The organism is Exiguobacterium sp. UBA3491 (genome assembly GCF_002377745.1).
Lineage (GTDB): Bacteria > Bacillota > Bacilli > Exiguobacteriales > Exiguobacteriaceae > Exiguobacterium_A.
The window spans coordinates 60,952-176,294 of sequence record NZ_DFQK01000021.1 but is presented as its reverse complement, the minus strand read 5'-3'; the positions used below and the strand labels follow the sequence as shown (position 1 = coordinate 176,294).

Here is a 115,343-nt window from a genome sequence, read left to right as displayed (position 1 = left end):
TCTAACTTTTCTTGTATTGTTTTGCTTAATTCATTAGATTCTTTTTCATTAGATACATAAGGAAAATAAGGATATCTTATCTCTTTTAAAAAATTATTTTTCCCATTATAAATTTGTTTTTGTTGGTCCAGAATATAACCTGAATGACACACTAAATTTAAATTATTTTTAAGCATATAACGTAACATTATTTTTTTAAATTTATTGTTCGTTGACCAATGAAGAGTACCAGAAATAGTTGTTTTTTTGTTTATTATCTTTAATCTATAAAACACAAATAAAGCTAAAATCATATTGTCTACATATAAAAAGTGAAGTACATCATTTTTTTTCAGCTTAAAAACTAACTTTGAAATTTGTTTTAGTTTTAAAAATTCATTATATATTCTATTTTTGGATTTTCTTGTTGGATTAGAATAACAATTAATCAAATCAAATTCTTGTTGAGAAGTTGCAAGACCAAAAACAGCATCATTGTATTTTTTATGATGACCATCGATAATATTATCAAAAAGATAGATTTTCAAAATATTACCCCTTTTTTAATTTTTTAGATAGTAGAAATACTATATAAAATACACTAACAAATAATGATATAAAGAACGAACTAGCAATAGTTAAAATCGATCCTTTGAAAATATAAACTAAAAAGAGAAGTGTCGCTAAAATAGCCAATTGAATGTAACAAATTTTCGTAATAATCTCTGGTACACCTATGGCTCTTGAAATCGTTACATTTATTGCCATATACACTCCAAACGTCATACTAAGCACATGAATTATGTATACAGTTCTATACTTTAAATATTGATCTCCTATAGTTAAGGTAATAATTTGACCGGAAAATATAATCAGAATTATCGCGCTCGGAATAACTAGAATAGAACATATCATATAAATTTTTTTTACATATGAACGTAGCTGTTTATTGCTTTGCCGTTTTTTTTCTGCAATATGTGGGAAAAAGTACATGTTTACAAATTGCGAGAAATCGGATAACCCAAATTGTGCTAGTTTATTTGTAGCTTGATAACCCCCAAAAGCGGAATTGCCCATTAATATAGGTATTACAAACTTGTCTAATTGATTAACTAGATATGTAACTATACTGCTTTTCCAAATCCACTTACCGTAGTTCAATTCGTCAGCAATATAATGAAATTTAAAGCTTAATCTTCTTTTCCCTTTGAAGAAATAAAAAGATGATAAGCATCGTATTAGTTCACTTACCAACATAATTACAGCTAAATAAAAAAGTGATTTAGTATAGTAAACAGTTGCAGTTGATAGCACAATATCAAAAACTGTAGCTATTAAATTCCACAAAAAAATTTTTTTGAAAATTTTATTTCTATATGCAATAAAATTTTCTGGATTTATCATAGATTTAATTATTGGAACCATTGAAATAATCAAGCAACTACTAAATATATCTAATTGATTTGAAAAATCTAAATAAAAATATGACGTTACAATTATTAATATGCATATAACTATTCCTCTTAGAATAGAAATAGTCCAAACTAAATCCAATTGTTGACTTGTCACTCTTTCTTTTTTACTTACAATTGAATAATTAAAACCGAATTCCGTGACTGATTCAGCAAATGCAATTATTAAAAGAATAAGTGCAAACTCCCCCATTGCCTGTGGTCCAAAAAATCTTGCGATCACTAAAAACTTTAAAGCTACTAAAATTCGTAAGATACCTTGATTAGAGATAACCCATATTATATGACCCTGGTCAATTTTTTTTAGGTTAAGCATTGTTAACATCCTTTTTACTTACTGTATAATTCTATATATTTTTTCGCGTTTTCTTGAATAGTGTACGATCTTTTTACTTTTTCTTTTGCAATATTTCTCATTTCTTTTGTATCAAATGATTTTTCAATGTAGATTTTTTCTATTAGAATTTTCCAATCATCCACTTTTTTATTGTCTTCAAGAAAAATTTCGTCATTACTAAATGTTTGTTTATTGGCACTTATATTGCTTGCGATAGTTAATAGATTATTTGAACAAGCTTCAATGAGTGCGATAGGGTGCGCTTCGTCTAAAGACGGAAATAAAAACAAATCTGCACTTTGCATAAATAAAGTCACTTCGCTTGAAGATCCGTACAAGATAACCATGTCTTGTAAACCGTATTCTTTTATCTTTCGCTCATACTCATTCCATAACAAATCTGATTCTTTATATCCAATAATATAAAGTTTAAATTTTAAATTAAAAATACTACTTTGTTTTAATTCTTTCATCAATTCAATTAACATACCTTGATTTTTTTGCGGCGTAATTCTTCCCACATTGATAAATAACAATTCATCTTCATTAATGTTATTTCTCGATCTAAATTCTTGTATAGTCTTAAAGCTTTGGTTCTCAGAAATATGTATACCATTAGGAATAACATGTACTTTATTTTTTTTAGAAATATATTTTTTATAATGTTTCACAGGCACATTAGAAACAGCGATTCTTTCGTCTGTATAAAAATCTAAAAACCTCTCCATCCACTGAAGTTTACGGTTATTCCAATCATTACTTGCACTATGATAAGTAACAATTTTTTGTACTTTTTTACCTATACTAGCTAGTCTCGCATACATGTTTGGGAAATAAGAATGTGAATGTATAATTTGAATTTCGTTATATATCATATATTTTGATAACTCTTTAATTCTGTTGAAATGACTTGTTTCATTAATGATATGATATTTAACATTGTATTTTTCTAGATATTTTATATAATCATGCTCTTCTTTTTTATTTTCATTATTTAACATTGAGACAATATGTAGATTGTAGTTCTCACTCATTGCTGGAGTGAGGCTTTTAACCAATGCTTCTGCTCCTGAAGGATAAAATTTTTGAACCACCATCATTAGATTTTTTTTCATGGCTTCTCCCTTGCATAAAAAATAAAAGTTAAGAGTCAAAATCCTTAACTTTTATTTTTTGATAAGATAATTTTTTAATCAAACATTCTAACCTTTTCTGCTTCTTTTGAAACCTTATCTAAATCATGCTTAACCATAATTTCTACAAGTTTTTCAAACGATGTCTTAGTAGGATTCCATCCTAAAATACTCTTCGCTTTTTCTGGTGTACCTAATAGTTGCTCTACTTCTGCCGGACGGAAGAATTTCGGATCTACAGATACGATTAATTCATTTGTCGCTTTGTTATATCCTTTTTCATCTACACCTGTTCCAGTCCACTCTACATCAATACCTGCATGTTTGAATGCCAGTTCAACAAACTCGCGAACCGTATGCATTTCACCAGTCGCAATAACGAAGTCTTCTGGTTTATCATGTTGCAACATTAACCACATGCATTCAACATAGTCTTTTGCATATCCCCAGTCGCGAAGCGAATCAAGATTACCTAGTTTTAATTCTTTTTGTTTTCCTTGTGCGATACGTGCTGCTGCAAGCGAGATTTTACGAGTAACGAATGTTTCACCCCGACGTTCTGATTCATGGTTGAAGAGAATCCCGTTTACAGCAAACATGTTATACGATTCACGATAGTTTTTCGTGATCCAGAAACCATACATCTTAGCGACACCATATGGTGAACGTGGGTAAAATGGTGTCGTTTCTGATTGAGGTACTTCTTGAACTTTCCCGTAGAGCTCTGAAGTTGATGCTTGATAAATACGTGTTGTTTCAGTAAGACCAAGGATTTTAACAGCTTCTAAAATTCGTAATGTTCCGACTGCATCGACGTCAGCCGTGTATTCTGGTACGTCAAATGATACACGAACGTGCGATTGTGCTGCCAAATTGTAGATTTCATCAGGTTTGATTTCGCTAATCAATCGAATAACGTTTGATGTATCTGTAATATCTCCATAATGAAGGTGAAAGTTTTCATTGTTGTACATTGATTCCGCTTCATTCTCATTCATGACGTCTTCTAATCGCTCTTGGTTATAAGAAGAACTACGACGAATGACACCATGCACTTCATAATCCATTCCAAGTAAAAATTCTGCTAAATACGATCCGTCTTGACCTGTAACACCTGTAATTAATGCTTTTTTCATGTTTTTCGCTCCTCGAATTAAACTTTTTCTAGTTTGTCTGTGTTATTTAAGAACCAATCATACGCTTTACGAATTCCATCTTCTAACTCCACCTTCGCTGTCCAGCCCAGTTGATTGATTTTCGTCGTATCAACTAATTTACGTGGTGTACCATCTGGCTTTGTCGTATCAAATTTCAATTCACCTTCGAAGCCAACCACCCGTTGCACCGTTTCAGCAAGTTCTTTAATTGATACGTCTTCGCCTACTCCAATGTTGATGATTTCATCTTCATTGTAATGATTCATTAAGTATACGCAGGCATCTGCTAAATCATCTGAATAGAGGAACTCACGCTTCGGTGTACCTGTTCCCCATACTTCAACTGACGATTGGTTCGACAATTTCGCTTCATGGAACTTCCGAATCAAAGCTGGCATGACGTGAGAAGATTGAAGATCGAAATTATCATTTTCACCGTACAGGTTTGTCGGCATCGCTGAAATATAATTTGTTCCATACTGTTTATTATAGGATTGACACATTTTGATTCCAGCAATCTTCGCTAATGCGTAAGCATCATTTGTCGGTTCAAGTGGACCAGTTAATAAATACTCTTCTTTTAGCGGTTGCGGTGCTAATTTAGGATAGATACAAGTACTACCAAGGAATAATAATTTTTCAACCTGATTTCGATACGAAGCGTCAATCACATTCGTTTGAATCATCAAATTGTCACGGATGAAGTCGGCAGGAAATTCATTGTTAGCAACAATTCCCCCTACTTTAGCAGCTGCAACGAAGACAAATTCAGGTTTTTCTTCTTTAAAGAAACGATCTACTTGTTCTTTATCGCGTAAATCAAGCTCTTTACTAGTCCGTACGACTAAGTTCATATAACCATCCTTCATTAATTTCCGATGAATAGCAGAACCAACTAAACCACGATGTCCTGCAATGTAAATTTTCGCATCTTTATTCATAAGTATGTCGTCCTTTACGTTTAATAGGCGTCTTTTGAACCAACCATCACGCCGACTGTTTTAATGATGATTTTTAAATCCATCATGAATGTGCGTGACTTAATATATAAAATGTCCAAGTCTACCATCTCTTTAAACCCAATGTTACTTCTACCACTCACTTGCCACAATCCAGTACATCCTGGAGTCACGCTTAATCGCTGTAAATCATATGAAGTATACTCAGCGACTTCTCTAGGCAAAGGTGGTCTTGGACCTACTAAAGACATATCACCTAACAATACATTCCACAGTTGAGGAAGTTCATCTAGACTTGTTTTCCGTATAAAACGACCCACTTTCGTTACGCGTGGATCGTTCGACATTTTAAACATTGCTCCTGCAATCTCATTATGCTGTAACAGATTATTTAATCGTTCTTCCGCATCAGATACCATCGATCGAAATTTATACATCCGAAATCTCTTTCCATTCAACCCTACTCGATCTTGTGCAAAGAAAATCGAGGCTTTACGATCTTCCATTTTTATGATGATTGCAAGAATGATGAGTAACGGTGACAAAACGAGTATTCCTAAAAAAGAGCAAATAATATCAAACGTACGTTTCAATACTAAGTAGTATTTAGATTCGTCAAGTGCGACAGGTGTGACGACAAACGTATCTGGAACTTCACTGTATTGAATATTTTCAACATTTGCGATGCCAGAGTCTGGATTTTCAAGCGTCGTAATAGCAGTTTCTTCTTTAATCAAGGACGAATCATTCACACCTATCCCTCCAAATGATTATTCAGCTACTGAAAGCTTCTCTTGTAATAGTTCGTACATCATTTCCCGAACTTCCTCACCTAAATCTTCACGATTCAATGCAAACTCAAGTGTCGTACGAATAAATCCTAATTTCTCTCCAACATCATAGCGTTTTCCATCGAATTCATAAGCAAAGACTCGCTGCATTTCATTTAAACGTGTAATTGCATCAGTCAATTGAATCTCACCACCAGAACCCACATCTTGCGTTTCTAGATATTTAAAGATTTCTGGCGTTAGTAGATAACGTCCTAAAATCGCTAAATTCGATGGAGCAGTTCCAGGTGCTGGCTTTTCGACGAAAGATTTTACTTTATGTAACTGCGCTGAGACGCTTGTACTTGGATCGACGATGCCATAACGATTCGTATCTTTGTCTGGTACTGGCTGAACACCAATAATCGAACTATTCGTGATTTCATACTGCTCAATCAATTGTCGTGTACAAGGTACTTCTGCCTGAACGATGTCGTCCCCAAGCATAACGACGAACGGCTCGTTGCCAACAAACGCTTTTGCCTGAAGAATCGCATCCCCAAGACCTTTTGGTTTTGATTGACGGATGAAATGAATATTAATTTTTGTCGTTTCTTCGACTAAATACAGCAATTCGGATTTATTTTTTGAAATCAAGTTCGCCTCAAGCTCTGGTACGGAATCAAAATGATCTTCAATGGATCGTTTCCCTTTACCTGTGATAATCAGAATATCTTCAATTCCTGACTCAATTGCTTCTTCAATGATATATTGAATCGTTGGTTTATCCACAATCGGTAACATTTCTTTTGGCATCGCTTTAGTGGCTGGTAAAAATCGAGTTCCAAGACCAGCAGCTGGAATTACTGCCTTTTTCACTTTAATCACGTAATCATCTCCTATATATGAATTCACTTTTCCAAATTATATTTATCATTCCATTCTTTATGTAAAATACAATAACATAGGATACACGTTATTTTCCATAAAGTTTTCCATAATTTCATAATGTAAGCGTTAACATAGAAAAAGAGAGTGCCATTTCACTCTCTTTCCCTTACCTTGACAAAAAATGTTACACCCATTGCCCTTTCCAATTCTTCTCGATAGGACTCGGTGGATTGATTGTCACGAGTTGATTCAAGAGAACCGCTTCATTATTTTCATAAATTTCATCAATCAACCAATCTTCGAACTTTTTCTCAAGCATTCGTTCACATTGCTTCCAGTAGAGTGGCCGTTTTTCTATGTGATGCGCATCACTCGCAATAAGATGGGCTAATCCATTCTCAAGCAAGGCAATCGCAAATCGTTGTACATCTTTCCCGTATTTGCCAATCAAACTGGCGCACGTCACCTGACTAATCGCACCATTTGAAATCAATTCAAATAGTAATGATGGATTTTGAATAATCGCCTTATTTTTTTCTGGATGAGCTACGATTGGAACGTAGCCATCGGAAATCAATTCCGCAAAGACTTGGCGTGCATAAGATGGAATACCACTTGAAGGAAACTCAATCAAGATGTAGCGTGACTCATTAAGTGTCAGCGCTTGTCCCGCTTCTAACACTTCCATCAACTCGCCAATCAAGCGAATCTCATGACCTGGATAAACGATTAATGGAATATCACGTTGCTTTAACAAGACATTAAATTCATTAACCGTTAACTGCACATCGATATCTTCTGTCTCGAATTGTGGATGATAGAGATGTGGTGTCGCAATGATCCGCGACACTCCCTCTGCGACGGCTTGTTCGGCTAACTGTAAGGCGTGCTCGACACTAGCCGGACCGTCATCGACGAGCGGCAAGATATGACAATGGATATCAACCATATAAATGTCCCTCACTCATAGGAATAGTAGTATTGATATGCTGAATCATCCGTTAATTCACGGCGATTCAAGACGACACCGAGAATTTTAGCTTCGGCCAGTTCAAGCTGTTCTTTTGCTTTTAAAACGCGTTGACGATCAGATGTCGTACAACCCACGACAAGAACGACACCATCTGTTAGTTTCGAAGTAATCCGACTATCGGCTACTTGTAATAATGGTGGTGCGTCAAAGATAATGACATCAAACTCTTCGCGTAATTGTGAAACGAGATGCTCCATCGCACGTGACGACAAGAGCTCCGCTGGGTTGGGTGGAATCGGACCAGCTGTCAAAATCGATAAATTATCGACTTTCGTTGGTAAGATTGCCTTCTCTTTTTCCGCTTGGCGAGTTAAAAGACTTGAAAGTCCAAGACCATTTGCAACACGGAACGTATAATGAACCGTCGGACGGCGCATATCCGTATCGATGATCAAGACTTTTTTACCTTGTTGCGCGTAAGCCACAGCTAAGTTCGACGATGTTGTTGATTTTCCTTCACCTTGTGTTGCTGACGTGACAAGAATCGCTTGAATTTCACGATCGACAGCCATGAATTCAATGTTCGTTCGAATCGTTCGGTATTGTTCAGCAACAGGTGACTTTGGTTGTGTGACTGTAATAAGTTTTCGTGCGTCTTTATTCATCTTGCTCTTCTTAGCCATGTTGTTGGACCGCCTCTCGTTTTGTTGCTTTTGACGATGACTTAAATACTTTGCTATCAATATCCGGAATACTACCGAGGACTGGGAGATCAAGAATCTGTTGTACTTGATCCTCTGTCCGGATACGGCGATCGAGTACTTCACGTAAGAAAGCAAGACCAACCCCGAGTAAGAAACCAACCACTGCAGCAATCGCTGTATTTAAGATAATATTTGGACTAACGGGTGATGTTGGAATACCTGAAACCGATAATACTTTGACGTTATCGACATTCATCAACTTCGGAATATCTTCACTAAAGACATTCGCAACAGAGTTCGCGATGTCTGAAGCGAGTGCTGCATCTTTACTTTGAACAGACACGTTAATGACCTGAGAGTTCTGTTCACTTTCGACTGTAATCATATTGTTAAGTGCAGATACACTTGACGGAGCATTTGATACTTCTTTTTGAACCTTTTCTAAGATGGCTGGACTTTTAATGATGACACGATATGTATTAACGAGCGTCACCGATGACTGGACCTGTTGCGCATCAATGATGTTGTTCTCTTGTTTTTTCGGTGTAACGAGGATTTGCGTTCCTGCTTGATAGGTCGGCTTAATTAAAAAACTACTGACAGCAAACGAAATCAAGGCTGCTACAATCGTTAGCGCTAGAATCCGCCAAAACGATTTACGTAAAATTGAAAATAATTCCTGCAAGCTAATCGTTTCATTCATGGTTTAATTATTCTCCTTTATTTGTCTAATTCAACGTTTTCTAACACAACTAAAAGTTAGTATAACAAATTTTTGGGAAATGGTTGATGTTTTTTTTAGGAAATGTCATACGTTTTTTGAAAAACATTGCGTATAATAAAATATGAATTGTTCCAATTTTACATTCATTCCTGCAATCAGACATAGGAGGATTTTTTATGCACCGCTCGCTTCAAGCCTTACAATTTTATACCTCTCACTCTGCTGAGGATATTTCTCGGCTACATGAACGGATTCGTTCAAGTCTCGCTTCGACGGAATCCCTGACCGATACGATGATCCGTATCACGGGGCAACCGCCACTCATTCCGTATGAAGAAGATAAGGTAACTGCGGCGGAATGGGAAGCATTTCTTAGTGGAAAGCATCATCCCGTAATTGCTGATTTTTATGGCACACTTGTTGCCCGTCCGCTACTTGACGAAGATGGGCCGCTTCCAGATGAAGAGGAAGAAGCTCTTCCGACACTTTCACGAAGTCATCGGGAACCCGAATCAAAACGTCGTAAAAAAGAGAAGGATATTCCACATGCTGGTGCTAAAAAACCAGTTCCCTGGGGTTGGATTGCCCTGTTGATTCTTTGTTTCTTACTTGGAGCTGGTGGAACATATGTTTACTCGACATACTTTGCTCACTCGGCAGATACGACACCAAAAGCAACGGTGGAAAAACCAGTTACCGTCGAGAAAACAAAGGAAAAGAAACCAAAAGCAACGAACGAGACGGCGGTTATTGACGATGTCTTATATGTAAAGACCCGCTCAAGTAACATCTATCAAGAAGAATCAATGACGACATTACTCTACGAAGCTGACTTTGGTGACGGATACCGGATTGTTGAGAAGAAAGACGGTATCACAGAAGTGGAACTATCCGATGACTTAACAGGATTTATCAAAACATCTGATACAACCAAACGTTTGAAAGGTGATCCACTTGCTGACGAAACACTCCTAACTTGGGTGAACGATCAACTCGATACAAGCTTCGTCACAGGTACACTCATTGACCTTATCGGTAAAACAAGTGCAGAGTTGAATAGTCTTTATGGATCAGCTGATCGGACATTCGAAGATGAATTACACGATTATGTATTTTATGGTGATCATTTCTTTGTTTTAAATGATGACCGCGTTGTCGCAATCGACTGGACAAATACGGATATCACGAACGCGCAACTCGCTTCGCTTGCCCCGCTCCAACTGGAAACAGAAACAACCGGACTTATCACAAGTAACTCATATCGACTGCAACGCTTTGAAAAAGAAGGTACGGTTAGCCGCATTCGCCTAGCTGAACAATCGTTTTAAACGAAAAGCACCAAATCCTCGTGGATTCGGTGCTTTTTATCATTCCATATCAAGTGAATAGCGTAATGCTGTTTGTGTTTCATTCAGTGAGTCATCTGTCGGATGCCAGTAATAGATTCCGTCGCCTTCTTTTCCACCCGTTCCTTCAAGCTTGAGGTTCTTCTGGTTCCGGAAAGCATCCATGTAATCGAATGCAAGTGTTCGCATCGGTTTAAACGAAACATTCGTTTGTGCATTTTTTCCGACGACTTCCATAACCGAATTAAACTTGTCAATAGATACATCTGAAGATAGCTTAGCTACTACCTGCTCAATGACTTGACGTTGACGCATTTGTCTACCAAAGTCACCACGTGGATCTTCATAACGCATGCGTGTATATTTTAGAGCATCCGTTCCTGTCAAATTTATTTTTCCAGTAGAAAAATGCGTACCAGCACTTGTAAAGTCTAAATCATTGTAAACCGTCACACCACCGACTGCATCAACTAGAGACGTGAATCCTTCCATGTTGATTTCTGCATAGTAGTTAATCGGAATATTGAGGAACTTTTCGACCGTCTTGATGGCCATTTCCGGTCCACCAAATGAATAAGCATGGTTGATTTTATCGTTCGTTCCATGACCGACGATATCAACCTTTGTATCTCGAGGAATACTGATCAACCGACTTTCGTTTCGTGTCGGGTTCAGTGTCATGACCATAATCGAGTCACTACGCCCCCGCTCGCCTGGCCGTTGGTCGACACCGAGTAATAGTACCGAGACCGGCTTTTGATCTTCAACGACCTTGTCTCCCGTGTTCTTAACCGGCGACTGAATTTTTTTGACCGTCTGGTCGACTTGATAATATGTATAGCCGATGAATCCGCCGACACCGACGACGAGGACAAGTGCGATCAATAGCATGATTTTCAGTGGCGTCCAGCGTTTTTTCACCTTACGTTTTTTCTTTACTCGTTCCAACTGCGTCCATTCCCTTCTGTGTTTTGCTTCTCGTTAATATTGGTTGTGTATGACAAGACTTACAGCCTGAGTATAACGAAATTTGAGATCGATTTGTCAAAAACGGGAAAAGATGAAAAAAAGAGCCTACTATAAAGTAGACTCTTTACCTCTGAAAAGACTTATTAGAGTGGTGAATTAGCAGAAATCTTCTCAAAATCGAATACTTCAAAAACTTTTTTCTTCGTATTGTATTTGAGATTAACAACCATCCGTTTTTTAGGATCCGTTGTTTGGAAGACGTAGGCTTTTATCGATGCTGGACCCGCTATGCCGTCTTTGATTTCTTTCTTCGTAGCAATACTTGTGAAATCGAATGTCATCAAAGTCATCCAGTCTCCGAGACCCTTTCCTGTCAGAACAGCATCTAACTGTTTTTCCGTCATGCCTTCTTTTAGTTTCGCGCCTTTTACAAGTTGCATTTTACTTTCACGCGCCTCAAGCTTTGTATCTGCCGTGATATTGATGATCTTCATCGCCAAGCGATAAACCGAATCCTTCTTTTTTTTCACAAACGTCAAATCCGTTGTCACTGGCGGCACTTTTGCTTTTGTATCGAAGAATTGATAGTTAGCAATTTTATGGCCTTCTTCATTTGAAGTTAAAGCCGCTTTTTTCTTCAGCATCGTTGAGCCATTTTTTTTGATGAGTTGTGTTTTATAACTTTTTCCATACAAGACCTTCGCTGCTTGCTCCATCGTCATACCCGCTTTGAGTGCTGTATATTGATTCGTTGCTGTCGTCTCTACTTTTGTTGCTGCAGATGCCGTTCCACTAAAAAGTGTTGATCCTGCGATGACTGCTACTACAGCCAGTTTCGTAAATGTTGTTTTCATCTTCCTATCCCCTTTTTAGAATGTCTCGTGATTTTCAATAACGTAGGTTTTCTTTTTCGTGTCATAGCTCATCTCAACGTAAACGCGTGATTTCGTCGATTTTTGGAAGACATAAAGCTTTCCTTTATGAGTCTCGATCTTATACTCTTTGATTTCCTTTGTACTGAAGACGCTCCGCGCATCTCCCTCACTTAGTCCAGCCCATTCACCAAGACCTGAACCCGACAGCACAGCATCGAGTTGTTTCTCCGTCATGCCCGTCTTGATTTTAGCGCCTGCATTTAACTTCCGTGTACTCTCGCGATACTCGGAATATGTATTCCGTCCCATTTCGACCTGTTTTGAAATAAGACGATATACGGAATCATTCTTTTTCGTCATGAAACCGAGTGACATTAACGTCGGAGGAATTTTTGCCTTCCGATCGTAGATTTCGTAATAGATTTCCTTACGTTTATCTTCAACGTCTTTTAACTCTTCTTTTGTCTTCAATACTTGTGAACCATTTTTCGTCGTTAATTGCTTTTTGTAATCTTTACCGTATAAGACTTTCGCGACTTGCTCCATCGTCATACCCACCTTGAGTGCTGTGTATTGATTCGTTGCTGCTGTTTCGACTTTCGTCGCAGCAGATGCCGTTTCACTAAAGAGTGTTGATCCCGCGATGATTGTCGCCAGCGTTATTTTCATGAATGTTGTATTCATATTCCAAGCTCCTTTTTAATACCGATCGTGACTTTCGACACGATACGTTTTCTTTTTGGCGTCATAGATGAAAAAGACATACTGCCACTGATTCGTTGCTGTCGGAAAAACGTATGATTTCGTATGAATGATCGTCGCTTTTCCTGCTTTAATTTCTTTTTTTCGAAGAACGGATGTCGTATCGGCTAGACCGAGTGTTCCGAATGCTCCGAGTCCTTTCCCCGTCAGTAGTCGATCGACTTGTTGTTCCGTCATCCCGTTCTTGATTTTCGCACCTTTGATTAGTTTACGATCACTCGTCCGGAAGCCCGCTGCCGTGTCACGCTTGAACTCCATTTGTTTCATCGTCAGCCGGTACTTCGTTCCACCCGTCTCCGTCATGAACATCAGAACACCGATTGCTGACGGGAATTCAACTTTTCGATTCACGAGATCGTAGAGAAGGACGTTTCGATCCCATTCCTCCATCTCGATTTCTGTGTTCAATCGTAAGACTTGTGAACCTTTTTTCATCTTCAGTTGTTTTTTGTATGTCTTGCCGTAGAGGGCTTTTGCGACTTGCTCCACTGTCATCCCCGGTTTTAACGCACGATATTGTTTGGTTGCGATTGTCTCAGCCTTCGTTGCTGCATCCGCTGTTACTGGATTAAGGCAAACTGTTGCTAGAACTACTATGGGAAGGAATCGACTTATAATCCAATTATGCATCAGAACCCACCATCTTCAGTCGCACCAGAAACCGTCATGATATCTGTGACGACATAACCTTTACCCATATCATGCATCCTGACGCGCTTCTGCTTATTCTTTTTGTCCGTCTGGAAGATGTAAATCTTCACTTTTGCCTTTCCGAATCCAATGTTTTTCAACTCTCGTTTCGTAAAGACCGAGCTATAATCCGTCACAGCCCACGTCATCCAATCGCCGAGCCCTTTTCCTGTCAAGACAGCATCTACTTGTTCCGTAGTCATTTCGAATCGAATCCGTTTCCCTGTCATGAGTTGTTTCGTACTTTGCCTTACTGTCTTATCTCGTTTCATATCAACGCCTTTGAATACAAGACGATAGAGCTTGTCCTTCGGCTTTTTCATGAACATGATTTGCATGACATGCATCGGCTCTTGTTTCGTTTGATCATAGAAGAAATACTGAAGGCTATCGACAGATTCTTCTGAAATGACTTTCTTTACATCATGCTTGAGAACAGTCGATCCATTTTTCTTCGTTAAGTATTTTTGATACGACTTGCCATACTTCTGCTTCGCAAACTCTGTCACCGTCATCCCGAACTGATAGTTGTTCAGGGAATCGGTGAATTTTTGTTCGTTCTTCGTTGCCGCTGAGACGGTACCACTACCAAGCAATACGATTGCCATCAGACAGACGAAACTCGACTTCATCCACTTTCGCATCCATTCCACTCGCTTTCCATTCCTGTTGCTTTAGTTTTTCGTCAGAATCGTCCGAATGTCACTGACTTTATAGGTTTTCGCTTGTTCGTTATACGTCAACTCGACATGTTTCCACTTGTTCGTCGTCGATTTAAAGACGTATTCCTTGATCCGAGACACTTCAGCAAATCCTCGTTTTTGTTCATCTAGCGTATAAGCAGACGCTGTATCCATATGACCGAGCATCGTCCAGTTGCCAAGACCCTTGCCCGTCAATTTTGCATCGAGCTCTTTTTCCGTCATCCCGTTCTGGAGTACGGCACCTTTGACGAGCGTCCGTGTACTTTCACGATATCCTGTCTTCGTCTTCCGTTCGATGAACAAGGCTTTCGTCACCAATCGGTACTTCGTACTCTTCTGTTTCGTCATGAACTGTAAGACAAGTTCGGTCGGGGGATCTTGTTTTGTCGAATCAGAGATGACATGGATTAATTGCTTATGTCCTTCGTCGCTTCCTTCAAAGTTGATTGGAAGCTTCAAGACAGTCGATCCGTTTCTTTTCTTCAGGTATTGCTGATACGACTTGCCATACAGGACTTGCGCGACTTGTTGCATCGTCATTCCATTTTTCAAGTCTGTGTACTGAGTCGTCGCAAGCGTTTCTGCTCTTGTCGCTGCGGATACCGTTCCTGGAACAAACAGACTAAGCAATAATACTAAACAGAGTGCCCACATGGTGATACGCTTCATACCTGCTTCCTTCTCTCCTTGATGACTCTATGCATCATCATTATTCATTTTTCGTACTTCAATGAAATCCCGATTTCTGTGTCAACCTCATATCGCTTTTTCTTCGTGTTATAGGACAAGGTGACGACTTCAATTTTTTTCGAATGTGGTCGGTGGAATTGATAGATTTTGTAGCGTCCATTCTTCATTGGACTTTTTTTGATGACGGACGAAACATTCCAACTCCAATACATCGACACCTGTCCGAGCTTTTTACCTAACACCAGTTGGTCGAGTTGTTTCTCTGTCATTCCGTGGCGGACTGCCGACGGTTTCACGAGTGTCCGGCTATTTTCATACAAGCCATTTTCCGTATCGGCTTGGTAATACAGAGCCTTTTGTGTCAGGTAATATGTCTTCTGATGCTGTTTCGTACTAAATTCAAGAAGTGTTGTTGTTGGAAGGTTTTTAGAGGGACGATCCAGTACATATCCGAGGGACCGATAACCTTGTTCGTTACCGGTCGTGCCCGGTTTTTTCGTAAAGACGACTCTCCCATCTTTTTTCTTGATGTATTTCCGGTACTCTTTTCCGTACATCGTCTTCGCGACTTCCGTCAGCGTTATGCCGAATTTGAGTGTTTTGTACTCTTGCTTGATCTGCAATGCTTCTTTTGATGCTGCCTGTCCTTCAAGTGTTCCGCTCACACAGAGAACACCAATCAGGAGAACACATAAAATTCGTTTCATCGTTCGACCTACTTTCCTTATTTCACGAGCTGAACGGCACGATCAGCATTCAAGCGACCGTATCCGTACGTCGTGTCACGGCCTTTTTTGCCGAGGTCCTTCGCTGACTTACGAAGAATCGATTCGACGTCCGTCACTTTGATGCTTGGCTTCAAGCTATAGAGGACACTCGCGACGCCTGCGACATGCGGTGTCGCCATCGATGTGCCGCTCCAGAAGATGGATTCGCCGTCTTGTAAGTAGCTCGCGATGTCTTGCCCTGGTGCGACAAGATCCAGTCCTTCTCCGTAGTTCGAGAACGATGCTCGTTTATCGAATCGATTCGTCGCCCCGACTGAGAAAACAAATTTCGAGCGTGCCGGATAGGACAGTTTTGGTGCACCTTCATTGCCAGTTGCTGCTGCGACGAAGATTCCTTTCTTACGCGCTTCCGCCAAAGCATCTTCAATCGCGAGGGAGACACCGCCACCGCCAAGACTTAAGTTGATGACTTTCGCCTTTTGTTTTACGGCAAACAGAATGCCTTTCGCGATATTCGAGTTCGAAGCGTAGTTATTGCGTGAGATGACTTTAATCGGAATGATGCTCGCCCGATCATTGATTCCCGTCATCCCGTAACCATTGTTCGATGCTGCGGCAATGATACCGGCGACGTGTGTACCGTGTCCATGATCGTCATAAGCAAGCTGGCGCTTATGAACGAAATCGTATCCGAGATCCATCCGGACGCGTCCAGCGAAATCCGCATAGGTTGGATTGATGCCCGTATCGACGACCGCCACACGGACAGTCGAACGTGACTTATTCGCAATCCGCTTGACCATCGCTTGATAACCGATGTCCGCTCCCTTGACACCACCGCGTTGTCCGGTATTTTTTAACGCCCACTGGACGGACTGGAAAGGGTCCGTACTGAGCAACTTCATCGATTGATCGAGTTCGACGTACCGGACACCCTTCGTTTGTTCGAGTTGTCGTTTCGCAGCTACGGCTTGAATGAAGCTGTTGTAAGAGAACTTCTCGAGCCGTAACGTGTTATCGATCGTTTCGTGATGACTCGCGCGCGACGTCTGTGATAACGTACTCGCTTTCGTCGCCCCGTTTAGACGGACGACGAGACTCGTCGCTTGTCCGGTTGCCGTTGATTTGGTTGCGTATTCCCGGATCGGTTCGAGCCGTTCGAGTTTATAGGGAATCGTGAATGCTTTGTTCTTCGCTCCCGTCACTTCGATGTATTGTCGCCCACTCCACGTCAGTGGGAAAAAGAGTGTCTTTTTACTATTCGCATACCGCGCATACGGATCTTTTTGTTTATACTCTGTCTGTGACGTATAGACGGTCGCTTTCTTTGAAGCATCGAAGGCGAACTTCAAGTGTGTTCCGCCGGCAAGATAGGTTTTCGTATCGAAATAGAACAACGCTTTCCCACTTGCATCGAACTTCCCTTTGATATAGCCTTTTTTCGATTTCGCTTCGATGGCTGGTACTTTTTTAGCCGTTGTCGCTGCTTCTGTCGTATCCAACGTATATGTACTAAGCGCACTCACGAGGAGAGCGCTGACGATGATCTTTTTCATATGATTTCACTCCTTCATTCATGTATCCTTTTTCATTATAATGGAAAAAATTGATTTTTCTAGTTCTTTTTACCTCCATCAATCAATGAATGGACCGAAAAAAAGAAGACCTGTCAGCACAGGACTTCTTCAATGATTTAAGGAATCAGTTTGACGGCACTATCGGCGTTCAACCGACCAGCACCATAGCTCGTATCATAGCCTTTTTTCCCAAGATCTTTTGCCGATTTCTTGAGGATGCTTTCGACACTGCTTGCCTTCAAAGACGGCTTCAAACTAATCAAGAGACTCGCGACACCAGCGACGTGTGGCGTCGCCATCGAGGTCCCACTTCCATATAACAACTCCCCATCCGCGAGGTAGCTTGGAATCGAGACTCCCGGTGCGACAAGGTCAAGTCCCGTCCCGTAGTTCGAGAACGAGGCTTTCGTATCTTTTCGTCCTGTCGCCCCGACCGATAAGACATATTTCGAACGGGCCGGATAAGCAATCGTTCCACGCCCTTCGTTTCCAGAAGCGGCAACGATCAGGATATTCTTCTTGACTGCTGCTGCTAACGCCGACTCAATCGATTTCGAAGAGGAACTCCCACCGAGACTCATGTTGATGACCCGAGCACCTTGTTTCGTCGCATGCTGAATGCCTTTGACGAGTCCTGACACTGAACCAGCGCCTGAGTCATCGAGGACCTTAATCGGAATCAACGTCGCCATCGGATTGATGCCTGTCATTCCATATGTGTTATTTCCTCCAGCTGCAATGACCCCAGCGACATGCGAGCCATGTCCGTTATCATCCCAGGCGCTCTTATCGCCATTGATGAAATCATAGCCAAGATCCATGCGGACTTTCCCTGCGAAGTCGGCGTAACTCGGATTGATACCAGAATCAAGGACTGCGACTTTGGTCGCAGATAACTTTTTACCTTTAATCCGTTTTTGCATGGCGACGAAACCGATATCCGCCCCTTTGAGACCTTTCTTTTGTCCCGTATTCTGCAAGGACCATTGATATTTCTGATAGGCATCGACTCCGAATGCTTGAATTGGTGCATCGAACTCCGCGAACGCTACAGCTGATGAGCGTTCGAATTTCTGTTGCGCTGCTTTCGCTTCCGCATAGGAAGCATAGACGAGTCGCTCGATTCGAAGCTCGGACGCGACCGACTCTACTTTTAAGGCGCCGAAGGCTTGCGCTCGCATCGCACCAGGGCGCGTCTGCACGAGCAGTGCCGGTTTAACGGATTGAACGGCTGCCGTCATCGATTCCTCGATGGGTTCATAGCGCGAGATATAGGCAGGAACGGAGTAGCGGTCGCCCGGATACCCTTCGAGCACTAAGTACTGTCGTCCACTCCAACTGAGCGGGAAGTAGAGCGTATCGTCCGTGACTTGGTAATAGCGATTGTAGACCCGTCCCGCTTCAGCATCCGCTTTGCTGGCGAACATCGTTCCGTACGTATTGTAGTCGAGTTCAAACTCGAAGTGTGTACCTTTCGCGACAAAATCCTTCGCATCAAAATACCAGACTGCTAATCCTTTTGAATCAAATCGTCCTGTTAAGGCACTCCCCGCTTGTTTCGAGAAGGCTGGTACTTCTTTTGCTTTCGCCAATGTCACAGGACGAATCACTTCTTTTTTCTCGACCGCATTGACCGGTACGGTACTAAAGATCAAACCAAGTGCTAGGCTTCCCGCTATCCATGTGCGCATCATCGTTCCTCCCTCTAGGTCTTTCTTACTAATACCCGGATTAGATGGAATTATGTGGAATATAGTGAAACATTGACGCAAATCATAAAAAACACCACTCTCGTATTGAGAGTGGCGCTTGATGTTACTTGACTGTGACTGTGAATGTTTTGACGACTTTATAGTTTCCAGCTGTCGTGTACGTGACACGAATCGTCGTCTTGCCTGCTTTGATGCCTCTGACGTTACCGCGTGACGAGACTTGTGCGACTTTTTTGTTCGCTGACGTATACTGAACGGATTTGATTTTATCCGTTGCTGAAGTATAGGCAATCCGTGTCGTCTGGTTCTTCTTCAGTGTTGCTTTTGAGGCTTTCAGCGTGACGCTGTTCGCTTTTGTTTCGATCGGTAAAACTGTTTTTAAGACAAAACCGTCTTTCAACTTAACCGTTGCTTCAACCGTCGTTTTCCCTGTTGCTTTACCTGTCAAGCGACCTTTTGAATCGACTGTCGCTTTTTTCGTATCGAGGACACGATAGCGAGTCGAAGCGATTGCTGATTTTGAGTTTGCGATCGTCGTTTTCAAGTTCAACGTTTTCCCTTGATAGACGGTACCGGCTTTAATCATCGCGACTGGTGCTTTTGTTGTTTGCGGAACGAAGACGCCGACGTACCCGTTGACTTCCGCCGTCTTGATTCCTTTGACTGGAACCGTCAAGATACCGTTCTTATCCGTGACGAGTTTCGTGTTCGTGACGCCACTTGCATCGACGAAGACTTGGTTCGCGTGTGTTTTACCCATGTTGACTGGAATCGTCGTATCGAGAGCTGCATTTTTTCCGATGACTGTCGCGACGCCTGTGTTGCGGTCCTTCCCGAAGCGAACGCTTGAGATCAAATCTTTCCCAGCTTCTTTTGACGTGTTTGATGTATGGTAAGCCACGAACTGTTTACCGTACGCGTATTTTTTACGCACTTTTAAGAGATTCGTGATTTCATCATAGTACGGTGTCGTTTTTGACATATACGATGCATCGGTCTGGTAGAGATCACCGTAGTAAACCGTCGGAACTGTATTTTTGTTCGAAAGAAGGAACGCATACTGCGCGACGATGTTTTCCGTTGAGTATTTTTTCGTCGGACTAGCAAGCTCTTTGTTGTAGATTGCGAGTGCTTCTGCCTCTTTTTCTTTCGTGTACAGTTTCTCAAACGACTTCGGCTGATCCGTTTTACTGTACTGAGCACCAGCTTTGATGCCGAACATATCGAGCATGATTTGGTTGACGCGGTTTTTCTCTTGGTCATGGTTGTTGACGAATGACCAGTTTGGTTGAACATCCGTCGCGCCATACCCTTCACGGTCGACGACTGAAAGTTTCGCAAGATCACGAAGTGGACGTTTTTGCGAAGCTTTTAGCGCCGAACGTAATGTGAAGTACAAATCAGAGTCCATGATGAGTTGTTCGTTGTTGTTTTCCTTCATGTACGAACGTTGAGATGCTTTATAGCTTTCGATATAGCTCAAGTAATCTTGTTTTCCGAAATGCGCTTTCGAGATCTCTGCTTCTGCTTTTAGAATCGCTTTATCATAGTGCGACGCCGCATCGATTCGGAATCCGTCGAACTTATACGTTTCAAGCATCCACTTCATCCAGTTTTTCTGTTCCTTGATGACTTCCGGGTTCGAGTTTGCGAGGTCAACACCGACTAGGAATTCACCATTTCTTGCCATCGTGTTATTGATTTTCTGCGTCGGCATGCCCTTTTCGTCGACGAAGAGGAACTGATCTTCTGTGTCGATACCAGAGTTATCGTTTTGGAACGAACGTTCTTCTGAACCATAACCATATTCCGCTTTTGTATTCATGTATTGAGTTGTTAAGTCGGCAATTTTTTTATTATCTCCAGATGCTAACAAAGCTTCTTTTGATGCAAAGCCATTCTTCAGCATGAACGGCAGATAACCTGTGTCTTTTGTATATTGCGTCAACATCGGTTTCCAGTTATCTGGTGATACTTCATACCAGCCATCTGTCGCAAGATACGAATCGACCGTATTGATATGTCCCGTTTTTGCCGCTTCAAGCAACCATTCTGGCAAGTAGTTGTCCGCGTGATCGACACCAAAGAAACGATACGCTTTCCCGTCTTGATCCGTCATGATCCGTCCAAGCCCCTGCCCTTGAAGAGAGGTTCCGTTGAGATACGACTTGTTCCATTCTTTGATGTAGCCGTATTTCGCTTGTCCCATACCGCCACCTTTTGTGTAAGCGAGGTAAGGAGTCGCAAGGGTCTTCGTCGTTTCGCCACCTGTGAATGGATTTGCGAATGGTTTACCTGAACCCGTCGCACGACGAACATAAACTGCTTCCCGTTGACTTAGACCAAGCATTTGGTTCGGTACGAGATCCATTTGGACTTTGATGTGATCGTCATGCAACATATCGACCATCATCTCGAGTTGTGAGGCTTTTCCGTACTTCGTCGGAATCGTACCACCCGGTCCTTGCGGGAATTCACCGAGGTCATATCGATCGGCAATCGCATATCCTTCTAAATAACGAGCCATGTCAAATGAACGATACGCTGGTGGAAGCCAGACATCTGTCACGCCCCATGTGTTCAATAAATCTCCTTTTTTCGCAAGCGTCCGGTACATGTTGCTTTCATACGGTTGGAAAAGACTAAAGCTTTGGAAAATGACACGGTTGTCGAGCTTTTCACCCGCTGTGAATGCTTGTGCGCGTTCTGGTGCATAGGTGAGCCCACTTGTTGCGACGACTGTTGCTAACAATCCAACAGATACTTTTTTCGTTCTTCTCATGGGTTAAATCTCCTTTATTTCTATATGTTTTTTAATATTTCCATCTGAATTTCCAAATAACATCACATAATTTAACATTTTATTACGATGAATATAAGCCTGATTTTTCAAATTAAGTAAATAGATTTTTAAAATGCAATCGATGGCGCTAATTCCTCGAAAAAACCTCCTTCTACCGAAGTAGAAAGAGGTTCACGTTCCTTAGTTCAATCCGAGAAGAACAGCTTTCTCGTAACCACCAGTCAAGACAGAGTTGTCATACGACTGAAGATCTTTGTTGACGACGATGACGTTCGATAACGTTTTCAGCGTACCAGCTGGAACTTTGATCTTCACGATATCAAGCCCGTTCGATACGATGTCATCTGAGTCAGCAAGCGAAATCGTTGTTCCGACCGGAAGTGCTTTTCCGTTCAGGACATAATTCGCTGTACTTGTCGCATCGTACATACCAGAGTACTGAACGCCCTCTGTGAATTTGATGCGAATGACATCTTTCTCGTTTTTCTCATTAGCAGTGACCTTAAGGATTTCAAATGGTGATAAGACTGGTGTTGGTGGTGTTTTCATGAGTTTGAAATCATGTGTCGCTGTCGCAACTGTGTTGCCGACATCATCCGAAAGTGATTTGACGACGACTTTCCACTCTTCACCGTAACCTTCCATGTCAACAAGCTTTTGTAGATTCTCGTTTGCTGCGACGCGGAAGTTTTTGTCTGTTGTATCCGTGTAATTAAGGACCGAACCATCGATTGTAACGATTTTTCCGTCTTTGTTTTTACCAATGAATTCAACAGTTGTCTTTGGAGGTAAGACTACACCATCACTATTAATGAGTGGCGTGTTGTACTCATCGAGATCGCGGATTTTAACAGGCTCACTCATCATAACAACGAAATCATTACTTGGTGCTAAGCGATCAATCGTGTTAATCTCAGCACTCTTCAGATCTGGTGAATTAAGAGGAGAACCATCATAGTTCAAATCAAGCACGAGTGCGTCATTCTTCTCTCCATTCGCTTCAGCCTGAATCGCATCTTTCGCGAGTGTGATGCGGAATTTATCGTTGTAGTAGTTTTCTTTCGTGTTGACGGTATCATAGATTTCCGTCCAGTCCTTCATCAACTCGATGACTGCTTCGCCCGTCTCTTTGTTATACGACGTGACATCGACATATTTGCTGAAGTCTTCATATTTCTTCGTATTCGAGTTGTAACGCTCAAACTTCAATTCATTATCAAGCAATGCTAAGATGTTCGCTTTTTTAAGACCTTTACTGAACATGATACGGAATTGTTCAGGCGACTCAACTACAACACCAGCTGTCGGTTTAACCGTGTCTGCTGCAACTGTGAAGTCAAGGTTTTGAGTCGTACCGATATTCGTTTCATCAGAAAGCGCTGCATAGTCGTAAATGCTTGATACTTGAAGTGAGTGTTTACCCGCTGCGAAGTAACCTTGTTTAAGACCTGGATAGTTATCTTTTAAAGTGATTTTGACTGTATCGCGGCGATCGACACCCATTTTATTATCAAATCCATAATGGAGGACGTCGAAGTACTTCTCGCCGTACTGACCGTCGATTTTGAAATCAGCCGTAGCAACAGATTCAGAGAATTTCACTTCGAGTTGATTCAACCCTACAGCCTTAACAGAAGTGACTTCAGGCTGACGAGCATCTGTTAACTTGAAGCTTGCTTTTGATTTGACTTCTGTATCCGTGTTGCTCGTGATTTTCGCTGTCAGCTTAACGACTGCGTTATCTTGGAGTGGTGTTTCTTTGTCCAAGATCAACTCGAATGCTTTTGGATTCGAAGGAACTGCTTTGACACCGATGACACGTTTTGTTCCATCGAACTGCTCGATTTGAATATTGTCGTTTGCGAGGTAATTCTCTTCGTGAAGACCTTGCATGACTTTATCGAGTCCAAATGATTTAAGAAGAAGTTCACGTGAGACGGCTTTATCGAGGAAAATCGTCACACGATCTGCTTGGTTCGACTCAGCTGCAAGAACATTGATCATCTCAATTGGAGCAGGCGTCACAGCGATCGTGCTGAATTTGACTTTCGTTTCTCCAGCAATCTTACCGATTAGGTTTTTGTAGTCACCAGCTACCGTTTCAATGATTTCTGCTTTGATGATTGCTTCGATATCTGTGTTACTGAATTCAGACGTCAACAGAACCGTCGCTTTACCGTCCTGGATCGTGACACGATCTTTCGCGAGAGCACCGAATGATGTCGACAATTTCAAGACGATATCATCTGCATTTTTATCGACTTCACCAGTCGCTTTGTTTTTAAGAGCGAATGTCACCTCCGTGTTATCTGCTCCGTTCGCAACGATTGTCGAAGCTTTTGGTGATACTTCTAGCATCCAGATATCTTCAACACTTTGTGTCATGAAGCTGAGCGAACCGAGATCCTTCGCGACGCCACCGACCATGATCCCTTTCGCGTCAACTGAGTAATCTTTGCCATACTCGAGTCCTTCCACTTCAAGAACGGCTGACTTCTTGTCTGCGCTAAGTGTCGCGGATTTAACTGTCGCACCTGCGATTTTGAAGTTGTCTGCTGTGACAGAGTCAACGGCACGCGAGAATGAAACTTCGACTCTCTCTTTGCCGATTGCTTTTGCTGAAGCGAGGACTGTGCTTGCAATCGTGAAGTCCATCGCAGTTGATTTGACAGCGCCGACTTTGACGACATAGCTGTGTGTTCCTTCTGGAATACCACCTTGCGATGCCATGAACTTCCCTTTCGAGAGCGTTCCTTTTGCTACGATTGGTGTAGCTGACATGTTTTTGCCTGGGTAGATCAAGAGTTCTGCCTTCGCGCCCACTGCTGGGTACATGACGTCTGCTTTGACTGAAAGCTTCTGATCATCAACGCTTCCCATGACGTTCGAGATGTTTGCTGCCTTAACTTCGTAGTTGATGTAACCTGTTACGACAGAGTTAGCACCTTTGTACGTGTAAGCTAATTTATATTTGCCTGCTTTTGAAGTCGATGGAGTTTTGAGGTTGAACTTGCTAATTGGGCGCTTGACGATGATACCTGATTTGTATTGAACGTTGATTGTGCTTGGCAATTGAACTTTTCCGCCAACAGCAACCGGTTCGAGGACTGGTTCGATGATATCTACGACATAGTTTTGAAGTTCGACTTTAAGAACTGCTTTCTTCGTCGTACCGGCTACCTTACCGTAGAGAACTTGGTATTTGTTGATGTATTTCTTTTCGAATTTGACAGAACCGCTCCACTTGACTGAGCGCATCTCATACTTGCCGTTTGAAAGTTTGACTTTGACTTTCGTCGGAAGCGTCAATTTCTTGACTGCGTATTTCGAACCACCTGCATGTTTCATCAAGATTGGAGAGATGTATTTAACCGAGACCTTCGATGCTGCATCAGCAGCAACCGGAGCTACGACAGACGCCGTGACTGCAAGCGCAGCTGCAGCAGCGTACAATTTGTTCGTTTTCTTCGAATAACCCATGTTTACTATTCCTCCTCTTTTCTAACAAATCAAAAGCGAAAATCCCAATTTTAAATCTACAATATAAGTAAAATATAGAAATATTTTACTTTAGAGCAGTCAAAAAATTCTTTAGTCGTCTTAGGAGGAGTACGTTCTGTTTCACGTGCGATCATTCGTCTATCATCAAGACGATCTATCCGTGATTCATATGTATCCGATTGGGATGAACTAAAGATACTGCCAAAACCGCTTCAAAAAGCTATTTTTATTGTAGATTCGTGCACACCACCGTTTCGTTTTTGAGAATCGGTAAGAATGCTACACGTCAAATATACAAAACTAGAAAAGACGCCACAATAGATTTTTTGTAAAAAATAGGGGAATAGTAGTAAGGTAAAATATATTTATATAGGCTGTGCATGGAAATTAATTTTTGGATTTACCCCTTTAAAGAAAACGCTTACATTACATTAAATTTCTGTCTTGTTTTCGTTTTACTAAAATAAAGTTTGGTTTCATGAAATGAAATGATCCGCTTTTTCGATCGCTCGAAGAAATGATTCACGATGTAGCCGATGCACATCATCGGCCCACATCTCGATTTTTGATCCACGTCGTTTGAGTTCAATCGGTAATCCACGACCAATCCAATCAAGTTGACGTTGCAAGACATGACGCTTTCGTCCGTCCTGTCGCTCGGCTTCCGTAAACTGGCGCAAGTACTGGAGGACATAACCGAACCCAAACTCAATCGGAATCCGCAGCTCCGCTCCCTTATCTCGTATCCGGATGATGCCCGCTCCGTAATGAATTGCCCGGAACAACTCCTCATTGATACGCTGATACCAGGTACCTTGCGTCAGACAGTGCGGCTCTAGCGCTCCTTTTTTACCACTCGGTAAGACTGCGAAATAATCAATGACCATTCGTCTGCTCCTTTTCATCAAAAAAATAGGTGAGTCCGCGTGGGTCTCACCTATCATGACAGGTCAAATGGTTCGATTGTTCGAAAATGATTTAGAAGGGCGTCCAATACTTTCGTATTGAACACCACCCGGATGATCCATAAACGACCAACAGTTACGTCCATCGACGACACGTGGCTGACGCATCTGACGAATGAACTGCTCTGGTGTGATAAGACGGAGTTCTTCCCACTCCGTCATGATGACGGCAACATCTGCGTCCTGTAACGCCTCTTCGACCGTTTGCTTTTGATCGAGTAGCGTCCGTGCAACAGGGTCATATCCGGTTACGATGACGCCGAATTGCTCAAGACGTGTCGCTAGTCGTAATGCCGGCGCATCACGTAAGTCATCCGTTCCTGGTTTAAAGGCGAGACCGAGTAGCGCCACGTGCATTCCTGTCCGCGGTTGGATTTTTTGTAACACATAGTCCAGTTGTGCTTCATTCGTCTTATCAGCTGCTTCGATGACGTGAAGTTGCTGATCATGCTGACGAGCGAGCGTCGTAAGTGCTGCGATGTCTTTCGGGAAACAAGATCCGCCATATCCAGCTCCAGCTCGTAAGAACGAGGAGCCAATCCGTGGATCAAGACCGATGCCTGTTGCGACATCAGAGACATCAGCACCAACTGCATCTGCTAGTCGCGCGATTTCATTGATAAAACTGATTTTCACTGCTAAAAAACTATTCGCTGCATACTTCGTCAACTCTGCCGTCGTCGGATCGACTGCGACGAGAGGAGCGGTCGTCGCAAATAGTGTCGCAAGCTCGTTTGATAAGTCTTCATTATTCGTTCCAATGACGACACGGTGAGGATGTCGCATATCAGCGAGTGCTGTGCCCTCCCGTAAAAATTCAGGCACCATTGCAAAGCGTAACGTTGGATACTGCATCGCCAGTTGCATCGTCGTACCAGGTGGCACTGTCGATTTAATGACGACAGCCGCACTTGGCGCGATTCGTTCAATATGGGCGACAACAGCTTCTACCGCCGATAAGTCGCAACTGCCGTCCGCTTTCTCTGGTGTTCCGACAGCGACAAGATATGTCTTTGCGACTGGATATTCCGTCGTGAACGTCATTCGTTGTTGATTCGCGATTAACGCTTCTTCGATTCCCTCTTCCTTAATCGGTGGGATTCCTCGTGTCAGTTGGGCCATCCGATCAGCGTTCAAGTCGACACATGTCACGTTATGTCCATTTTCAGCTAGTCCAATGGCCGTCACAAGACCGACATATCCTGTTCCAATCACTGTCAGTTGCATTCCATCACGTCCTTCGATAGTTTCTCTGTCTCCACTATACGGGAGAGCAGAAGATTTGTGCATCGAAAAAGCTTTCCGAATACGCTATACTGGATTACGGGAATGGGAGGAATGCTCGTGGCTATCATTATCTTTTGCCTCGTCTGTCTCATTGCGTATCGGATCCGCAAGCTTCCCGAAGCACTACGGACGATTTTACTCATCCTCGGTTTACTCAGTGGATGGTTCGCGCTCTTTGAGATGATCGGCTTCATCGAAGCCAATCCGTACCTGGTCGCAATCCCGATTGGACTGGGACTTGCCTACTGGTACTGGAAACGTAAAAAGAAACACGCAAACGACAAAACCCCTTCCGCCTCGTGAAGTGGGTTTTTCTTGTAGCAAAACGAAAAAAGCGATGTCTCCTATATCGGGGACATCACTTTTGTCTTTACGACTGGACTTTCCGTTCAATCGCTGCGATTTTTTCTTCAATCTCTAGTAACTTCAGTTCATGCTCGAGTTCAAGACGACGTTTTTTCCGTTTCAGGCGATCGAGTTCTTCCGCGAGTGACTCTGTCGACGCTTCCGGTTTCGGTGGAGCTTGTTCCATCGATTGACGAAGTGGATCGAACAGGTTCGACTTTGCGAACTGTGCTGCTTCCGGTCCGAACATGTCTTGGATGAGTGGGAGAATCTTATTCATCGCCGTACCCGGAATTTGTGACTTCTGATCAACGAGACGTTTCAGTGCCAACTCATCGACGAGATACCCTTTTCCGTCCTGTTCGGCATGTAATTCACCTGTTCGAATCCAGCGACGGACCGTTTCTTCTGAGACGCGCAACAATTCACTGATCTGTTTTGTCGTTAACATCGTCATCCCTCTTTCCTTTTAGTAGTACCTCCACTATACACACATGTGTGCGTGTGTGTCAAAGAATACACACATCAAAAAAAAAGACCTCCTTGTAGAAGGTCCCCCTGTAATGATTAAGCTCCACGACGAACGAGTAACCAAAGACCTACGACAGCAAGACCTGCTCCTGTTGCTGCGTATGGGAATGGCTTATCTTCGCCAGCTTGTGGTAATGTCTCCGTTGCTGTTGTCGTCGACTGTTTTGCCGCAGCATCGACTGCTTTGACTGGTGTTTTTGTTGACGTTGGTGTTGGTGTTGGCGTCGGCTTCGCGACCGGTTCTACTTTCGCAATTTCTGCGAGCAAGATCGTACCGAAGCTATCGTCTTCAATCGTCACACCTGCTTCCGGTGATTTCCGCTCAAAGTACTTCAACAACTCATCGACCATTTCTTGTTCTTCTGGCGTCAAGGCTTCTTCATCGCTCGCCATCAATTTCATCGCTTTTGCTTGCTGGGCGAATGACTCATAGTCTTCATACATTTCTTCATCCATATCTTCCATCAAAGCATCCATGTCCAGGTGATGCATCGCTTTGATCGTATAGCCTTCTGCGACTTCCGTCTTGACTGTGTACGTACCTGGATCGAGTTGGATCATCATCAAGTCATCTTTTGAAATCTTCTCTTGATAGACATCTTTGCCTGTGATGGCATCGGTCACCGTATACGTTGCAGGAACCGTTTCTTCATCGTAATCCGGTTTTTGGTTCCCGTTCGCATCCAAGAAGTTGACGACAGCTAACCAATGCTCGAACATACCGTCAAGCTCTTCGTCCCCGTAGAGACCAGCGTCGATCACTTCCGTTTGTCCTGCGACGAGACGGACTTTTTTCGTTCCCATGTCTTCGTCGACATCGGAATCGATCGCCCGGTCGTCACCGACGTTTTGCTCGGAATAGAAGTAGTAACCCATATCATATCCGTCGACTTCCACTTCATACGTTCCTGGCTTCAAATTCTTGAAGCTGTATGCGCCGTTCTTCGTGTAGGCTTCATCAATGACATCTTCGTTCCGATTCATCAAAGAGACGAGGATATCATCGAGACGTGTTTCCTTCTCTTGACGGATCCCGTCCTCGTTCTCATCGTACCAGATCGTTCCTTCGATCGTTGCCGTCGTCGGTGTTTCGACTGGTGTCGGTGTCGCGTCATCACCAGTCTCCGGTTTTTCAGTCGCTGGTTCTTCCGATGTCGGCTCTTCTTTGACTGGATCTTCCTTCACAGGCTCTTCCGGTGTTGGTTCTTCCTTGACTGGTTCGTCAGTCGCTGGGTCTTCTGTGACTGGCTCATCCGTCTTTGGTGTCTCTGTCGTCGGTTCGTCTGTCGTCGGCTCATCTGGTGTAACGACTTTACCGAACTGGACGAGAACCGTTCGCTGGCCATCTGCTGAGACGACTTTGACGACAGGTGCCGTCTCCGCCGTGAACGTCACGACCGGTGTTTCTTCGATGTTGACGTCTTTTCCTGTCACGCCGTCTTCAAAGACAAGTGCTGTCTCCGACGTGATATCGACGATGCCTGCGCCCTTAAACGTTAACGTATACGGACCCGTGCCCGTTCCTGTGACATCCCACTCGACTGTTTCCGCGTAGACCGGTAGCTTCAGACCAAACGCAACGACGAGTGCCATCAAAAGTAAGCTTAATTTTTTCATAAGGGTATGTATGCTCCTATCGTGTTTTAATATTACCTCCCTAAATAGTAAACAAATCCGCCAAAAATAACCAGAAAAAATCTTGAATTTATTCTATTTTTTTATATTAAAAATGGGGCTGACTCATATGTCGTCCTCTACAAAGATAAGGGTGGCAGAATGATGATCCGCCACCCTTATCACGTAAAAAAAAGAATGACGCGTCACACGCTACTCCTACAGGAAAAAGCGCATTATGCGCTTCAGAGACAAATAAGACCCGCTTTCCTGCTTGAANNCCTGAGGAAAGGGCGTGAAAAGACGCGTCATTCTTTTTTGAGTCGGCCTCTTTACACAAGCTGACTACATGCTTGCGCGCATTCTGTACATGCTTTCGCACAAGCTTGGCAATGGTCATGATCATGTTTGCTACATTCAGTCGCACATGCCTCACAGATTTCTTGGCATGCCTTCGCAAGGACCGCGACATTTGCGCTGTTTCGAGCGATCGCTTGTAGTAATAAGTTACAAATATCGGCACAATCGCGGTCGAGTCGAATACAATCTGACATATGTCCGACATGTTCCTCGTTCAAGCAGGCATCAAAACAATGATTACAGGCGAGAATACAATCCGTCAGTCGTTGCTGTACTGCGTGATCCATATTGATTCCTCCTTTGTATAGGTTTTGATTACCCTGATGACTTGAAACAAAACAAAAATAAGACAGCATTTGGAGCAAAATGCTCACCCTGCTGTCTTATTTAACGATCTCAAGCGGAATCTCGATCCCACGCCCTGCTCCTGCATCAATGATGAGGACCGGAAGACGCTGGTCATCGAAGACTTCTTTTTCAATCGTCGTATCGGACGTATAGGTCCGGATTTCCCCCATCTTCTTTGCTTGGAAGGAGACGAACGGAAACGGAATTGATTGATTGGCGACATCGAGGCGGATATCGACCTGTTGGTCATCGAGCCGAATATCATTCGCTGTCCGGATGACGAGACGCATCCGGTCATTTTCCGTCAGCGTGACTTGAGCGGAAATGTTCTCGGTCTGCCCAGCACGCTTGACGGGATCCACGATGACCGTCGGGGAAGCGGTCTTCGCTTGTTCCGCGCGCTGACAACCCGGAATGACAAGTAAGGAAATCGCGAGAGGGATCAGCCAGCGTTTCATGTTGGCTTCACTTCATAGCAAACGTCAGTTCAGCAACACAGGCGACTTCCCCATCGACTGTGGCTGTGGCACGACCTTTACCGATTGGTCCACGGACCTTCGTCAATTCGACTTCGAGGCGGAGCTGATCCCCGGGAACGACTTGACGTTTGAAGCGGCATCCTTCAATCCCTGCGAAGAAGGCGAGCTTCCCTTGGTTTTCTTCCATCTTCAGCACAGCGAAGGCACCGACTTGTGCGAGTGCTTCGACGATCAAGACGCCAGGCATGACATTGTATTCCGGAAAATGACCATTAAAGAATTCTTCGTTCGCCGTCACATTCTTGATTCCAACGGCACGTTTGCCCTCTTCGACTTCTAAAATGCGGTCAACGAGTAAAAATGGATACCGGTGCGGAATGACTTCCTTGATTTGTTCGATCGTATACATATTCGACAGCTCCCATCACTGATTAAAATTAAGATTTCATCCAAAAATCGGTGATGCGGGTCCATGTGTCGAGCTTTAACACATCCATTGCCTCGCCACCACCAAACGTCGCATAACCCACCATTGCACCGACGATCAGTGCTACGACGATGAGAACGAGAACGATCAGTACACGTACGACGATCGGAACTCGGCGTGTCGAGTACGCACGAAGACGTCGCTCGGATTTGTGCTCCGGATTGCCGGTTTCCTGGTTCGAAGGCTGTTGCTTCTTCTTCAGGCGTTCACGCGTTGGCTGATCCGTGCCTGTTTGGTTTTGTACCATCTTGATCACCTTTCATTGATTCAGTCTGAGAACAGTATAGCATATTAGTACCTGGTATTAAATAGTTCCAAATTCGCTACAAAACGTGTTCCGCAACTAGTGTAACACGACCAGACAGGCAATTTCTCTAAAAAATTTTAGTTTGTGTATATAAGGAAGCAGAAAAACAGTTTCCCACGATCTGCGGTTTTTGGCGATTTTTTTAAATCCAAAATGAACGGCTCGGCGTAAGCTTTCCAGAACGACGCAGCAACGGTCCACCGGATGGCATGAAACATCATTTCAACAGTCTATTCAAAAAAATAAAACTTCATGCAATCCAAATCGACCAGTGATGCGTAAGCTATTCAGAACAGGCAAAACTTACCAAATAAACCAAAAAACGAGAGGAATGATTTCAGATGAAACACACGAAAAAATTCGCAGCATCAGCAATGGCAACAGCACTCGTACTACCAGGAACGGCAGTATTCGCTTCCGGTGGCGGAGAAGACATGAAACAAGATGCACCGAAAAACGTCACGGTTAAAACAAAAGCCGCTGACCTTCGTGCCACACTCGATCAATTACTCTCTGAGCACTTCGTCCTTGCTGTCATGGACATGAAGAAACAATATGACGGTTCGAAAGACGCACAGTACTACGAAGCAGCACTCAAACAAAACGCTCTTGACATGACTCCAGCAATCGCTTCTGTCTATGGTGACGAAGGCGCGAAACAATTCGAGAAAATCTTCGTTGCTCATAACAAATATACGACTGACCTCGTCAAAGCCGTAAAAGCGGATGACCAAGACGGTATCAACGCTTCGAAGAAAGAAACAGAAGAGTTCGTACAAGATCTCTCAAGCTTCCTTGATACAGCAACGGAAGGTAAACTCCCGAAAGCAGCAGCTGAAGAAGTTCTCCGTGCGCACGAGGCAGACGTCTATAAAACATTTGAGCAATACGCAGCTGGTGACTACGAAGGATCGTACAACACGTTCCGCGAAGGATACAGCCGCATGTATGATATCTCAAAAGCACTCTCTGTCGCGATCACAACACAGATGCCTGAGAAATTCGACAACACGAAAGCTGACTCAAAAGCAGCCGATCTTCGTTCAACACTCAACAGCCTCGCCGCTGAACACGTCGCACTTGCCAACCTCAGCATGACAGCTGGTGTGGATAAAGCAAAAGACTACGATGCGGCAAACTGGGCTGAAGACATGCACACAGCTGACTTCAAAGCAGCCATCAAATCAATCTACGGTCAAGCCGGTGCTGATCAATTCGAAAAAGTTTGGACGAAAAACCACATCGAAGCACAAGCGAACCTCGTCACAGCAGCTGTCAATGACGATAAGAAATTGATGGGTGACGCGCAAGACATGCTCAAAATGTTCTCGAACGATTTCGGTGCATTCCTTGGTGCGGCTACAGAAGAAAACCTTCCAACAAAAGCAGCACAAGAAGCCGTATCCGGTCACGAGACGTACGTCCAAGACACATTCATGCAGTATGTGGAAGGCGACTACAAAGGTTCTGTCGACACATTCCGTGAGTCTTACGCTTACATGTACGGCGTAGGAGCTAACCTCGGTGATGCCATCGTCAAACAATCACCAGAGAAGTTCATGGATGGTACTCCAGGATCAATGCCGAACACAGGTAACGGTGGTATGAGCGATAGCAACAACACAGCTGCAACAACTGGTGCGATCGCAGTATTCGGTCTTGCACTCGGAGCAGTTGGTCTTGTCCTCGCACGCAAACGTCAAAACGCCTAAGAAATTGGGTATACTCAAAAACAGGATAGCGATCCGCTATCCTGTTTTTTTTACATAGAGGGAACCCCTTCTCTCGGAAAGGAGCTACGCGCACATGAACCGTTGGTTATTACCGGTGAGCATTCTTTTGATGGTCGCATCGGTCGGGACATTGCTGTTCCTCTTGTTCGGTCAATCAAAGCCGGACACGTCGAACATCACGCAAGGTGATGTTAAAACAGAATCCGCGGCCTCTTCCGAGACGAAGGAAGATCCGCTCAAGCCGTCAGAAATCTTTAAGAAGGAGTTCAAGGATCTCTCGACGACAGAGGTCGAGCTCCCAAAACAACTCTTCATTCCGAAACATGACATCAAGACGAAGGTCGAACAAGTCGGACTCGATCAAGATGGCGCGATGGCAACGCCTAAAAATGAACAACAAGCCGGCTGGTATAAGTTCGGTCCGCGTCCGGGTGATGTCGGGAACGCCGTCATTGACGGTCATACCGATACGAAGACCGGTCCCGCCATCTTCTATAAACTGCATGAACTAAAAAAGGGTGATCCGGTCGAAGTGACGGATGCTTCCGGGCGTAAGCTCGTCTTTCGTGTCAAAGAGCTCATCCAGTACGATCACTTAAAAGCACCACTCAAAAAAATCTTCGGTCCAGCCGATACGCGGAACTTGAACTTAATCACGTGTATCGGAACGTACGATCAGAATCAAGGAACGTATGATAACCGCCTCGTCGTTTTCACGGAATTAGACGAAAAGGCATCAGATCCCGTCAAGACACCACCAAAACCAGCGACGAACATCCGTGTCAGTGGTGGATTCATCAACTGGTACGCCTCAACAGATGAGGACGTCGACAAATACAACATCTACCAAGAGAAGGACGGAAAACGCAAAAAACTCGGTACAACGGAATCGATCGAGCGTAAAGCATTCCCACTCCCTAAAGATGCAACAGGTCGTTTCGTCATCACGGCAGTCAGTAAAGCCGGAATCGAATCAGAGGATGCGTTCAGCGCCGTCCAAAAATGATAGTAGAGCAGGAACCAACGGATGATTTGGTTCCTGCTTTACTTTTATCTACTACTCTTCAAGTTCGTTCACTCGTTCAGAAGCATTGAAGAAGACATGCATCGCCTTGTTTTGATCTGGTTCTTTACTCGTATGTCATTTTTATAGGAGGATCGCTTCAAAAAACGTAAAAAAGACCTCTGAGCAGCTGCTCGGAGGTCTAGAATCCTGCTGTTCAATATCGGATGTGCTGTTTACTCCACCGGATCGATTCCGTGAATTGTCGAACGAGGTCTTCTGCCGGTGCCGTCAAATAATAGGCCAGTCCGTGCACTTTCTCAGACATCTGCTGGATGACGAGTCCGTCTTCAATCAGCTCCTGCAGCTGCTCGAGGATTTGCCCGTGCGACTGATCAATCCGTTGCTCGAGTTCCCCGATCGTCAATGCGCCATCACGCAAGAGATAAATGATGCTCGACTTCAAACTGTTCTCGAAGTTGTGTTGAAATTTTTGCAACGCCAGTAGATCGGCTTGTTCTTCGGTATGACGTGAATCCATCTGATTCTTGCCCCCTTCTCTTAGCTACCTCTTCAGTATGACGCACTTTTACATGAATTTCAAAACTCAATCGCGCTCCGTGATGATCGTATCGAACGTCTTTTCTTCCTCCGTGATGACCATCTTCTTCTGCGATCGGAGGTGATAGAGACGACGGATGTTTAGAATGACGACCTTCATGACAGCGTAGAACGGTACACCGAGCAAGACTCCGAAGAAACCAGCGATGTTCCCCGCGACAAGCAAGACGATGATGATTGTCAACGGGTGGACATCGAGTGTCTTCCCTTGTACAAGTGGTGACATGATGTGCGAATCGATCTGTTGCGCGACCGTCATGACGATGATCGCATAAATCGCAAGGATCGGATCCTGGATGAACCCAACGATCAATGCCGGAATGACACCGAGAACCGGACCGAGAAACGGAATGATGTTCGTCAGTGTCGCAAACAAGGCGAGTAACAACGCATAATCGATTCCGATGATGAGATATCCGATATAGGCGATGATCCCGACACCAATACTGACGATGACTTGCCCGCGGATGTAGCTCATGATCGTCACGTGGACGTCCCCGAGGATTTTTTGCGTTTCCTTATGGTACTCATACGGCATCAGCTTAACGAGATTACCTTTAAGCTTATCGCCGTCAAGTAACATATAGATCAACATGATCGGAATGATGATGATCGTCACGACCGCTGTCGTCAGGACGCTGACGAATCCACCGACACCCGTACCGATGTTCTTCAGGAACGTCGATGCGTATTCCGAGATATTCCCTGAGAACTTATTGAACAAGTTATCCGGTCCTGATAGGAAACGTGAAAAAGCTGCACTGTTTTCGAGTTGGTCTCGAACGTCAATCAATTGGCGCTGGAACTGTGTCGCAAGCGTCGGTATCGAATTGACGAACTGTGTGATCTGCTCCGACAACATCGGACCAAAGATGAAGCCGAGTGTCGTTAAAATACCGATTAAACCGACGAGCACGATTAAGACAGCAGGTCGCCGCTTCATCTTTTTCTCGAGCAACTCGACGATTGGCAACAGGACATAGTAGAGAATCCCAGCGATTGCAAGGGGTGGTACGACCATTTGAAGCAGAATTGCGATCGGTCGGAACAAGAACGTAACATGATCGCCAATCCAGACGATGATGAGCAATGTCATGACCCACCATGCGAATCGATACCATTTGTTTTCAAACATTTTTTGCATCTAACCACTTCCCTACTTAAAATGATGAAGTTCAATATCTTCTATGGTTTTTCCTTAAAACATTGCTTCTTAATCCTTATTCTTAAAAAATGTATCATTTAATATCAATTAACAAATATATGATATATTTGTTTTAGTGGTTTTTGCAGATTCAAATTTGCCGAGACCTTTAAAACTACGTAAGATGAATATATTCGGCATTTAAGCAATCTTTTTCATACATGTAAAACAGAATACGGAGGATACCCCAGTGAAATGGATTAATCGTACCATCGGTCGTCAATTGATGTTCGCCTTCTATATGGTGTTCGTCGCTCTTAGCATCACGTCTGCGATCGTCTATTTCTATACGGAACAGAAGATCGATCAAGCCAATGCAACATTTGATGATTTACGTGAACGGCGGACGAATGCGAATGCACTCGCTAACGAATGGACCGTCGCGCAAAGTAACGTCAAATCTTACTTATTGACTGGTTCACAGGAAACACTTGATCAGGTGAAGACGAATCAGCAGGAAATCAATCGTCTGACGACGTGGTTCGAAAAGTATGCAATTTATGAGCAAGGGAAAGAATATGCGACAGCGACTCGTCGCATTTATAACGATTATTTCGGTACATCTCTTCCACTTCTCAACGAATACGTCGAAGGAAAAAAGGACGGGAAGATCAATGAAGACTTTGTGACTCCTGACACGCTCGCTGCTCTTTCCAACGGGAAAGACTTGTTCACCAAAAATGGGACGTTACGCGGGTCGGTCAGCTTATCAGAAGCAGACGTCGACATGACACGGATTGATACGTTGCTTTCAGATTATCTGACGTTGATCGAAAAGAAGGAAATGGACGCGAAAAACGATCTTTTAAGTGAGATGCGTGTCGCGCAGTTCATCTGGCTGTCGAATCTCGTCGTCTTGATTCTCGTCCTCTTATCTCTCGTTCGCCCATTCATCAGCCGCGTCACGAAACAGATCAATACGCTATCCCACGACAGTGCTCTACTTGCATCAGGGGAAGACATCCAAGCGATTCCGTTACCGAAACGTAAGGATGAACTGCATACGCTAACGGCATCGTTCAATCAGATGGCGGCTTCGATCGCGGACAATAAAGTCCACATGCTCGCGAAGAACGAAGAACTCCAAGCGCAACAGGAAGAACTCGTCGCGCAGCAAGAAGAATTGCAAGCGCAGCAGGAAGAACTCGAGGAAGCGCTTGATATCACACTTCGGAGTGAACAACACCTCAAGTATCGTAATGAACTGACTGAGACGCTTGCTTCTCGTGAGACGTTGACGGCTTATCCGGAAATCATCGAGAAACTCGTCTCGATCACGCATTCTGAAATCGGTGCCCTCTTGTTCCTCGATCAACAGGAAGTCCGCTCGACGATCGATTACGGAATGACAGAAGAGATGGTCGGTCGTCTCGCCTCTGACGATCAGTCGCTCCTGCACCGGGCACGTCTCTTGAAGCGTCCTGTGCACTCATCGAAACAGGTCGCGCACGAAAGCCCGCTTCCGTACCCGTACTATATGTATGAAGTCGCGGTTCCGGTCCTTGATCCGTCAAAAGAGCATATGATCGCCTGCATCTATCTCGTTCGTTATCGTGATGCCTTCACGACGGAGCAGATGAGCGACATCTTGTCGTTCTCGCATCAATTGTCGCTCTCCCTCCTACGGATGGGGATCTATGAGGAAATGATCCGCGAGAAGAACAAGACGACGCAACTGTTGAACTCGATTCGCGAAGCTGTCGTCTACATCGAACATGAGACGGATGAGTTGCTCGTCAACGAACCCCTCATGACGTTGTTCCCGGAAATCCCGACAACGTTCGAAGACGAAGAACGTTCTGCCTTCGAGCAAGCGATGCAGGCACTCGCTGACATCATTGACGAACCGGCAGCATTCGAACGTTACATTGAACAGATCGTCGAACTCGATTTACCGAAAGACAGCTTGATCGTCTCGATCCGCAAGCATAGTACTTACATCCAGATCTACGCGGAGAAGATCGAGGTCGATGGCCTGTGGGTCGGTACGATGCTCGTTCTCCGCGACGTGACGAAAGAAACGGAAGCCGAGCGGATGAAGGAAGAGTTCGTCTCGACCGTCTCGCATGAGTTACGGACACCACTCTCTTCCATCTACGGCTTCACGGAGCTGATGCTCAACAAACGGTTCGAGGAGGAACGGCAACGGAAGTACCTCCAGACGATCCACTCCGAGACCGGTCGCCTGACGACACTCGTCAACGACTTCCTCGATGTCCAGCGCATGGAGTCGAGTGAACACCGTTATGAGATGACGACGTTTGATGTCGTTGAACTTGCCCAGGACTTGATTGAGTTTTATGATGTCTCCCATGAGACGCATATAATTGATTTCGAGGCCCGTGGACCAATCATGATCGACGGGGATGCGGAAAAGATGAAACAGTTGCTGAACAACCTGCTCAGCAACGCCGTCAAGTACTCGCCAAACGGTGGTACAGTCTTGATACGGATTACAAATGAACTTGGTTTCGCTCAAATCCGTATCCAAGATGAAGGCATCGGGATTCCGCAAGACGCCCTTCCGAAACTGTTCGATAAGTTCTATCGTGTCGATAACTCCGAGACACGCAAAATTGGTGGAACCGGTCTTGGTCTGTCGATTTGTAAGGAGATCGTCAAGCACCACAACGGAACGATTGATGTCGAATCCGTCGTCGGTGTCGGATCGACCTTTACGATTCGTTTCCCGATCGCCGTTATTTCGACCATCCTCACCTATGAAGATTAATCACACGACCGTTCACATCATGTGGACGGTCTGTTTTGTCGTTAGATTCGGCGAAGCGCGGGGTATAGTCAAAAGCGCATTATTTTAAGGAGGAATCGACATGAAACTCGGATGGATTGGGTTAGGACATATGGGTGTACCGATGGCAAAACGGCTACTCGACGGCGGTCATGATCTGATTGTCTATAACCGGACGTATGAAAAGACTGCTCCGTTGACAGAATTAGGAGCAACAGCTGTCAAAGAAGTACAGGACGTGGTACGTCAGAGCGACATTCTCTTCGTCATGTTAGCGGACGGACCTGCCGTCGCGTCCGTTCTCGAAAGTATCCAAGAGAACCTCACCGGTAAGACGATCGTTAACTTAAGTACAATCTCACCAGAAGAAACGAAGGAGATGGCTCATCTCGTCGAAAAGAATGACGGGACGTATCTGGAATCGCCTGTCTCGGGCTCCGTTCCGGTCGCAGAAAACGGTCAGCTCGTCCTGCTTGCCGGCGGTGACGCGAACGTCGTCGCGACTTGTCAGCCGTATTTTGACCTACTTGGCAAGGAAACGATTCATTTTGGACCACATGGCTCAGGCAGTGCGGCGAAGCTCGCCATCAATTTATTGCTCGCAGTCGTCGGTCAAGGGGTCGCGGAAACATTACTACTTGGAGAAGGTGCCGGGCTCGAGAAAGAGAAGCTGATCCAGATGATCAGTGCTTCCGGGATGAACACTCCCCTCTTCAGCGGTAAACGTGACATGTACCGGAAGAACGACTTCCCGTCTGCTTTCCCGCTCCGTCTGATGGCAAAGGATCTCGGACTGATCATGGCAGAAGCGAGACGACAACAGCTTGAGCTACCCCTTGCGCAAGCAACGGACGCTAGCTACACTGATGCGAAACCCGCTTACGGCGACGCGGACATGGCCGCGATCTATCTCGCGTTACAGGAAAAATAATGAAAAGGGTGATACCTCTCTTGTGAGAAGCATCACCCTTTTGTGATGTTTTATTTCAGTGACGTGACGATCCCCATCATCTGATCACTCGTCATCAACGCTTTCGAGTTAAACTGATACGCTCGCTGGAGCTGCGTCAAGTTCGTCATCTCAAGCGCCATATCGACGTTCGATGTCTCAAGCCGACCGACCGTCAACGGATTACCCGTCGCATTCTGGTATTGTCCGGTTGCTGTGAACAAGCCACCCCCGACTTCCGTCAGCTCTCCGTAGTTCGGGATGTTCGCGACACCCACTCGAGCGAGGACACGACGATCCCCGTTTAAGATGCCGGTGATGTTGCCGTCCTTGTTCAGTTCAATCTCGGTCGCGTTCGCCGGTAAGACGATTGGATCATTCGCCTGGTTGATGACGGAGCGCCCGGCATCGTCCGTCAACAGGACTTGTCCGTTCGCTTGCGGCGACAACTGGAAGTTTCCGTCCCGCGTAAACTTCGTCACGCCATCCGTATCGATGACACCGAAGAAATGGTGCGGGTTTCCGAGTGCCGCATCGAGTTTTCGATCCGTCGTCCGGAATGTTCCGACGCCAAAACGTGTCGCTTCGTTCGCGACATAACCACCGACGCCGAGTCGAAGACCCTCTGGCGTCGTCAAGGGACCTGGTGTGAAGCCTGTCGCTTGGTTATTGATGTTACGGACGAGTAGTTCATTGAACTGAGCATCCCGCCGTTTATAGCCGTTCGTATCCACATTGGCAAGGTTTTGCCCGGTCGTATCAAGCTGTTTTTGCAGTTGTCCCATCGTACTTGCGGATGTATAGATTGATTGCATCGTATCCTCCTATTTAGCGAACGCGCCCGATTTCGGAAACAGCTTTTTCTGCTGTCCGGTCGTACGCTTGAATGACTTTTTGATTGGCTTCGAACTGACGCAGACCAGCATTCATCTCCGCCATCGTCTGTTCGATCTCGACATTTCCGAGTTCGAGTACACCTTGATCGACTCGGACGTTTCCGGCATTCAATGGATTGGCTGACCGGAATAGACCATTTCCGGTCCGTTCGAGCGTCTCCGGTTGATCCGTTACGACGAGACCAAGGTTTCCGATCGCTTGACCATTTCCATCCGTGACGGTTCCGTCCGCGTCGACTTTGAAGTCCTCATTGACGACATCGAGTGGTTGCCCATTCGTATCAAGAACGAGATCATTTTCTGTCGTCCGGAGTAGGCCGTCTTGTCCGACGGCAAACTGTCCGTTCGTCGTGTAAAGCGTCTCTTCCTCTCCTGTCAACGGATCCCGGTGACGAATCGTGAAAAGCGGCGCTCCTTCAAGTGAACTGATTTGCAGATCGGTCGCATTGCCTGTCTCCGTGATCGAACCTTGCGTGAAGTTCGGGGTCGCTGCCTGCATGAAGACACCGGTCGCGAGTTTCCCGACCGTCGCGACTCCCCGCACCCCGGTCCGTTCATTGTTTGCTGTCTGCTGGATCAGCATCTCCGGAAACGTCCGGAGTGACGCTTGATCAGCGCGGAAGCCCGGCGTCCGCGCATTCGCCAAGTTGTTACTGAGCATTTCCTGTTGACGTTGTAATGCCTGCATCGCATTTGACGCCGTATACATTCCTCGTAGCATGCATTCATCTCCTCATTGACTTCATGTTCAATTCTTTCCTTTCAGTATATCGGTCGACCGAAGAGGAATTATGAGCTTTTTTGAACAAAACGGTAATATCCATTAGAGATGCATCGAAAGACCTACCTCAATTCCATAATCCGCTTTTCCATAGCTTGTATATTAAAAATTGACAAATATTGTTATACTTTAGATACTAATTTAAAGATACTTAAGGTGAATCCTATGAAAAAAAGCTTCCGTTCCCCAAACACCGTCTAGGAAATGGAAGCTTCTCATTAGTTATTCGGATTTTTCTTTAAGACAGCCGTTTGTGTTCGCTCTAGCACCGCATTCGTGATGACGATCAAGCCAGTAAAGAGGAACAGCGCTTCAAAACCAAAGTGACCGGCAATCTGTCCACCTGCGAGTGGTCCGAGGAAGTTCCCCATGAACTGCGCGGACTGGTTATATCCAAAGATCCGTCCCGATGCATTCGCTGGCGTATTCTTCCGTAACAAGGTTTGGACAGATGGCAGCAGTGCTGCTGTCGCAAAACCGATCCCCATCCGTAAGACGATCAATTGACTTGTATCCGTGACGAATGCTTGCGGAATCAAGAAAGCTGCAAAGACGAGTAACGCAAAGAATAAGACACGCTCAGCGCCAATCTTATCGGATAGACGACCCAGTCGTTGTGCAGCGATCAGTGCCGCAATCCCTGGTGCCGAGGCAACAATCCCAGATAACAAGGCGAGTCGTTCGGTACCTGGACTGAGTTCCCGGACATACAGCGACAGAATCGGACTAATCGATTGTGCCGCGAACTGAATCAGGAACGTCGTCAAGAAAAGGCTTAAAATGAGTTCCGGATGGCGAAGTGACTGGATGATTTCTTTCCCAGACGCCATCTTTTTGACTTCCAGTGGGACGAATTCTTCTTTGACGAAGAAGTAAGTCACGAGGAAGGTAATGAAGAGCGGAACACTCGTAAAGAGAAAAACGGGTCGAAGCCCAACAACGTCGGCGAGGAATCCTCCAATGAGAGGTCCTAGCAATCCACCGGCAATCCCACCGGTCGACAGGGTGCCGAGCGCCCAGCCACTTTTCTCTTTTGGGGTTTGGGAAGCAACCATTGTAATCCCGGCTGAGATGAATCCGGATACGGCTCCCATGACAAGACGTAGGAATACGAGTTGATACACGTCTTGAACGAAACTGATCAAGAACATGACGATCGACATACCAAGACTTGCTCGGAGTAGCATGAGCTTACGCCCTTTTCGATCGGCAAGACGTCCCCAAATGGGTGAGACGATCGCAGCGACGAGGAAGGTGGCACCAAAGGCGATCCCGGACCACGTCGTAATATCTTGTCGGCTGTCGACACCGAGTTCTTCAATGAATAAAGGCAAAAACGGTAATACAAGACTGAGGGCGGCAGCGGTCAAAAAACTACCGAACCAGACGACTACTAAATTTCTTTTCCACAATGGCATTGTGGCATCACTTCCTTTTATTTTACAATTCGTTTCAATATAACAACTTTCAATATACACTTCACAATGTGAAATGTCTAGGATTTGAACTGTCAAAGTGTAGAACAGGACCTTTGATGCATATAAGTCAATGCGTAACGACCGATAGTAAGATAATCCACACGAAGGAGTGAAATTGAAATGAAACGCTTTTTGATTGGCGTAGTCTGCCTGTCGTTGCTTCAATTCGGACTACCACTCAAGAGTTCAGCTGCCGTTTCCGTCACTCGTCACACGGTCATCTGGTCCATCCCAGAGGCCAAATCCATTTCAACGAAGATCAATCAGCTGGCAAACAGACAGATGAAACGTGTCTATCTGCATGTCGCTGTCGAGGGTGACCGTACTCTCTACCGAACGTTCGTTGAAAAAGCGCATGCTGTCGGAATCGAAGTCTACTTTCTGTTCGGACAGCCACGCTGGATTACAAACGAAGGAACGACAGCTCGACCGAACGTCGAGGATCCGCTAGCCTGGATCTCGACCTATCAGCAGGAGACGATCAGTCATCCGGACGGCATCAGTGTCGATCTCGAACCGTACGCCTTACCGGAATGGGAGACGGACCAGCCAGGAGTCATCGCCTCTTATGAACGGATCTTACTCGCCTTCCGTGAGAAATCATCTGCTGAAGGATTACCGCTACAACTGTTCCTCCCGTTCTGGTTCCATACCATACAGGATGCAAGCGGGCGTTCCCTTAGCGAGTGGGCGATGGACCTCGCTGACGAAGTCACGTTGATGAGTTACCGGACCGTTTATGGTGGTGGTAACGGACTTGGCGCCATCACGATGTCGGATGCACTGTATGCGGCGAGTAACGGATATCGTTTATCGTATGCGATCGAATTCACGGAGCTTCCGGAAACACCAGACATTACGTTCTACGGCAAAACACGGACGCAGCTGAATCAGCTCGTCAATCAGACGATGGCAAGTTCGTTGCCACCAAGTGCCATTGTCTATCATGATTTTGAAGCCTACCAGGCTTTCATGCGTAGTACGCAATAAGTCATCTTTATGCCCCTTTGCTTTTCATCCGCTTTCCTCAGGCGAGACACAAGCCAGTCTTCACTGTTCGTATAACAGTGAACCTGGGTCTTGTTTGTCTCTGACAGCGCAAAAATTTGCGCTTTTTCCTGTAGGAGTCGGATGAAGCACAAGGAGGCACATAATCATTTAGTACCATGACATTATGGACTAAGCATTATGTTTAAAACAAGGGGAGTCCAGTTTCCGATACGTACTTCGGAAACCGGACTCCCTATTGGTTTGATTCATATCGAACGAACTTGTCCATTCTCGACTCCTGCAGGAAAAGAAAGTGCAAGCAGCACTTTCGTCAGGGATAGGTAAGACCCGACAACTCGCATGAAATGCGCGCTGTCGCGGCTTACCTCCCGCCTGTGGAAAGCGAGAAGGACAAGATGGTCGTTATAGGAATGAATTTTTACGAAAAATCATATCCTTTACGCTGACACGCTCTTACTTCCCAAGATTGTCGAGCATGATCCCTGTACCGCGTGCGACACATAACATCGGATCTTCTGCGATCAGAACCGGTAGGCCGAGTTCTTTTGCAAGTAACTGGTCGATTCCGTCAAGAAGTGCGCCCCCACCCGTCAGGATGATGCCACGGTCGATGATGTCCGCTGCAAGCTCTGGTGGTGTCTTCTCGAGCACGCGCTTCGTTGCTTCGACGATCTCCATCGCTGCCTCTGCGAGTGCCTCATGCATCTCTTCTGATGTCACCGTGATGTTATGCGGTAAACCCGTCACGAGATTACGTCCGCGAATATCCATCTGTTCCCGACGTCCGTCTTCTGAGACCGTCGCGACCGTCGTCTTGACGGCTTGCGCTGTTCGCTCCCCGATGATCAACTTATGCGTATCCTTGATCGAGCGGATGATGTCGTGATCAAACCGGTCGCCTGCGACTTTGATCGTTTCACCGCAAACGATATCACCCATTGAAAGGACGGCAACATCCGTCGTTCCACCACCGATATCAATGACCATGTGCCCTGCTGGCATCCAAATGTCCATACCGGCACCAACTGCTGCGACCTTCGGCTCGACTTCAAGGAAGACCGTCTTTGCGCCTGATTTTTCACCAGCTTGGCGAATCGCTTTTGCTTCGACCGTCGTGATGCTTGCTGGTGTACAAATCAACATGCGGACTCCACCGAACATCTTACGGACCTCAATCTTATCGATGAAATGGCGTAGCATCGCTTCTGTCATTTCGAAATCAGCAATGACGCCGTCTTGAAGCGGTCGAATGGCCACGATGTTTCCCGGTGTCCGGCCCACCATCAAGTGTGCTTCTGTCCCTACCGCGTGAATCTTGCCTGTCGCCTTATCGATCGCGACGACCGATGGCTCATCGAGGACAATGCCTCTACCTTTTACATGAATGACGACATTCGCCGTCCCTAAGTCGATTCCGATATCTCTTGAAAACATCTCGTGTGCTCTCCTTTACCCACTGGCTATTCTTCCAAAATATAGAACGTCGTTTGGACGTCTAACCCATTTATGTATACATACCTTTCAATTCTAGCATATGCCCCATCGTGAAACGACTTTCTTTTTCGGCTTTTCTGATTTCATTGTCATCTTTTTGAAAAGACGACAAAAAAAGCATCCTCCCGGAAACGAGAGAATGCTCTTGAATGAGTGCTTAAAGTTTTGTTGCAGCTGTTTCTTCAACGACTGCCGCTTCTTCTGTCACACGTTCTACGTCTGCACCAAGTGCTTGTAACTTCAAGTGGAAGTCGACGTATCCACGGTCGATGTGGTGAAGTGCGCCAACGCGCGTTTCGCCTTCAGCGATCAATCCTGCTGTGACGAGTGCCGCACCTGAGCGAAGGTCTGTTGAAAGCACTTCTGCGCCTTGTAATTGCACGCCGCCATTGATGATCGATGAACGACCTTCGATTTTGATATCCGCGTTCATGCGACGGAATTCTTCGACGTGCATGAAGCGGTTCTCGAAGACTGTTTCCGTGATGACCGATGTGCCGCCTGCCTTGAGAACAAGTGCCATCATTTGTGCCTGAACGTCTGTCGGGAAGCCTGGGTGTGGCATCGTCTTGACGTCGACTGCTTCGAGTTTTTCTGGACCGACGACACGGAGACCTTCTTCTGTATCCGTGATCTTAACGCCCATCTCTTCCATCTTCGAGATGAGTGGACGAAGGTGTTCACGCTCTGCACCGATGACTTCGACGTCACCTTCTGTGATTGCTGCTGCGATCATGAACGTACCTGCTTCGATCCGGTCCGGAATGACGTAGTGTGTCGCACCATGTAATTTCTCGACGCCTTCGATGCGGATCGTTTCTGTACCTGCACCGCGGACTTTTGCGCCCATTGCGTTCAAGAAGTTCGCAAGATCAACGATTTCTGGTTCTTTTGCGACGTTTTCAATGATTGTCGTTCCTTCTGCGAGTGTCGCAGCCATCATGATGTTTTCTGTCGCACCGACTGATGGGAAGTCGAGGTAAATTTTCGCACCTTTGAGACGACCGTCGACATGTGCTTCGACGAATCCGTTTCCGATGATCGTCTTCGCGCCCATCGCTTCGAAGCCTTTTAGGTGAAGATCGATTGGACGTGAACCAATCGCACAGCCACCTGGCATCGCGACACGTGCGCGACCGAGACGTGCAAGTAATGGACCCATGACGAGGATCGAAGCCCGCATCTTACGGACGTATTCGAGTGGCGCTTCATCTTTAAGATTCGGTTCGGCATTGACTGTCACCGTGTTTGCTTCAGCGTCGAACTCGACTTCCGCATTCAAGTTGCGTAAGACGTTATTGATTGTATAGACGTCTGCTAGACGTGGTACGTTTTGAAGAACCGATTGGCCCTCTGATGCAAGCAATGTCGCGACGAGTGTTTTTAAGACCGCGTTCTTTGCACCTTCTACTTTGACTGTTCCAGCTAATTTACGTCCGCCACGGACAACGATTTTTTCCATTCTCCCTACTCCTCTGCTTCGTTTCTGTTCTAGTATGTTCAATTCGTGATTGGTGAGGATCATAGTTGGAATTCAACGAATGTTAGAAAAGAAACTTCCCTATTGTTGATCTCTTACTCCAAAGCCAATACGACGTTTCGATTATAGTGTTAGATGATTGCTAAATGACTGTGTTCCTTCATTGAAAGAGCAGTGTCCTGTTCCATGTTAAAACAAATTACCATTTCAGGGTTTACAATGCAGTTACAAGTTCACCCAATTAAAAACTGAAGACGCTGTGCAAAACCGGCATAATCCAATAAAAAGCGAGCTACGATTGATCCAAGTGCAATGGCTAGAATCGTTCGCAGGGCTACCGCATGCGGTCCTTTAAGATGTTGCAGGATTTTCTCCCATTTGACTGGTAATAAGGACCACCAAGCGAGTAGAATCGCTACGATGTAGACCAGCATACTAACTAACGCACTCACACCAATAGATGTCACTTTCGTTGCACCTCTTTTTCATAGTTTCTCCAACTTTACTATGATTTCATAAAATGAATGATTGCGCAAACAAAAAAGAACACGCTGAATTAATTTTAGCGTATAAAATATATTTATTGAAGATAAATTTAGTCTTCTAAAGAAAAAATGTTGAAGAAATTGTGAAGACGAGGCATATAATGTACTTTTACATTTTTACGGTGTTTTAAACCTGTATCGTCCTCCCTCTTGCGAAAACGTTTGCTTTTAGAAAAATCATTGGCGTATCGTACAAAAAAAGACCCGATTCCGCAAAGGAATTCGGGTCTTTGGTCGAATCAATCGCGACCGTAGTCTTTCAAGCTGAGACGGTTAACTGCTCGTTTCAGTGAAAGTTCAGCGCGTTTGAATTCGAGTTCTGATAGTTTCGTGTCCTGGAGACGACGTTCTGCGCGAACCTTCGCAGCTGCAGCCCGGTCGTAATCGACCTTGTCTGCTTGCTCCGCAGTTTCCGCAAGAACCGTTACAGTATCCTGGCGCACTTCCATAAAGCCACCGCTGATAGCGATCAACGTGCGTCCGCCATCTTCGTGGCGCAACTTCAAGATGCTGATATCGAGTGGTGTCACGAGTGGGACGTGGTGCGGGAGAACCCCGATCTCACCAGAAATCGTCTTCGCAACGACCATACGGATATCGCCATCATACACTTCGCCATCCGGGGTGACGATATTGACATGAAGTGTGTTCATCTCAAGTCCCCCTTATGCTTTGTCACTTAGACAAGCGCCTTCGCTTTTTCAATCGCATCTTCGATCGGACCGACGAGACGGAATGCTTCTTCCGTTAAGTCATCGTGTTTACCTTCGAGGATTTCTTTGAAGCCGCGGATCGTATCCTTAACTGGGACGTACGATCCTTTTTGTCCTGTGAACTGCTCAGCTACGTGGAAGTTCTGCGACAAGAAGAACTGGATACGACGCGCACGGTGTACAGTCAATTTGTCGTCTTCTGACAACTCGTCCATACCGAGGATCGCGATGATATCTTGAAGTTCTTTATAACGCTGAAGTGTTTCCTGAACTTGACGAGCGACACTGTAGTGCTCTTCGCCGACGATTTCCGGTGAAAGGGCACGTGATGTCGAAGCAAGTGGATCCACGGCAGGATAGATCCCCATCTCAGAGAGACGGCGCTCAAGGTTCGTCGTTGCATCTAAGTGAGCAAACGTCGTTGCAGGAGCCGGGTCAGTATAGTCATCGGCTGGTACATAAACCGCTTGGATCGATGTAACCGAACCTTTGTTTGTTGATGTGATTCGCTCTTGGAGCATACCCATCTCTGTTGCGAGTGTCGGTTGGTAACCAACGGCAGATGGCATACGACCGAGAAGGGCCGATACCTCAGAACCCGCTTGTGTGTAACGGAAGATGTTATCAACGAAGAGAAGAACGTCTTGTCCTTGCTCATCACGGAAGTATTCCGCCATCGTCAAACCAGTCAAGGCAACACGAAGACGTGCACCCGGTGGTTCGTTCATCTGACCGAAGACCATCGCTGTTTGTTTGATAACGCCTGAATCCGTCATCTCGTGGAACAAGTCATTTCCTTCACGCGTCCGCTCACCAACACCTGCGAATACCGAGATACCGCTGTGCTCTTGGGCGATGTTGTTGATCAATTCCTGGATAAGGACGGTCTTACCTACACCGGCACCACCGAAGAGACCGATCTTACCACCCTTGATGTAAGGAGCGAGCAAGTCGACGACTTTAATTCCAGTCTCGAGGATTTCAACTTTCGTTGAAAGGTTATCGAAAGTCGGTGCTTTTTTGTGGATTGGAAGACGTTCCACGTCAGCAGCGATTTCTTTTTCATCAATTGGGTTACCGAGTACGTTGAAGACGCGACCAAGTGTCGCTTCTCCGACGGGTACCGAGATTGGAGCATTCGTATCGAGTACTTCCATTCCACGGCGTACTCCATCCGTAGAGTCCATCGCAATGGTACGGACGACGTCGTCACCAAGGTGCAGGGCGACCTCAAGCGTCAAGTCGATAGCCACTTCTTCTACAGTTTGCGGCGTATATTGAATACGGAGCGCGTTGTAGATGTTCGGTAAGTGTCCTTCGAACTTAACGTCGATGACAGGTCCCATGACCGCGACGACGCGGCCTTTTAAACCGAGTTCGTTCATCGTGTTTCCTCCTACCTATCGTTACGCCAGTCGGGATTACTGCTGCGCAGCAGCCCCACTGACGATCTCTGTGATTTCTTGCGTGATCGCAGCTTGTCGAGCTCGGTTGTAGACGAGAGTCAATCGACCGATCAAGTCATCTGCGTTATCTGTCGCACTTTGCATTGCTGTCATACGTGACGCATGTTCTGCTACTTTCGCGTCAAGAAGCGCACCGAAGATCAAGCTCTCCGCATAACGCGGGAGGAGTTCTGCAAGGATTTGTTCCTCGCTTGGCTCGTACTCATAAGTCGTCGAAGACGAAGCTTCGATTTCTCCGAGTGGGAGAAGGGTTTCAACTTTCACTTCCTGGCTGATGACAGATAAGAAGTGGTTGTAGCACAGCTTGAGCTCGTCGATTTCGCCGATCGTGAACGCACTCACTGTGCGCTTCACGATCTCAGCGACGTCGACATACGAAGGAGAATCGTTCAAGCCTGTGATCGCATCCGTGACCGTGATTCCGCGCGAACGGAAGAACTGGACACCGACTTTACCGACCACGAAGAGAACGTAACTGTCCGTAGTATGCTTTTCTTTGATTTCCCGGTAGACTTCACGCAGCACGTTGGCGTTATATGCACCAGCTAAGCCGCGATCCGATGTGATGACGATATATCCTGTCTTTTTGACGGGACGTTTCTCGAGCATCGGATGGCTCGCACCTGTCGTGCCATTCGCAATGGTTCCGAGTACCTCTTGCATTTTCAGCATGTAAGGTTGGAACTTCGCGCTATGTGCTTGAGCGCGGTTCAGTTTCGACGCCGAAACCATGTTCATCGCTTTCGTGATCTGTTTCGTACTTTTCGTCGAGTTGATCCGCGTTTGTATCTCGCGCAACGATGCCATTTCGATTCACCACCTTGTTAGTATCAAGAGCGTTCCGCCGGATTAGACCGTCGCTTGGAACGTTTTCTTAAATTCTGAGATTGCTGCTACGAGCTCTTCGTCTGCTGGAAGGTTACCTGTCTTACGGATCTCATCGCAAAGTTGTTTGCGGTTTTGATCGAGCCAGAGGTTGAGTTCCTTTTCAAAACGACGAATATCCGTTACAGCAACATCATCAAGGTGACCACGAGTCAAGGCATAGATGATGATGACTTGCTTATCGACAGTAAGGGGTTGGTTCAAGTCCTGTTTCAAGACTTCAACTGTCCGCTCACCACGGTTAAGCTTCGATTGAGTCGCTTTATCAAGGTCAGATCCGAACTGAGCGAATGCTTCAAGCTCACGGTAAGATGCGAGGTCAAGACGGAGCGTACCCGCTACCTTCTTCATCGCTTTAACTTGAGCCGAACCACCTACACGCGATACCGAGAGACCCGGGTTGATCGCGGGACGGACACCTGAGAAGAAGAGATCCGATTGAAGGAAGATTTGACCATCCGTGATCGAGATAACGTTCGTCGGGATATAAGCTGAGATATCCGACGCTTGCGTCTCGATGAACGGAAGGGCAGTCAAGCTACCTGCGCCAAGCTCGTCGTTCAACTTCGCCGCACGCTCAAGAAGGCGTGAGTGGAGGTAGAAGACATCCCCTGGGTAAGCTTCGCGGCCTGGTGGGCGTTTCAAGAGAAGTGAAAGCTCACGGTAAGCAGCTGCTTGTTTTGAAAGATCATCATAGATGACAAGAACGTGTTTGCCTTGGTCCATGAAGTGTTCACCCATCGCGACACCTGCGAATGGTGCGAGGTAAAGAAGTGGAGCCGGCTGTGAAGCCGCTGCCGAAACGACGATCGTGTAATCGAGGGCACCGTTTTTACGGAGCGTCTCGACGACGCCACGGACTGTTGATTCTTTTTGTCCGATTGCGACGTAGATACAGATCATGTTTTCTTCTTTTTGGTTGATGATCGTATCGATCGCGATCGACGTCTTACCCGTCTGACGGTCACCGATGATCAACTCACGCTGTCCACGACCGATTGGAACGAGGGCATCGATCGCCTTGATTCCTGTCTGAAGTGGTTCGTGTACCGATTTACGCGCCATGACGCCAGACGCCTTACGCTCGATCGGGTTGTAGTGTTCTGTTTCGATTGGACCAAGACCATCGATTGGCATACCGAGTGGGTTGACGACACGTCCGAGGAGTGCGTCTCCAGTTGGTACTTCCATGATGCGGCCCGTACGGCGAACAGAGTCGCCTTCTTTGATTTCAAGGTAGTCACCGAGGATGATGATACCGACGTTGCCTTCTTCTAAGTTTTGCGCCAAGCCCATTGTGCCGTTAGCGAATTCTACGAGCTCTCCCGACATGACGTTGTCGAGTCCGTGTGCACGAGCGATACCATCACCGATTTGGATGACCGTACCTGTCTCGTTCACTTCCATCGTAGAACCGTACTGCGCGATACGCGCTTTAAGCAGGGCGCTGATTTCTTCAGCTCTAATGCTCATGCGTTTCACCCCTATTTTCTTACGCTTTTAACAGCTCACGCTCAAGGCGCGTTAGTTTAGTTTCGATCGTACCGTCATATGTCGTGTAACCGATTTGAACGCGAAGTCCTCCGATGACACTCGTGTCGACGACGTTCTCGACTTCAAGCGTTTTACCTGATTTTTGGCCAAACGTCTCTTTCACTTTCGTGAGTTCCTCGTCTGACAATTTGTATGCACTCGTGACGATTGCCGTCGCGACATTGCGGTGTTCATTCAACAATGCAATGAAGTGTTCCGGTAACGTGACGATTTCTGCCGCCCGGTCGTTTTCGACCATGACGAGCAACGTGTTCAAGACGATCGAGTTGAAGCCAGTGAAGCTTGTTTGAAGAACTTGCTTGAGCTCTTCAGCAGAAATCGATGGGTTATCTAAAACCGAAGCGAGCTCTGGTGTTGCGTGGAGCACTTCGCCGAGCGTCCGCACATCAGCTTCTGCTTGCTCGAGCACATGGTGCTCAAGCGCAAGATCGAAGAGCGCTTTTGCGTAGCGTCCCGCTACGTGATCACGCATTAGTTCGTGCCCTTAGTATCAGCAAGGAATTGATCGACGAGTGCTTTTTGAGCGGCTTCGTCCGTCGCAAGCTGTGTTTTCATGACGTGGCGTGCTGCAGCGATTGCTTGAAGAGCGACATCGTTCTTCAAAGCAGCTTGTGCTTCAGCGCGTTCACGTTCGATCGCACGGCGAGCTTCTTCCTTACTCATTTCGGATTCAAGACGTGCCTGCTCCATCGCACGTGCTTGCTCTGCTTCTGCCTGACGGCGTGATGCTTCTAAAAGATCGCGTGCTTCCGTACGCGCCTTGTTTAATTCTTCGCGTTGTTGTTCTACGTAGACTTCAGCGTCTTTACGGCTCTTTTCAGCCGAGTTGATCTCGCTAGCCACATGCTCTTCCCGCGCTTTCATCATGTTGACGAGCGGGCCCCATGCGAATTTCTTCAAGAGGATGAGGAGCAAGAGGAAAACGACGATCGTGACGATCATGTTGGCTAATAAGAGATGGTTGCCTTCGCCACCAGCCTCTGCCGCAAGATACGTTAGATTCATTCGATTACACTCCCCTCGTGGTTGGTTCAACTTCAATATCTACATAAGGGAGCCTAAGCTCCCGTGACGGTTCACTCAAACGTTGAACGAATAGCGCCCTATGTAGTCCGTTCTCGTTAATCGTGGATTAAGAGTTGAGAAGAAGGAAACCGACCGCTACACCGATGATTGGAAGTGCCTCGACGAGACCGATACCGATGAACATTGTTTGACGAAGTTCGTTTTTGAGTTCTGGCTGACGTGCTTGACCTAATACTGTACCGTTTACGATAAGACCGTTACCGATACCTGCGCCGAGTGCGCCGAGTCCGATGATGATCGCTGTTGCAATAAGATTCATGATAAATTGCCTCCCTAGAGTATGTTCATTGATTTGTCGTGCTGTTATCGGAAAAGCGGATGCTTTACCTTCGAATTAATGGTCGTGCGCTGCCTTATGTCCGATGTAAACCATCGTCAGGATAAGGAAGATGTACGCTTGGATACCACCGATGAAGAGTGAGAATCCTTGCCAGATCAACATCGGGATACCCGAGATGATCGCGCCGACTGGTCCGAGGAATTGGAAATCGTTCGTACCAGAGACGATACCGATCGAAAGAATGATTCCGATCATGATCTCACCAGCGAAGATGTTTCCGTAAAGACGAAGACCGAGCGTCAACGTGTTTGCAAACTCCTCGATGATGGTAATGATAAACATCGGCGTCATGAATGTTTTCGCATAAGCGCCGAAGCCGCGCATCTTCACACCGTAGTAATGGCTCATGACCACTACGAGAGATGAAAGTGCCAGTGTCACGTAAGGATCTGCAGTTGGTGAGTTGAACCAAATGTAGTGTCCCGTCACGACGTTGAATGGGAGACCCATGATGTTGGATACAAGGATGAACAGGAATAATGTCATTCCGAACGTAAGGAAGCGACCCCCTGTTTTCCAGTCCATCGTGCTGCTGATGATACCGCGAACGAATTCGAGGAACATCTCCATCACGTTTTGAGCACCGGTTGGCTTCATCACAAGACGTCGCGTACCGGCCACGGCAATCAAGAAGACGAGAGCAGCAGCAATCAATACTGTGATCAAGTTCGTCCAGCTACCGTACAGAACGAAGTCACCCCAGAGTGGGATTTCGTAAAGTGGCATTTCGTGGTTCATTTGACTATTCACCTCTTTTCCCGCTTGAGTTCGTGAGTCAAGAACTCACAAAATTGTATGACGTGGCCGGCGAGAAGGCCTATTACCACCGCAGTTAATGACAATTCAGTTTGATATTTCAAACCGATCATCACACAAAGTACCGCGACCGCCATGCGTGAAACGGTCCCACGAGACATCGGCTTACGCCCCGTCTCGATTACACGATACATCCGATCGACGCTGAGTCGTTGAAGCGTCAAGATCAGAAAGCTGCCAGTTCCACCAAGCGCCAGTCCATAGATGACCGGTTCACTCGGGCGTCCGATGAGCAGCAGGACAGCAAGGATCCCGTAAAAGAGTCCAAACCATCGTAAGTACGCACGATACAACGCATCTTGAAGGATGATGTTCATGTCTTCTCCCCTAACAAGTGCCTGATCATGGCGATCATGCAAAGAATGCCGATGAAAATCCCGATGAACACGGCGAACGTCGCACCCATTTTTTCCCACCATTGTTGTTGTTCCCCATAGTTCCCAACCAAAAAGCCAATGACGATCGGTGCAGCCAGTGCCGTCGAAATTTGCGAGGCCATGACCATACTCTTCGCGAGCCCACTTTGGCGCACTAGAGACGACCCCCTTTTTTCCCAATTGTGAGTTCTTTTTCTTTCCCACAATTTGCGGATTTTCATACTAGTCAAGAATACAATGAAGCAGCTTTCATAGTCAAATGAATTCACAATAAAAACAGAGCCGAAAAACCTATACATATCAACGATTGATAAGGTTTTCACAGATGTCTTACATGCAAGTCATTTCACGAAGATGTGAAGAAAATATGTAGTGCTATCAACGGTTAAAGAGATTGTTCATATGGTGAACAAAACCGTTGAACAGTAACGTTATATCGTGCCCGTTAAACCGAAACAAGACCTCTAAAATTGATTTGTGTCGATTTTGTGAAAAAACATTTTTTGTTCACAATTGAAAACGCTTCCTAATCAGGACATAAAAACAGCTCTGACATCTGTTTGTAACAATACATTTCAGCGATTTCCATTTTTTAATCGTGCGCTAAGTCACAGCTTGAATCGTCATCGTTTCCTTTCCAGTTTCAAGGTCATCTGGTTTTACATTTTCTAAACAAATGGGCTGAATTTAGCGGAAATGACAAAAATAATATAGCTCCTTCATGTAGGAAGCTACATATACTAGTATTTTATCTCGCTTTGAATTCTCCACGCTTCCTTCACCCGCTTTCCTCAGGCGAGACACAAGCCAGGATTCACGTTCCTTCCGGTCCGTGAATTCGGGTCTTGTTCGTCTCTGACAGCGCGACTTGTCGCGCTTTTTCCTGTAGGAGTCGGGTGATGACGCGTGCTGTCCTACTTCATTGTGTGAGTAACGGTGCCGGTGCTTCTCCTTGACCGAAGTGATGCAGAATCGCTTGGACGATGCGTTCTGAGGCGTGACCGTCTCCATACGGGTTTGAAGCATGCGCCATCTCCTGATAAAGTGTTTTGTTCGTCAAGAGTTCTGTTGCCATCTGATAGATCGTCTCTTCTTCCGTTCCGGCAAGCTTCAACGTTCCGGCAGTAATCCCTTCCGGACGTTCCGTCGTATCGCGTAAGACAAGAACAGGAACACCGAGTGATGGTGCTTCTTCTTGTACGCCACCCGAGTCAGTTAAGATCAAATGGGCACGGCTCGCGAAGTTATGGAAATCGAAGACGTCGAGTGGAGCGATCAACGAAATCCGATCATGCCCTTCAAAAACCTTCTTCGCCGCTTCTTGAACGACTGGATTGAGGTGGACCGGATAGACGACGTGCGTCTCCGGGAACGCATCGACGAGGCGACGAATCGCCCGGAACATTTGGTGCATCTTCTCGCCTTGGTTCTCACGACGGTGCGCTGTCATCAAGATCAACTTCCGGTCCCCGACCGTCTCGAGCATCGGATGGACGTAATCCGATTGGACGGTCGTTTGCAGAGCATCGATCGCCGTGTTTCCTGTGATGTAGACACCGGCGTGACGATTTTCGGATGCGAGATTCGCTGCCGCTTGCGCTGTCGGAGCGAAATGTAAGTCCGCGAGCGTCGACGTCAACTGACGATTGACCTCTTCCGGGAACGGAGAGTACTTATTATAGGTCCGCAGTCCCGCCTCGACGTGACCGACCGCGATCTGATTGTAATAGGCAGCTAGGCTTCCGACGAACGTCGTCGTCGTATCCCCATGGACGAGGACGAGATCCGGTTTGATGTCCTTCATGATCGCATCAAGTCCTTCAAGACCACGCGTCGTGATGTCGATGAGGGTTTGACGTTGTTTCATGATATTTAAATCATGATCCGGTTCGATCTCAAACAGATCGAGCACTTGATCGAGCATCTCGCGGTGTTGGGCAGTGATCGTAACATGAACATCAAAAGCAGGGTGTTGCTTCAGGGCGTTGACGAGCGGTGCCATCTTGATGGCTTCCGGTCGTGTCCCGAAAATCGGCATGACTGTAATCGGCATGGTGACTTCCTCCTTTTTTCCTTTTTTCATTAAAGCATATTTCAGCAATCTTGCGCAGTTTACGAAATAGCAACGAAAAGACCGCAGATCATCGTCTGCGGTCTTTTCGTATATCTTGCTGTCTTTTTACTTCGTTCCGAAGAGACGGTCTCCTGCNNGCCGAGCCCTGGGACGATGTATCCGTGGTCGTTCAACTTCTCGTCGAGTGCCGCGAGATAGATGTCGACGTCTGGGTGTTCTTCTTGAACGCGTTTAACGCCTTCAGGTGCTGCACAGAGACATGCGAGCTTGATGCTCTTCGCCCCTTGTTTCTTTAAGGAGGAGATGGCGTCTGCCGCCGAACCACCTGTCGCAAGCATCGGGTCAACGACGACGAAATCACGTTCTGCGACGTCTGTTGGGAGCTTGAGGTAGTATTCCGTTGGCTCGAGTGTCTCCGGATCACGGTACAAACCGATGTGACCGACTTTGACGTTCGGCATCATGCGGAGCATGCCGTCGACCATACCGAGACCGGCGCGGAGAATCGGGACGATCCCGAGTTTCTTGCCTTCGATCATCTTCTGCGTCGTCTTCGTGACCGGTGTCTCGATCGCGACATCTGTGAGTGGAAGGTCACGTGTGATTTCATATGCCATCAATGAAGCCACCTCGTCGACAAGTTCCCGGAATTGTTTCGTTCCTGTTTCGACTTTACGCATGATCGTCATCTTGTGCTGAATCAATGGGTGATCAAATACATGTACTTTACTCATTGTTTGCATCTCCTCTCCATTCTCTTTTCGCATTGTACTCTATAAGCGTACTGCTTGGGAACTGTTTTTTCGTCAGTTCCCGAGCGTACTCTTACCCGATAGAATCGCTTTTGCCGCATAAGACCATTCATTTTCCGGTTGTTTCGCGAGTTCTTGTAAGGTCGCTCGATAGTCGCCTTTTTTATATTTTTGTTCATAAACGGCTTGCATCCAGAGGACATCACTTATGTAACCGGACTTCGGAAAATCTTCCCGATAGGCGATGTAATCCGCTTGTGTCGTGTTCTTCAACTTTCCGGCCGCAATCAACTTATAAAAGCGTGCCATGCCTGCTGTCTCTTTGTTCGTCAAGACGGATCCGTTCAAGACACTGTCTGCTCGTTTGTAGTCCTTCGCCTGAACGGCAGCGACCCCTTGCTCGAGCGCTTCTTTCGCAGACACTTTCGGCTCCTGTGTTTCCGTTTTTGTTTCCTTCTTCTCTGGCTTGATCGCTTTCGCCCTCTCTTGCTCCCTTGCCAATTGTTCGTTTTTTTCTTTTAACTGTTCGACTTCTGTTTGTAGCGCTGCGAGTTGTTGCTCGACCTCTGTCTGTTTCGTTGTGACTGGTGTTGCGGGTTCGCTATCCAACTGTGTCCAGACGAGAACGAGAGAGACGACAGCAACGGCTCCACCAATCCACCATGGATTCAGTTTTCCGAGTCGCTTCCAGTCTTTCAATTGCGGATGATTCTGGACCGTGACGGGAAAGGATGCGAATCGCTTTTGAGCAAGACGTTTTCCGCCTGCTTTTCCTGCGATCGCTAGGCGGTAACGATAAACCTCTGCCGGCATCGGTAACGTCTTCCACTGTTCAAAACGAGCATCCGCTTGTTCATAAAATCCGGCCTGTTGCATGATGACGATTGCTTTGAAATCTTCGAGCATCCGTTGATATTCCCGGCGTTCGTGGCTTTTATGTGTAAACCATTCCGTTAGTCGTTCGGTCTGAATGGCTTGTAATTCGCTTTGGATCAAGGTTGTTAAATTCACATTTATTTCCACCCTTATCTTTTTTTACTACGGTTAAGTATATCAAAGATAACGCTTCCGCAAATGGTCCGTTTCCCCTATCTTCGTGATGAATCAGCAAAAAACCCTTTTGTTTCACATGCACTGAGGCACGAAAACAAAAGGGAAACTCGTTCAACTATGAGAATAGGACCGGGATGCTGTCGCTTCCGTAATCCGTCCGTCTTCGATTCGCCAAATCCGGTCACAGACATCTAGCATCCGTTCGTCATGGGTGATGACGATGACGGTCTTGTTCGCACCATGCGCTTGTTGTTGTAACAACTCCATCACCCGGCGTCCGTTCGGATAATCCAGACTTGCCGTCGGTTCATCCGCAAGTACAAGTCGTGGTTCATTAACGAAAGCCCGGGCAATCGCGACACGTTGTCGTTCGCCACCTGATAAGGCGTGCGGCAAATGGTCTTTCCGGTGCTCGAGTCCGAACACGGCGAGAGCCGATGTCACGTCAACGGTTCGCCCCGCTTCTTTTGCAACTAGCTCGAGTTGCTCTCCTGCTGTCAAAAATGGTACGAGATGCGATTCTTGAAAGATGAACCCGACTTCCTCGAGACGCAAACGACGACGTTCTTCGTCCGCTGCTTCACTGACGCACGTATGATCAAAGTAGACGGCACCATTCGTTGGGGTCTGTAACAATCCAAGCAACTGGAGCAGTGTACTTTTCCCACTACCGCTCGGTCCGACGAGAGCAATCAACTCACCCGCTTCTGCTTGTAAGTTAATGTCATGCAGCACCGTCATCTCACCATAACTTNNAACTTTGTTCAATCTGTTCTAATCGAATCATCCGTTCATTCCTCCCATCGCATCTGCCGCCTCGAGTTTCTTGACCATCCGTAGCGGAACAAGCGCACCGAGGATCGCCGTTACGAGTAGAATGCCGCCGTACATCAGACTCGTCGACCATTCAAATCGGAAGGGAAGATCCGGCGGCAGGAAACGACTCGTCAGATAGGTGATGGCGACGCTGACACCAAAGGCAAGACTCGTCAGTATGACGACTTGAACGAGCAGACTCGCTCCCATCGTCCTTGTCCGGATGCCGATGGCCTTTAAGACACCAAGCTGCTTCATCTTCTGCATCGTCAAGATATAGAAGAAGGCTGTCAGAATCAATGCTCCGATGACGACGAGCGCGACCCGCATCATCTGAAAGGAGTTTTGTTCTGCCGCGTAACCCGGTACGTTTTGAACAATCTCTTGTTTTGAAAAGACCGAGTGATCGGTTTGCAACGACTGACCGATGTATGCCGAGACATATGATGCACCGATTTTCGATTGCCACGCTTGCCACGATTCATCGGTCATCCAGAGGACGGGGGCGTGACTATAACGTCCATCTGTCACTGTACCGGCAATTCGGAACGTCTCTTTCGTCCGAAAATCCGTGATCGTATCGCCGACGCGCGTTCCGCGTTGCTTTGCATACGCAGCATCGACAAGTACCTCCCCTTTTTGCAACGATTGCAGCTGTTTGGGACCATATTTCGTAGTCTGTGGTAACGCAAAGACCGTCACGTCGTCCTTCGTTTTATTCTTCTTCTCAAGCACCATGTTCTGGACACCGAGTGCTTCCGCGCCCTTTGGTGTTTCATCCGCCTGTAAGAATGAACGTGTCAGCTGCCCTTCTGCATCTTTACTTAGCGCAAACTGTTCGACCGGCAGATTACGGACGGCTGCCCCATTGTCATAAGCTAGTCCATCTGCAAGGCCGGTGATCATCAAGATCAATAAGACGAGCAACATCGTCACGATCGTCATCCAACTGAATCGCCCTTTCATCCGGACGAGTTCTTTCCATCCTAGTTTCATTATGTGATCCCTCCTGTATGTTCGCTACAGGATTGATGATACAGCCGCAATATGAACGGAACATGAACGCAGGTGTCACGCGCGTAAAAAAGTTAACGTTACGGTTAGACCCGATGAAGCGGACGACAAGCTCGCATCCCCACCGAGTTGACGCATCGTCTCTTTGACGATCGCAAGCCCAAGTCCCGTTCCGCGCGACGTCCGAGACGCATCGCCTTGATAAAAGCGTTCGAAGGCATGTTCCATTTGTTCATCCGTCATACCTGGTCCTTCATCCTTGATCCGGACGATGACCTGATTCGCTTGTTCCTCTGCTTGAATCTGGATTGTCGCTCCGTCTTTCGAGACCGAGACAGCGTTTCGGATGACATTTTGGAAGACATGTTCCAACGCACTGACATCCGCTTGTATTTGTATCACCGTCGGAACATCGAGTGCGACAGCGATTCCTTGCTCATCCAGCTGGAAGGCAAGTGTCGTGAGTGTCGCCTCAAGATTCGTCCGCAGATTAAGTGCTTGTCGTTTGAAGCGTCGTCCTTCATCGAGCTTCGCTAAAATCAACAGTTGACGCGTCAGCTCCGACATTCGCTCCGCCTCTTGACGGATGACCGTTCGTTTCCTGACGTCTTCTCCCGTCACATCGAGTTGTCCCGCGTAACCAGCAATCGTCGTCAGCGGCGACTGGAATTCATGCGAGACGTTCGCAACGAATCGGCGCCGTTCCGTATCAGACGCTTCGACTGCCGTTGCCATTTCGTCAAACCGCCGGGACAGCTCACCAATTTCATCGCGTGCCTTCGTTCCGACGCGGATTCCGTAGTCACCGTCTGCCATCTGTTCCGTCGCTTTTGTCAGGCGCCGGATCGGACGAACGAGATAGCGGATTGAAAAGACAAGCAAAAGGAAACTGATCACGACAAGCAGTCCAAGGAACAGACCGACGAACAGATGCAACTCACGGATCTGACGACTCAAGTCCGGTCGGACGAAGATCGCGTCCGTGCCTTGCACCGTCTTGACCGACGTGCCGTACGTATTGATGACTTCGTTATCGAACAGACCGAGCAAGAAGAGATGGAACGGATATTCACGCATTCCGTAATACGGTTGACCACTCTTCACGTGCTCGACGACCCGATTCGAGAGCGCTTCATCACGAAACGGGTTTCCGTAACGCTCGATCGCGTCGTCCGTGCGCACATACAGTTGAAAGCCGGTCGCTTGTAACATCCGGTAAAACGACTCCGTCTTGCCGTCCCCGTGCGTTTCATAATAATCGATCGCCGTCTCGACCGCTTCCTCGACTTTTTGGCTGTAGCTGTCCTGCCAAAAGGAATAATAGGCAATATTACTAATCAGGAGCGCCAGTAGTGCCGACACGAGTAAGACAACGCAGACGAGTCCGACGATTTTCGTATAGAGGGATCTCATGCGTCGACCTCCAACCGGTATCCGAGTCCGCGGACCGTCTCGATCTTCACCTGATTCGTTTCCTTTAAGCGTCCACGGAGGCGTTTGATGTGGACATCAATCGTCCGGTCATCCCCCATGAAATCGAGTCCCCAGACGTGTTCGATCAATTCCTCGCGGCTGAAGACCCGTCCCGGGAAACTCGCCAACTGATGCAACAATTCGAATTCACGTCGCGGGAGTGTCCATTCGGTCGACTGAATCGTCACGAGCTGACTACGTTTATCGATCGTGACATCCCCGAGATGCAAAACAGGTTGCGCCGCTTTTTGATAGCGCCGAGCCACAGCGTGGAGGCGAAATACTAATTCTTCCGGATCAAACGGTTTTGTGATGTAATCATCGGCACCTGCTGCGAAGCCGTCCCGTTTATCTGTCAGCTCCCCGAGTGCCGTCAGCATCAAGATCGGGATGTCCCCGTGTTGCCGTAATCGCTCGCATAAGACGAGACCGGTCTGTCCGGGGAGCAGGACATCAAGTACGGCTGCTTCGAACGTCATCTCCTCGATCCAAGCGAGCGCTTCGTTTCCGTCTGCTGTCGCTCGGATGGAATGCCCGTCGGCTTGTAACGTTGACACGACAAGGGCTTGGATATGAGGGTCATCTTCTGCGACTAGAATATACATCGTACTCCTCCTTTTTTAGACAAACAAAAAAATCCCCTTCCCCTTCTCATAATGAAAAGGACGAAGGGGATGACAGTCATCCGCGCTCTGGGTAGAGTGGGAAACGACCTGTCAACGCAACGACACGCTCACGTGCTTGTGCGAGAACGTCTGCTTCTTCTGGGTGGTTCAAGACGAGTTCGATCAACTCGGCGATTTCTTTCATCTCAGCTTCCTTGAATCCGCGAGATGTCATCGCTGCCGTTCCGATCCGGATACCGCTCGTGACGAACGGGCTCGCTGGGTCGAACGGAATCGTGTTCTTGTTGACCGTAATGCCAGCTTCGTCAAGCGCATGCTCGGCGAGTTTCCCCGTGATCCCGAGTGGTTGCAAGTCAACGAGGAGCAAGTGATTGTCTGTTCCGCCTGAAACGATCCGGAGTCCACGCTTCGTCAATTCCTCACCGAGTACTTTCGCGTTCGTGACGACTTGACCGATGTAGTCCTTGAACTCTGGTGCAAGGGCTTCACCAAATGCAACAGCTTTCGCGGCGATGACGTGCATGAGTGGACCACCTTGGATCCCTGGGAAGATCGCTTTATCGATCGCTTTCGCATGCTCTTCTTTACAGAGGATCATCCCACCACGTGGACCACGCAACGTCTTATGCGTCGTCGTCGTGACGAAGTGTGCATGCTCGACTGGGTTTGGATGTTGACCTGCTGCGACGAGTCCAGCGATGTGTGCCATGTCGACCATCAAGTAAGCACCGACGCTGTCTGCGATTTCACGGAAACGTTTGAAGTCGATGACGCGCGGATACGCCGATGCGCCCGCTACGATCAATTTTGGTTTATGCTCTTCAGCTAATTGTGCGACGACGTCGTAATCAATCATCTCTGTCTCTTGATCGACACCGTATTCCACGAAGTTGTACTGGACACCGGAGAAATTGACGGGGCTACCGTGCGTCAGATGGCCACCGTGCGATAGGTTCATCCCGAGGACCGTATCGCCCTGTTCGAGAATCGTGAAGTAGACCGCCATGTTCGCTTGTGCACCTGAGTGTGGTTGCACGTTCGCATGCTCCGCTCCGAAGATTTCCTTCGCGCGGTCGCGTGCTAAATTCTCAGCGAGATCGACATACTCACAGCCACCATAATAACGACGACCTGGATAACCTTCTGCGTACTTGTTCGTCAAGACGCTGCCTTGTGCTTCCATGACAGCTTGCGAGACGAAGTTCTCGGATGCGATCAATTCGATGTTATCGCGTTGACGACCTAGTTCCTGGCGCATTGCCGAAAAGAGTGCCTCATCTTGTTGTTTCAGATACGTAAGCGGTGTTTGTTCCATCTGAATTCCCCCATTTCATTTCGATAGACCTATCTTAACACGAATGTTTCGTTCCCGGCATCCCTAAAAACAACATCAAAAAAGCAAGGGGTGCGCAACCCCTTGCATCAATCATTCGTATTTAGCACGTGCTCCACCGATTAATTTTGGTCGTGTCACGGCTGCCGTCACGTGTGCCTCACCAATTTCCTTATGCGGCAAGCGCACTGGAATCGCAACAGCTTTCAAGTGCATGCCGATGAACGTGTCCCCGATATCGATTCCGGCATCAGCCTGAATCGCTTCGACGACGACAGGTGCCGAGAAGCGCTGGTACGCAGCACTCGCCATCGATCCACCCGCTTCTGGAACGGGAACGACCGTCACCGGATCAAGCCCGAGACGTTCGGCCGTTTGCCGCTCAAGTGTCAGCGCTCGGTTGATATGCTCACAGCCTTGGAAGGCAAGATCGACTTGATGCGATCGACGAAAGGCATCGAAGACATCGAACAAGGCGTCCGCTACTTCCGGTGAACCTGCCTTGCCGATTTGTTTGCCAATCACTTCACTCGTCGAACAGCCGATCACGAGCAATTTTCCTTTTAAGGAAAATCGTTCATCCAGAGCGTTCAGTGTCTCTTCTAAATCGTGCTGGATGCGTGTCACGTCCATTACTTCACCTCATAATCCGAGATTTTGCAAACGCGGTTCTCATGACGTCCACCTTCGAATTCCGTCTCAAGCCAAAGCTGTGCGATCTCACGAGCTAGTCCTGGACCGATGACGCGTTCGCCCATCGTCAAGATGTTCGAATCGTTGTGCTGCCGCGTCGCTTTCGCGCTGAACGTATCATGGACGAGCGCTGCTCGGATGCCCTTGACCTTGTTCGCTGCGATACCGATCCCAATGCCTGTGCCACAAATCAAGATGCCACGGTCAAACTCTCCGTTCGCGACTGCCTCCGCGACTGGAATCGCGACATCCGGATAATCGATCGAGTCGGACGAATGCGTACCGAAGTCCGTATAGTCGATGCCGAGCTCTTGTAGGAGATCGTTGATTTCTGCCTTTAACTTAAAACCGCCATGATCCGCGCCGATTGCTACTTTCATCTTTACTATTCCCCCGTTTGTTTAGGTTGTTTTTTCGGAAGCTTCCGTGTGTCCGGAGTTTTTCTTCCGTTTCCGTTCTGCGTCAATTTTAACACAAGACGATTGACGAGGGGTTCGAGTTCATTACGTACTTGGCGATAGACGTTCATCGATCCGCCGTACGGATCGTTGATATCCCGTTCAAGCCCAGTCACATATTCGTACAAGGTGAACGTCCGTTCCTTCAGTTCCGGATAGCGTTCACCGACTTCCTGCTTGTGCTGACGCGTCATCGTCAAGATGATGTCAGACCAGCGTCCGAGTACATCATCAAAGACTTGCGTATAGTGCTCGAGTTCGATGCCGCGTTCGCGTAACACTTGTAGTGCGTTCTCGGACGCATCGAATCCTTGCATCGAACGTAGTCCTGCTGAACGGACGTCAAATTCCTGATCAGCGACTTTCGAGCGTAGTAACGCCATCGCCATCGGGCTACGGCATGTATTTCCTGTACAGATAAATAAAACGCGACGTGTGCTCATCTCCGTATCCTCCTTCTTCAAGGGCGAATGACCCGACCACCTGCTGCTTTATGGAGGCGGTTGCGGACCGCAAGCCCCACCCCTTCTTCTGATAGGTCTCGTACAAAAATCTGATCCACCGTCGTCTGATCAAATCGCCGTAAACAATCGTAAAGACGTTGTGCCGCCGTCTCCATCGAATTACCAAGGGAGCAGCGAACATCTGCGTCGACATCCTCCCCGTCGAACAGGAGAACGCCCGTCTTGTGTCCGGTTTGTCGTGCATCATCGATGAGTTGCTGTAAGAATGAAAGATCCCCTTCGACGACGGACAGTGTCGCTTCCGGCGCATAATGGGTATATTTCATCCCGGGTGCCTTCGGTGTAACATCTTTCATCGATAAGGCAGGATCGAGTGTGACAGGACCGATGATTGCCTCGACTTGTTCGCGTGTCACGCCACCCGGTCGTAAAATCGCCGGTGGCGTCATCGTACAATCGATGACAGTCGATTCGACCCCGATGCCCGTCTCCCCTCCATCGACGATCGCAGCGATGCGTCCCGAGAGGTCATGTGCGACATGCGCAGATGACGTCGGTGAAGGTTTTCCAGAACGGTTGGCACTCGGTGCTGCGAGACCCAGCCCTGTCGCTTCAATCAATTGAAGCGCGAGCGGATGATCTGGCATCCGTAATCCGATCGTATCTAGTCCTGCTGTGACGAGTGTGGATGCGGTGCCGTTCGATTCGAGGATGATCGTCAAGGCTCCTGGCCAAAACGCCTCCATCAAACGTGTTGCAACATCGGGAATGTGCGTGACGAACTGATGTGCCTGTTCTACGGATGCGACATGGACAATCAGCGGATTGTCGGAAGGTCGACCCTTCGCGGCGAAGATTCGCCGAACAGCCGCTTCGTTCGTTGCGTCCCCTGCGAGACCATATACGGTCTCGGTCGGCATCGCCACGACCTCTCCTTCCTGCAATAACCGAACTGCTTCATCCATCGTCTGTAAATCAATCATTTCCGTCTTCACGCTGTACAATCCTTTCGTTCCGCATACACGATGCGGTCTTTACCGTTTATATCTTTTAAAATACCCGTTTCCGCACTTGGATAACGTTCTTTTAACATCATTTGCACTTCTGGTCCTTGATTGTGTCCAATTTCAAACGCAATCAGTCGGAAATCGTCGCGTAGAACCCGTCCGCTCTCCTCGACGAGACGTCGGTAAAAGACGAGACCGTCTTTTCCACCAAACAGAGCGAGATGCGGTTCATGGTCGAATACGACCTCACTGAGCAATTCTTCTTCCTCGATATAAGGCGGGTTCGAGATGAGCACCCGCACGGAATCGTCCGCAAGTGGTGCCAGTAGATCCCCTTCGAGAAACGTCACGTCCCCACCAAGCGTCGCTTGATTCTGCTTCGCGACCGCAATCGCGGCTGGTGAAATATCGACGGTCGTGACCGGTTGCTCGAGTTCGAGCGCGAGTGTGATTCCGATCGCCCCACTACCAGTTCCGATGTCGACGATCTGTCCCGCGGTGAACGACTCACGTTCGAGGCGCTCCGTCACGAAGACGATCAACTCTTCCGTTTCTGGTCGCGGAATCAAGACATCTGGTGTGACGCTGAAGTTCCGTCCATAAAACGGCTGATAGCCGATTAAATGTTGCACGGGCACACCGTGAACATGGGCGAGCAAGTATTCACTGAATCGTAAATCCTGCTCCGGTGTCAATTCATCTGACAGACGGACGAGGAGTCCCGTCCGGTCGACTTCTAAGACGTGCATGAGTAACCATTCGGCACTCGAACCCTCGCGTCCTGCTTGTTCCATCATCGTTTTTGCTTCATTTAGACGTTTTGCGATCCGCATCAGTTTGCCGCCTCCGATGCCCGTGCTTGATACTCCATGACGAGCGTATCGATGACCTCATCCATCTCTCCTTGGAGGATCCGGTCGAGCTTCTGGATCGTCAAACCGATTCGGTGGTCCGTCACTCGATTTTGTGCGAAATTATACGTCCGGATTCGTTCCGAACGGTCACCTGTACCCACTGCCGACTTTCGTTTTTCATCATATTCAGCCTGCTGTTCGCGTTGAATCTTATCGTAGACACGCGCGCGCAAGACCTTCATCGCTTTTTCCTTGTTCTTGATCTGCGACTTCTCATCCTGACAGCTGGCGACGATTCCGGTCGGCACGTGCGTCACACGGACAGCCGACTGTGTCGTATTGACGGACTGTCCGCCCGGTCCACTCGATGTGAATGTATCAACCCGGACATCCTTATCGTGGATTTCGACTTCAACGTCTTCTGCTTCCGGCAACACGGCGACCGTTGCCGTCGATGTGTGGATCCGTCCGCCGGATTCCGTTGACGGAACGCGTTGGACACGGTGTGCCCCATTCTCATATTTCAGTTTCGAGTAGGCTCCCGTCCCCTTGACGATGAAGATGATCTCTTTGTAGCCACCGAGTTCCGTATAGCTCGCGTCGATGATTTCGATCTTCCAGTTCTGTTTCTCAGCGAACTTCGAGTACATCTTAAAGAGATCACCAGCAAATAACGCTGCCTCGTCTCCTCCCGCTGCGCCGCGAATCTCGACGATGACGTTCTTGTCGTCATTCGGGTCCTTCGGTAGCAGTAAGGCTTTCAGTTTCGCTTCGAGCTCTTTGATCTCCGGCTCAAGCATCGCGACTTCTTCCTTCGCAAGGTCGCGCATCTCCGGATCCGTCAACATTTGGCGTGCCTCTTGATAGGCTTCCATCTTCTCGCGATAGACGCGATAGGTCTCGACGGTCGGCGCAAGTTGCGACTGCTCTTTTGAGACCTCGCGCAATTGATTCGTATCATTAATGATGGCTGGATCAGCCAACATATCATTCAGTTTTTCATAACGGTCCTCTAAGGCACTCAATCGATCCAACATCTCGGGTCATCCTTCCTTCGATTCTTCTGTCGTCAGTATAGCAAATATTGCGATCGATGGCGTCATCGTCTTCTTGAAAAGAGGCATTGACAGACAGGTTTTGAATTCCTATAATTGGTGTATTAATTGAATTAGTACACTTAAGGAGGTGGAGAAATGTTCACCGTCGATCCAAAAAGTCCGTTACCGATCTATGAACAACTGGTCGCTCAAATCATCCGCTCGATTGCCCGTGGTCTACTCCGCTCTGGCGAACAGATGCCATCCGTCCGTGAACTTGCTGGTACACTCCTTGTCAATCCGAACACTGTCTCCCGCGCCTATCAGGAACTCGAGAGCCGCAACTTCATCGTCACGATGCGCGGCAAAGGCTCCTTCATCTCAGATATTCCACTTCATGAAGTCAAGAAAGCCGCCATTCAAGATCCACTCATTCGTCTTTGTTCCGTCGCCGACGAACTCTCCATTTCAAACGAAGAACTCTATCAACTCATCTTACACATTAGGGAGGATTCCTCATGTTGACCGTTTCTCATCTAACGAAACAAATTGACCGTACCATGATTTATGAAAATGCATCCTTTACTCTACCAGCAGGAACGATTACTGCGTTGATCGGGCGTAATGGTGCCGGAAAAACGACATTACTGAAAACGCTTGTCGGTGCTCTTGAGCCAACGCGCGGAAAAGTTGAATGGAATGGCGAGTCGATCCACCACGTTCCGAAGACACGCGAGCACCTTTTCCTCGTTCCGGATTCTGTTTCCGTCTATCGCCAAATGACACTCGGCGAACTGATCAACTTCTACAATGCGTTCTATCCGAACTTCGAGAAAACATACATCGAAAACTATTGTCGTTCGTCAAACCTCGATCGCGGACGTCGCGTGACGTCATTATCCAAAGGACAAGCTCAGTTGTTCCTTCTTCAACTTGCGTTCGCGACGAATGCTCCGGTCCTCTTACTGGATGAACCAACAGACGGACTCGATCGAATCAACAAACGAGATTATCTGAAACAGCTCGTCTCATTGCTTGCGGAGCGCCAAACTGCCGTCTTGATCGCCTCACACCAACTCGAAGAGCTCGATTCACTCGCTGACCGTGTCATGACGATTGAAAAACATCTCGTCCGCGAACCAAAGGCACTCGACGACGCCAAAGCCAGCATGCAGAAATGGCAAGTCGTCTATGAGGACGTTCCGGAATTGTCACACGCTGATCTTCACGTCTTATCCCAAACAGGTCGGGTCGTGACATTGCTCGTCTTATCCGATGCAGGCGCGCAGTATCTTGAAACGACGAACCCCTTGTTAAAAGATGCTTTGCCAGTGCAGATGGAAGATTACTTCTTAGGGACATTTGGAGGGAAACGACATGGTTAAGCAATTGATCCGTTATCATATCAAACAAGGCATCTGGCCGCTCGCTTGTTTCATTCTGCTTGCGATCTTCAGCTATGGGTTCGGCAGTTATACCGTCATCAATGAGTTCGAGAATTACGAGGCCTCTCAGCAACCTGCTCTACTCAACACCGTACTCGTCAGTCCCTTTTTCGCCGGATTCGCAGCGATTCTCATTGCTGTCTTCGCGATCCTGATGCTCGGTTCCGAGCGCGGGAGTGGTCGCAGCCTGATTTTGCACGCGTTACCGTTTCCGAAGGTCTGGTTGTTCTGGATCAAATGGTCGATTGGCGTCGTAACACTGATCGTGTTTCCGATCATCGGCTTCTTCGTCAGCTGGTTGTTGCTACAGGCGTTCGGCGGTATCAATCCGTTTGATTACGTCACGTGGTCGTCACTCTTCCAAGATTTTGGTCTTTTCCTTCTATTTGATGTGACGATTTTGACGATCTTCTTATTCGCCGGAACAATTGCTGGTGATATCATCGGACAACTGTTGCTTGGTACGTTCTTCTTGTTCTTGAACTACTTCACGTATTTCAGCATCTACGCCGTCGCCCTGCTCGGTTTTGGTGTGACCTACGAGGAGTTAGACAAGCCAACAAATTTCCTGATGACGATCACGACACCCTTCGCACTCTTTTTTGAAAGTAATGTCGATCTGAATCTAACGTATCCCGTCTTGTTCTGTTTCGCTTTGACGATTGCCTTACTCTTCTTTGGTAGCCGCCTATATATCCGCGGAGCGAACGAACGACTCGGTCGGTTCACTATTTTCCCGAAACTACATCCAGTACTGATCATCACGTTCTCGATCTACACGACGATCCTGCTCGCAGGAATCATTGGTCTGATTTCGTCCGAGAACCAGTTCCTGTACTGGCTCGCGATCGTCATTCTCGCATGGCCGACGTTCAGTTCCTACCGTCGGATGATCGGATGGAGTCGCTAATCTATACACAAGTAGCCCTTCTGAGATGGTTTTTCAGAAGGGCTATTCGTTTGTCATCGTTTCTTCACAAACCTTTACAGACGGTCCATATGGATTTCATATTTTCTGCGTAAAGTTGTGTTTGTAGGTCGTAGCGCCATAACCCATTACCTTTTGAGGAGGAATCCCTATGAAACTAAAACGTCTGATCCCGATTTTTGCCTTATCGACCCTTTCCCTGAGTACGATGATTTCGATGCCGGAAGCCGAAGCGAAAGCCAAACATACTCACTCACCCGAAATCCGGAACGTCATCTTCCTGATTGGTGACGGCATGGGTGTCTCATACACGTCTGCACACCGTTACTTAAAGAACGATCCTTCGACGACGACGGCTGAAAAAACAGCCTTTGATCCCTATCTCGTCGGTCAACAGATGACGTATCCGGAAGATGCGAAGGAGAATATCACCGATTCCGCCTCTGCCGCGACAGCGATGTCCTCTGGTGTGAAGACGTACAATGCAGCGATTGCGGTCGATAATGATAAATCGGAAGTCAAGACCGTCCTAGAAGCGGCCAAAGAACGTGGCAAGTCAACGGGACTCGTCGCGACATCGGAAATCACGCATGCAACACCTGCCTCATTCGGTGCTCATGACGAAAGCCGTAAAAACATGAACGCGATCGCTGACGACTATTTCAAAGAACGCGTGAACGGCAAACATAAGATTGATGTCATGCTCGGTGGCGGTAAGTCGAACTTCGTCCGTCCAGACGTCGATTTGACGAAAGCATTCAAGAAAGACGGTTACAGTTACGTCACGGATCTGGATCAATTGCAAGCGGATAAAAATAAACAAGTGCTCGGATTGTTCGCAGACGGTGGATTACCTAAACGAATCGATCGCGAAAACTCAGTCCCGTCACTTGCTCAAATGACGAACGCCGCAATCAAGCGACTTGATTCGAATAAAAAAGGCTTCTTCTTGATGGTCGAAGGCAGTCAAATTGACTGGGCAGGACACGACAATGATATCGTCGGTGCGATGAGTGAGATGGAAGATTTCGAACGTGCTTTTAAAGCCGCGATCGCTTTCGCGAAGAAGGATAAGCATACCCTCGTCGTCGCAACAGCCGACCACTCGACTGGCGGTTACTCGATTGGTGCGGATGGCATTTACAACTGGTTCGCTGAGCCAATCAAAGCAGCGAAGAAGACACCTGACTTCATGGCGCAGCAAATCGTCGAAGGCGCGGACGTACGGAAAACGTTAATGAAGTACATCGACCAAGACAAACTCGCCTTGACGGATCAAGAAATCGACAGCGTCTCTCGCGCTGCTGAATCGAAGAAATTTCTCGAGATCGATAATGCGATTGAAGAAATCTTCAACGAACGCTCGCATACAGGCTGGACTACAGGTGGACATACAGGTGAAGACGTACCGGTCTATGCGTTCGGTCCTGCTAAAGACCGATTCGCGGGACAAGTCGACAACACGGATCACGCGAAAATCATCTTCGATCTCTTGAAATCGAAGAAATAAGGAGAATGTTCATGAGACAGATACTTGCTACTTTGATGCTCGGGACGGTGCTCGCTGGTTGTGGCACTTCAGCATCACAAGACACACCAAAAGAACCAGCGTCTGCGAAACAGGAGCAGCCGGTATCGCTTGAAAAAACAAGCGCCTATGTCCCGAACCCGCAAATTCCAGACGATCGCGATTTGACAAAAATCGATCAGACCGTCACGGATGATAAGGGCGACCTGACGCTTAAACAATTCAAACGAGTGAACGAAACACGGAAGATTGGTCCAATCGAGATGATGATCGAAGAGATCAAAGTATTCCATGCTCGTCCAAGCTATGGCATGATTGATTTCTTCCATGGCTTTACGCACGATGAATCCTTTGATTTGATCAAGACACGGGTCACAATCAAGAACACAAGTAATGAACCGGTCACGTTCAATCCTGTCGCCCACTTCAAACTCGATGCTGCGGCAGAAAAGACGCTCGAGGACGACGTCTATTTGGAGTCGCTTGCGAAGACTTATGCCCCGTCCGAGTCACGGAGTGGTAACTTCGGCTTCATCTTGGAACATCCGGTTGACTCGATTGAACTCTTGACGAGTGATGTTCTCGATGAAAAACAAGATGTCCTCAAAAAGGGTACGACGTTTTCGACGTCTCTTCGTTGACTGACATTCACACTTCTACGCTCTATCTATTTTCCGGTCATGTCCGGATCATAGGTGGAGCTATTTTGATGCCTGTAATCGTTCCATGCTACACTAAAGACATTATTTGAGTGTAAAGGACGGATTGTATGCCGAAGTATTTAAACATCTATCACGAGCTCGCACAGCGGATTCAGGAAGGAACGCTCCCGGCCGAAACGAAATTACCTTCTGAGACAGAATTGATGCATGAATTCGAGGCGAGCCGCGGAACGGTTCGAAAAGCGATTGATGCCCTGCAAGAAAAAGGCTTCGTCCGCAAACACCAAGGAAAGGGTGTCTTCGTTCTGTCGCAAGAAGCGATCGAGTTTCAGTTCAACGGAATCGTCAGCTTTTCGGAGGCGCATCGCCGGATGGGTCGACATGCTGTCGAGACGGATGTGCTATCATGCGAAGTGCTCCCCGCCTCTCCTGAGCTCGCTTCGTTATTGCATGTGGCACAAGGAACAGACGTGACCCGTATTGAGCGGATTCGTCAGATTGATGGCGAACGCGTCATCCGTGACATTAATCATTTCGTAACCGCACTTGTGCCCGACCTAACCGCTGACATTGCTAAAGGATCCATCTATCATTACATCGAAGAGACACTCGGCCGGCAGATCAGCTATGCGAAACGAAAGATTGAAGCGCGCCCTGCGACACGTGAAGACCAAGAACGACTTGATCTCGAAGACGCCAGGGCTTCCCAATGATCCCGAGGGAGACGGACGTGCGTACTATACGGACGGACCAAACGTTCATGACTACTTGCAAGAGATGAACGCAGCCATTTTTGCCGGACACGATCTCTTGACGGTCAGTGAGATGTCGTCGACGTCGCTTGAACATTGTCTTCAATATTCTTCGCTCGAAAATCAAGAACTGAAGATGACGTTCAATTTCCATCACTTGAAGGTCGATTATCCGAACGGTGAGAAATGGACGGCTGCACCGTTTGACTTCAAGCAGTTGAAACAAATTTTCTCCGACCGGCAAACTGGCATGAACGGACAAGCATGGAACGCGATTTTTTGGTGTAACCATGACCAACCCCGCGTCGTCAGCCGGTTTGGTGACGACGTCGCGTATCGTGTCGAGAGTGCAAAGATGCTCGCGACAACGCTTCATGGCTTGCAAGGTACACCTTATATTTACCAAGGAGAAGAGATCGGAATGCCGAATCCGGACTTCACGAATCTGTCCGACTACCGTGATGTCGAGACATTGAATGCCTATCAAGAAGCACGGACCAACGGCGTATCGGAAGAAGCAATTCTCGCTGCGATCCGTCAAAAATCACGCGATAACGCGCGGACACCGATGCCTTGGTCGGACGCCGTCAACGGTGGCTTTAGTACAAGTGAGCCGTGGATCCCGGTCTCGCCGACGTACGATCAAATCAATGTCGAGGCTGCTGTCGCAGACCCTGATTCAGTCTATCATCATTACAAGCGGTTGATTCAACTCCGCAAACAGTATGACGTGCTCACGGACGGTTCATACCGGCTGTTGACACCGGACGATCCATCACTCTGGGCGTACGAACGCGCAACGAGTGAAGAAGAATTACTCGTCGTCTCGAATTTCTACGGAACGGACACGACGTTCACGTTACCTCATGACGGATCGGACTATACGGTGTTGCTTCATAATTATCAGCAGATGCAGACAGAAGGGTACACTTTAACGTTACGACCTTATGAATCACTGATGCTTTATCGTAAAAAGTGATTGAATGAGACGGAGCACATGCAAAAAAGAGAAGGTTGGTTTCTAGGATATCCTTTGGAAACCAACCTTCTCTTTTGCTGAATAGATATAGAATGTGAATGCCTATTCCTCGACTCCTACAGGAAAAGAAAGCAGGGTACATGCTTTCGTCAGGGAAAGGAAAGACCCGGCGAACCGCATGGAATGCAGATTGCCGTGGCTTACCTCCCTTCTGTGGAAAGCGAGGATGGCAGAATCATTCGTTTTCAAAAATGATTTTTAAGAACTAGTTCCTTTCGAGTCTTTCATTTTCACATGTTCTACGAAACTTTCCGATTCGCTTCTTCTCGTCTCAACTGTTCGCGGAACAGTCGTGTCTCAGCAATGACGACGCCGGACAATCCAATCAAACCGATTAAGTTCGGAATCGCCATCAATCCATTGAAGACATCGGAAATCGCCCAGACCATGTTCAAGTTCGTCGTCATCGCACCCGCTCCGGCGACTAAGACGAACAGGATACGGTATGGGAGAATCGATTTTTGACCGAATAGATAATAGATTGATTTTTCGCCATAATACGACCAGCCAAGAACAGTCGAATAAGCAAACATGACGAGTCCAATCGTGACGATGTATTTTCCGGCAGGACCGAGGAAGACCTCGAAGCTTGCTGTCGTCAATTCAACGCCTTGTAACTTCGTATCAAGTTGTCCTCCCATGACGAGCGTCAAACCTGTGATCGAACAGACGACCAATGTATCTAAAAACACCTGCGTCATCGAAACGAGCGCTTGACGTCCTGGGAAGTCCGTTTTCGCTGCAGCGGCTGCAATCGGTGCTGAACCAAGACCCGCTTCATTTGAGAAGACACCACGCGCGACACCATAACGAATCGCCGCCCCGATCGCGCCACCCGTAATTGCTTCGCTTGAGAACGTGCTGCTGAAGATCGTCGAAATCGCACCTGGAATCAAGTCATAGTTCATGACGAGAATCAGTAATCCACTTCCAACATAGAAGAAAATCATAAACGGAACAAACAAACTAACAACTTTTCCGATTGATTTGACCCCACCAAGAATGACGACGCCTGTCAGTACCATCAATACGATCCCCGTCACATAAAGTGGCACATCGAACGTTGATTTCATCGCGAGGGCGACCGAGTTCGTCTGGACCCCGTTCCCGATCCCGAACGCAGCGATTGAAGCGAATGCGGCAAACAAGACACCCAGCCATTTCTGCTTCAGCCCACGCTCGAGATAATACATTGGCCCCCCTGCCATCTGTCCATTTTCATCAACGACACGGTACTTGACGGCAAGGATTGCTTCCGCATACTTCGTCGCCATCCCGAATAGACCGGACAACCACATCCAAACGATCGCACCCGGTCCTCCGAGGACGACGGCGGTTGCGACACCAACGATATTCCCCGTACCGACGGTCGCAGCCAGTGCCGTCATCAATGCTTGAAAGTGACTGATGTCGCCTTCCGACTTATCGTCCTGATGCTTTGAAAACGCGAGCTTCAGCGCATACGGTAGTTTGGTAATTTGAATGAATCCTAAGCGAATCGTCAAATAAATCCCCGTACCGACCAACAGAATAAGTAACGGTGGTCCCCAAACAAGATTGGACACCGTACTGATCCAGTCACTAAATGAATTTCCCATTCGTGTTACCTCCCATTATGAAATATGTAGTTCTTTACCATTTTTTCAGAATTTACTGATAATTGTCAAACTATTTTTTTATGAAACTATTTTGATACTTCTTCATTTCAATAATTCACTACGATCGTTGTCATCGGAGTGTTCAGTGTAATCTTTATTATTTTGATTTTATAATCGATCTTCGGTCCTCTTCGCCAACTGCAGGCAAAACCTACGAACTTGCCACTCAAGACGATCGAACATTTGAATGCCGCGTCCGGTGGGGTGCTGTCCTTCATCGATACGAAAGTCGTCAATGACAATGATTTATTCGAAGCTATCTCGATTCAATACTAGGATGACGCTCAAGCATTCCGCGATATGCACGAACAGATTTTCGTCAGTCAAAAACAGACGGAAGCACTAAAAGAAGTTCTTCGTCAGTTCCAAGTCTCAAAAAAGTCCCCTCATCTTCATGGAAGAGAGGGGACTTCGATGTTTATTGTGCTGCACCTGTGAGCGGTTGTGCATCTTTTGCTTCCGCAGGTAATTTGATTTCGCTGATCTCATTGAATTTTGAGAACGTCGACTCGTTCTTCATATTGAACTCGGTATCTTTTTCAATCGCAAACACCATGTCCATATCGAGTGATTTCGGATAGAATGTTTTCGCATCATACGTCATCGTGTAATTCATTTTCTTGTAATCGATGCTGTCCATCGCATCTTTCATCTGTGCCATCTGTCCTGTCTGTTCGAGCGAATCCTTCATGAATGCTTTGAGGTCGTCCCCTTTTAGTTTGACGTCGATTTGATAAACGTCACCCTCTTTTTTGGCGGTCCAGTTGTCTTTGTACTTTTTCAATAGCTTGAGATTTTGATCCGTCGATGCCGATGACTCCATCGCCTCGACCATATCACCTAGCTCCGAGACATCTTGAACGAGCCATTGTCCGTTTTGCGATAGATACATCTTATCGTCGACGATATAGCTCTCGATCGACATGTCCTTACCGTTTTGTGGATTTTTCATCGTCATCGTCTGGTGCATCGTAAGCGGCTTCTGGATGATATCGGCTGATACCTTCTGATCTACTGCCATCTCACCTGCTTTTGAATTGACCGTCCCTTCCATGTGGAACGATTTAATATCTTTTTGAGCGGCTGTCGCTTTATTCAGTAATTCCGTATTCGAGAGTTCCCCCGACTTCGTCGAACCAGACCCACTGCCACTACCCGAATCTGTCTGCCCATCTTGACATCCAGCTAATCCAATCGATGCTGCGACGATCCCAGCTGCTACCCACCTTGTTTTCTTCATATTCATTTCCTCCTTTATACGCGTTACCCTGATTTACGAAAAACATTGGAAAATGTTTCAAAGTTTCTTTATTACCTCATTACCGTTCTTCTTCAAAACAAATCCTCATATTTCAAATCTACTATTCTTTTTTTGAAATTTGATTTATCACCTGCAAAATGTCCACAAAAAAATAGGATGACGGAAACTTCCGTCACCCTATCCTTATTTCGTTAGATCGTGCGTAAAAGATTCGCCATCTCAATCGCGGAAACGGCAGCTTCGTAGCCTTTATTTCCAGCTTTCGTACCGGCACGTTCGACCGCTTGCTCGATCGAATCCGTCGTCAGGACACCGAAGATGATGGGTACGCCTGTATCACGCGACGCACTCGCGACGCCTTTCGCGACTTCGTTACAGACATAGTCATAATGTGATGTTGCTCCGCGGATGACGGCTCCCAGTGTGATGACCGCATCATACTTACCGCTTTTCGCTAACTTTTCCGCAACGAGTGGAATTTCAAATGCTCCAGGAACCCATGCTGTATCCACAGCATCCGCCGCAACACCGTGACGACGGAACGCGTCGTTTGCTCCTCCGACGAGTTTTGATGTGATCAATTCATTAAAACGTGCTGCGACGATTGCGACGCGTAGTCCTTCTCCTGTTAAGAAACCTTCGTAAATCATGATGTGTGTCCTCCTTGGATATCGAGCCAGTGCCCGAGTTTCGTTTGTTTTGTTTTCAGATAACGCTGATTTTCCGGTTCAATGGGTACTTGATGGGGAACACGTTCGATGACTTCAATCCCCTCTTGCTCGAGCACCCGTTGTTTGTCTGGATTGTTCGTCATCAAGCGAATCTTCGTCACGCCAAGATCACGCAACATGTTGGCCGCGACCGTATAATCACGCATGTCTGTCGGATAACCGAGTGCATGGTTCGCTTCGACTGTATCGAGTCCTTGTTCCTGCAACTCGTACGCTTTCAACTTCGCCATCAGACCGATGCCGCGTCCTTCCTGACGTAGATACAAGACGGCTCCACCTTCTCGTTCGATCCGCTCAAGTGCCGCATCGAGTTGTGGACCACAATCGCAACGTTTCGAACCAAAGACGTCGCCCGTCAGACATTCCGAGTGCAGACGGACGAGCATCCCATCGTGCGCTTCACCGGATAAGACGGCGACATGTTCTTTCTTATCTTGCGTCGTATAGCCGACCATCCGGAAAGCTCCGAATGTCGTCGGAAGCAACACTTCCGCTTCCCGCGTCAATGGACGCTCGAGATACGCGACGAGTGCCTCGATCGTGATCAGTTTTAAGTCGTGTTCTTCCTTATAGAGAAGCAAATCATCCACCCGTGCCATCGTGCCATCTTCCTTGATGATTTCACAAATGACGGCAATCTCATCGCTACCGGCAAGACGCGCAAGGCCAACACCTGCTTCCGTATGTCCGCGTCGTTCCCGAACACCGCCCTCTTTTGCGATCAACGGGAAGATGTGACCCGGTCGTTTGAAGCGCTCCGGTCCATCCGTCCGCATCCGCTGGATCGTCAGTGAACGCTCTTCGGCACTGATGCCGGTCTTTGCTTCTTCATGATCGATGCTGAGCGTGAACGCCGTACCGTGCGGGTCCGTATTATTGTCCGTCATCGGCGAAAGATGTAATCGTTCTGCCACATGTGGACTAACCGGAACACAGACGAGCCCTTTTCCATACGTAATCATGAAGTTGATATTTTCCGGTGTCGCGTGTTCTGCGAGCATGACGAGATCGCCCTCATTCTCACGATCCTCATCATCACAGACGATGATCGGTCGTCCGTTCTTTAAATCTTCTATCGCGTCTTCAATCAAGTCGAATCCGTTCATTACATGTCGCCTCCTAAGAATGCTGCCCAGTCCGTCTGTTTCTCATGTTGCGTGAAATGATAGAGATGTTTCGCCATCATGTCACACTCGATGTTGACGACTGCGCCGCTTGCCAATCGATCAAACGTCGTCACTTGACGGGAATGCGGAATCAATGAAATCGAGATCGTTTCCGAGGTGACGCGTTGCAAGGTCAGGCTCGTGCCGTTGATCGCGATTGATCCTTTTGGAATGCAATACTTTTGCCACGATCCGACATCAAACGTGTACACCATCGCTTCTCCGTCCGGTCGCCGACTGATTAGTCGTGCCGTCCCGTCGATGTGCCCACTGACGAAATGTCCGCCGAACCGACCGTCTGCCGGCATCGCCCGTTCGAGTTGCAGCGGGTTTCCGACCCGGTACGTGCCGAGTGCTGTCGAACGGATCGTGTCATGGACAGCATCCGCCGTAAAACCGGTTGGGCTCATTGACGTGACCGTCAAACAAATCCCGTCGACGGCGATGCTGTCACCAATCTTCGTTCCTTCGAGCACCCGGTGCGCTTCGATTTCAAGTGCTAATCCATTCGGTCGCGGAATCTTTCGTTTTAAGGTCCCGACTTCTTCAATCAATCCGGTGAACATATCGTCTCCTCCTTTCGGATGTACGTCAGATGGAGATCCGGTCCGACCATTTCAATCTGATCGATTTGAAAACGTTCTTCGATATCATGTCGTCCGTTCCAGGCAGTCCCTTCAAAAATCGACGGGGCTTGGTAGACTTCAATCCGATCGACGAGATCTGCTTCAAAGACTGCGGATTGAATCGTCGGTCCACCTTCAATCAAAACGCTGCGGATGTCTTGTTCGTATAAGCGTTTAAGAATCGCTTCCGGCGTCTCATATTCACCGACGAGCACCGTCACTTGATCATGACTTATCCGAGGAACACTCGTCAGCCAGTACGTTGGATTTTTTCCATCGCAAAAGACTTGCGCGGTCTCTGGCACCCGACCACGGCGATCGACGATTACTCGAATCGGCTCGATGCCTGACACTGCGCGTAACGTCAGTGCTGGATCATCGACGAGCACCGTTTCACTTCCGACGAGGATCGCATCATGACGACCACGCAGGGCGCGACCATTCGCGCGTGCTTCTTCTGACGTGATCCAGCGCTGTTCCCCCGTTGCCGCGATCCCGTTCATCGTCTGAGCGATTTTGACGGTCACGGTCGGACGTTTCCGTTCGATCGTTTTCCAAAATGTCTCGTAGAGGACTTCCGCTTCATGCCGTAACAAGCCGACTTCGACTTCGATTCCCGCGTCTTGAAGCCGTTTGATCCCTGAACCAGCGACAATCGCATGTTTGTCTTCCGTTGCGACGAAAACCCGTTTGATCCCGGCTTGTAGAATCGCTTCCGTACATGGTGGTGTCTTACCATGATGGTTGCATGGCTCGAGCGTCACGTAGAGATCAGCACCACGGGCGGCCTCTCCTGCCATTCGCAAGGCTTCGACTTCCGCGTGCGGACCACCGGCAAACCGGTGCGCACCAAAACCGATGATGCGTCCTTGTTTGACGATGACACAGCCGACACTTGGATTCGGACTTGTTTGTCCGTTTAACATATGTGCTAATTGCATGGCATAACTCATCATCTGTGACATCGCGTTCGCTCCTTTCAAATAAAAAAGACGCCCCTTGAAAAAGGGGCGTCTGTATAGAAGGGTTCACGAAATACACGGTTCGCCTTCTGCTTTTTTGCATGCAGAAAGACACCATCTCCTGAAAACATTTTTTCAGAAAACAGCTTGAATCGCGTCGTTTCGTTCTTCTCCCATCCGGACTTTACCGTCGGCCCTGGAATCTCACCAAGTCAGCCATGATGCGTACATCACGGGTCGCGGGCTCGTCGATCGATCGATCGCATCACCGCCGGTTGGGATTTTCACCCTACCCCGAAGAACTGGATTATTGAGTTATACAACTTTAGCCTAGCATATCTTTTTCAAGAAAACAAAGCGCAAATGTTTCGGTCTTGGCTCTTTTATGATTTCGTTCCACTTCTGTTACCCCTCCCCAATTCGTGATCGACTGGATACTAAAAACGACTGGAGCACCTGATATCAGTGCGTCCAGTCATTGTGTTCCGGTTACAAATACCCGTTCTTCCGGTCGTGGAATTCTTGGGCAATCGCTCCGCGTGTCCGTTCATCAGCGAGGACGCGAAGTGCTGTCCGTGCGAGGATTTTAGCGCCTGCGATCAACGCTTCATCCCCCTCTTCCGAACGGGCTGCTTCTTTGAATGCTTCTGTATGGGCGACGAGATCGTCCGGACCAATCTTGATATACGGATGGATTGTCGGGATGACTTGACTGATGTTACCCGCGTCCGTCGATCCAAGCCCCGGTCGTTCGTCTAAATGGACCGTTTCGCCGAGCGCCTCTGCTTCTTCTTGGAACAGACGGTCGAACGTCCGATTGAAGACAAGGTTATCGACTTCATTTTGGAACGCGATGACGTCAAGCGTCGCCCCGGTCGCGAGTGCCGCGCCTTGGGCAACGGCTTTGACTTTTTCCGTGACGGCATTCAGTCGTTCCCGTGTCGTCGCCCGGATGAAGAAACGTGCTTTTGCGTATTCCGGAATGATGTTCGGCGCATCGCCACCATGCGTGATGATCCCGTGGATCCGGACATCGTCTGGTAACTGCTGACGTAAAGCATTGATTCCGTTGAAGAGTTGAATGACAGCGTCGAGGGCGTTGATGCCTTCTTCCGGTGACGCCGCTGCGTGCGCCGGACGACCCGTAAAGGCAAAATCGAGCGGATCAACCGCAAGCGAGGATCCCGTGATCCGCGTTTGTCCCGACGGATGGACCATCAAGGCCGCATCGATCCCTTCCAGTAACTGATGTTTGACGAAACTGCCTTTCGCACTACCGTTCGGTCCACCTTCCTCGGCTGGTGTTCCAAGGACAACGACACTCCCGCCGACTTCATCGAGCACTTTACTGAGCGCGATCGCTGCTGCGACGCTCGTCGTGCCGATGATATTATGACCGCACGCGTGACCAATACCCGGCAACGCATCGTATTCAGCAAGAAAGGCAATCGTTGCGCCTGGTCGGTCGCTCGATTTCTTCGCGAAGAACGCGGTATCGTGCCCCGCGACGCCGAGTTCTACTGTAAAACCTTCCGCTGTTAGACGCTCCGCATGGAGCCGCGAAGCAAAGAATTCCTCGTTCCCGATTTCCGGCGTTGCATGAATTCGGTGACTTGTCTCAAGATACGATTCTCGTTTTTGTTCGATGTCCTGTTCAATCGTCTCTACCCATGTCGTGCGTACTGGTGTCGTCATACTGTCCACTCTCCTTTTGAAATTATTCGCCGATATCGCTCAGTGGAACGAACGTCGGGATCGTACTGCCTTTGTATTCTTTTTTGATGAAGGCCGCGACATCTTTTTGTTGATACAGCGACGCGATTTTTTTCAGTTCTTTTTTGTTCTTGTCTTCTGTTCGTGTTGCGATGATGTTGATGTATGGTTTTGCTGTCTCGTTCTCATGAACGATTGAGTCCTTGATCGGGTTGAAGCCAGCGTCAACGGCGATGCCATTGTTGATGATTGATGCCGCGACGTCCGGTAAGACGCGTGGCGTTTGCCCGGCGACGATCGGAACGATTTTCAGCTTCTTCGGATTCTCGACGATCTTATCGACTGAACCGTTACCATCAAAGTCGTCCGGTAACTTGATCAGACCGGCTTCTTGCAGTAGCAAGAGGGCGCGTCCCATGTTCGTCGCTTCGTTCGGAACAGCGATTTTTCCGCCAGTTGGAATGTCTTTGACATCCTTGTATTTATCCGAGTAGATCCCCATCGGTGCGATGACAGTCGTCGCAATCGGCGATAGCTTCAAGTTATGTTCTTTCTTGAAAGCGTTGAAGTAGGAAATCGTCTGGAAGGCATTGGCGTCGATCTCACCCTCAGCCAGTGCCATGTTCGGCTGGACATAATCGGAGAACTTGACGAGTTCGATTTTGATGCCTTCCTTCTCTGCTTTTTTCGCGACATAATCCCAAACTTGTGTGTCTGAACCGCTGACACCGAGCTTGATCGTCTTTTCGTCTTCTCCTGATGCTGCGCACCCGGCAAATAAAATCGTCGTGAGTGTTGCTCCAATTGCTACTGCTTTTTTCATGGCTGAATCGCTCCCTTGATTAATGTCTTCTGATTTTTCGTGCGACGATGTTGCCTGTCGTCTGTAAGCCTTGGACTAAGATGACGAGAATCCCGACCGTGATGATCATGACTTTCGTATCAAACCGTTGATAGCCGTAAGTAATTGCTAAGTCACCCAAACCGCCACCACCGATGGCGCCTGCCATCGCCGACGCCCCGATCAAGCCGACTGTTGCGATCGTTAAGTTCAGGATGAGTGAACCGAGTGCTTCCGGTAGGAGGAAGCGGAAAATCGTTTGAAACGGTGTCGCGCCCATCGCTTCTGCTGCTTCAAGAACGCCTTTATCGACTTCGAGTAAAGAACTCTCGATCAGACGCGCCATGTACGGTGCAGCGTAAAAGACGAGCGGAACGATTGCGGCTTCTGTTCCGATCGATGTCTGAACGATCAAGCGCGTCAACGGGATGATCGCGACGAGTAAGATGATGAACGGAATCGAGCGGAAAATATTGACGATACTGTTGAAAAATGTGAACAGCGGGACGTTCTCGAGCAATGCCCCTTTCCGGGTGACGACGAGTAGAATGCCGAGGGGTAAGCCGATCAGAGTTGAAAACAGTAACGACACTGACACCATCGTCATCGTCTGCAAAAATGCTGTCCAGATATCACTATAGTTAACTAGCATCAGCAAGCACCTCCTCGACGGTCACCTGTGCCTGATCGATGTACTGTAAGGCCCGTTTCACTTCAGCCGTCTCACCGATCAACTCGACGAGTAGTGTGCCGAACGGCGTCTCCTGCAACTCCGTGATGCTACCGTGCAGGATGTTGACATCGACGTCGAAGCGTTTTGCGACTTGCGATAAGAGTGGTTGTCCGGTGTGATGTCCAAGGAAGTGAATCTTATAGATTGGATTCGCATTCCGGGACTCGATCAACTGACGAATCGACGCTGGAATCTCGTCATGCATGACGGAGCGAACGAAATTTTTCGCTGTCTCAGTCTGCGGGTTTGAAAAGACATCAAAGACCGTTCCTGACTCGATCAACTTTCCAGCTTCAATGACGGCGACCCGGTCGCAAATCTCCCGGATGACGCCCATCTCGTGGGTGATCAAGAGAATCGTTATCCCGTACTCGGCATTGATCCGCTTTAATAACTGAAGAATATGATGTGTCGTTTGGGGATCAAGTGCTGACGTCGCTTCGTCACATAAAAGGACGGAAGGTTGCGTCGCGAGTGCCCGGGCGATACCAACGCGCTGTTTCTGCCCACCCGACAATTGATCCGGATAATGATCTGCTTTGTCCGCGAGATCGACGAATTCGAGTAACTCCGTCACCCGGCGGCGAATTTCGTCTTTCTTGACGCCTGCGAGAACGAGTGGTTTCGCGACATTCGTAAAGACCGTGTTCGCATTCAACAGATTGAAGTGCTGAAAGATCATCCCGATCCGTTGTTTTGCTTGGCGTAACTTTTTCGGAGACAGTTGCGTTAAATCTTCCCCATCGACCGTCACCGTTCCTGACGTCGGTCGTTCTAACAGATTGACGCAGCGGAGCAGTGAACTTTTTCCGGCACCGCTAAAACCGATGACCCCAAAGATTTCACCTTTTTCGATCGTCAGGTCGACACCGTCGAGCGCTGCAATCGTCTGATCTTTCGTGACGTACGTTTTTTTGACTTGATGAAATGCAATCATTCCGTTTTCCCCCTTCATTCAACAAAAAAGGCCCCTTCTTGAGAAACAAGAAGAGACCTGGATCCGCACAGTGGCAGAATCCACTCCACTCATCTCTCAGACATCTGTCTGATGGAATTGGCACAGTGCTCATAATGAGTCTGTTGCCGAGGTTTCGTAGGGCCAGTCCCTCCACCTCTCTGGATAAGTATTGCGGTATGAAATTCGTATGTGTGTTGTTGTGTTGTTGCTTATGTCGTAAAACTAATTTTTACATTACGGGTCGAACCTTTAAAAGTCAACCAACTTTTCAAAAATAATCCATTTGGCGCATATCGATGGATGAACAAGTTATGAGTTAGCTTACTGAACGGATCATGATTCGTCAAGAACGATTTGACAAGTCATTTTCGGTCGTGCTACCATCGTTTCAATGATTAATCCGACAATTCCAATATGATATTTATCAAGAGTGAACGAGAGACCTGGCTCTATGACTTCACGGCAACCTGCAATCTGTAAGGTGCTCCGACCAGCAAAGCGCGGCTTTGGATGATACGGTGAAAAACTCGTGGGCGTCCAAGCAGTAACGTCGACGAGTTTTTTTCATGAATGGAGGAAAAATAGTAATGATGAACTATCCTGTATTGACTGGTGCTGAAGCATTTTATCTTCAAGGTGGACCGATCGGCATTCTAATCTGTCATGGTTTTAACGCCACTCCGCAGAGTGTCCGGGACGTCGGTGAGGCATTTGCTGCCGAAGGTTTTACCGTCTATGCCCCACGCTTACGTGGACATGGAACGAACGTCCGCGAGTTTGAACAATCGACTGCTCGATGTTGGAAGCAAAGCCTGCAGGACGGCTATGAACGTTTACAAGAAACATGCGATCAAGTCTTCGTCATCGGTCAATCGATGGGTGCGACGCTTGCGTTGTCGCTCGCTGCTGACGGCATTCCGTTTGCCGGCATCATTACGATCAATGCCGCACTCTCCGTTCCATCCTATGAAGCACTTTCGTTCGAGGACGGTCCACAGTACTTACCGGAAGGGGCACCGGACATTAAGCGAGCAGCCTTCGAAATCATTTATGACCTCGTTCCGAGCCGTTGTGCGTTCGAANNTCGAACTCGTCCGTCTAATGGATGAGACAAAAGGACGCCTCGGATCCATTCTCCTGCCGACATTGATTCTCTACTCGGCGACCGATCACGTCGTTCCGCCGTCGAGCTCGGATTATCTGCACCAGCACATCGGGACGAATGATAAACGAATCTACTGTCTCCTCAACTCGTACCACGTCGCGACCCTCGATCATGATCAGGATTTGATCGTGCGTGAGACGATTCGTTTCATCGAACGCTCGAGTCGTTTCTCACAGGAAACGGGATAAAAAAAACAGCTATTCGTCTTCACTTAGAAGCGAACAGCTGTTACATCAAAGGACGACCATCATCGGTTCGTCTTTTTTGTTTATCCTTTTTGGTGTTGCATCGTTTGGAGCGGCTTCGGCTTTCCTGGCACTTCATGGCAGTGGCGGCACCGTGGCTCATACGATTCTGAAGCGCCGACTAAAATGATCGGATCATCATAGTTCGCTGGTTTTCCATCAATCAAACGTTGTGTCCGGGAAGCCGGATCGCCACATGAGAGACAGATCGCCTGAAGTTTCGTCACAAATTCTGCGCGCGCCAGTAATTCCGGCATCTTACCAAATGGCTCTGCCCGGAAATCCTGATCGAGTCCTGCACAAATGACGCGTTTTCCGTCTTGCGCAAGTGCTTCGATGACTTGAACGATCTCATCATCAAAGAATTGAACTTCATCAATTCCGACAATTTGTGTTTCTTCCGCTACTGCTGCATAGAGATCACGACTCGTCGCCATTGGAATCGCCACGACGGAATTTCCGATGTGAGAGACGACATGCTCTTCATGGTACCGGTCGTCGATTGCCGGCTTGAATACTTGAACGGGCAGTTTGCCGTACTGTGCCCGTCTGACACGACGAATCAACTCTTCCGATTTCCCGGAAAACATACTACCACAAATTACTTCGATCCAGCCGTACTGATTTATTACATGCATCATCGTCCGACACCGTCCTCTAAAAATAGTCACTTTAACGAGTATAGCTCGAAACGGTATTGAGAAAAAGGGTTGACTTCCGGAAATCAAAATTCATTTTTTCTTTACCTAGAATTTTTGTCCTTTCATTCCAACCTTCATCCATTTCCTGTACACTAAAGAAGAAGATTCTCGCGAAAGAAGGTGTCCCCGATTCATCATCTCTTACATGACATTCTGCACCAATATGGCGCCCTTGGTCTTTCCGTCCTTCTCGCAGGTGGTATCGTGGGATTGCCGGTTCCTGATGAGACCTTGCTCGTCCTGTCCGGTTTTTGGATGCATCAAGGCAATCTACCGCTGTTCGGTACGATTCTTGCCGCTTACGCTGGCAGTTGCATTGGAATGACGATTAGCTACGTGCTGGGCTTAAAACTCGGCATGCCCCTGTTGCATCGCGTCGGACCAAAGATGCGCATCTCAGAAAAACACATTCTCTCCGCTGAAGCCGGATTTCGTCGTTACGGCAAATCGGTCTTGATCATCGGTTACTACATACCTGGTCTTCGCCAACTCTCTGCCTTTTTTGCAGGTGTTTCAAAAATGCCGTTTCGCATTTTTGCGAGTTACGCGTATACAGGTGCTTTGATTTGGGTCAGTGTGTTCTTGGGCGCCGGCTACTTTGTTGGTCGTCATATCTCGTTCCATAAAGTCGTCGACTACATCTTGGCACATCCAGATGCCATGCCGTACTTGATCGGGATTGTCGGCGGGATCGCTTTCTCGTTCGTCTTAAAGACGTACCTTACGTACCGTTCGCAATTCAGTCTATACAAAAACAGCCTGCTTCCGTAATGGAGGCAGGCTGTTTTTTAAGAACCGGCAAGTAATTACTTGCGGCCGTATTTTTTGTTGAAGCGATCGACACGACCATCTGCCGCGTTGAACTTTTGACGACCTGTGTAGAATGGGTGCGAGTCTGAAGACACATCCACACGGATGAGTGGGTACTCGTTACCATCTTCCCAAGTGATCGTTTCGTTCGAAGAACGAGTAGAACCGCTTAAGAATTTGTACTCAGTCGTTGAATCCATAAATACTACTTTGTTGTAGTTAGGGTGAATTCCTTGTTTCATGGTTGATTTCTCTCCTTCCGCCCTGGTCCATTTGCTGAGCCAGAGTAAGTTACCTTCCTATACTAAACGATTTTTTTACGCGTCGCAATAGTTATTTTTCCGTCGTCGTTTCCTTCTTGACGGTACGCGGTTTAGCAGGTGCACGTCGGACCGTCTTCTTCTTTTCTTTCTCAAGTTCAGCAAAAAATTCTTCATTATTTTTCGTGTCGCGAATCTTACGCAGGAACGTATCGACGAACTCGTTCGACTCGTTCATCGTCCGACGAATCGTCCAGAGCGCATCGAGTTGCTCTTTCGGAAGCAAGAGTTCTTCCTTCCGCGTACCTGATTTGCGAATGTCGATTGCCGGGAAGATTCGGCGTTCCGACAGCTTACGATCGAGATGTAGCTCCATGTTTCCTGTTCCTTTGAATTCCTCATAGATGACATCATCCATGCGGGATCCCGTCTCGACGAGTGCCGTCGCAAGAATCGTCAAACTGCCACCATGTTCGATGTTTCGCGCCGCACCAAAGAACCGTTTTGGTTTGTGGAACGCTGCTGGATCAATCCCCCCTGAAAGCGTCCGTCCGCTTTGCGGCACTGTTAAGTTATACGCACGAGTCAAACGCGTGATCGAATCCATCAAGATGACGACATCTTTTTTATGTTCGACAAGTCGCATCGCCCGTTCAAGGACAAGTTCAGAAATCCGGACATGGTTGTCAGGTGTTTCGTCGAACGTTGAACTGACGACATCTGCTCCCGGAACCGAACGCTCGATGTCAGTTACTTCCTCTGGTCGCTCATCGATCAATAGAATGATCAGCTCGACATCCGGATGATTCTCTTGAATCGAGTTCGCGATTTCTTTGAGGAGTGACGTCTTCCCTGCTTTTGGTGGTGCGACGATCAAACCGCGTTGTCCAAACCCAACCGGTGCAATCATATCCATGACACGAACCGATAAATGACGCGGCTCTGTCTCAAGACGCATTAAACGATCCGGATAGATCGGTGTCAGCGCCGGGAAGAACAAACGGTTACGCGCTGTATCCGGTGCTTCGCCGTTGACGGCTTCCACACTAAGTAACCCTTGGAAACGTTCGTTTTCCTTCGGTGGGCGTACTTTACCTGTGACGACATCACCATTACGTAGATTGAAGCGTCGGATTTGAGAAGCGGCGATATAGATATCTTCAGAGGATTGGGAATAATTGATAGGGCGAAGGAAGCCGAAGCCACCATCGTTTTGCATTTGTGGATTACCAGGGATGACTTCAAGTACCCCTTCGAGGAAATAAAGACCTGTTGATTCCGCCTGTGCTTTTAGAATCTTGAACATCAACTCACGCTTACGGGCTTCCCGATATTGCGGGACATTCTTCGTCTTTGCGATTTCATATAATTCTTTTAATGTCAGCTGGCTCAATTGAGCCAAAGTATAGGAACGTTCAGGTTTATCTTTTTTATCAGTTGTTGGCATGTTTTTCACCTATTCTTTATAAATTCAACTGCATTCAGCATACTTCCATACATACATCAGGAGGTATGTAATTTCTTTCGTGAACTAAAGGTATCATATTTTTTAAAATTCGTCGTCAACAATCCTTTGCGTTTCTTACTTTGTAATATTCAAGGATATTATTTCAGTTATGTTACAAAAGCATCTATTTTGTCTTCTAACTGAAAAAACGTTTTTAAGGGCGCACATGCTAAGATATTCCTGCAGACAAAATTCTTACACAGTTGTAAGGTTCACTGCCTAATTACACACTTAATGATTTCATCATATAACTTACGGACGCAACACACTACATTAAAACGGAGGAATTCTTAACATGAAACGTTTTCTAGCATCGATCGCGACAGCAGCCTTAGTGGTTTCAGGTTTTACATCAGTGGGTACAGGTAAAGTTGAAGCAGCAACAGTCACGAAAGTCAAGATCACGGACAACGGTCTTCGTGTTCGGACAGCTCCTTCTACGAAAGCAAGCATCGTCGGGAAAGTCAACGCTGGTCAAGTCTTTACATACAAAGGCAAATCAGGCAGCTGGACAAAAATCTCATACGGCGGTAAAACACGTTATGTCTTCTCACAATACACAAAGACATACAAATCATCTTCAAGCGCTAAAAAATCAACAAGCACATCTTCTAAACGGACGAAAATCCTGAACGAAGCAGCAAAACATAAAGGTACACCATACGTATGGGGCGGAACAACGACTCGTGGATTCGACTGCTCTGGTTTCACAAGCTACGTTTACAAGAAAGCGGCTGGTAAAACATTGCCACGTACGTCTTCTTCACAATATTCTTCTTCTAAGAAAGTCCGCGTTTCAAGCGTACAACCAGGAGATCTTGTCTTCTTCTCACACGGTAGCGGCATTCAACACGTCGGGATCGCAACAAGCAAGTCAAGCATGGTTAACTCAGAAACAGGTGGCGTTAAATACTCAAGCTTCAAATCAGGGTACTGGGGTTCACGCCTTGTCGGCGCAGGATCTTACCTTTAATTCATCATCTCAAAGCGGTTGAGCATTGGCTCAATCGCTTTTTTTCATCTTATTCAATTCATAAGAAGGAAATAGGATGCATGTCTTCATCACAGGTGCTTCAAGAGGTCTTAGTCGTGAATTCGCTTATCTGTACGATAATGAAATCACGTCCTGCTCGTCAAACGTGAGACAATGCTCTTCAAAACGAAATTTCATGTCGAGCGATTTGGAGGCACTGCAATCTTCCCATACGATTTAACGAAGCGGAAAACGTTAGCACGTTTCCTTTTCCTCTAGGAGTTGAGGATGAACGTCTTGATTCCTAGAAACATAGCAAAAAGAGTTGGTGTTTCGGAAATTATCCGAAACACCAACTCTTTTTTATCGATCAAGTCCTCACGTATGAGTCCGTCTCTTTTACTTAATGACAAGCTTCGGTTTTTTCTTAAACGAGTGAATGCCTTCAACGAAACGAACCGTTCCGGATTTCGCACGCATGACGACAGAGTGTGTCTGACCGCCTTGTGCCGTGAACTGGACACCTTTCATCAACTCACTGTCCGTGACCCCTGTCGCAGCAAAGATACAGTCGTCTCCTGCGACGAGATCGTCCATCATGAGAATCTTCGATGGATCTTCGATGCCCATCTTCTTACAACGTTCAATCTCGGCATCGTCTGCTGGTAACAAGCGCCCTTGGAGCTCTCCACCGAGACACTTTAAGGCAACGGCAGCAAGAACGCCTTCCGGTGCGCCACCTGAACCAAGCAAGATATCAATCCCTGTATGCGGGAACGCCGTATTGATCGCACCAGCAACGTCACCGTCACCAATCAAGCGAATCCGTGCCCCTGTTGCCCGAATCCGTTGAATGATTTCTTCATGACGTTCGCGATCAAGGATCGAGACGACGACGTCTTCAATTTCCTTGTTCTTCGCTTTTGCGACTGCTGCGATGTTTTCTTCAATCGTCGCATCCAGACTGATGTGTCCTGCTGCTTCCGGACCAACTGCAATCTTATCCATGTACATGTCCGGTGCATGGAGTAAATCTCCCGCATCCGCAACAGCGAGGACAGCAAGTGCGCCCCATGTTCCTTTTGCGACGATATTCGTTCCTTCGAGCGGATCGACAGCGACGTCAAGTCGTGGTCCATACCCATTTCCTAGCTTTTCTCCAATGTAAAGCATCGGTGCTTCATCCATCTCGCCTTCCCCGATGACGACGGTTCCTTTCATCGGAATCGTATCGAAGACATCACGCATCGCGCTTGTTGCCGCATCATCCGCTTCATTCTTCAATCCTTTTCCCATCCAGCGTGCAGAGGCAAGTGCTGCCGCCTCCGTGACGCGTACAAGTTCCATTGATAGACTTCTCTCCATGTGTATGTCCCCTCTCCCTTGTTACAAATCGGTCAAATCGTTTCACGCCATACGAGGGCGCCTAGTTCCTTCAACTTCTGATCAAATCGTTCGTAACTCTGGTCAAGCACTTCCGCGTGGTGCAATGTCGTCTCCCCTGAAGCGAGAAGTCCCGCCAAGACAAGTGCTGCGCCACCGCGTGGATCTGGTGCCTCGATTTCCGTACCGAGTAAGGATTCGCCACCACGAATGATGATCGAAGCGTCTTCATGCGTGATTCGGGCGTTTAAGCGCCGCAACTCCTGTACATGTCGGAAACGTTGCGGGTACAACTTATCGACAACGATACTCGCTCCTTTCGCTTGCAACAACGCTGCCGAGATGACAGGTTGTAAATCGCTTGGGAATCCACCGTAGTGGAAGACACGAATATCGACCGGCTTCGCCTCATGAAATGTCGCCGTGACGGAATCATCTGTTACTTCGATCAACGCACCATACCGCTCGAGTTTTTGGATAACGCTCTCGAGATGGAGCGGAATGACGTTATCGACGGTGACGCGCCCAAGTGCCGCGCCCATCGTCAAAAACGTTCCTGCTTCCATCCGGTCTGGAATCAAGGTATGCCGGCAACCACTCAGGCGTGAGACACCTTTGATTCGAATCTCATCCGTTCCTGCCCCTTTGACATTTGCTCCCATGTTCGTCAGCATCGTACTGACGTCGATGACTTCTGGATCATAGGCAGCGTTTTCGATGACAGTCGTTCCTTCAGCGAAGACAGCGACGAGTAAAGCACTGATCGTCGCTCCGAATGACGGAAGATCGAGATAGATTCGGTTTCCGACGAGACGGTCGACGCGCATGTAATGGACGCCCTGCTCGTTACGTACGGAAACACCGAGACGCTCCAGTGCTTTGATGTGTAAATCAATCGGTCGTGGTCCGATGTCATAACCCCCCGGCAGACCGACGACTCCTTGTTTGAATCTGGCCGCCAGAACGCTCATGAGGTAGATCGATCCGCGTAACTTGCGCGTCTCCGCACCAGTTAACGGCATCGATTCAACCCGACTTGGATCAATCGTCACCATATCGCCTTGACGTGTCACGACCGTGCCGAGCGTCTCTAAAATCTCGATCATTGTCGCGACGTCGCCAATTTCTGGCACGCCTTCTAGAACGACCGTCTGATCCGTCAGTAGAGCTGCAGCAAGACACGGAATGGCGCTTTGCTTCGAACCACTGATTGATACGGTTCCTTCTAGGCGTTGTTGCCCTACGATATGCAAAATGTCCACGTTCCATCAACCTTTCTCTTCGCTACGATTATTGCTGCGTTTTTTCCCAGTCCGCGAGGAACTTTTCAATTCCTTGCGTCGTGAGTGGGTGGTGTGTGAGTGACTCGATGACCGAGAATGGAATCGTCGCGATGTCTGCGCCCGCAAGAGCAGCGTTCGTCACGTGAACCGGGTTCCGGACCGATGCCGCAATGATTTGTGTCGGAATATCATGTACGACGAAAATTTGAGCAATCGTCTCGACGAGCCCCATTCCATCTTGACCGATGTCATCTAGACGACCGAGGAATGGTGATACGTATGTCGCACCAGCACGGGCTGCGAGTAATGCTTGGTTCGGATTGAAGATCAATGTGACGTTCGTCGTGATCTTCTCTTTTGAAAGTGCTGCGACCGCTTCGAGTCCGGCCGGAGTCATCGGAACCTTAACCGTAATGTTCGGTGCGATCTGGGCAAGTTCCTTCCCTTCGCGAATCATTCCTTCTGCATCAAGCGCGATGACTTCAGCGCTGACAGAGACATCTCCGACGATTTCACAGATTTCACGAAGTCTTGTATGGAAATCGACGCCCTCCTTAGCGACGAGCGATGGATTCGTCGTGACACCATCTAAAATCCCCATTTTATGTGCTTTCTTGATGTCCTCTACGTTTGCTGTGTCAATGAAAAATCTCATCTTTCTCGTTCCCCTTTCATCCCTTGAAATCGCTTACGACTCTATTATAGGTTTTTTTCACGAGAAGTCCTACTATTTTCCATCGAATACACGTTCATATGATATGAAAAAAGCACGGTAGACCGAAGTCTACCGCACTTTAAAGAGGAGTCGATTAAGCTTTGTTGCTTGAACCGAACTCACGCATCTTACCGATGACAGTTTGTTTGATTGCTTCACGACCTGGTGCGATGAATACGCGTGGGTCATATGCTTCTGGTTTCTCAGCTAACACTTCACGAACGACTTTCGCGAATGAGATTTGGTTCTCTGTGTTAACGTTGATTTTTGAAGTTCCGAGTGAGATCGCTTTTTCGATATCGTGTGTCGGAATTCCAGTTCCACCGTGAAGAACGAGTGGGAGGTTTGTAGCGTCACGGATTTCTTCCATCTCTTTGAATCCGAGGTTTGGTTCACCTTTGTATGGTCCGTGAACAGAACCGAGTGCAGGCGCAAGCGTGTCGATTCCTGTTTCTTTGACGATGCGTACACACTCGTCAAGTTTCGCGTACATGACATCACCGATGACGTCGTCTTCTTGTCCACCAACTGTACCAACTTCCGCTTCTACTGAAACGCCTTTAGCGTGAGCGTATTCAACGACTGCTTTTGTTGTTTCGATGTTTGTGTCGATCGGGCTGTGCGAATCATCGATCATGACAGATGTAAATCCAGCGTCGATCGCTTCTTTACATTTTTCAACGCTCGAACCGTGGTCGAGGTGGATTGCGACTGGAACTGTTATTTTCATGTCGTGTACGAGACCTTCAACCATTTTCACGACAGTGTAGAATCCGCCCATGTGGCGTGCTGCACCTTCAGATACTCCAAGGATAACTGGTGACTGCTCTTCTTGAGCCGCACCGAGAATCGCTTGTGTCCACTCGAGGTTGTTGATGTTGAATTGGCCTACTGCATACTTACCTTCGAGAGCTTTGTTTAACATGTCTGTCATAGATACTAATGGCATAATGACATCCTCCTCTGTTTTGATCGCTGCTTACACGAACTCGTGCAATTTCAGACTGATTATAACATACTGATTCATCGGAACGTACAGCATTTCGCTTGGTTTTTTGGTTTGTGACGGCGACGTGAAGGATTAACCGCTTACATCGTGAGAAATTTGCACAGTCACTTCTTTTTTTAATTCGAAGATGTCAAATGGCTTCCCGAAGAAGGCGACGACCCCTAATCGTTTCGCTTCTTCCATCGCTTCTTTTTCACCGAGTGCCGTCATTAAAATCGTCCGGACACGTCGTCCGATCCGGTCCTGATGACGTAAAACCTCGATCCCGGTCCGCCCCGGCATGTTGACATCCATCAACAGCAAATCATATGCCGCTCCTTGTAAGTAGACGATCGCTTCCTCTCCATCGACGGCGACGTCCGTTTCATACCCTTCTGCCCGGAACAACTGTGCAAGCAAATTCCGGATTCCCGGCTCATCCTCGACGATCAACAATCTGCCTTTCATCTCTGCCACTCCCCCTCTAGTTATTTCCATTCTACACTAAAGCAAAACTTACTTTATACTGTCCTTGAGAGAAACATAGAAAGGATGAAGAAAAATGATGAAAATCTTAGCTACACAATTCAACGGAAAATTGCAAACACTCGCAAAACAGGAAGACGAACTATTCGATGTCGTCCGTCTGCTCGCACAGGCGCTCGTCGGGGAAGGTACGGTCTATGTCGACGCTTACGGTGAGTGTGAAGGGCTCTATCCAATGCTCTCAGAAGGTCCGGATCAGATGAAACGGGTTACGAAAATCAAGGATCGAAAGACACTGCACGCTGTCGATCGCGTCTTAATCTTTACGCCAGATACAGAACGCTCCGACCTTCTCGCTTCTCTTGCTCGCTATGACGCATGGCATACGCCTTATGCGATCGTCACACTCAGTGACGTGACAGAAACGCTCGAGCGTTCGATTGCACCGCTCGCATTGAAGTTTAGTAAAGGATTGCTTCCGGCAGAGGACGGTTCACGTCACGGACTGCCGAGCCTTGCCCTTTGCGCGTTCCTCTTGACACATATCTTGACGCAACTACAAGAGATGACGGAAGAGTGGGATTAACACTTTTCTTCTATAATATTTAGTTCTGAATATAACCAATCAAAAAAAGACGCGGTAACCTTCAAGATGCTGAAGGTTACCGCGTCTTTGATTATCTTTCCTTTCATTCACCAAGTGAAGCTTGGATGAAGTCATGGAAGAGTGCTTGTGGACGTTCTGGACGTGAGATCAATTCTGGGTGGAACTGACACGCGACGAACCATTTGTGTTCTGGAATCTCGATGATCTCAACGAGACGACCGTCTGGGCTCGTACCTGAGAAGACCATGCCGTTCGCTTCGAACTGCTCACGGAATTCGTTACCGAACTCATAACGGTGACGGTGACGTTCGTAGACGAGCTCGCTTGAATACGCGGCACGTGCTTTCGTTCCATCTTCGAGTTTACATGGGTAAAGTCCGAGACGGAGTGTACCACCGAGATCCTCGATGTCTTTTTGTTCTGGCAACAAGTCAATGATCGGGTATGGTGTCGCTGGGTCGATTTCCGCTGAGTGTGCGCCTTCAAGATTGAGGACGTTACGTGCGAATTCAACTGTCGCGAGTTGCATACCGAGACAGATACCGAAGAACGGTACGTTGTTTTCACGTGCAAAACGTGTCGCTTCGATTTTCCCTTCGATTCCGCGTTCTCCAAATCCACCAGGAACGAGGATTCCGTCTGCTGAACCGAGCAATTCGTTGACGTTTTCGCGCGTCACGTCTTCTGCGTTGATCCAGTCGATTTCGATGTCACTGTTGAAGGCGAATCCAGCGTGTTTCAGTGCTTCTGCAACTGAGATGTACGCATCACGCAATTCGACGTATTTCCCGACGAGTGCGATCTTCGTCGTCTTCTCGAGGTGCGTCACTGTGTGGACGAGTTGTTTCCAAGCCGTCATGTCAGCAACTGGTGTGTCGAACTTGAAGTAGTCACAGACGAGTTGGTCCATGCCTTGACGTTGCAAGTTGAGCGGTACTTCGTAGAGCGTCGATGCATCTTGTGCTTCGATGACTGCTTCCGGACGTGTGTCACAGAAGAGAGCGATTTTATCTTTCATCTCTTGTGGGACTGGGTGCTCTGCACGTAAGACGATGATGTCTGGCTGGATACCATAGCTACGGAGTTCTTTGACACTGTGTTGTGTCGGTTTCGTCTTGAGCTCACCTGCTGCTGCAAGATACGGAACAAGCGTACAGTGGACGTACATGACGTTTTCTTTTCCGATATCGTTTTTCACTTGGCGAATGGCTTCGATGAACGGAAGCGACTCAATATCCCCTACTGTTCCACCAATCTCCGTGATGACGACGTCTGCGCCCGTTTCTTTTCCAGCACGGAAGACACGGTCTTTGATTTCGTTCGTGATGTGTGGAATGACTTGAACTGTTCCACCGTTGTAGTCTCCACGGCGTTCCTTCTTGAGGATCGTCGAGTAAATACGACCAGACGTGACGTTCGCGTTCTGGCTCAAGTTGATGTCGATGAAGCGCTCGTAGTGACCAAGGTCAAGGTCCGTCTCTGCGCCATCATCTGTGACGAAAACTTCCCCGTGTTGGTACGGGCTCATCGTACCCGGGTCGATGTTGATGTACGGGTCGAATTTTTGGATCGTGACGTTAAGGCCACGGTTTTTCAAGAGACGAGCGAGTGATGCAGCGGTGATCCCTTTACCGAGTGACGATACGACGCCACCTGTTACGAAAATATACTTTGTCATGTTAAATATTGCTCCCTTCTCTAATTCACATCTCAACAAAACAGAGGTGGTAAAAACAAAAAAGCAAAAGTGCCCCCATAATAGGAGACACTTTTGCTGAAATAAGCACGTTGCTTAAAGAAGCCCATGACTAACTTACGTCATTCGGAAAACTTCGTCAAGCCTAATTTTTCAGAGAAAAATTTTCGCGCTCGTTCGTCAGCCGTCAACGAAAAAACTGCCATTTCTATAGGGAAATAGCAGCTGTACAGTTGTGGTTGATCGTGCTTAGACTTCCTCTTCTTCTTCGAAGTCTTCTAAGTCTTCTTCGTCGAGATCGTCATCGAGATCATCGATGGCTGCGACTTTTTTGAACGTATCATCGTCTTCGCTGTCGTCAGCTGAATCATAGTCTGCTGTCTTCGCGAATGTATCAAGATCGTCTTCGATCGTCTCGAACTCATCTTCTTCTGCATCATAGTTGAACTCTTCTTCAAACTCATCGAGTTCTCCACGTTGACGCGCTTCGATGACGAGATCCTCATCCGACTTATCAAACGGATACCAAGCGCGGAGTGACCAACGGTTCGCTCCGACGTTGACGAAGTTTCCGTCGATGTTCATGTCTGTATAGAGTTGAGCAAGTTTCTCGAACTTGTCTTCTTCATCTGTAAACGTATGGTACTTTTCGATTTCTGACGTGATGTCATCGAACGTGATTGGCTGTTCGCCAGCTTCTTGCAACATTTCATTGACGAATTCGATCAGCGAAAGATCAGTAATCTCTTCTTTACTTAAACGGCTGAGGCTCATTGTGACGGCCACTTCCTTTCATTTGCGTTCAATCCATTACTTCTCATTATACGCAAAATGGCTTTTAAAAATCCAGTCTCTATTTAAAAAAAGCTCGAATTGATTCTCGATTCGTGTTTTTCCCGCTCCCGAAAAAGGAATATCCAAGAGAGAAGAAGGAGGAATGACAGATGGAGATGACAATCGAACGGGTCAACGATTTTGATGCCTTCAACTGGCTACCAATTTTATCAAAGAGTACACAGGAAGGCTATCCCTTCATTGAACGGATGCTACGCGAACGGCGAAATGAAACGTTCCAAGAGGATGGTGAGGCATTTTTTGTCGCTTTATCTCTTTCCGGACACGTCATCGCGTGCGGGGGGTATATGAAACAAACCGGCACGAACGACGTCGGTCGGATTCGTCATGTCTATGTCTTACCAGAAATACGACACCACGGTGTTGGTACGCAACTACTTGAGAAAATCATCCCGGAAGCACTGTTGACGTATTCTGAGCTCTGGCTCTATACGGACGATGCCAGTACCTTTTATGAACGATTCGGTTTTGAGCCGTATACAGCAACTAAAGTGACACATCGCCTTCTCAAGCATGCATTCGTTCAACCATAAGTGTCTTGAATTGACATATCGGGAATCATCGATTAGTTTAAGCGTATGACAAATCAAGTGGATCTATTCAAGGCATTATCGAACGAGGTACGTCTTGATATCTTACGCTGGCTCAAGGATCCCGAGACTCATTTCAATAAGCCGACGGCCCATCTCGCGACGAATTTGTCGGACAAGGGAGGCATTTGCGTCGGAGATATCCAAGAGAAGGCGAACTTATCTCAATCGACCGTCTCCCAATATCTTGCGATGTTGCAAAAAGTCGGATTGCTCGAATCCGAACGTCACGGCAAATGGACGTATTACCGGCGAAATGAAGAAAAAATCCAGGAGCTTGCAGCGTACCTCAAAGGAGAACTTTGATCCGTTCTCCTCGCCTTACATATCGACATTTCTCGATATTTAGATTCGTGAAAGGATGAATTCTGTTGAAAATCGTGTATTACGCACTCGCGTTACTTGCGGGTATCGCTCTCAGTGTCGAAGGAGCTATCTATGGTGAGCTCGGGAACTTCGTCGGAAAACTTGAAAGTAGCTTTTATAATTTCTTCGCCGGTACGATCATCATCGGATTGATCGTCCTCTTTTTCGGAAAGGGTTCACTCGGCTATACCTTCCGCGCACCGAAATGGACCTTGCTCGGTGGTCTACTCGGTAGCATCTACTTGACGATCTTGATCATCAGCATCCCTCTCGTCGGGGTCGGTCTCGCCATGATCAGTGTCATTCTCGGTCAAATGGTCGCTAGTATGGTCATCGAACATAACGGCTGGCTTGGTAGTCCGAAACGTCCCATCAATCGCGACAAGCTAATGGCTTCTGCTCTGATGCTCGTCGCCCTATTTCTTATCTTTTAAGGAGGTTCGCTCGTGAATATTCTATTACTTGGTTTTACATTACTCGGTGGCGTCATGCTGAGCGCACAGTCGTCTATCAATGGTGCCTTCAGTCAAAAGGCTGGTGCCCTTGAAAGTACGTTCCTGACCTTCTTCACGGGGATGCTGATTCTTGCACTCGCCATCCTGTTCTTTGGTCAAGGAAACGTCCTACTCTTGCTCGAAGCACCTCGTTGGCAACTAAGTGCTGTCCTGTTCGGCGTCAGTTATCTATTCCTGACGATTCTTGCCGTTCCTCAGATCGGTGTCACGGCAGCTAGTATCGCGACCGTCATCGGTCAACTCGCAGCAGGTATGGTCATCGACCATATCGGTGCATTCGGTGGCGTCGTCGTCCCGCTCGACGGAAAACGTCTGCTTGGTCTGCTTGCGATGTTAGCTGCGCTTTACTTCGTCTATCGTGGGAACACACGTAAAGACTTAATGGCTTCATCTGATTCGATGGCATCCTGACGATTGTTCTCACGATTCGTTCACGCGCTTTTCTCAGGCGAGACACAAGCCAGTCTCGACTGTCGTCGACAGTCGATTCGGGTCTTGTTTGTCTCTGACAGCGCAAGATCGTGCGCTTTTTCCTGTAGAAGTCGCGTGAACAACGTGAGTCCTAGCACTTCTCGGAATCCAGCAATAAAGAGAAAAACCGAGATGCTGAAGTGAATCTACTTCAGCATCTCGATTTTTTCTTATCGTACGATCCGTTGATGAACGTGCAAGACGAAGACTCCTGCGGGCAAAGCAGAATAGATTAGATTCCGTAGGCGCAACGCTCAAACTAGAAAAATTTTACGTTTTCAGCCTATCGGCTTATCAATAACAACTTTACCTTCTTTGTCTAATAACGGTGTCATTCCGTTCAATCCGAGCCCGCTTGTCATTAAATAATTGACGCCTGTTTCAGTGTCTACGACAATCTTGATAATACCACCACTTAAGTGCTGTTTTGATTTAAGGATGAACCGTTTGTCCATTATTTTTATGCATCCTCTCGTTCTTTCCGATTTTCACATAAAATTATAAATCACTGTGCAAGGATATGAAGGGATAGGTTTAACGCTTTTGTTTTTAAAAAGGTATTGTCTATCTAAAAGAGTCCTCACTTCTCCATACGACTCTTACAGAAAAAAGCACGATTCATCAGAGACACACAAGACCCGGATTGGCTGTCTGTGGCAGCCGAGACCAGTTTGTGTCTCGCCCAAGGAAAGCGAATGGAACATCGCGAGGACATCGAATGAATCTATATCACTGTTCCAGCTGTTGTCTCTTAAGTAAACGCAACGCTTCCGTAGCAAGACGATGATCTGCTTCCTGCGATAGACCGGAAACGGTGATCGTACCGACGACACCGACTCCTTCGATCCGGATCGGGAACGACCCACCGGCATCGACATAATCGGCTGGAGAAACAGCATACATCGTATGATACGAGCGATGTTTGCTCTCATTATACCGACGCATGTACAGCGAGCTATAGCCATGCCGCAAGACGACATTCGATTTCCGGCGGATCCACTCTTCTTGATCCGGTGCCGTACCGTCGAGCGCCGCGTAATATAAGCGCTGCCCATTCCGTTTGATTTCAACGGCAATCGAAAGATTCTCCTTCATCGCCCGTCCAATCAACTCATGCCCCATCCCGATCGCTTCCGTGTTCGTCAGTGACATTAGGACGAGTTCTTCCTCTTCCGCAAGCAGTACTTTCAAATCTTCCATGCATCCCATTCCTTTCGTAAGAGGCGTCGTCCTTCATCACTGCTGATGCGCACTGCTTCAATCAAGCGCATTGTTTTTTCAGCGTCGCGTAAATCGACAGGTACCCGTCCACCGCGAAGTCCTTCCGCCAACTGTTCGTAAAACGTCGCATAACTGCCTGGAAGTGTTGCGAGGCGCTCGACTGGCTGATCGGCGATCTGGAGATATCCATAGGAGTCCACTTCATCTTCGCCGAGCTGTCCATCGACAGCATGACCTTTCGCAAGCCGTCCTTCTTGTGGATCCATTCCGTATTTGATGTAACTGCCGCGTGTCGCATGGAACTCAAAACGCGGTGTCGGTCCTTGGATGAAGGATGCCGAGCGAAGAATGACACGCCGCGTACCGTAATGTAGCGTGACATGGAAACCGTCATCGACAACAGCACCGTCACGTTGCAGGTAAACATCGCCCGTCAGAGCATCCGGTTCTCCAAACAAGGCAAGTGCTTGATCGAGTAAGTGTGAGCCGAGATCAAACAGGATGCCGGCACCATCACCCGCTTGTTCCCGCCAGCGCTCCCGAACAACCGGGCGATAGCGATCAAAGCGTGACTCAATGACTTGCCAGTCCCCAATTTCGTTCATCTCCATCAATTGTTCAAGTGTCAGGAAGTCCCCGTCAAAGCGACGGTTTTGATAGACGGCGATTTGAACCCCGTATTGTTTTGCTAACGTTTGCAGCGCCAGTGCTTCTTCGATCGTCACGACGGCCGGCTTTTCGAGTAAGACGTGCTTTTTTGCTTCGATCGCTTGTTTTGCCATTTCGAAATGCAGTGCCGTTGGTGTCGTGATGACGACAAGTTCCGTATTCTCATCTTGCAACGCATCAGCGAGTGTCGCGACGACTATCGCCTCACTGAAATGTTGTGCCACCTGCTCCGGTCGACTCGAGACGACTTGCGTCACTTCAAATGCCGGTAATGCCTGTAAGAACGGAACGTGAAACGTCACCGCTGAAAAACCAAATCCGACGAGCGTCGTTTGAATCGGGTTCATGTTGTTTCCTCCTCTGTCACGTCGAGATCGACATGATAATGATCTAATCGTTCTTGCCACGTTGCGTCTGGTACTTGATCGGTGACGAGCACATCGATTTGTCCCCAATCACAGACTTTATGCAAAAAGCGTTTATTGAATTTCGTATGATCCGCGAGGACGATGACACGGGTCGCACTTCGAATCATCGCTTTCTTTACGACCGCTTCTTCGAGTTGTTCCGCAAAAAGTCCTTCTTCCGTCAACCCACATGCTCCAAGAAAAACACAATCGACTTGATAATTCAGGATGTCGTCTGCCGTCTTGATTCCACTCAAGCTCCGTGCATGCCGGTCAAAACGTCCTCCCGTGACGTACAGCTCAATATCCCTCCGCGCTCCGACGTAATCGGCGATATCGAGTGAGTTCGTGATGACCTGTAGTGAATACGGTGGAAGTGCCCGTGCCATCTCAGATACCGTCGTTGCAGCGTCGAGCAATAAGCGATCATTCGCTTGGACGTGACGCGCCTCGCGCTGTCCGATCCGCCGTTTTTCCGGCTTCTCTGTCCGCTGTTCATATGCAAGCGTCCCACCAGCACGGACTAATCCATTCTTAACACGAATGATCTCCCCTTCTTGTTCGAGGACGATGACGTCACGACGTGCGGTATCTCGTGAAATCTGATACTCCTGCATCAGTTGATCCAGCGAAATTTCAGGACTCGTCTTGATCCATTCCCGCATCTGTTGCAGCCGTTCGATTTGCCCCATCGATTCCTACCTCCTTTTTTCTTTATATTAAGTTTTTTCATTACTATATGCAATTTTATTGCAAATAATTCGACGATAATTCGGGTAAATAATAGAAGACAACTACTTTCAGAACGGAGGAATTGATATGCAAACGATATTGATCACGGGTGCTTCTTCCGGTATCGGTCTGGCGACGGCGCAGCAGTTTGCGGAAGCCGGCTGGTCTGTCTACGCTGGTGTTCGGAGTCCGGGTGAGATGACTGTGTCGTTACCGACGCTCACCTTCTTGTCGCTCGATGTCACAGATGAAACAAGCGTGCAGGCAGCCATCCGGCAAATCGAACAAGAGGTCGATCACCTGGACGTTGTATTCTGCAACGCCGGTCATGGTTTACTGCGCGCACTCGGTCAAGCGACAAGTTATGAAATCAAGCAACTCTTCGAAACGAATGTCTTCGGTGTCATCCGAACGATCGAAGCCTGCCTCCCCTTACTCAAACAAGCACCGGAGGGTAGTCACTTACTCGCGACTTCAAGCGTCAGTGGTCTCGTCGGTCAACCGATGAATGAATTGTATTGTGCCAGTAAGTTTGCGATCGAAGGGCTGTTCGAAAGTCTTGCGACCTACTATAAACCGTACTTCAATATCGACGTCACCCTGATTGAACCGGCCGCCGTCGAGACGAACTTTACCGCAAATGTTCTCGATCAACTTGAACGGACGGGTGGCTTACACGAAGACGACTTCAAACCGATCATCACGGCTTATTTGCAGACGTACCGAACGCGACATGCCGACCGCCAATCAGCAGAAACTCTGGCTGAGGTGATCTTCGAGGTCGTCCACCGCGACGAACGTCCGTTACGAATCCGGACGACGGAAGCTGATGAACATTTCGTCGCCCATAAGACGCATCATGATCCGTCAGGACTCCAAGGTGTCGCTAAAATACGACGACTGACATTAAATCTCGAATGATTCCCCTTTTTTAAAAATTTCAATCCGCCTAAGCAATTTTCGCCTACTATACTGAGACTATCTACCTAAAAATTATCTCGAAGGGCGGAACGTATGCCGTCCTTATTTCTTTTTACGATCGTCTATCTGATTCCGACCTTCATCATGTTCTATATGTCGATTGATATATTTTTACGCAATCCATCACATCCGCAACACCAACTGCTTAGCTTATTCACGTTCACTTACTTATAGGATGTTCTTCCTCCATTCAAGAAAAATGCCTCTTCGCTTGAACTTACAGGTTGATCAGGTGATAGATGGTGTCAAACATGCCGGAAAGAATGATTATCTTATTCATGATACGATGGACTTGACGCACCGATCTTAAAGGAGAGATTCGATGATATCTGTACTGACGATTTTTTCACGCCTATTCAAGGGATTGCGCCGCGCCTTTCACTTGTCTTACTTCCGCGGACTACTGATTCTTTGTTTGTTGACACTCGTCTCTGGGACGATCTTCTACAGTACGGAAGAAAACCTTTCGGTCATCGATGCGCTTTACTTTTGCATCACGACACTGAGTACGGTCGGGCATCCGACATTCATCCCGACGACGACGCTCGGTAAGGTCTTCACGATGGCGTATATCACGATCGGCTGCGGGTTGTTCTTGACGTTAATTGCTACCTTGTCATACGTTTTGATTAAACAACCGGAAGAGGATTAAGAGGGAATCAAATATGCGTCAATCTGCCATCCAAAACAATTTCGATTGGTGTCGCCTTGTTTGTGAACAAGTCGGATGCCAGGTGACAGAAACCGAATCGACCTGGCTCGCTAAAGGAAGCGTTCCAAGTTATTATCCGGAACTGATGGTTCGCCTTCCTCATCAGCGAATTAATGCAACCGACGTGTACAGCATCAAGGACTGTACGGCGAGCTATGATTTCTCAAGCGCTGGTCTCAGTCACCTGTTCACAGCGGAATGGATGACCCGTTCCGCCATACTCGATCGTCGCGCTCTTCCCGTCGATTGGTCTGTCGTCACGGATGCCACGCAGTTTACTCGCTTCCAAGCAATCCAAGCGACACCGGAGTTACCGGAATCGTTATGGCAACATCCGGCCGTCCGCTTTTTCTATTGCGAAGCACAACAGGCAAGTTGCATCGCCTACTCGAACCAAACGACGACCGGATTGATGTACGTTAGTTCCGACTATCTTGATGAACGCTTATGGGATGATATCGCACGCTTGTGCTCCGCACACTTCCCCGGTCAACCGCTCGTCGGATACGAATACGGTGATCACCTGATCACGGCGCTCGAAGCAGGCTTTGACGACGTCGGTCCACTGGCGGTCTGGATTCGCACGACGCATGAGAATGCATGAAAAAAACCGAACCAATTCCCTTTCTCTTGAAGAGAAGGCGAATCGGTTCGGTTTTTTTACATCAAGCGACTGATGAACGCGGTCGCGATCCCGAAGTAGACGAGGAGCGACAAGATATCGTTCAACGTCGTGATCAGCGGTCCGGACGCAATCGCCGGGTCGATCTTTAAGCGATGTAAGATGAGCGGAATGATCGTTCCAGCCAGTGTTCCAAAAATCAGCGTGATGACGAGTGAGCTGCCGACGACAAGACCTAAGACGGCACTTCCTTGCCAGACGTACGCAATGATAGCAATCAAGACGCCACAAATGACACCAATGATCAAACCAACCCAAAGTTCTCGTAGGATTAATCGCGTCGCGACCCGCTTATCGACTTCACGCGTGATCAATCCACGGACGACGACCGCGAGCGATTGGGTACCGGTATTTCCGGTCATCCCAGCAATCATTGGCATGAAAAAGGCGAGCGCGACAACTTTTGAAAGCGTCTCTTCGAACTGACTGATGATCGATCCGGAGACGAGCCCGATGAACAGTAACAAGACGAGCCATGGCAAGCGCCGGGTTGCAGCAATCCACGGCTTCGTCTCGAAATCAATTGATTTACCGGATGCTGAGAGTTTCTCGATGTCTTCATTCGCTTCTTCCCGTAAGACATCGAGTGCATCATCGACCGTGATCAATCCGACGAGAACATCGCCTTCGACGACCGGTAGCGAAACGAGATCGTAGCGTTCGAACAATTGCGCGACCTCTTCCTGATCGGTCTCTGCTGCGACCCGAATCACCTTCGTCTCCATGACATCGCTGATTCGTTCCGTATTTTCAGCTAAGATGACGTCCCGGTATGAGATGACACCGACGAGTTCACTGAGTTGATTGACGACGTACACGTAATTGATCGTCTCCGAGTATTCGATGTAGTCACGCATCTTCTCGACCGTCTCACCGACCGTGAAATCCTCTCCCACCCAGATGAACCGGTTCGTCATCAAACGCCCTGCCGTCTCCGGTGGATACGTCAAGAGATTGCGGACGATCAGTGCCTCGTCTGTCCGCATGCTACCAAGCAAACGGTCAGTTTCTTCTGGTCCCAGTTCCTCCAGTAAATCCGCGACATCATCGTTTTCCATTAAATCGAGGACATGCCCGGCGCGCTCGACGTCTAAACGACGCAAGACGGCAAGACGTTGCTCTCCTTCGAGCTCCTCAAGCACATCTGCCAATCGTTCGTGATCGAGATAATCGAGGAGTCGTGCCTGATCGTCTTCTCCTAATTCTTCATATACTTGCGCGATGTCATACGGATAGACTTCTTCGATGACTTGCTGTGCTTGCTCTCGCTTTTCCTTCGCAAGCGCATCGAGCAATAGCCACTTCCATTGTTGTTCTGCTGTCTGACGCAATCTCCTCACCCCCATACGATTCTGCCTTTTCATCTTAGCACGAGTTGATTCGCGATCGATATCGAAAAACAGTTGACAACTGTTTCTTACGGCTTTAAAGTTTGCCTTAAGGAAACATTATTAGCAGACCGAATCTTTCTCTAGTAATGAATGATCAAAAAATTTTAAGCTGTTTTTTGCCATAAGGAAACTTTCCTTCTCTACACCACAAAACCAAAGGAGTGAGCATTCATGTACGCCCTTGATGTTAACCGTCTCACGGTCTCCTATTTTGATACACATGCACTCGCCGATGTATCCGTCCGTCTTCCGGTCGCTTCGCTGATTGGTATCATCGGACCGAATGGTGCCGGTAAATCCACTTTCTTAAAAGCCATCCTCGGTCTGATTCCCGCTCGGATCGAGCAGTTACGCGTACTCGATCAACCACTCGAAGCTGTCCGGTCTCGTGTCGCCTATGTACCTCAGCGTAGCGCGATCGATTGGGATTTTCCTGTGCGTGTCCAAGATGTCGTACTGATGGGGTGTTATCCGAAGCTCGATCTGTTCAGACGTCCATCAAAGGAACAAAAGCAGTTCGCGATACATTGCCTTGAGCGCGTCGATATGGCCGATCATGCCAAACGGCAAATCGGTGAACTGTCAGGTGGACAACAACAACGGGTCTTTCTGGCGCGTGCCCTTGCCCAAGAAGCAGAACTACTGTTGCTGGACGAACCGTTCGTCGGTATCGATGTCGCCAGTGAGCAGATGATCATCGAACTCTTACGGACACTCCGAGCCGAAGGGCGGACGATTGTCGTCGTCCACCATGATCTGCATAAAGCAGAGGACTACTTCGACACGTTGATGCTGTTGAACAAACAACTAATCGCTGTCGGTCCTCCGTCTGATATCTTGACGCCGGAGTGGCTCGAACCAGCGTATGGCTTACCCCTATTCGAACGACGTAAGGAGGGACAAGGATGACGTTCATCGAGGCATTATTTCAGTATGAGTTCTTACAAAAAGCGATGATCACCGCCGTCATGGTCGGCATCATCTGCGGCGTGATCGGCTGTTTCATCATCTTACGCGGGATGTCGTTAATGGGTGATGCGATTTCGCACGCCGTTTTACCTGGTGTCGCGATTTCTTATCTACTCGGGATCAACTTCTTGATCGGTGCCATCGTCACAGGTCTCGTGACGGCACTGGGAATCGGCTTCGTCAGCCAAAACAGTCGCATCAAGAACGACACGGCGATCGGCATACTATTCACGTCCGCCTTCGCCCTCGGGATCATCTTGATTTCGTTCTTGCGCAGCAGTAGCGATCTCTATCACATTTTGTTCGGCAACGTCCTCGCGGTCCGTCCGAGCGATATGTGGATGACCGTCATTATCGGATTGATCGTCCTCGGGGGAATCTTCTTGTTCTACAAAGAGTTGCTGATCAGTTCCTTTGACCCGACAATGGCGCAAGCCTATGGACTATCGACACGCTGGATTCATTACGGACTGATGACGTTACTGACACTCGTCACCGTCGCTTCCCTTCAGACGGTCGGCATCATCCTCGTCGTTGCGATGCTGATCACACCAGCTGCGACAGCGTATTTACTGACGAATCGTCTCTCGCGGATGCTGTTCCTAGCAGCAGGTTTCGGTACGCTGTCCGCCATCGTCGGACTGTATTTCAGCTTCACCTACAATTTATCCTCTGGGGCATCGATCGTTCTTGTCGCGACGACGCTGTTCGCGCTCGTCTTCGTCTTTTCACCACGCCATGGTCTAATGCGTCACCGGAAACGAAAGGAGTCTACTGTATGAAATTAAAATTTTTTCTATTCGTCCTCCTCAGCACGGTCTTGCTTGCTGCTTGTTCGACACCAGCAGAAGATAACGGAAAGCTGAAGGTCGTTGCGACGTATTCAATCCTCGCTGATCTCGCCCGCGAAGTTGGTCGTGAACACGTCGATGTTCACAGCATGGTCAAGATTGGGGCAAATCCGCATGAGTATGATCCACTTCCGGCAGACGTACAAGCGATGGCGGATGCGGATGTCGTTTTCTATAACGGTCTGAATCTTGAAGCCGGCGGTGCGTGGTTCGACAAACTTCGGGCAACGACCAGTAAAGATGCGTCTGACGCGCCAGTCTATCGTTTAAGTCAAGGCGTCGAACCAAAGTACCTGACGACGAAAGGCAAGGAATCAGAAACCGATCCGCACGCGTGGCTCGATGTGAGTAACGGCATTCAATACGTCGAAAACGTCAAGCAGGCATTGATCAAGGAAGATCCGAAGCACAAAGCGGACTACGAGAAAAATGCCGAGGCTTACATCAAACAACTGCAGACGCTTGATCAGGAAGCGAAAAAGCAGTTTGCCGACATTCCGAAAGCAGAACGTCACCTCGTCACGAGTGAAGGTGCCTTCAAATACTTCGGAACTGCCTATGACGTCAAAGCGGATTATATTTGGGAGATCAACTCGGATAATCAAGGAACGCCGGCACAAGTTCGCCGGATCGTCGATACGATCAAGGAGCAAGACATCCCTGTCCTATTCGTCGAAACAAGCGTCGACCGGCGGAGTATGGAGACTGTCTCTCGTGAGACCGGTGTTCCGATCGCTGGTACGCTTTTCACCGACTCGCTCGGAGCACCGGGTAAAGACGGCGACACGTACTATAGCATGATGCAAGCGAACATCAAGACGATCACACAAGCACTCACGAACTAAGCGTCAATAAATCGTCATGCTTTCATCGTTTTACTTTCCTTATAATGAAGGTAAGACAATGAAAGAGAGGCCGACTATGCAAAGACGACTGTATCGTTTTGGACTTCCACTTAGTCTCAGCCTGTTGCTCGCTGCATGCGGGACAGCTGAACAGACGGATACTCCAAAAACAGAACACACGAATCACGAAGATCACGCTGACCATGCCAGTCATGGTGCCGGTGATCAACTCGAGAAGACCGCGGGACCGGACACGTTACCTGCTTTTCTCGATGAGCAGGATCAATCGATTCAAACAATCTATCGGTCCGTCGCTAAACATCCTGATTTATTGAAGAAGATGCCATGTTATTGCGGTTGTGGTGAATCTGCGGGTCATACGAGTAACTATGACTGCTTCATCGAGGAACAAACTGCTACGTCAACGACCTGGACGACGCACGGCATTACGTGTGGTACGTGTCTCGATATCGCGGCACAGTCGATCGTCGCTTATCAAAAAGGTAGCTCCGTCAAGGAAATTCGGACTGCAATCGATCAAACTTATGCGAAGACCGGTGTCACACCGACGCCAACGCCAGCACTTTAAAAATAGCCTGCTTCTTTTCACGAACCATGTGATCAGAAGCAGGCTATTTCGTTTAGATGATCACGGCGACTTGTGCCGTCAACGCCATCGTATTCTGTTCCGAATCTTTAAAGAACGCCATCCATGTCTCTTCTGTCTCGGAACGCGTAATCATGTGGGGTTCCCCGAGAAAAACAACACCTTGCTTTTGCATCCGCTTATATTCTGCTGGCAGCGAATCGACTTCAAAATACAAGACGGAACTCGGATGATCGAATGCCTCTGTCTCTGGTAAAGTCAACATCAATCGAATATCGCCACACTGAAAGAAAACCATCGTCTCAAGTTCAAATAAGACCAATAATTGCAAAACATCCCGATAAAATGCTGTACTACGCTTAATATCCTTCACTGGAATTCCAATCTGTTGAATACGTTTCATTTCATCTCCTCCGTCTGTTTTGCTCGCAAGACGAGCGGTCGACCCGACAACAGTTCATCCAGTTGATAGTACGTATGTGCGCGAATCGGTCGATCCGTTCGTGGCAGATGACGGAGTTCGTATGCCACTTCGAGTAAGTAAAATTTGTATTCCTCCCCTTCATCAAAACCGAAGCTCGCGCGCCGTTCCTCGATATACGCTAGAACACGCTCCTGTTGCGAGCACGAGAGACGCTCGACTTGCGGGGCGAGCGCCTCGTGCGGAAAGAGCACGATTTCCCGCTCCGTACGATACAGTCGATGCATGACACCACCACTTTGACGTAAGGCAATCAAACGTGCGGGTCGATACGGACGGGGGTGCGGATGCGCATGGACGAGGAAACGTTCAATGGTAACCTGAGTCGGTCCTGCCGGTAGAGAGATGACGTCATACATATAAAATCGCTCCTTCTCGAAAATGGATAGCTACTCTCATATGCTACCATAGCTATCCAAGGTTCTTCCGTTGACGACAGAAGGGGAATCCGTTTTCAAAGTTTCGCAACTGGTTTTAAGACGGAACGCGCGTGGAACAGATGGAGAGAAACGATTCATATCTGGAAAGGATGATTGTCGATGTCGAATATGTCCGCTGTCGGTTTTCACCGACACTTACCACTGACGGAACACGAAAGTCTGATTGATTTAGAACTACCACGCCCGGAAGCAACGGGGCACGATCTACTAGTTGAGATCAAAGCTGTCTCCGTTAATCCGGTCGATACGAAAGTCCGCGCTCACGGAAAAGATGAAGACGCTCCGAAAGTGATCGGCTATGATGCAGCCGGAGTCGTCGTTGAAGTTGGCGATGATGCCTCCCTCTTCCAAGTCGGTGATGAAGTCTATTACGCCGGTGCGATTCAGCGCCCAGGGTCAAACAGCGACTTCCAACTCGTCGATGAACGAATCGTCGCCAAAAAGCCGGAACGGTTGACGTTCAGTGAAGCGGCTGCTCTCCCGTTGACGACGCTGACAGCTTACGAAGCATTGACCGATCGTCTTGGATTGACGTTTGATGCTAAGTCGAATCTCGAGAAGACGATCCTCATCATCGGAGCTGCTGGTGGTGTCGGTTCAATCGCGACACAACTCGCGAATCACGCTGGGCTGACCGTCATCGGAACGGCGTCGCGTGACGAGACGATTGATTGGGCGAAGGAACACGGTGCACATCATACGATCAATCACCACGACGCATTCCGTCCTCAGCTGGAAGCCCTCGGCTACAAATACGTTGACTATATCTTCTGTCTCAATGCGACGGACCAACATTTCGAGACGATGGTCGATGTGATCGCACCGCAAGGGAAAATCTGTAGCATCGTCGAGACTGATCAAAAACTCGATTTAAGTGCGCTCCAACAAAAGAGTGCGACGTTCGTCTGGGAATTCATGTTCACCCGTCCACTGTTTATGACAGATGATATGATTCGTCAACATGAGATTCTGACGCAAGTCGCAGCATGGATCGAAGAGCATACGCTCGAGACGACGGTCAAGCAGACATTGATCGGCATGAACGCCGACAATCTAAAAGAAGCACACCGTCTCGTCGAAAGTGGAAAAACGATTGGAAAGATTGTCGTTGAACATCATTAATAGGTATCGAAGCAGGATGAGACTAGGCTCTCGTCCTGCTTTTTTGTCGTTCTTTATTTTCTTGTGAACGTGAATCTCTTACTTTGAAGATATTTTAAGTATTATGACTATATTTATCCGTCTAAAAAATGTACGATTACGGTAACAAATATTCCAATGTCATACATCTAATCGACCCTCGACTCACATGTACAAAGGAGCATCCATAATCCATATGCGAAAATGGTTCAATCAAAAGATCAGTCGACAGATCATGTCGTCATTTTATCTCATTCTTATTACACTATCGATCTCTTCCCTGGCTGCTTATTTTTATACGAACCATCAAGTCATGGATGCGAAACAAGAGCTCGATGCGATCAGCATGCGTGAAGATCGAGCGACGAAACTGTGGGACGATTGGCAGTCCCTTCAATACGAGATGCGGGGCTATATCGTCTTCGGAGATGACGCCGTGCTCGACGTGATTGATGAAAAGAAGGCATCACTCGAACAACAGACGGCTTGGTTTGAAAAGAATCGTCTCTACAAGGCGGATCAAATCTATGCGTCTGATATCCGGTCGCTCTATAATTCTTATACCAATTTCGTCATGCCGAGCTTGATTAAATACGTCCAAGCAAAGCAATCGGGCACGATTGACGAGCGTTTCCTGCAGATGCCGAGTCTAAAAGCGATGATGCCACAAGTACCTCAGGACCCGAATCGGAAGTTCAAGATGAATGCCTCGAACAGTGAAACGATGCGTAAAAGTGTCAACACGATGGAGAGTACGTTCACGAACTACCGGAGTAGTCTCCGCGCGAAAGAACTCAGTGCAAAAGAACAGCTTGTCACGCAGACGAAGTACGCTGAGTGGATTTGGCTCGTCAACCTGATCGTGTTGTTCCTCGTCATCTTGCTGATCGTCCGCCCGTTCATCGAACGGACGACGCGACAGATCCATCTTCTTAGCAAGGAGAGCAAGCTCCTTGCAAGTGGTGAGCATACGTTACCGTTGATTCCGCTGAACCGTGCTGACGAGATCGGTGAATTGAGTAAATCGTTCCATCAGATGGCGACAGCCTTGATTGAAAACAAACACCAATTGATGTCGACGAACGTCACTCTCGAAGATGCGTTGAAACTGACGCAACGGAACGAGTCCCATTTACGGCTACGTAATCAATTGACGGAGACACTAGCGTCGCGTGATAGCATCAGTGCCTATCCTGCCGTCATTCAAAAGATGGTTGAAATCACGAATGCGACGCAAGGTGCCTTGATTTTCAAAGATGGTACGAAAGTCATCGATATCGTCTTTTATCCACAGACACCGCTCACAGTCGAGGATTGGATGCCAACGATTGAGCCGTTATTGCGTGAGTCGCGACAAGATAAACGACCGCATACGCAGTTCGAAGATGAAGTCGCGCGCGCTGTCACACCAGTTCTTGATCCGAGTCAAAATGAGATCATCGCCTATATCTTCTTGTCCCGTAATCAGGATCGGTTTGATCGTTACGAGCAGGAAGAACTCGCTGCCTTCGCGCGTCAGCTAGCGTTGTCACTCCTACGGATGCGGACGTTCGACGAGATTGAACGCGAACGGGAAAAAACA

118 protein-coding genes, 2 pseudogenes and 3 riboswitches (1 of these 123 running past the window's edge) are annotated in these 115,343 nt (G+C 47.6%); of the genes and pseudogenes, 32 read left to right on the top strand and 88 right to left on the bottom strand.

What is annotated here, in order from left to right; translation table 11 throughout:
* From B4F99_RS07860 to B4F99_RS07815, 10 genes are all read right to left on the bottom strand, one after another.
* Positions 1-527: the beginning of a glycosyltransferase gene (locus tag B4F99_RS07860; protein ID WP_290756521.1), read on the bottom strand. It extends 550 nt beyond the left edge of the window; 527 of the gene's 1,077 nt are visible here — the first part of the coding sequence; the start codon lies at positions 525-527; its stop codon lies beyond the left edge, outside the window.
* A gap of 4 nt (positions 528-531) precedes the next feature.
* The gene (locus tag B4F99_RS07855) at positions 532-1,767 is read right to left on the bottom strand and encodes an oligosaccharide flippase family protein (RefSeq protein WP_290756518.1); all 1,236 of its coding nucleotides are present in this window, start codon (positions 1,765-1,767) and stop codon (positions 532-534) included.
* Between the two features lie 14 nt (positions 1,768-1,781).
* The gene (locus B4F99_RS07850) at positions 1,782-2,903 is read right to left on the bottom strand and encodes a glycosyltransferase family 4 protein (RefSeq protein ID WP_290756515.1); all 1,122 of its coding nucleotides are present in this window, start codon (positions 2,901-2,903) and stop codon (positions 1,782-1,784) included.
* A 74-nt stretch (positions 2,904-2,977) separates the two neighbouring features.
* A complete protein-coding gene (gene gmd / locus B4F99_RS07845) occupies positions 2,978-4,057 on the bottom strand; it encodes a GDP-mannose 4,6-dehydratase (protein ID WP_290756512.1) in 1,080 nt (359 codons plus the stop codon).
* Between the two features lie 17 nt (positions 4,058-4,074).
* Positions 4,075-5,019, bottom strand: coding sequence for a GDP-L-fucose synthase (gene fcl / locus B4F99_RS07840; protein WP_290756509.1), 945 nt, complete (start codon positions 5,017-5,019; stop codon positions 4,075-4,077).
* 20 nt (positions 5,020-5,039) lie between these two features.
* Positions 5,040-5,705, bottom strand: coding sequence for a sugar transferase (locus B4F99_RS07835; RefSeq protein ID WP_290756861.1), 666 nt, complete (start codon positions 5,703-5,705; stop codon positions 5,040-5,042).
* Between the two features lie 102 nt (positions 5,706-5,807).
* Positions 5,808-6,692: a UTP--glucose-1-phosphate uridylyltransferase GalU gene (gene galU, locus B4F99_RS07830; RefSeq protein ID WP_290756859.1), complete on the bottom strand. Its 885-nt coding sequence runs from the start codon at positions 6,690-6,692 to the stop codon at positions 5,808-5,810.
* 190 nt (positions 6,693-6,882) lie between these two features.
* Positions 6,883-7,647 carry a tyrosine-protein phosphatase gene (locus tag B4F99_RS07825; protein WP_290756506.1) on the bottom strand — a complete coding sequence of 255 codons (765 nt, stop codon included), beginning with the start codon at positions 7,645-7,647 and terminating at the stop codon, positions 6,883-6,885.
* An 11-nt stretch (positions 7,648-7,658) separates the two neighbouring features.
* Entirely contained in the window at positions 7,659-8,354 is a 696-nt protein-coding gene (locus B4F99_RS07820) for a CpsD/CapB family tyrosine-protein kinase (protein WP_290756503.1), read from the bottom strand.
* Positions 8,347-9,078 (bottom strand): YveK family protein, encoded by a 732-nt coding sequence (locus tag B4F99_RS07815; RefSeq protein ID WP_290756500.1) that lies wholly within the window; start codon positions 9,076-9,078, stop codon positions 8,347-8,349. The genes B4F99_RS07820 and B4F99_RS07815 overlap by 8 nt, the downstream gene beginning before the upstream one ends.
* A 197-nt stretch (positions 9,079-9,275) precedes the next feature.
* Between B4F99_RS07815 and B4F99_RS07810 the strand changes: the two genes are divergently transcribed.
* A complete protein-coding gene (locus B4F99_RS07810; protein ID WP_290756497.1) occupies positions 9,276-10,427 on the top strand; it encodes a hypothetical protein in 1,152 nt (383 codons plus the stop codon).
* Positions 10,428-10,466: 39 nt separating this feature from the next.
* Here the strand turns inward: B4F99_RS07810 and B4F99_RS07805 are convergent, their stop codons facing one another.
* From B4F99_RS07805 to B4F99_RS07745, 13 genes are all read right to left on the bottom strand, one after another.
* On the bottom strand, positions 10,467-11,393 hold the full coding sequence (locus tag B4F99_RS07805) for an LCP family protein (protein WP_290756494.1): 927 nt from the start codon (positions 11,391-11,393) through the stop codon (positions 10,467-10,469).
* Between the two features lie 164 nt (positions 11,394-11,557).
* Positions 11,558-12,268, bottom strand: a complete 711-nt coding sequence (locus tag B4F99_RS07800; RefSeq protein WP_290756491.1) for a hypothetical protein — start codon at positions 12,266-12,268, stop codon at positions 11,558-11,560.
* Between the two features lie 15 nt (positions 12,269-12,283).
* Complete coding sequence (locus B4F99_RS07795; protein ID WP_290756488.1) at positions 12,284-12,973, bottom strand: hypothetical protein; 690 nt, start codon at positions 12,971-12,973, stop codon at positions 12,284-12,286.
* A 15-nt stretch (positions 12,974-12,988) separates the two neighbouring features.
* Positions 12,989-13,681, bottom strand: a complete 693-nt coding sequence (locus B4F99_RS07790) for a hypothetical protein (RefSeq protein WP_290756485.1) — start codon at positions 13,679-13,681, stop codon at positions 12,989-12,991.
* Positions 13,681-14,394 carry a hypothetical protein gene (locus B4F99_RS07785; RefSeq protein WP_290756483.1) on the bottom strand — a complete coding sequence of 238 codons (714 nt, stop codon included), beginning with the start codon at positions 14,392-14,394 and terminating at the stop codon, positions 13,681-13,683. Before B4F99_RS07785 ends, B4F99_RS07790 begins: the two co-directional genes overlap by 1 nt.
* Before the next feature lie 21 nt (positions 14,395-14,415).
* Positions 14,416-15,114, bottom strand: coding sequence for a hypothetical protein (locus B4F99_RS07780; RefSeq protein ID WP_290756480.1), 699 nt, complete (start codon positions 15,112-15,114; stop codon positions 14,416-14,418).
* A gap of 44 nt (positions 15,115-15,158) precedes the next feature.
* Positions 15,159-15,842 carry a hypothetical protein gene (locus tag B4F99_RS07775; protein WP_290756477.1) on the bottom strand — a complete coding sequence of 228 codons (684 nt, stop codon included), beginning with the start codon at positions 15,840-15,842 and terminating at the stop codon, positions 15,159-15,161.
* Positions 15,843-15,859: 17 nt separating this feature from the next.
* Positions 15,860-17,419 (bottom strand): S8 family peptidase, encoded by a 1,560-nt coding sequence (locus B4F99_RS07770; protein WP_290756474.1) that lies wholly within the window; start codon positions 17,417-17,419, stop codon positions 15,860-15,862.
* Between the two features lie 137 nt (positions 17,420-17,556).
* Positions 17,557-19,131, bottom strand: coding sequence for a S8 family peptidase (locus B4F99_RS07765; RefSeq protein WP_290756471.1), 1,575 nt, complete (start codon positions 19,129-19,131; stop codon positions 17,557-17,559).
* A 124-nt stretch (positions 19,132-19,255) separates the two neighbouring features.
* The gene (locus B4F99_RS07760; RefSeq protein WP_290756468.1) at positions 19,256-21,934 is read right to left on the bottom strand and encodes a glycoside hydrolase family 70 protein; all 2,679 of its coding nucleotides are present in this window, start codon (positions 21,932-21,934) and stop codon (positions 19,256-19,258) included.
* A 201-nt stretch (positions 21,935-22,135) separates the two neighbouring features.
* A complete protein-coding gene (locus B4F99_RS07755) occupies positions 22,136-25,435 on the bottom strand; it encodes a hypothetical protein (RefSeq protein WP_290756465.1) in 3,300 nt (1,099 codons plus the stop codon).
* A 497-nt stretch (positions 25,436-25,932) separates the two neighbouring features.
* Positions 25,933-26,343: a hypothetical protein gene (locus B4F99_RS07750; protein ID WP_056064263.1), complete on the bottom strand. Its 411-nt coding sequence runs from the start codon at positions 26,341-26,343 to the stop codon at positions 25,933-25,935.
* A 63-nt stretch (positions 26,344-26,406) separates the two neighbouring features.
* Positions 26,407-27,648 carry a UDP-glucose dehydrogenase family protein gene (locus B4F99_RS07745; RefSeq protein WP_290756461.1) on the bottom strand — a complete coding sequence of 414 codons (1,242 nt, stop codon included), beginning with the start codon at positions 27,646-27,648 and terminating at the stop codon, positions 26,407-26,409.
* A gap of 111 nt (positions 27,649-27,759) precedes the next feature.
* Between B4F99_RS07745 and B4F99_RS07740 the strand changes: the two genes are divergently transcribed.
* Entirely contained in the window at positions 27,760-28,011 is a 252-nt protein-coding gene (locus tag B4F99_RS07740) for a hypothetical protein (RefSeq protein ID WP_251137776.1), read from the top strand.
* Between the two features lie 67 nt (positions 28,012-28,078).
* On the opposite strand, the gene B4F99_RS07735 is transcribed toward B4F99_RS07740, so the two are convergent.
* The 6 genes from B4F99_RS07735 to B4F99_RS07710 all read right to left on the bottom strand — a co-directional run bounded on the left by B4F99_RS07735 (position 28,079) and on the right by B4F99_RS07710 (position 32,119).
* A complete protein-coding gene (locus B4F99_RS07735; protein ID WP_056064255.1) occupies positions 28,079-28,504 on the bottom strand; it encodes a helix-turn-helix domain-containing protein in 426 nt (141 codons plus the stop codon).
* 116 nt (positions 28,505-28,620) lie between these two features.
* On the bottom strand, positions 28,621-30,201 hold the full coding sequence (locus tag B4F99_RS07730; protein ID WP_290756454.1) for an SdrD B-like domain-containing protein: 1,581 nt from the start codon (positions 30,199-30,201) through the stop codon (positions 28,621-28,623).
* Between the two features lie 329 nt (positions 30,202-30,530).
* Positions 30,531-30,845 (bottom strand): four-helix bundle copper-binding protein, encoded by a 315-nt coding sequence (locus tag B4F99_RS07725; RefSeq protein WP_290756451.1) that lies wholly within the window; start codon positions 30,843-30,845, stop codon positions 30,531-30,533.
* 96 nt (positions 30,846-30,941) lie between these two features.
* Positions 30,942-31,364: a hypothetical protein gene (locus tag B4F99_RS07720; protein WP_035410579.1), complete on the bottom strand. Its 423-nt coding sequence runs from the start codon at positions 31,362-31,364 to the stop codon at positions 30,942-30,944.
* A gap of 7 nt (positions 31,365-31,371) precedes the next feature.
* Complete coding sequence (fabZ, locus tag B4F99_RS07715; protein ID WP_029342716.1) at positions 31,372-31,794, bottom strand: 3-hydroxyacyl-ACP dehydratase FabZ; 423 nt, start codon at positions 31,792-31,794, stop codon at positions 31,372-31,374.
* Positions 31,795-31,822: 28 nt separating this feature from the next.
* Positions 31,823-32,119, bottom strand: a complete 297-nt coding sequence (locus B4F99_RS07710; protein ID WP_214852135.1) for a DNA-directed RNA polymerase subunit beta — start codon at positions 32,117-32,119, stop codon at positions 31,823-31,825.
* A 401-nt stretch (positions 32,120-32,520) separates the two neighbouring features.
* Between B4F99_RS07710 and B4F99_RS07705 the strand changes: the two genes are divergently transcribed.
* Together B4F99_RS07705 and B4F99_RS07700 are read left to right on the top strand one after the other, a co-directional pair.
* Positions 32,521-33,891: a copper amine oxidase gene (locus tag B4F99_RS07705; protein WP_290756447.1), complete on the top strand. Its 1,371-nt coding sequence runs from the start codon at positions 32,521-32,523 to the stop codon at positions 33,889-33,891.
* 94 nt (positions 33,892-33,985) lie between these two features.
* The gene (locus tag B4F99_RS07700) at positions 33,986-34,918 is read left to right on the top strand and encodes a class F sortase (RefSeq protein WP_290756445.1); all 933 of its coding nucleotides are present in this window, start codon (positions 33,986-33,988) and stop codon (positions 34,916-34,918) included.
* Positions 34,919-35,132: 214 nt separating this feature from the next.
* Here the strand turns inward: B4F99_RS07700 and B4F99_RS07695 are convergent, their stop codons facing one another.
* Both B4F99_RS07695 and B4F99_RS07690 read right to left on the bottom strand, forming a co-directional pair.
* Positions 35,133-35,456 (bottom strand): winged helix-turn-helix transcriptional regulator, encoded by a 324-nt coding sequence (locus B4F99_RS07695; RefSeq protein WP_035410591.1) that lies wholly within the window; start codon positions 35,454-35,456, stop codon positions 35,133-35,135.
* A gap of 66 nt (positions 35,457-35,522) precedes the next feature.
* Positions 35,523-36,680: an AI-2E family transporter gene (locus tag B4F99_RS07690; protein ID WP_290756442.1), complete on the bottom strand. Its 1,158-nt coding sequence runs from the start codon at positions 36,678-36,680 to the stop codon at positions 35,523-35,525.
* A gap of 250 nt (positions 36,681-36,930) precedes the next feature.
* On the opposite strand from B4F99_RS07690, the gene B4F99_RS07685 reads away from it, so the two are divergent.
* Together B4F99_RS07685 and B4F99_RS07680 are read left to right on the top strand one after the other, a co-directional pair.
* Positions 36,931-39,471, top strand: coding sequence for an ATP-binding protein (locus tag B4F99_RS07685; protein WP_290756439.1), 2,541 nt, complete (start codon positions 36,931-36,933; stop codon positions 39,469-39,471).
* 100 nt (positions 39,472-39,571) lie between these two features.
* Positions 39,572-40,420: an NAD(P)-dependent oxidoreductase gene (locus tag B4F99_RS07680; RefSeq protein WP_290756436.1), complete on the top strand. Its 849-nt coding sequence runs from the start codon at positions 39,572-39,574 to the stop codon at positions 40,418-40,420.
* 50 nt (positions 40,421-40,470) lie between these two features.
* Here B4F99_RS07680 and B4F99_RS07675 read toward each other — a convergent pair whose 3' ends face one another.
* The 3 genes from B4F99_RS07675 to B4F99_RS07665 all read right to left on the bottom strand — a co-directional run bounded on the left by B4F99_RS07675 (position 40,471) and on the right by B4F99_RS07665 (position 43,533).
* A complete protein-coding gene (locus tag B4F99_RS07675; RefSeq protein ID WP_290756433.1) occupies positions 40,471-41,253 on the bottom strand; it encodes a flagellar hook-basal body protein in 783 nt (260 codons plus the stop codon).
* Positions 41,254-41,266: 13 nt separating this feature from the next.
* Positions 41,267-42,055: a flagellar hook-basal body protein gene (locus B4F99_RS07670; protein WP_290756429.1), complete on the bottom strand. Its 789-nt coding sequence runs from the start codon at positions 42,053-42,055 to the stop codon at positions 41,267-41,269.
* Positions 42,056-42,333: 278 nt separating this feature from the next.
* Complete coding sequence (locus tag B4F99_RS07665) at positions 42,334-43,533, bottom strand: multidrug efflux MFS transporter (protein WP_290756426.1); 1,200 nt, start codon at positions 43,531-43,533, stop codon at positions 42,334-42,336.
* A gap of 180 nt (positions 43,534-43,713) precedes the next feature.
* Between B4F99_RS07665 and B4F99_RS07660 the strand changes: the two genes are divergently transcribed.
* Positions 43,714-44,583: a hypothetical protein gene (locus tag B4F99_RS07660; protein WP_290756423.1), complete on the top strand. Its 870-nt coding sequence runs from the start codon at positions 43,714-43,716 to the stop codon at positions 44,581-44,583.
* 474 nt (positions 44,584-45,057) lie between these two features.
* Here the strand turns inward: B4F99_RS07660 and mreB are convergent, their stop codons facing one another.
* The 27 genes and pseudogenes from mreB to prfA all read right to left on the bottom strand — a co-directional run bounded on the left by mreB (position 45,058) and on the right by prfA (position 69,014).
* On the bottom strand, positions 45,058-46,038 hold the full coding sequence (gene mreB / locus B4F99_RS07655; protein ID WP_035410615.1) for a rod shape-determining protein MreB: 981 nt from the start codon (positions 46,036-46,038) through the stop codon (positions 45,058-45,060).
* 217 nt (positions 46,039-46,255) lie between these two features.
* The gene (gene murA / locus B4F99_RS07650) at positions 46,256-47,560 is read right to left on the bottom strand and encodes a UDP-N-acetylglucosamine 1-carboxyvinyltransferase (RefSeq protein WP_214852114.1); all 1,305 of its coding nucleotides are present in this window, start codon (positions 47,558-47,560) and stop codon (positions 46,256-46,258) included.
* Between the two features lie 251 nt (positions 47,561-47,811).
* Positions 47,812-48,045: a DUF1146 family protein gene (locus B4F99_RS07645; RefSeq protein WP_290756416.1), complete on the bottom strand. Its 234-nt coding sequence runs from the start codon at positions 48,043-48,045 to the stop codon at positions 47,812-47,814.
* A 317-nt stretch (positions 48,046-48,362) separates the two neighbouring features.
* Positions 48,363-48,776 (bottom strand): F0F1 ATP synthase subunit epsilon, encoded by a 414-nt coding sequence (locus tag B4F99_RS07640; RefSeq protein ID WP_023469493.1) that lies wholly within the window; start codon positions 48,774-48,776, stop codon positions 48,363-48,365.
* Positions 48,777-48,802: 26 nt separating this feature from the next.
* Complete coding sequence (gene atpD, locus B4F99_RS07635) at positions 48,803-50,221, bottom strand: F0F1 ATP synthase subunit beta (RefSeq protein ID WP_058704129.1); 1,419 nt, start codon at positions 50,219-50,221, stop codon at positions 48,803-48,805.
* A gap of 36 nt (positions 50,222-50,257) precedes the next feature.
* The gene (gene atpG / locus B4F99_RS07630) at positions 50,258-51,109 is read right to left on the bottom strand and encodes an ATP synthase F1 subunit gamma (RefSeq protein ID WP_058704130.1); all 852 of its coding nucleotides are present in this window, start codon (positions 51,107-51,109) and stop codon (positions 50,258-50,260) included.
* A gap of 42 nt (positions 51,110-51,151) precedes the next feature.
* Positions 51,152-52,660 (bottom strand): F0F1 ATP synthase subunit alpha, encoded by a 1,509-nt coding sequence (atpA, locus tag B4F99_RS07625; protein WP_035395863.1) that lies wholly within the window; start codon positions 52,658-52,660, stop codon positions 51,152-51,154.
* A gap of 19 nt (positions 52,661-52,679) precedes the next feature.
* Complete coding sequence (locus B4F99_RS07620) at positions 52,680-53,213, bottom strand: F0F1 ATP synthase subunit delta (protein ID WP_023469497.1); 534 nt, start codon at positions 53,211-53,213, stop codon at positions 52,680-52,682.
* Positions 53,213-53,746: a F0F1 ATP synthase subunit B gene (gene atpF, locus B4F99_RS07615; protein ID WP_214852108.1), complete on the bottom strand. Its 534-nt coding sequence runs from the start codon at positions 53,744-53,746 to the stop codon at positions 53,213-53,215. Before atpF ends, B4F99_RS07620 begins: the two co-directional genes overlap by 1 nt.
* Before the next feature lie 127 nt (positions 53,747-53,873).
* Positions 53,874-54,086 (bottom strand): F0F1 ATP synthase subunit C, encoded by a 213-nt coding sequence (atpE, locus tag B4F99_RS07610; RefSeq protein ID WP_023469499.1) that lies wholly within the window; start codon positions 54,084-54,086, stop codon positions 53,874-53,876.
* Positions 54,087-54,161: 75 nt separating this feature from the next.
* Positions 54,162-54,905 carry a F0F1 ATP synthase subunit A gene (gene atpB, locus B4F99_RS07605; protein ID WP_290756405.1) on the bottom strand — a complete coding sequence of 248 codons (744 nt, stop codon included), beginning with the start codon at positions 54,903-54,905 and terminating at the stop codon, positions 54,162-54,164.
* 8 nt (positions 54,906-54,913) lie between these two features.
* Positions 54,914-55,300 carry an ATP synthase subunit I gene (locus tag B4F99_RS07600; protein ID WP_290752966.1) on the bottom strand — a complete coding sequence of 129 codons (387 nt, stop codon included), beginning with the start codon at positions 55,298-55,300 and terminating at the stop codon, positions 54,914-54,916.
* Complete coding sequence (locus B4F99_RS07595; protein ID WP_023469502.1) at positions 55,297-55,515, bottom strand: AtpZ/AtpI family protein; 219 nt, start codon at positions 55,513-55,515, stop codon at positions 55,297-55,299. Before B4F99_RS07595 ends, B4F99_RS07600 begins: the two co-directional genes overlap by 4 nt.
* Before the next feature lie 764 nt (positions 55,516-56,279).
* Positions 56,280-57,413: a non-hydrolyzing UDP-N-acetylglucosamine 2-epimerase gene (gene wecB, locus B4F99_RS07590; RefSeq protein WP_214852105.1), complete on the bottom strand. Its 1,134-nt coding sequence runs from the start codon at positions 57,411-57,413 to the stop codon at positions 56,280-56,282.
* A 126-nt stretch (positions 57,414-57,539) separates the two neighbouring features.
* Positions 57,540-58,168: pseudogene (gene upp, locus B4F99_RS07585) on the bottom strand (uracil phosphoribosyltransferase).
* A 72-nt stretch (positions 58,169-58,240) separates the two neighbouring features.
* Entirely contained in the window at positions 58,241-59,197 is a 957-nt protein-coding gene (locus tag B4F99_RS07580) for a hypothetical protein (protein ID WP_290756401.1), read from the bottom strand.
* Positions 59,198-59,350: 153 nt separating this feature from the next.
* Complete coding sequence (locus tag B4F99_RS07575) at positions 59,351-59,980, bottom strand: ABC transporter ATP-binding protein (protein WP_290756398.1); 630 nt, start codon at positions 59,978-59,980, stop codon at positions 59,351-59,353.
* A 42-nt stretch (positions 59,981-60,022) separates the two neighbouring features.
* A complete protein-coding gene (locus B4F99_RS07570) occupies positions 60,023-61,051 on the bottom strand; it encodes an ABC transporter permease (protein ID WP_290756395.1) in 1,029 nt (342 codons plus the stop codon).
* Between the two features lie 75 nt (positions 61,052-61,126).
* Entirely contained in the window at positions 61,127-62,482 is a 1,356-nt protein-coding gene (locus B4F99_RS07565) for a HAMP domain-containing sensor histidine kinase (RefSeq protein ID WP_290756392.1), read from the bottom strand.
* Positions 62,479-63,147, bottom strand: a complete 669-nt coding sequence (locus B4F99_RS07560) for a response regulator transcription factor (RefSeq protein ID WP_290756390.1) — start codon at positions 63,145-63,147, stop codon at positions 62,479-62,481. The genes B4F99_RS07565 and B4F99_RS07560 overlap by 4 nt, the downstream gene beginning before the upstream one ends.
* Positions 63,148-63,223: 76 nt before the next feature.
* Positions 63,224-64,483 (bottom strand): serine hydroxymethyltransferase, encoded by a 1,260-nt coding sequence (gene glyA, locus B4F99_RS07555; protein ID WP_058264526.1) that lies wholly within the window; start codon positions 64,481-64,483, stop codon positions 63,224-63,226.
* A 111-nt stretch (positions 64,484-64,594) separates the two neighbouring features.
* Positions 64,595-65,134 carry a TIGR01440 family protein gene (locus B4F99_RS07550; RefSeq protein WP_035410650.1) on the bottom strand — a complete coding sequence of 180 codons (540 nt, stop codon included), beginning with the start codon at positions 65,132-65,134 and terminating at the stop codon, positions 64,595-64,597.
* Positions 65,134-65,574, bottom strand: a complete 441-nt coding sequence (gene rpiB / locus B4F99_RS07545; protein ID WP_214728375.1) for a ribose 5-phosphate isomerase B — start codon at positions 65,572-65,574, stop codon at positions 65,134-65,136. Before rpiB ends, B4F99_RS07550 begins: the two co-directional genes overlap by 1 nt.
* A 5-nt stretch (positions 65,575-65,579) precedes the next feature.
* The gene (locus tag B4F99_RS07540; protein WP_035410655.1) at positions 65,580-66,095 is read right to left on the bottom strand and encodes a low molecular weight protein arginine phosphatase; all 516 of its coding nucleotides are present in this window, start codon (positions 66,093-66,095) and stop codon (positions 65,580-65,582) included.
* 17 nt (positions 66,096-66,112) lie between these two features.
* Positions 66,113-67,111: an L-threonylcarbamoyladenylate synthase gene (locus tag B4F99_RS07535; RefSeq protein WP_035410658.1), complete on the bottom strand. Its 999-nt coding sequence runs from the start codon at positions 67,109-67,111 to the stop codon at positions 66,113-66,115.
* Entirely contained in the window at positions 67,108-67,956 is an 849-nt protein-coding gene (gene prmC, locus B4F99_RS07530) for a peptide chain release factor N(5)-glutamine methyltransferase (protein ID WP_290756385.1), read from the bottom strand. Before prmC ends, B4F99_RS07535 begins: the two co-directional genes overlap by 4 nt.
* Positions 67,956-69,014 carry a peptide chain release factor 1 gene (prfA, locus tag B4F99_RS07525; protein ID WP_056064179.1) on the bottom strand — a complete coding sequence of 353 codons (1,059 nt, stop codon included), beginning with the start codon at positions 69,012-69,014 and terminating at the stop codon, positions 67,956-67,958. Before prfA ends, prmC begins: the two co-directional genes overlap by 1 nt.
* 156 nt (positions 69,015-69,170) lie before the next feature.
* On the opposite strand from prfA, the gene B4F99_RS07520 reads away from it, so the two are divergent.
* The 7 genes from B4F99_RS07520 to B4F99_RS07490 all read left to right on the top strand — a co-directional run bounded on the left by B4F99_RS07520 (position 69,171) and on the right by B4F99_RS07490 (position 75,308).
* A complete protein-coding gene (locus B4F99_RS07520) occupies positions 69,171-69,539 on the top strand; it encodes a GntR family transcriptional regulator (protein WP_035410669.1) in 369 nt (122 codons plus the stop codon).
* On the top strand, positions 69,533-70,399 hold the full coding sequence (locus B4F99_RS07515) for an ATP-binding cassette domain-containing protein (RefSeq protein ID WP_035410673.1): 867 nt from the start codon (positions 69,533-69,535) through the stop codon (positions 70,397-70,399). Before B4F99_RS07520 ends, B4F99_RS07515 begins: the two co-directional genes overlap by 7 nt.
* Complete coding sequence (locus tag B4F99_RS07510; protein WP_214852092.1) at positions 70,392-71,369, top strand: hypothetical protein; 978 nt, start codon at positions 70,392-70,394, stop codon at positions 71,367-71,369. Before B4F99_RS07515 ends, B4F99_RS07510 begins: the two co-directional genes overlap by 8 nt.
* Positions 71,370-71,538: 169 nt before the next feature.
* Positions 71,539-72,897: an alkaline phosphatase gene (locus B4F99_RS07505; protein ID WP_214852090.1), complete on the top strand. Its 1,359-nt coding sequence runs from the start codon at positions 71,539-71,541 to the stop codon at positions 72,895-72,897.
* Between the two features lie 11 nt (positions 72,898-72,908).
* Positions 72,909-73,556 (top strand): hypothetical protein, encoded by a 648-nt coding sequence (locus tag B4F99_RS07500; RefSeq protein ID WP_290756378.1) that lies wholly within the window; start codon positions 72,909-72,911, stop codon positions 73,554-73,556.
* Positions 73,557-73,684: 128 nt separating this feature from the next.
* Entirely contained in the window at positions 73,685-74,290 is a 606-nt protein-coding gene (gene treR, locus B4F99_RS07495; protein WP_290756375.1) for a trehalose operon repressor, read from the top strand.
* Positions 74,241-75,308 (top strand): alpha-amylase family glycosyl hydrolase, encoded by a 1,068-nt coding sequence (locus tag B4F99_RS07490; protein ID WP_313533024.1) that lies wholly within the window; start codon positions 74,241-74,243, stop codon positions 75,306-75,308. The genes treR and B4F99_RS07490 overlap by 50 nt, the downstream gene beginning before the upstream one ends.
* Before the next feature lie 299 nt (positions 75,309-75,607).
* Here B4F99_RS07490 and B4F99_RS07485 read toward each other — a convergent pair whose 3' ends face one another.
* The 10 genes from B4F99_RS07485 to B4F99_RS07440 form a co-directional block, all read right to left on the bottom strand.
* The gene (locus tag B4F99_RS07485) at positions 75,608-76,966 is read right to left on the bottom strand and encodes an alanine/glycine:cation symporter family protein (RefSeq protein ID WP_056064159.1); all 1,359 of its coding nucleotides are present in this window, start codon (positions 76,964-76,966) and stop codon (positions 75,608-75,610) included.
* A gap of 478 nt (positions 76,967-77,444) precedes the next feature.
* Positions 77,445-78,266, bottom strand: a complete 822-nt coding sequence (locus B4F99_RS07480) for a DUF6612 family protein (protein ID WP_214852084.1) — start codon at positions 78,264-78,266, stop codon at positions 77,445-77,447.
* Between the two features lie 212 nt (positions 78,267-78,478).
* On the bottom strand, positions 78,479-78,937 hold the full coding sequence (ribE, locus tag B4F99_RS07475; protein WP_035395821.1) for a 6,7-dimethyl-8-ribityllumazine synthase: 459 nt from the start codon (positions 78,935-78,937) through the stop codon (positions 78,479-78,481).
* Complete coding sequence (gene ribA / locus B4F99_RS07470; RefSeq protein ID WP_290756370.1) at positions 78,934-80,124, bottom strand: GTP cyclohydrolase II; 1,191 nt, start codon at positions 80,122-80,124, stop codon at positions 78,934-78,936. The genes ribE (B4F99_RS07475) and ribA overlap by 4 nt, the downstream gene beginning before the upstream one ends.
* Entirely contained in the window at positions 80,124-80,750 is a 627-nt protein-coding gene (gene ribE, locus B4F99_RS07465) for a riboflavin synthase (RefSeq protein ID WP_056064153.1), read from the bottom strand. The genes ribA and ribE (B4F99_RS07465) overlap by 1 nt, the downstream gene beginning before the upstream one ends.
* A complete protein-coding gene (gene ribD / locus B4F99_RS07460) occupies positions 80,735-81,775 on the bottom strand; it encodes a bifunctional diaminohydroxyphosphoribosylaminopyrimidine deaminase/5-amino-6-(5-phosphoribosylamino)uracil reductase RibD (protein ID WP_290756367.1) in 1,041 nt (346 codons plus the stop codon). Before ribD ends, ribE (B4F99_RS07465) begins: the two co-directional genes overlap by 16 nt.
* 158 nt (positions 81,776-81,933) lie before the next feature.
* Positions 81,934-82,078, bottom strand: a riboswitch (FMN riboswitch).
* Positions 82,079-82,261: 183 nt separating this feature from the next.
* Entirely contained in the window at positions 82,262-83,467 is a 1,206-nt protein-coding gene (locus B4F99_RS07455; RefSeq protein WP_290756364.1) for a M20 family metallopeptidase, read from the bottom strand.
* 22 nt (positions 83,468-83,489) lie between these two features.
* On the bottom strand, positions 83,490-84,308 hold the full coding sequence (locus B4F99_RS07450; protein ID WP_029342773.1) for a MetQ/NlpA family ABC transporter substrate-binding protein: 819 nt from the start codon (positions 84,306-84,308) through the stop codon (positions 83,490-83,492).
* A gap of 19 nt (positions 84,309-84,327) precedes the next feature.
* The gene (locus B4F99_RS07445) at positions 84,328-84,978 is read right to left on the bottom strand and encodes a methionine ABC transporter permease (RefSeq protein ID WP_023469541.1); all 651 of its coding nucleotides are present in this window, start codon (positions 84,976-84,978) and stop codon (positions 84,328-84,330) included.
* Positions 84,968-85,996, bottom strand: coding sequence for a methionine ABC transporter ATP-binding protein (locus tag B4F99_RS07440; protein ID WP_290756360.1), 1,029 nt, complete (start codon positions 85,994-85,996; stop codon positions 84,968-84,970). The genes B4F99_RS07445 and B4F99_RS07440 overlap by 11 nt, the downstream gene beginning before the upstream one ends.
* Before the next feature lie 86 nt (positions 85,997-86,082).
* Positions 86,083-86,186, bottom strand: a riboswitch (SAM riboswitch).
* Between the two features lie 249 nt (positions 86,187-86,435).
* A riboswitch (SAM riboswitch) is annotated at positions 86,436-86,537 on the top strand.
* 46 nt (positions 86,538-86,583) lie between these two features.
* Here B4F99_RS07440 and B4F99_RS07435 point away from each other — a divergent pair.
* Positions 86,584-87,370 (top strand): annotated as a pseudogene (locus B4F99_RS07435) (alpha/beta hydrolase).
* Positions 87,371-87,450: 80 nt separating this feature from the next.
* On the opposite strand, the gene B4F99_RS07430 reads toward B4F99_RS07435, so the two are convergent.
* On the bottom strand, positions 87,451-88,065 hold the full coding sequence (locus tag B4F99_RS07430) for a thymidine kinase (protein ID WP_035410895.1): 615 nt from the start codon (positions 88,063-88,065) through the stop codon (positions 87,451-87,453).
* A 183-nt stretch (positions 88,066-88,248) separates the two neighbouring features.
* Between B4F99_RS07430 and B4F99_RS07425 the strand changes: the two genes are divergently transcribed.
* On the top strand, positions 88,249-88,899 hold the full coding sequence (locus B4F99_RS07425) for a DedA family protein (RefSeq protein WP_052019115.1): 651 nt from the start codon (positions 88,249-88,251) through the stop codon (positions 88,897-88,899).
* 35 nt (positions 88,900-88,934) lie between these two features.
* Here the strand turns inward: B4F99_RS07425 and B4F99_RS07420 are convergent, their stop codons facing one another.
* Together B4F99_RS07420 and rho are read right to left on the bottom strand one after the other, a co-directional pair.
* On the bottom strand, positions 88,935-89,180 hold the full coding sequence (locus tag B4F99_RS07420) for a type B 50S ribosomal protein L31 (RefSeq protein WP_023469546.1): 246 nt from the start codon (positions 89,178-89,180) through the stop codon (positions 88,935-88,937).
* Positions 89,181-89,271: 91 nt separating this feature from the next.
* Positions 89,272-90,645 carry a transcription termination factor Rho gene (gene rho, locus B4F99_RS07415; RefSeq protein ID WP_035410716.1) on the bottom strand — a complete coding sequence of 458 codons (1,374 nt, stop codon included), beginning with the start codon at positions 90,643-90,645 and terminating at the stop codon, positions 89,272-89,274.
* A 355-nt stretch (positions 90,646-91,000) separates the two neighbouring features.
* Here rho and B4F99_RS07410 point away from each other — a divergent pair, with 355 nt between their 5' ends.
* Positions 91,001-91,678, top strand: coding sequence for a C40 family peptidase (locus B4F99_RS07410; RefSeq protein WP_214728403.1), 678 nt, complete (start codon positions 91,001-91,003; stop codon positions 91,676-91,678).
* A 399-nt stretch (positions 91,679-92,077) separates the two neighbouring features.
* Here the strand turns inward: B4F99_RS07410 and glpX are convergent, their stop codons facing one another.
* The 5 genes from glpX to B4F99_RS07385 form a co-directional block, all read right to left on the bottom strand.
* Positions 92,078-93,043 (bottom strand): class II fructose-bisphosphatase, encoded by a 966-nt coding sequence (gene glpX, locus B4F99_RS07405; RefSeq protein ID WP_035410722.1) that lies wholly within the window; start codon positions 93,041-93,043, stop codon positions 92,078-92,080.
* 32 nt (positions 93,044-93,075) lie between these two features.
* Positions 93,076-94,323 (bottom strand): UDP-N-acetylglucosamine 1-carboxyvinyltransferase, encoded by a 1,248-nt coding sequence (gene murA, locus B4F99_RS07400; RefSeq protein WP_214852073.1) that lies wholly within the window; start codon positions 94,321-94,323, stop codon positions 93,076-93,078.
* Positions 94,324-94,351: 28 nt separating this feature from the next.
* Entirely contained in the window at positions 94,352-94,999 is a 648-nt protein-coding gene (gene fsa, locus B4F99_RS07395; RefSeq protein ID WP_023469552.1) for a fructose-6-phosphate aldolase, read from the bottom strand.
* 154 nt (positions 95,000-95,153) lie between these two features.
* Positions 95,154-96,008, bottom strand: coding sequence for a class II fructose-1,6-bisphosphate aldolase (gene fba / locus B4F99_RS07390; RefSeq protein ID WP_058704156.1), 855 nt, complete (start codon positions 96,006-96,008; stop codon positions 95,154-95,156).
* A gap of 132 nt (positions 96,009-96,140) precedes the next feature.
* On the bottom strand, positions 96,141-96,515 hold the full coding sequence (locus tag B4F99_RS07385; protein WP_214852070.1) for a response regulator: 375 nt from the start codon (positions 96,513-96,515) through the stop codon (positions 96,141-96,143).
* A 94-nt stretch (positions 96,516-96,609) separates the two neighbouring features.
* Here B4F99_RS07385 and B4F99_RS07380 point away from each other — a divergent pair, with 94 nt between their 5' ends.
* Positions 96,610-97,119 carry a DUF2529 family protein gene (locus B4F99_RS07380; RefSeq protein WP_290756353.1) on the top strand — a complete coding sequence of 170 codons (510 nt, stop codon included), beginning with the start codon at positions 96,610-96,612 and terminating at the stop codon, positions 97,117-97,119.
* Positions 97,120-97,222: 103 nt separating this feature from the next.
* Here B4F99_RS07380 and B4F99_RS07375 read toward each other — a convergent pair whose 3' ends face one another.
* Both B4F99_RS07375 and rpoE read right to left on the bottom strand, forming a co-directional pair.
* A complete protein-coding gene (locus B4F99_RS07375) occupies positions 97,223-98,818 on the bottom strand; it encodes a CTP synthase (RefSeq protein ID WP_047394418.1) in 1,596 nt (531 codons plus the stop codon).
* Between the two features lie 267 nt (positions 98,819-99,085).
* Positions 99,086-99,610: a DNA-directed RNA polymerase subunit delta gene (rpoE, locus tag B4F99_RS07370; RefSeq protein WP_023469562.1), complete on the bottom strand. Its 525-nt coding sequence runs from the start codon at positions 99,608-99,610 to the stop codon at positions 99,086-99,088.
* A 170-nt stretch (positions 99,611-99,780) separates the two neighbouring features.
* Here rpoE and B4F99_RS07365 point away from each other — a divergent pair, with 170 nt between their 5' ends.
* The 4 genes from B4F99_RS07365 to B4F99_RS07350 all read left to right on the top strand — a co-directional run bounded on the left by B4F99_RS07365 (position 99,781) and on the right by B4F99_RS07350 (position 101,573).
* On the top strand, positions 99,781-100,224 hold the full coding sequence (locus tag B4F99_RS07365; RefSeq protein WP_290756351.1) for a GNAT family N-acetyltransferase: 444 nt from the start codon (positions 99,781-99,783) through the stop codon (positions 100,222-100,224).
* Positions 100,225-100,269: 45 nt separating this feature from the next.
* Complete coding sequence (locus B4F99_RS07360; RefSeq protein ID WP_023469564.1) at positions 100,270-100,587, top strand: ArsR/SmtB family transcription factor; 318 nt, start codon at positions 100,270-100,272, stop codon at positions 100,585-100,587.
* A gap of 65 nt (positions 100,588-100,652) precedes the next feature.
* Positions 100,653-101,081 (top strand): DMT family transporter, encoded by a 429-nt coding sequence (locus tag B4F99_RS07355; RefSeq protein WP_290756349.1) that lies wholly within the window; start codon positions 100,653-100,655, stop codon positions 101,079-101,081.
* A gap of 12 nt (positions 101,082-101,093) precedes the next feature.
* On the top strand, positions 101,094-101,573 hold the full coding sequence (locus tag B4F99_RS07350) for a DMT family transporter (protein WP_290756347.1): 480 nt from the start codon (positions 101,094-101,096) through the stop codon (positions 101,571-101,573).
* A gap of 338 nt (positions 101,574-101,911) precedes the next feature.
* Here the strand turns inward: B4F99_RS07350 and B4F99_RS07345 are convergent, their stop codons facing one another.
* The 4 genes from B4F99_RS07345 to B4F99_RS07330 form a co-directional block, all read right to left on the bottom strand.
* Positions 101,912-102,088, bottom strand: a complete 177-nt coding sequence (locus tag B4F99_RS07345) for a DUF6440 family protein (RefSeq protein WP_290756345.1) — start codon at positions 102,086-102,088, stop codon at positions 101,912-101,914.
* A 274-nt stretch (positions 102,089-102,362) separates the two neighbouring features.
* On the bottom strand, positions 102,363-102,833 hold the full coding sequence (locus B4F99_RS07340; RefSeq protein ID WP_290756343.1) for a heme-degrading domain-containing protein: 471 nt from the start codon (positions 102,831-102,833) through the stop codon (positions 102,363-102,365).
* The gene (locus B4F99_RS07335) at positions 102,821-103,870 is read right to left on the bottom strand and encodes a Gfo/Idh/MocA family oxidoreductase (RefSeq protein WP_290756341.1); all 1,050 of its coding nucleotides are present in this window, start codon (positions 103,868-103,870) and stop codon (positions 102,821-102,823) included. Before B4F99_RS07335 ends, B4F99_RS07340 begins: the two co-directional genes overlap by 13 nt.
* A complete protein-coding gene (locus B4F99_RS07330; protein WP_290756339.1) occupies positions 103,867-104,622 on the bottom strand; it encodes a DeoR/GlpR family DNA-binding transcription regulator in 756 nt (251 codons plus the stop codon). The genes B4F99_RS07335 and B4F99_RS07330 overlap by 4 nt, the downstream gene beginning before the upstream one ends.
* 127 nt (positions 104,623-104,749) lie before the next feature.
* On the opposite strand from B4F99_RS07330, the gene B4F99_RS07325 reads away from it, so the two are divergent.
* From B4F99_RS07325 to B4F99_RS07310, 4 genes are all read left to right on the top strand, one after another.
* Complete coding sequence (locus B4F99_RS07325) at positions 104,750-105,583, top strand: SDR family oxidoreductase (RefSeq protein WP_290756337.1); 834 nt, start codon at positions 104,750-104,752, stop codon at positions 105,581-105,583.
* 93 nt (positions 105,584-105,676) lie between these two features.
* On the top strand, positions 105,677-105,817 hold the full coding sequence (locus tag B4F99_RS07320) for a hypothetical protein (protein WP_290756335.1): 141 nt from the start codon (positions 105,677-105,679) through the stop codon (positions 105,815-105,817).
* A gap of 148 nt (positions 105,818-105,965) precedes the next feature.
* Complete coding sequence (locus B4F99_RS07315) at positions 105,966-106,295, top strand: potassium channel family protein (RefSeq protein WP_035410757.1); 330 nt, start codon at positions 105,966-105,968, stop codon at positions 106,293-106,295.
* A gap of 13 nt (positions 106,296-106,308) precedes the next feature.
* Positions 106,309-106,959 (top strand): hypothetical protein, encoded by a 651-nt coding sequence (locus B4F99_RS07310; protein ID WP_290756333.1) that lies wholly within the window; start codon positions 106,309-106,311, stop codon positions 106,957-106,959.
* Positions 106,960-107,015: 56 nt separating this feature from the next.
* On the opposite strand, the gene mgtE is transcribed toward B4F99_RS07310, so the two are convergent.
* Positions 107,016-108,368, bottom strand: a complete 1,353-nt coding sequence (gene mgtE, locus B4F99_RS07305; RefSeq protein WP_035410763.1) for a magnesium transporter — start codon at positions 108,366-108,368, stop codon at positions 107,016-107,018.
* Positions 108,369-108,599: 231 nt separating this feature from the next.
* Here mgtE and B4F99_RS07300 point away from each other — a divergent pair, with 231 nt between their 5' ends.
* The 4 genes from B4F99_RS07300 to B4F99_RS07285 all read left to right on the top strand — a co-directional run bounded on the left by B4F99_RS07300 (position 108,600) and on the right by B4F99_RS07285 (position 111,682).
* Complete coding sequence (locus B4F99_RS07300) at positions 108,600-109,337, top strand: metal ABC transporter ATP-binding protein (protein WP_290756331.1); 738 nt, start codon at positions 108,600-108,602, stop codon at positions 109,335-109,337.
* Positions 109,334-110,179 (top strand): metal ABC transporter permease, encoded by an 846-nt coding sequence (locus B4F99_RS07295; protein ID WP_290756329.1) that lies wholly within the window; start codon positions 109,334-109,336, stop codon positions 110,177-110,179. The genes B4F99_RS07300 and B4F99_RS07295 overlap by 4 nt, the downstream gene beginning before the upstream one ends.
* The gene (locus B4F99_RS07290; protein WP_290756327.1) at positions 110,176-111,093 is read left to right on the top strand and encodes a metal ABC transporter substrate-binding protein; all 918 of its coding nucleotides are present in this window, start codon (positions 110,176-110,178) and stop codon (positions 111,091-111,093) included. The genes B4F99_RS07295 and B4F99_RS07290 overlap by 4 nt, the downstream gene beginning before the upstream one ends.
* A gap of 76 nt (positions 111,094-111,169) precedes the next feature.
* Positions 111,170-111,682 (top strand): PCYCGC motif-containing (lipo)protein, encoded by a 513-nt coding sequence (locus tag B4F99_RS07285; protein ID WP_290756325.1) that lies wholly within the window; start codon positions 111,170-111,172, stop codon positions 111,680-111,682.
* A gap of 52 nt (positions 111,683-111,734) precedes the next feature.
* Here B4F99_RS07285 and B4F99_RS07280 read toward each other — a convergent pair whose 3' ends face one another.
* Together B4F99_RS07280 and B4F99_RS07275 are read right to left on the bottom strand one after the other, a co-directional pair.
* Entirely contained in the window at positions 111,735-112,103 is a 369-nt protein-coding gene (locus B4F99_RS07280; protein WP_214852057.1) for a VOC family protein, read from the bottom strand.
* Positions 112,100-112,540 (bottom strand): hypothetical protein, encoded by a 441-nt coding sequence (locus B4F99_RS07275; RefSeq protein ID WP_214852056.1) that lies wholly within the window; start codon positions 112,538-112,540, stop codon positions 112,100-112,102. The genes B4F99_RS07280 and B4F99_RS07275 overlap by 4 nt, the downstream gene beginning before the upstream one ends.
* Positions 112,541-112,729: 189 nt before the next feature.
* On the opposite strand from B4F99_RS07275, the gene B4F99_RS07270 reads away from it, so the two are divergent.
* Complete coding sequence (locus B4F99_RS07270; protein WP_214853173.1) at positions 112,730-113,743, top strand: zinc-binding alcohol dehydrogenase family protein; 1,014 nt, start codon at positions 112,730-112,732, stop codon at positions 113,741-113,743.
* Between the two features lie 214 nt (positions 113,744-113,957).
* Positions 113,958-115,343: HAMP domain-containing protein (locus tag B4F99_RS07265; RefSeq protein ID WP_290756322.1), on the top strand; the 1,386-nt coding region annotated here is incomplete at its 3' end.

What these genes read in the sequence shown, in the direction of transcription:
- B4F99_RS07675 (WP_290756433.1), bottom strand. Translation starts at nt 41,253, where the DNA reads ATGCAATCAATCTATACATCCGCAAGTACGATGGGACAACTGCAAAAA.
- glyA (WP_058264526.1), bottom strand. Translation starts at nt 64,483, where the DNA reads ATGGAACAAACACCGCTTACGTATCTGAAACAACAAGATGAGGCACTC.
- B4F99_RS07510 (WP_214852092.1), top strand. Translation starts at nt 70,392, where the DNA reads ATGGTTAAGCAATTGATCCGTTATCATATCAAACAAGGCATCTGGCCG.
- B4F99_RS07780 (WP_290756480.1), bottom strand. Translation starts at nt 15,114, where the DNA reads ATGAAGCGTATCACCATGTGGGCACTCTGTTTAGTATTATTGCTTAGT.
- B4F99_RS07570 (WP_290756395.1), bottom strand. Translation starts at nt 61,051, where the DNA reads ATGAAACTAGGATGGAAAGAACTCGTCCGGATGAAAGGGCGATTCAGT.
- B4F99_RS07665 (WP_290756426.1), bottom strand. Translation starts at nt 43,533, where the DNA reads ATGCCATTGTGGAAAAGAAATTTAGTAGTCGTCTGGTTCGGTAGTTTT.
- B4F99_RS07285 (WP_290756325.1), top strand. Translation starts at nt 111,170, where the DNA reads ATGCAAAGACGACTGTATCGTTTTGGACTTCCACTTAGTCTCAGCCTG.
- B4F99_RS07800 (WP_290756491.1), bottom strand. Translation starts at nt 12,268, where the DNA reads ATGAAAACAACATTTACGAAACTGGCTGTAGTAGCAGTCATCGCAGGA.
- ribA (WP_290756370.1), bottom strand. Translation starts at nt 80,124, where the DNA reads ATGAACGGATTCGACTTGATTGAAGACGCGATAGAAGATTTAAAGAAC.
- B4F99_RS07760 (WP_290756468.1), bottom strand. Translation starts at nt 21,934, where the DNA reads ATGAGAAGAACGAAAAAAGTATCTGTTGGATTGTTAGCAACAGTCGTC.
- B4F99_RS07360 (WP_023469564.1), top strand. Translation starts at nt 100,270, where the DNA reads ATGACAAATCAAGTGGATCTATTCAAGGCATTATCGAACGAGGTACGT.
- B4F99_RS07795 (WP_290756488.1), bottom strand. Translation starts at nt 12,973, where the DNA reads ATGAATACAACATTCATGAAAATAACGCTGGCGACAATCATCGCGGGA.
- B4F99_RS07515 (WP_035410673.1), top strand. Translation starts at nt 69,533, where the DNA reads ATGTTGACCGTTTCTCATCTAACGAAACAAATTGACCGTACCATGATT.
- B4F99_RS07300 (WP_290756331.1), top strand. Translation starts at nt 108,600, where the DNA reads ATGTACGCCCTTGATGTTAACCGTCTCACGGTCTCCTATTTTGATACA.
- B4F99_RS07700 (WP_290756445.1), top strand. Translation starts at nt 33,986, where the DNA reads ATGAACCGTTGGTTATTACCGGTGAGCATTCTTTTGATGGTCGCATCG.
- B4F99_RS07380 (WP_290756353.1), top strand. Translation starts at nt 96,610, where the DNA reads ATGATGAAAATCTTAGCTACACAATTCAACGGAAAATTGCAAACACTC.
- B4F99_RS07740 (WP_251137776.1), top strand. Translation starts at nt 27,760, where the DNA reads ATGCTCGTGGCTATCATTATCTTTTGCCTCGTCTGTCTCATTGCGTAT.
- B4F99_RS07385 (WP_214852070.1), bottom strand. Translation starts at nt 96,515, where the DNA reads ATGAAAGGCAGATTGTTGATCGTCGAGGATGAGCCGGGAATCCGGAAT.
- B4F99_RS07455 (WP_290756364.1), bottom strand. Translation starts at nt 83,467, where the DNA reads ATGACGACACCAGTACGCACGACATGGGTAGAGACGATTGAACAGGAC.
- ribD (WP_290756367.1), bottom strand. Translation starts at nt 81,775, where the DNA reads ATGTCACAGATGATGAGTTATGCCATGCAATTAGCACATATGTTAAAC.
- B4F99_RS07735 (WP_056064255.1), bottom strand. Translation starts at nt 28,504, where the DNA reads ATGTTAACGACAAAACAGATCAGTGAATTGTTGCGCGTCTCAGAAGAA.
- atpA (WP_035395863.1), bottom strand. Translation starts at nt 52,660, where the DNA reads ATGAGCATTAGAGCTGAAGAAATCAGCGCCCTGCTTAAAGCGCGTATC.
- B4F99_RS07695 (WP_035410591.1), bottom strand. Translation starts at nt 35,456, where the DNA reads ATGGATTCACGTCATACCGAAGAACAAGCCGATCTACTGGCGTTGCAA.
- B4F99_RS07325 (WP_290756337.1), top strand. Translation starts at nt 104,750, where the DNA reads ATGCAAACGATATTGATCACGGGTGCTTCTTCCGGTATCGGTCTGGCG.
- B4F99_RS07550 (WP_035410650.1), bottom strand. Translation starts at nt 65,134, where the DNA reads ATGGACGTGACACGCATCCAGCACGATTTAGAAGAGACACTGAACGCT.
- B4F99_RS07755 (WP_290756465.1), bottom strand. Translation starts at nt 25,435, where the DNA reads ATGGGTTATTCGAAGAAAACGAACAAATTGTACGCTGCTGCAGCTGCG.
- B4F99_RS07850 (WP_290756515.1), bottom strand. Translation starts at nt 2,903, where the DNA reads ATGAAAAAAAATCTAATGATGGTGGTTCAAAAATTTTATCCTTCAGGA.
- B4F99_RS07420 (WP_023469546.1), bottom strand. Translation starts at nt 89,180, where the DNA reads ATGAAACAAGGAATTCACCCTAACTACAACAAAGTAGTATTTATGGAT.
- atpD (WP_058704129.1), bottom strand. Translation starts at nt 50,221, where the DNA reads ATGAACGAACTCGGTTTAAAAGGCCGCGTCGTCGCGGTCATGGGACCT.
- B4F99_RS07640 (WP_023469493.1), bottom strand. Translation starts at nt 48,776, where the DNA reads ATGAACACACTTCATGTCAATATCGTCACCCCGGATGGCGAAGTGTAT.
- B4F99_RS07775 (WP_290756477.1), bottom strand. Translation starts at nt 15,842, where the DNA reads ATGAAACGAATTTTATGTGTTCTCCTGATTGGTGTTCTCTGTGTGAGC.
- B4F99_RS07790 (WP_290756485.1), bottom strand. Translation starts at nt 13,681, where the DNA reads ATGCATAATTGGATTATAAGTCGATTCCTTCCCATAGTAGTTCTAGCA.
- mreB (WP_035410615.1), bottom strand. Translation starts at nt 46,038, where the DNA reads ATGTTTTCAAGAGATATCGGAATCGACTTAGGGACGGCGAATGTCGTC.
- B4F99_RS07855 (WP_290756518.1), bottom strand. Translation starts at nt 1,767, where the DNA reads ATGCTTAACCTAAAAAAAATTGACCAGGGTCATATAATATGGGTTATC.
- B4F99_RS07440 (WP_290756360.1), bottom strand. Translation starts at nt 85,996, where the DNA reads ATGATTGCATTTCATCAAGTCAAAAAAACGTACGTCACGAAAGATCAG.
- gmd (WP_290756512.1), bottom strand. Translation starts at nt 4,057, where the DNA reads ATGAAAAAAGCATTAATTACAGGTGTTACAGGTCAAGACGGATCGTAT.
- B4F99_RS07280 (WP_214852057.1), bottom strand. Translation starts at nt 112,103, where the DNA reads ATGAAACGTATTCAACAGATTGGAATTCCAGTGAAGGATATTAAGCGT.
- B4F99_RS07345 (WP_290756345.1), bottom strand. Translation starts at nt 102,088, where the DNA reads ATGGACAAACGGTTCATCCTTAAATCAAAACAGCACTTAAGTGGTGGT.
- B4F99_RS07410 (WP_214728403.1), top strand. Translation starts at nt 91,001, where the DNA reads ATGAAACGTTTTCTAGCATCGATCGCGACAGCAGCCTTAGTGGTTTCA.
- B4F99_RS07500 (WP_290756378.1), top strand. Translation starts at nt 72,909, where the DNA reads ATGAGACAGATACTTGCTACTTTGATGCTCGGGACGGTGCTCGCTGGT.
- B4F99_RS07310 (WP_290756333.1), top strand. Translation starts at nt 106,309, where the DNA reads ATGCGTCAATCTGCCATCCAAAACAATTTCGATTGGTGTCGCCTTGTT.
- B4F99_RS07820 (WP_290756503.1), bottom strand. Translation starts at nt 8,354, where the DNA reads ATGGCTAAGAAGAGCAAGATGAATAAAGACGCACGAAAACTTATTACA.
- B4F99_RS07690 (WP_290756442.1), bottom strand. Translation starts at nt 36,680, where the DNA reads ATGCAAAAAATGTTTGAAAACAAATGGTATCGATTCGCATGGTGGGTC.
- B4F99_RS07720 (WP_035410579.1), bottom strand. Translation starts at nt 31,364, where the DNA reads ATGAAACGCTGGCTGATCCCTCTCGCGATTTCCTTACTTGTCATTCCG.
- B4F99_RS07600 (WP_290752966.1), bottom strand. Translation starts at nt 55,300, where the DNA reads ATGAACATCATCCTTCAAGATGCGTTGTATCGTGCGTACTTACGATGG.
- murA (WP_214852114.1), bottom strand. Translation starts at nt 47,560, where the DNA reads ATGGAAAAAATCGTTGTCCGTGGCGGACGTAAATTAGCTGGAACAGTC.
- B4F99_RS07575 (WP_290756398.1), bottom strand. Translation starts at nt 59,980, where the DNA reads ATGACGGTGCTGCATGACATTAACTTACAAGCAGAAGCGGGTGAGTTG.
- B4F99_RS07680 (WP_290756436.1), top strand. Translation starts at nt 39,572, where the DNA reads ATGAAACTCGGATGGATTGGGTTAGGACATATGGGTGTACCGATGGCA.
- B4F99_RS07315 (WP_035410757.1), top strand. Translation starts at nt 105,966, where the DNA reads ATGATATCTGTACTGACGATTTTTTCACGCCTATTCAAGGGATTGCGC.
- treR (WP_290756375.1), top strand. Translation starts at nt 73,685, where the DNA reads ATGCCGAAGTATTTAAACATCTATCACGAGCTCGCACAGCGGATTCAG.
- B4F99_RS07730 (WP_290756454.1), bottom strand. Translation starts at nt 30,201, where the DNA reads ATGAAAAAATTAAGCTTACTTTTGATGGCACTCGTCGTTGCGTTTGGT.
- glpX (WP_035410722.1), bottom strand. Translation starts at nt 93,043, where the DNA reads ATGGAGAGAAGTCTATCAATGGAACTTGTACGCGTCACGGAGGCGGCA.
- B4F99_RS07365 (WP_290756351.1), top strand. Translation starts at nt 99,781, where the DNA reads ATGGAGATGACAATCGAACGGGTCAACGATTTTGATGCCTTCAACTGG.
- B4F99_RS07290 (WP_290756327.1), top strand. Translation starts at nt 110,176, where the DNA reads ATGAAATTAAAATTTTTTCTATTCGTCCTCCTCAGCACGGTCTTGCTT.
- B4F99_RS07750 (WP_056064263.1), bottom strand. Translation starts at nt 26,343, where the DNA reads ATGGTCATTGATTATTTCGCAGTCTTACCGAGTGGTAAAAAAGGAGCG.
- B4F99_RS07375 (WP_047394418.1), bottom strand. Translation starts at nt 98,818, where the DNA reads ATGACAAAGTATATTTTCGTAACAGGTGGCGTCGTATCGTCACTCGGT.
- B4F99_RS07430 (WP_035410895.1), bottom strand. Translation starts at nt 88,065, where the DNA reads ATGCATGTAATAAATCAGTACGGCTGGATCGAAGTAATTTGTGGTAGT.
- B4F99_RS07450 (WP_029342773.1), bottom strand. Translation starts at nt 84,308, where the DNA reads ATGAAAAAAGCAGTAGCAATTGGAGCAACACTCACGACGATTTTATTT.
- atpB (WP_290756405.1), bottom strand. Translation starts at nt 54,905, where the DNA reads ATGAACCACGAAATGCCACTTTACGAAATCCCACTCTGGGGTGACTTC.
- prmC (WP_290756385.1), bottom strand. Translation starts at nt 67,956, where the DNA reads ATGCGGATCGCAAAACGTCTAAATGAAGCAAAAACGATGATGGAACAA.
- B4F99_RS07540 (WP_035410655.1), bottom strand. Translation starts at nt 66,095, where the DNA reads ATGAGCACACGTCGCGTTTTATTTATCTGTACAGGAAATACATGCCGT.
- fcl (WP_290756509.1), bottom strand. Translation starts at nt 5,019, where the DNA reads ATGAATAAAGATGCGAAAATTTACATTGCAGGACATCGTGGTTTAGTT.
- B4F99_RS07815 (WP_290756500.1), bottom strand. Translation starts at nt 9,078, where the DNA reads ATGAATGAAACGATTAGCTTGCAGGAATTATTTTCAATTTTACGTAAA.
- fsa (WP_023469552.1), bottom strand. Translation starts at nt 94,999, where the DNA reads ATGAGATTTTTCATTGACACAGCAAACGTAGAGGACATCAAGAAAGCA.
- prfA (WP_056064179.1), bottom strand. Translation starts at nt 69,014, where the DNA reads ATGTTGGATCGATTGAGTGCCTTAGAGGACCGTTATGAAAAACTGAAT.
- B4F99_RS07765 (WP_290756471.1), bottom strand. Translation starts at nt 19,131, where the DNA reads ATGCGCACATGGATAGCGGGAAGCCTAGCACTTGGTTTGATCTTTAGT.
- fabZ (WP_029342716.1), bottom strand. Translation starts at nt 31,794, where the DNA reads ATGTATACGATCGAACAAATCAAGGAAGTCATTCCGCACCGGTATCCA.
- rpiB (WP_214728375.1), bottom strand. Translation starts at nt 65,574, where the DNA reads ATGAAAGTAGCAATCGGCGCGGATCATGGCGGTTTTAAGTTAAAGGCA.
- B4F99_RS07480 (WP_214852084.1), bottom strand. Translation starts at nt 78,266, where the DNA reads ATGAAGAAAACAAGGTGGGTAGCAGCTGGGATCGTCGCAGCATCGATT.
- B4F99_RS07620 (WP_023469497.1), bottom strand. Translation starts at nt 53,213, where the DNA reads ATGCGTGATCACGTAGCGGGACGCTACGCAAAAGCGCTCTTCGATCTT.
- B4F99_RS07670 (WP_290756429.1), bottom strand. Translation starts at nt 42,055, where the DNA reads ATGCTACGAGGAATGTATACGGCGTCAAATGCGATGCAGGCATTACAA.
- fba (WP_058704156.1), bottom strand. Translation starts at nt 96,008, where the DNA reads ATGCCATTAGTATCTATGACAGACATGTTAAACAAAGCTCTCGAAGGT.
- B4F99_RS07770 (WP_290756474.1), bottom strand. Translation starts at nt 17,419, where the DNA reads ATGAAAAAGATCATCGTCAGCGCTCTCCTCGTGAGTGCGCTTAGTACA.
- rpoE (WP_023469562.1), bottom strand. Translation starts at nt 99,610, where the DNA reads ATGAGCCTCAGCCGTTTAAGTAAAGAAGAGATTACTGATCTTTCGCTG.
- B4F99_RS07275 (WP_214852056.1), bottom strand. Translation starts at nt 112,540, where the DNA reads ATGTATGACGTCATCTCTCTACCGGCAGGACCGACTCAGGTTACCATT.
- B4F99_RS07825 (WP_290756506.1), bottom strand. Translation starts at nt 7,647, where the DNA reads ATGGTTGATATCCATTGTCATATCTTGCCGCTCGTCGATGACGGTCCG.
- atpG (WP_058704130.1), bottom strand. Translation starts at nt 51,109, where the DNA reads ATGGCATCGTTGCGCGAGATACAAACGCGGATCAACTCGACGAAAAGT.
- B4F99_RS07660 (WP_290756423.1), top strand. Translation starts at nt 43,714, where the DNA reads ATGAAACGCTTTTTGATTGGCGTAGTCTGCCTGTCGTTGCTTCAATTC.
- B4F99_RS07295 (WP_290756329.1), top strand. Translation starts at nt 109,334, where the DNA reads ATGACGTTCATCGAGGCATTATTTCAGTATGAGTTCTTACAAAAAGCG.
- B4F99_RS07710 (WP_214852135.1), bottom strand. Translation starts at nt 32,119, where the DNA reads ATGGTACAAAACCAAACAGGCACGGATCAGCCAACGCGTGAACGCCTG.
- atpF (WP_214852108.1), bottom strand. Translation starts at nt 53,746, where the DNA reads ATGAATCTAACGTATCTTGCGGCAGAGGCTGGTGGCGAAGGCAACCAT.
- atpE (WP_023469499.1), bottom strand. Translation starts at nt 54,086, where the DNA reads ATGAATCTTATTGCAACAGCGATCATCATCGGACTCGGCGCACTCGGC.
- rho (WP_035410716.1), bottom strand. Translation starts at nt 90,645, where the DNA reads ATGCCAACAACTGATAAAAAAGATAAACCTGAACGTTCCTATACTTTG.
- B4F99_RS07745 (WP_290756461.1), bottom strand. Translation starts at nt 27,648, where the DNA reads ATGCAACTGACAGTGATTGGAACAGGATATGTCGGTCTTGTGACGGCC.
- B4F99_RS07485 (WP_056064159.1), bottom strand. Translation starts at nt 76,966, where the DNA reads ATGGGAAATTCATTTAGTGACTGGATCAGTACGGTGTCCAATCTTGTT.
- B4F99_RS07725 (WP_290756451.1), bottom strand. Translation starts at nt 30,845, where the DNA reads ATGGATCACGCAGTACAGCAACGACTGACGGATTGTATTCTCGCCTGT.
- B4F99_RS07320 (WP_290756335.1), top strand. Translation starts at nt 105,677, where the DNA reads ATGCCGTCCTTATTTCTTTTTACGATCGTCTATCTGATTCCGACCTTC.
- B4F99_RS07565 (WP_290756392.1), bottom strand. Translation starts at nt 62,482, where the DNA reads ATGAGATCCCTCTATACGAAAATCGTCGGACTCGTCTGCGTTGTCTTA.
- B4F99_RS07335 (WP_290756341.1), bottom strand. Translation starts at nt 103,870, where the DNA reads ATGAACCCGATTCAAACGACGCTCGTCGGATTTGGTTTTTCAGCGGTG.
- B4F99_RS07705 (WP_290756447.1), top strand. Translation starts at nt 32,521, where the DNA reads ATGAAACACACGAAAAAATTCGCAGCATCAGCAATGGCAACAGCACTC.
- B4F99_RS07520 (WP_035410669.1), top strand. Translation starts at nt 69,171, where the DNA reads ATGTTCACCGTCGATCCAAAAAGTCCGTTACCGATCTATGAACAACTG.
- ribE (WP_056064153.1), bottom strand. Translation starts at nt 80,750, where the DNA reads ATGTTCACCGGATTGATTGAAGAAGTCGGGACCTTAAAACGAAAGATT.
- B4F99_RS07505 (WP_214852090.1), top strand. Translation starts at nt 71,539, where the DNA reads ATGAAACTAAAACGTCTGATCCCGATTTTTGCCTTATCGACCCTTTCC.
- B4F99_RS07330 (WP_290756339.1), bottom strand. Translation starts at nt 104,622, where the DNA reads ATGGGGCAAATCGAACGGCTGCAACAGATGCGGGAATGGATCAAGACG.
- ribE (WP_035395821.1), bottom strand. Translation starts at nt 78,937, where the DNA reads ATGATTTACGAAGGTTTCTTAACAGGAGAAGGACTACGCGTCGCAATC.
- B4F99_RS07560 (WP_290756390.1), bottom strand. Translation starts at nt 63,147, where the DNA reads ATGTATATTCTAGTCGCAGAAGATGACCCTCATATCCAAGCCCTTGTC.
- B4F99_RS07340 (WP_290756343.1), bottom strand. Translation starts at nt 102,833, where the DNA reads ATGGAAGATTTGAAAGTACTGCTTGCGGAAGAGGAAGAACTCGTCCTA.
- B4F99_RS07445 (WP_023469541.1), bottom strand. Translation starts at nt 84,978, where the DNA reads ATGCTAGTTAACTATAGTGATATCTGGACAGCATTTTTGCAGACGATG.
- wecB (WP_214852105.1), bottom strand. Translation starts at nt 57,413, where the DNA reads ATGCCGATTACAGTCATGCCGATTTTCGGGACACGACCGGAAGCCATC.
- B4F99_RS07270 (WP_214853173.1), top strand. Translation starts at nt 112,730, where the DNA reads ATGTCCGCTGTCGGTTTTCACCGACACTTACCACTGACGGAACACGAA.
- B4F99_RS07810 (WP_290756497.1), top strand. Translation starts at nt 9,276, where the DNA reads ATGCACCGCTCGCTTCAAGCCTTACAATTTTATACCTCTCACTCTGCT.